Origin of the sequence: Pseudarcicella hirudinis (assembly GCF_900115665.1) — a bacterium.
GTDB lineage: Bacteria > Bacteroidota > Bacteroidia > Cytophagales > Spirosomataceae > Pseudarcicella > Pseudarcicella hirudinis.
In genome coordinates, this window is record NZ_FOXH01000004.1 from 310271 (window position 1) to 425613 (window position 115343).

Consider the following 115343-nt stretch of genomic DNA (forward strand, 5'->3'; position numbering starts at 1 on the left):
ATAATACAGGGGTAAACGTTGGAGCTCGTGTAGGGGTAGTAAGTTACAAAGGAATTTTCATGATTGCCTCATACGCAGCAGATGGAACTCATGTAACCATCTTAGGTAAAGAGGGTGTTGTATCTCGATTGGCAGGAACTCCTGTGCAATTAAGTTTCACAAATGCCTTTAAGCAATCTGACGTTGATCTAATTGTGACAGAAGCGACGGTTACGAGTACACTTGGTGCAAGCATCGTTAATACTTCTGTTTTAATTTCATCGCTTCCAGGTTTTCCTACTGGATTGACCTCTGATGGTTTATTAGAGCCAGTTACAAATCTATTGTTCGAAGATGACCCTCAGACTCAGGCAATCGTTTTACAACTTGCGATTGCTAAAAAGGTGATTAATGAAAATGGATTGAATGGAGTCTATAACAAGGCTCTGAATAATTTAATATCGACATTATAACGGCTTGTTTTGGCAAGTTGATAGAACACAAATACTCTAAACTGATACAAAAATGGCAGGTGTAGTAAAAAATCTCGCTCCGGCAGGGGCAATCACACAGGGGCAAGTTATTGGTGCTCTTGACTTCGGGACTGGTGCTGATGGAAATCCATCGATCTGGACTTTTGCATTATGCGTATTTAATTCGAAACCATATCTCTTTGGACGTCACAGCTCTGCTGGAAGTTCCGCTCCATTTCTGCCATTCGACGATAACGGCGTAGCCGGTTTTGCCGTATCGGACATGGGGGTTTTACGTAGCATTATTGAAACAGCAAGCCAGCCTCCATTGGTTTACAAAACCGACGGTGCGGTTTATGCCTCAGCTGCTACAGAGACAGGGTGGTACACAGACGGTGCTGGAAATTTTCAGACAAAACCGTACACAGCTACAAGTAATGCAGATACGATTAAAAGTATCCTGCAAACAGTAGCAGGAGATTCCTCTACGACTACCACCGGAACGGGAACTGCGACTCCGGCAAAAAAATGGTTTCAAAAACCCATTAACTGGGTGTTAGGTGCCGTTGGTGCTGTGGTGGTTTATGTAGTGGCGAAGAAATTCATCTGGAAGTAGATAAGTGTTTTACCTCTAAATAGACAGGAGCCTGCTTACTCAGTGTAGGCAGGCTCTTTTTCTTATAGCATCTATGATAACTATTGAAGCTGCAAATAAAAATCCCCTAGTAATTGCAAGTGCAAATCTTACAGTTTGGGGTGAGTATGTAAAGGATGGAGCAATTGCAAGACTCTCAAAAAGCCTGTCTACAATCAAAACAGGTGTAAAAGTTGGGGTAGTTGTAGCTACATACTATAGCGGAGATGGTAGAAGTTTTGCAAAAGTTCAGCTTATCAATCCGGTTTCCAAGTTGCTTACTAAATACACCCACGGGTATGTTTATTTAGCTGACGTGAATTTATTTGGTGCTGCAGTAACTCCGACAACAAACGGAAAAACCTATTGGTGTACTGGAAGTCAGGTAAATATCAGAAAAAGTCCTTCACTTACTTCTGCTGTTATGGCAAAGTTGGACAAGGGTGATATTATCGGACAAAGCGACGGCGTTCTCTCCGGACAATTCTTGAAATTTAATCTGGCATTGGGCGGAATTGGATATGTAGCGACTCAATACTGCACGCTGAAATCACCTGAACTGCCTGTAGTTACTCAGCCATTAACCGTTAAAGATCCGGCATCGGGAAAAGATACAACTGTTCAAATTCCGGTTGTTCAACCCATAGAGGGATCAATAGACTGGTTGAGACTAGGCGTAAGTATCGTAGCCAGTTTCGTTGGAGGGGTTATTCTAAGAAAAATCTTTAAGAAGAGAGCATGAAAATTCTAAATACAATCTGGGGTGTCTTAACTAAGATATTTTCATCAAAAATTTTCTGGTATGCTGCAGCGGCAATCACAGGGTATCTTCTTATCAAGAAGTATGTGTTAAAGTCAAACGCAGCTCCGGAGGTTCTTAGTTATTCACCATCCCTCCCACTCCCGGATCAAAGCGATTCTTTTAAGACTTGGATTAGGGCAACCGGACAGCCAATGGTTGACAAACTCGGAAGTTATTTGAGCACTTGGCATCTGACGAACGGAACCCTTAATAATTACATTCTGGAAATTCAGAATTATAACGATAATCAACTGATTTACCTGATTAACGGATATAATCAGTTGTATTATACCAATAACAAGGGTTCGTTAGCTAAGGATTTGGAAGACGTGTCTTACTATACTCCGTTATCCCCGATCAGAGATAATCTGGTAAAAAGAATCAGAACATTGGAATTGAAATACTCAAAACAGTAAAAATATGGATGGATTGTTAGGAAATATTCTCGGTACGGTAAAAACAGATAATCAGATCAGTCTTGACCAAAAGTCAGTATTAAACACCGGTATTATCCTGGGTTTGTCGGCAATTATCGCTGCTATAATCATCAAGGGCATTTATAAACTATTAGACTGGTAATGAAAACAACATCTGAAATAGAACTTGAAAAAGAATTGCTGATAATCTCTCAACAGGAAGCTGCTGAACGGATTTTGGAGATAGAAGCTGAGCAAGCCGAAATTGCCAGGGCAGAAAAGGAAGACCTCCGGAAGAGAAAGCTTTCTCTTTTAGAGGATGCCAGGCAATATGAAGCACTTGCCAGGGAGGCAAAAACCAAAGAGGACACAGACTTGAAGCTCGATTGGGCGAAAGCTGCCAGAGATGAAGCTGCGAAAATTGTAATCGAGGGCGAAACTTTTGATGAAGAATTGCCAAAAGTACAGCCAACTGCAAATAAAAGAAAACTGGGTCAGTTCATAGCGAAGTATATGCCATTCATTCAGGTTGGTGTATTAGTCTCAATGATCGTTACTCTATTGATCTCATTTTATGGTTATCAAGCCAAGATTGAACGGGCAAATTCACTTTTAAGTGAAGATGAATTGATTACCAAAAAAGTAAACGCATTCAACGACTCTAATTTACAGAGAATCGTCTTTGAGCGGCTTTTACAGAGTACCGACCTGGTATTCATTTTAATCTTCCTGCTAATTATTGCGCCATCGGTTCTATGCTACCAATTACCATTTATAAAGTCGAACAAGGATTTTTTACACGAATTCTTTTATAAGTTAACAGCATGGCAAAGAGTAAAATTTGTAGCATTCTTATTTGGAGCATTGCTTATTTATTTCGGTTTGTCTCACTCAGTCAACCAGTTCTAAGTGAGTCAGAATTAAGGCAAAAGATCGTTAAAGCACAACAGAAATACCTAACCGTCAGAGAAGATAGATACTGGAGTAACACTCAAAAAGCTTGGATTTACACAAATAGAGGTTTGGAGGTTGATAAAATTCAAAAAAGGGCGGGATGTGATCTAGGGTGCTATTGGTGCGGTGCTTATCAGGTTGTGTTATATCAGGACGCTGGAATTAATGTTAGGACTGATCTCGAAATAAAAAATCCACTCGCTGTAAAAGAGTGGTTTAATCGAGGAAGTAGAATAGTTTACAGAAGAGGTTCCGGAAATCAGAGGACAGGCGTTTTTCCTCAAAAGGGCGATCAGATGAGAATGTTCTACAGTCACATAGAAATGTATGTTGGCGACGATTGGTTGAAGGATTTTGCCAGAAAAAGAATCCCTTCCGGGGGTGGAAATACGTCAGGGGGCAAAGGCTGGCACGGTGTTTACATCACAAATCGAAATTTGAACGAAATACAGTTAGTCAGTAATCATATTAGTTTTTATTACAATAAGCAAAAAAAGCTGTGAGCCTGATTTTTATAGATAAAATTCCTGCAAACCTCAGAACCGAATTTGAAAAGAAATTAAGGGCTGTTTGTACGAATCTGAAAATCAGAAATCCGAATTGGTTAATGGCATTAATGTGGGCTGAGTCCCGATTCATACCAACCGCTAAGGCTCCGGACTCATCGGCAACTGGTTTGATACAATTTTTAGAATCTACTGCAAGTGAAATAGGATATTCAACTGCCCAGATTGCTAAAATGAATGTTGTTGAGCAGTTGGTCCCGGTAGAGAAATATCTATCGTTGCAAATTAAAAGGTATGGTATGCCTGATAATGGATATGAGTTGTATGAATTAGTACATTACCCGGCAGCGTATAAAAAGGCAAATAGTTTTGTCCTGTATTCAAAAGGTTCAGCGGCTTACAACGCAAATAAGCTGGATTATGATAAAGACGGGAATGTTACGGTATTTGAGTTAAAGACTTTTCTTGAAAAGAGCATTAACCCTTATTACGACACTTCGTTCTTGAATCAGACTGAATCCGGACAAAATGTAAATCAGTTTATCCAGGGTGTACCCAATTTTTTACTTTGGCTTGTAGTGATTAGCTTTTTCTTTTTTACGGGATTTTCACTGTTGAAACCGGGTTCCTGGAAAGCTTTTAGAATAATGTTAGTAGGAATGTTTAAGCGATGACGATAGGATTTGAAACTTTTGACATAAATCATCCGGACGCATCGAGCTTATTGATGAGTCTGGCCAGTTCCGGAATCTGGGGACACTGTGAGATCCATTTCTCAGACGGAGCGGTCGGAACAGCCGGGGACAAAAGACGGGGTGTGATGCTCATCTCTGATAAGGATAAAGTTTACAAGCCGGAAAACTGGCAGTATTTTCAGATACCAGCCAAGGCAGAACAGGAAGCGAAGGTGAGAAAATATTTTGTTGATCGCCTGGATGAAAAATACAACTGGACAGGGATTTTTGGTGGAATGATTGCAGGCTTTAACCTTACAAATTCTAACGGTCAGTTCTGTAGTGAAATCTGTTTTAATGCAATGGTTCAGGCGGGAATTATTCAAAGTTATGGATTAAAGGGCTTTCAGCTTTCACCAAGTCATCTTTTTGAAATTGTAACAAGACTGGGTTTTAAAAAAGTCGAAAAAGTATGAAAAAGTGGTTTTTTATTATTGGAATCGGGGTGAATTTGCTGATTGTAGTCGGATTGGTGCTACAATTTTTTGTCAACATAAATACGCTTAAAGAACAGCGTATGAGAAAGCAACTTGAAAATGTACCAACGAAATAAATATTTTGTAGCCATCTCCATAATACTATTCGGCTTAGGAGGGTATTTCATTTTAGACTCGATTTTTTATAAATCCAGTAGGTTAAAATCAAATCGCAAGTTTGTAGTTGTAAGAAATTAATAAAATGCCTTTAGCAATCGAAATATTGAAATCCTCTTATTACACGGCAAATCAAGTGCCAGGTAATTTGGCGGTTGTGAACCAGATCAGAACTACATATGGAGCGATCATTAAAGAGGCCTGTTCCTCTGCAAATGCACGTTTGGAAAGCTATATTTTGGAGGCACTTTTTTTCATCGAAAGTAAAGGCAATCCGAATGCTGCCAACGGGCAAGCTTACGGAATCGGGCAATTGGATACAAAAACAGCGAGTAATATTCCTTTCTGGTTGAAAAAACGGGCTAAGATTATGACGGATTCTCAGGAAGCGAAAATTTATCAATTATTTGGAAATAGTCTTGCGGACTGTCTGCTGAATCTTAAATGGGATAACGCTCCCTCAAAATGTTCCGGTACTGCAGATTCAACTAACCTGATAACAAAGCAACATTTGATAAATCCGGAGATCAATATTTGGTTGTCTGCCATGTATATGGATTTCCTTGTTGACAAATATTCTGAGGGCGGGATCATTGGAATAGGCAATCCGACAAGAGTGAGAATGGACAAAATCATTGTCCATTATAACGCAGGGCAGGGGAACGCAAACAAAGTGCCAAAGGCTTTAACACCTGCCGATACTGTAATTTTTGTGAAAAATAATATTTCAATCACAACGGCTGATTACATCAATAAGTTTATAGGCACAAATGGGCTTATAGATTCAATAACTCGAACTCTCTAAACTTTAAATAATATGGCTCTGATTACTAAGGGTTCTAAGATATACTGTTTTTCTAAGGCAGGCTGCACCGTGTTCGAGGATGAGCACTATGGGGCGCATTTTCCTGATTGGCACGAACCCATGATGCAATGGTATGGAGACAGCGGGACGACCAATGAGCCTAAAAAGTTTTTGCAGGGTTCTTTGATCGGAACTGCGACTGGCGAAAAGAAGGTAAAAGGTGACGTGCTGTATTACCAGGTTAATACCTTTTCAGAAAACCGTAGTAGCACCGGGTTTCTGGGTTGGGGTGCAGGTGAATACACGCCAAGACCGATGTTGGCTTGGGTCAGCAGTCAGGATGCCACAGATTCAGAAGATGCAGCTTTTGCAGCATTCGACAAGCGTGAAGATGGAGCTTCGATCGAAGATATTAAGAAAGCCAATGCAAACGGAGACACGGGTTATACCAAGCCTCCTAAAAGTGCTGCCGGAAGTGGTAGTACTCCGGGTACAGGAACTCCAAGTGCAAATTCATCTTCAAACAAGATTCTTCTGTATGGAGTTGCAGTGGCTGTCGTAGGGTTTGTGATTTATTTGTTTACCCGGAAAAAGAATTAACCTCTAAACCTAAATAATAATGGGAGCTTATAAAGACGCAACAGGAAAGACCCGGGTCGGAAAGGTATTACAGGATATTGGTGGCTTTTTCACAGGTATTTTTAAGAAAAAGGATACTACTGGTTCTACTGGTTCAAGTCCTGCTGGGACTTCTTCCGGATCAGACTCAAAAGGTGCGACCGGAACTTTCGACTGGGCAAGTCTTGTCATCGCCATCGGAGGAATTGTCGGTGGAGTATTAGGAATTAACTCCGGAGAAACTGCCGGGATTCCTGCTAACACGACGATTACGCCTGCGCAACAACAACAATTACAAGACGAGCAGTCGGCTAAAACCGGAAAGTTAACAATCATAGGGATTGTGCTTGTTGTAGTTGGAATTGTGTCCTATTTCATATTCCGTAAGAAAAAATAAATGGTAAATATTGGTATCATATCCCAGGTCTCAGCTTTAGACAGATCCGCCCTCTTAAAAATAAGAGATGCCCTGAATATTCAGGCTGACCAGCTAATGAAAATCAATGGATATGAAGGCCATTACGAAATTTTTGATTCTGTTTCCAGTATGCCGGATAACTATTATCCGATGTACATTAAATCGGAAATAGACCAAGCCGAACTAAACGGATATCATTGGGTTGACGAACAGAATAAACCCTATATCGATGTTCGGTACAATAGTGATTTCGATGCTCTGACTCTAACAATGTCTCATGAAGGGATTGAGACTATAGCAAATCCCAGAGTGGATAAGTTTTTGAAAGCTGATAACTTCTTGAACGAACCGAATTTGGAAGGGCAGTTCTTTTTCGAAATAGCGGACATTACGCAAAGTAAGGAATTCGCCTATCGAATAAACGGAGTTTTGGTTTCCAATTTTGTCACAAACAATTGGTATGATGCGGCTAAAATACCCGGACAAAAGTACGACTATCTTGGATATTGTACCGAGCCAAGGCAGTTGCTTGAAGGTGGTTATAAAAGCCTGAAAGTTACGGATAAACGGAATCCAAGCTTGGTCGAATACTGGCAGGCATTTAAGCAAAAGGGTGTCATTGTGTGGAAAAAATTAAATGGAAAGGATGTCGCTTTAACAGCAATCAGCAATCCGTTCCCCTGGATCATTGTCGCATTGTCGGCAGTTTTCATTTTCCTGTTTTTAATTTTTAGAAAAAAATCATAAAATATCTCAGCTATGAAAAAGACAAAATCGGCTCCTAAAAAAGCATCAACACCGGCAAAAAAGAAAGCAGTAAAATCAGGTTTGACCGCTGCTCAGAAGAGAATTAAGAGGATCAGTGAGGTTGCTACCGAGATTCAAAAAAGTGGTGGAAAGACTACCAAGACCGTAACGGTTACAAAATACAAAGTTAGCCGGATCGACGCGGTAAAACGGGCAGCGAAACAGGTTAAGTAATGTTTGCGCTTTTGCTCATAAAACTCAATTCTGAAATTACCCTCAAACGTTGGAAGTTTTTACTCTTGCGTTTGGGGGCAATAGCGTTTTTACTCGCCTGCCTGGGGTTCTGGATGTACTACCGACAAACAGATTATCGAATTAATGCGATGCAAACTGAGAATGACTATCTGGCGAAGGTATTACGAGATAATCAAGGTAAGCGGTCAGCCTTACAGAAATCATTTTCGGAGGCCATTGAAAAAGGTTTGAATACAACTTCTGAAATCGAAAAGAAAGATGCTGCAGATCAAAAAAGTATTGAAAATGCTAGTATGGATCGTCCTGATTCTGCCCGAAACGCTTTATGGAATAAATATTACGGAAGCCCTGCAAGACTCTACAGCCCGAAAAGATAGTTTAGAAATTCAGGAACCTTTATTTCTGGTTAGAAAGTCGCAAATCGATATGGCGATCAATAATAAGATTGCCCTTGACTCTCTCAGACTCAGATTTGAATTATTGAAGCTGAGTTCAAAGTCAAGCTTAGAGAATGCAAGAAATATCGGTACGCAAATATTTCAAATCTGCGATGACGATATGAAGACAGCCGGGATCATAATTGCTAACGATAAGAAGATCAGAAAGCGGCTTAATCTTAAGTTGGTGTTACAGTATATCAAAGCACCTTTGATTGGTGCAGGCTTATTTTACCTCGGAAACCTCTCAGCACAAAAAGGCTGGATAACGATCAAACTATGAGCATTTTTTCGACAATTCTCGGCGCAATATTCGGCTCTTCGGACAACAGTTCGGAGGAATTGGGGGCTTTGAAACAACAGGTTTCCAGTCTGACTAAATCTGTTAAGACATTTAAGATCATAAGCGCATTATTGGGAGTCGGTTTTATTACTACCCTTATCCTTTATTTTAGAAAGAAATGAAATTACTCAAAACCATATTCGTAATAGTTGTGATCGGGGGGATTTCTGCTCTGATCTATAAATTCCGTGTCGAACTTGGAATTGAGGAGAATACCAACGAAGCTGCTACAAATCCTGAAAACCTTACTGCTAATATTCAGCCGGACAATTTAACCAGTGAAAGCCTGGTAAGTTATACCGATCGCCAGTTGGCTACTGCCGCTATAGCATTAGCAATAAAAAATCAGCCTGTTTCCACTAATACGATAAGCTTCTACGACGCAAATAGCATTAAGGAAGGCTGGAATTATGTTCCCGGAGAGGGTTTGTATTACAGACAAGGGAAGGATTTACTTTTTATACATTCAACATTACAATAATCTCCATGACTCTGACTAAAACTCAACAATTTGTTCAGGATGCTGTTAAGCCATCAAATTTCAATGGTCTAATTAAACAGGGTACGATTGCTCAATTGCGTAGTATGTCCCCCGTTTCATCAGATTTGTCTGTCGTGTATGAAAGTACGGACATGGGTGGCGGAAAGTGGACACCTGATTTCACAGACACAACGTCTGTGGACACTACAGGTGGAGTTTTAGTTTGTGCAAACGGAGTTAGACTAAAACGCCAATTTGGTGGTAGAGCCGCTAACGTTGTGAGTTACGGAGCTGTCGGAGATGGTGTGGCGGACGATACAGCCGCGATTCAAGCTGCGTTAGATAACCATAGAGTAGTTTTTTTTCCGAAGCCGAAGTGGCGATATAAGGTTACATCTTCATTAAAAATAAATAACTACACAATGATTTATGGGGAACAATGTTTCCTCGATCAGAATACGCTCAATAATCAGACAGTTTATTATGCAGGGACAGACTGCCTTTTTACAACAACTTCTACTGATCCTGGCTCGGGCGTTTGTATTCAAATGCGAAATGTTTCTGTAGAGGGAAACAATTCTACAAACGTTGCAATGACCTCTGCTATACAGAGGCTCTCGGTTAAAAATTGTCTGTTCAGGCATTTTGATATAGGTATAGACCTTACCGCATACGCTGTGAGTGATGTGGTTGAAACGGTTATTAGCGAGTGCTATTTCATACAGTGCAATACCGGAATAAGAAGTACAAGTACATCTGGTAAGCACAATACGGATGGAATTCTGTCAAATTGTTTCTTTAGTAATTGTATTACAGGAATCAACTTAGACACAGCTCCGGGTTGGTTGATTCAGGGGAATCATTTTTACGGTCTTGGCGTAAGCCAGCAGCATATCGTAATTTCTGGATATTTGCTTAAAATACTCGGAAATTATATAGAGCCTGCTAATCAGAGAGGCATTGTGTATAAAATGACGGAAGGGAACGGGGTTTGCAATGCAATTATTGCGGACAACCTGGTTATGGTAAAAAGCGGAGAGGTTGGTATAACATTAATGTCTTTGGTTGGTGAGGCTGATGGGCTGATTGTGGCCGACAATGTTATTAATTCAGGTACTGGTCTTACAACTGGCTCAATTGGTGTATCTGTTGAGGGTTCTTTCAGGGTATATGGTACATTGTTGAACAACGATATTAACAATGTAGAAACAAAGGTTTCTACTGGAGCATTAGGTAGTATTCGATCTGGGGGATTTGAAAATAATTATTACAAATTCAGGGGGTCAAATGGCATTGAGCTTTCAAATGGTACTCGTTTGTCTGAATATTTTGGTAAGCCAACGCCAGTGCAACCATTCGGGAGCCAAGGGTTTGTTTATAATCAAGCTGGCGGGTCAGTTAACGATATTGGGGGTTGGGAGTATCGGGTCGATTTAACAACAGCATGGAAAAAAATTGTTAGCCTTGATCGACAATTGTTGGACTCAGGCGCAATGCCAACGACAGGGAGTTTCACAGCCGGTGATACAATAATGAATGATACCCCTTCAATCCTGACACTTTACGGTGTGAAATATGTAATTCAGGGCTGGAAGAGAATTACAACAGGTTCTAATCATGTCCTGGGAACCGACTGGTTTGCAATGCCAGCAGTTGATCCAACGGGAATAATAGCAATTCAGACAATCAGTGACTTAAATAGTTTAAGCGTGGCCGGATGGTTTAAAACAACGGTAAATCCAACAAACGCTCCTGCCGGTTCAAGCCCTACGGCATTTTTCCAAGGGATTCAGTTTTTATCCAATGGTGATCCTAACTACATAAACCAGTTGGTTTTCGATACCTCCGGAAATGAATACAAAAGAACAAAATCCGCAGGTGCATGGGGTAGTTGGTATAAAGTTTCTTCACGGTTGGAAGGTACGACCGCGCAACGAAATGCGATAATTTCCCCTGCTGAGGGGCAGGATTTTTATAATACCGAGACCCATGCTAAAGAATACTGGAATGGAACGGTTTGGAAAACATTAACGACAAATTAAAGATGCTAAACCTCACATATCCTACTAAACCGATCATATTCCAGAGAAACAATCAAGGCTATGCTCTCATTAAATTCTCTGGAATTTCAGATACTGCAGTAACTGCAAAATTCACCGCTTTAGAAAATTCAGCAACGGATTTTTCGGTGAACCTTCCGGTAAGTTCAAACGCCTTTCAGGCAAATGTGAAAGTTCCGCAGGGTTTGTACAAATTAACTGTTTCAAACGGCACGGACTCTAAAGCACTGGATTATCTCGGAGTTGGGGAGGTTATAGTTTGGTCAGGACACTCATTTGCCGATGGTTATGGGATAGGTTCAGATACCTCTCCCCTGGCGTTCTTCACAGAAAATTTCTGGAAAAGAAACGATCCGGATCAGTATAAGAAGCCCGAAGAGGTTTCAAGGTACATTGACAATATCAGACAGGAAACAGCAAGAGGATTGCCCGCCAGAGTTGCAACCCAAATCGCAGAGAAATTGAATGTTCCTGTTATGTTCTACCATTGTGCCTGGGGAGGCACTCGCATGATGGACTGGGCTGATAGTGCAAGCGGTGTAATTACCGGAAGAGAATACGCAGGGTATAAGCCCGGATATGATACTGCGGGTTATCCATACAGAATTCTGGGCGAAACCCTGAAAAATTTCGTTCAGGAAACAGGTGCAAGAGGTGTACTTATTGTACATGGGGATAATGACCGAGATAAGCAGTTCACGGAAAGTATTCTGGTAGATGGTTGGAAAAGACTGATCGAGAAAATTCGTCAGGATGCTAATTTTCAGCTGCCAGTTTCGTTAGCTCGAAGCTGCATTGATCCGGATTTTCCAGAAATTGTAAGAAGTACCAATACTGCGATTACCAGTAATCCAAGCATGTTCTACGGCCCTGACTTATCTCAGATAGGAGCTTCATACCGAATTTCAGACGGATTGCACCTTAATGACTCAGGAGAGATCAAGGTCGCTCAGGACTGGACTAGCATGTTAATTTCTCAGAATTTTTTCACTGCAAATCCGAAACCGACACCAACGTTCGCTGAGATTACTAAGATTGTGCAGACAACGGCAGCGCAAATCAAGGAAGAGGCAAATACCTCTGTAGCTGCAATTGCCTTAGGACTTGCTTTTATAGCGATTTTGGCTATTTCTTTAATCACAAAATTCCGTTGGTTTGTAGCATTGGTATTTACGTTGTTAGTTGCCGGAATTTCATACCTGATTGGATATACGAATCTTTTTAAGAAATCGGGTTCCTGATCGTATCGAATGAAAATGCGCTGCGATATCGCATATGAGTAATTTCAGTTACAATCCGGAGCGACTCGCCATATTTTACGATGTTGGCCGGAAACGGAGAAAAATTTGATTCAGGATCTTACACAAAAATGAGATAGATGAAACATTATTTTCAAAAACCCAAAGCATCAGATTTGATTGAAATGCCTTCATTTGATAAGTTACGTACTTTCTCTCGGATTTGTGGTGTGATCCCTAAAGCTGCTTCTCAGGCTGAAAAGTTGTCTGAGCAATTTAAAGGAAAACCCTTACGGACTACTCTGTTTTCAGTTTATAAATTTTGTCGTGAAAATATAAATTACAGGGAAGATGCTCAGGGAATAGAGCAGATCAGATTACCAAGTCAAACCTGGTATGATAGAAAAAGGGGTGTCGATTGCGAAGATTTCGCAATTTTTTGTTCAGCAATATTAATTAATCTTAAAATACCACACAGGGTTTGCATGGTTGATTATGGAAACGGGTGGCAGCATGTTTTAATTTTAATCCCTTCGAAAAATTGTAATTATATCTTGGACCCGGTAAATCCAGGATTCAATAAACTTAAGGCATATAAGAGAATAAAGTATCAATCATTTTAGGTGAAAGAAAATGGAATATTACGGAATCGAAAGTTATTCAGATGCTCAAGTGAAAAAGCTCGGACTTGTGGGACTATCTGGATTGGGTAAAATTGTATCAAGTGGAACAAAATCATCTATCTATGATATTATCACTGAGCGAATAATTGAGATTATTCAGAGCAATGACAATCTCGTTTGGAGGAAATCGTGGACTACTAACAAGGAAGGACAACCGAACTTTCCAATGAATTATTCAAGCAAGCTTAATTATCAGGGCTTCAATGGATATTTCATTAAATGGCAAATGGTTGCCATCAAACACGATTGCCCCTATTTTATGACCTATAAACAGGTTACGGAAAAAGGAGGGAATATCAAAAAGGGTGCTAAGGCTTATACAGCATGCTTTTACACTAGGGATTTATACAGGCATTTGCAGACCGGAAAGACGATTACTGCCATTAAGTATAAAGAATTGTCAAATAGTGAAAAGGCAAATTATCAACAGTCGTTCACCTTGAAAGTTTACAACATTTTCAATGCAAACGATATTGAAGGTATCAAGTTTGACGAGAAGTGGAAAGGGGTTGCTGTATCGAAAAAGGAGCAAATCGCTAATTGTGAGAAAATTTATACAAAAATGCCGAATAAACCACAGTTACATTTTGGTGGAGATCGGGCTTATTACACTCCAAACTTTGATTCAGTGCAAATGCCTAATATTACTGATTTTAAAATCCCACAGGAATATTATTCAACGCTTTTCCACGAGTTGGTACATTCAACTGGGAATTCGGAACGGTTGAACAGAAAATTCGGTAAAGGAATGAATGATCCTCAGTATGCTTTTGAAGAGCTGATCGCAGAATTGGGTGCTTCGTATTTATGCGGACATACCAAAATTGATTATTTCACCCTTAATAACTCTGCAGCATATATTAAAAACTGGAAAAAGTCGGTAGTTGAAGAACTAAGAGCCAACAACAAGGCAATATTCAAAGCAGCATCCGATGCACAAAAATCATGTGATTATATTCTCGGGAAGTTGGATAAGGAAATCTATCGAAAATTTAAGGGTAAGGTTGAAACGCCCAAAGTCGGAGATAAGTCTCGCCCAGTTTTCTCAAAAAGCCTTAAATTACGGGAAGAAAAGGAAAGGTTAAAAGGAGATGTTTTGATGCTAACAATCCGGGTAAAAAAGAATGCGAAGTTTAAAGAAAAGCTGGCGTTAGAATTAGATAAATATCTGAAAACTTTAAATGGGCTATCTGGATTAGATTCGGAATTAACAAGTTTGAAAGCAAAGAAGAAATTCCTGACTAATTTATTGAAGGGGGATAATGATGATTTTCGGGTAATAGGTAGAAGGGTTGGTTTGAGTTATCGGACATCACCCATCAAGAAAAAGTAAGTTAATTACTCCGGATATATCAACAAAAAAGCAGATGCTGCCTGGCAGTATCTGCTTTTTTGCGTTAAGCAGCTAAGAATGGGACGAATCTTAATTTTCGAATAAGTTTGCAGGCATAAACATTTGTAAATTTCTTACCTCTGGGTGTCCTAAATCCGTACTTGTTGAGTTGAACCGCAATTTCTGCTTGTTTTAGTTCGCTCTTAAGGCATTTCTCAACAAATGCGACTAATATCGGGTTTGTTATGTACCTAATAGCTTTTTGCCGATTAGCTTCCTGACCTTTTTTTGCAGCTTCTCTTGTTAGGTTACCAGGTGAGCCTAATTTAAAACCCCTTTTCTTCTTCTCTGCTAAAGCTAATTTTGTTCGTATGCTTATAAGTTCCCGTTCTCGCATAGCAATTCCAGCTTGGACTGCAATCACAAAACTGTCCAGTTGCCCATACTGAGAAGGAATGTCGCAGCTTACGAGCCTGTTATTTAATTGTTTAAGAATCTGAAAAGTATGTCCAACATCCCGAGACAGGCGATCTAACTTGGCGACTATTAGAGAGTATTTGTGTTCCTGACACATTGAAATTGCTTCTTTTAGCAAGGGCCTGTTTTCGGTGCTCTTTCCACTAGCAGATTCTGTATATACAAATACAATACTCGCATTCTCTAATCTTGAATAGTGTTCGATAATAGCTTTTTGAGAATCTAAACCGAGCCCGGATCGTTCCTGTTTTGAGGTGCTTACCCGAAGGTATGCAACATATTTTTTCATTCTTACTTTTGGCTATCGGTTTTAATCAAGTAACCCTTCCCTGTTACGCTAGTTGTGTATCCAGCATAGCTGATTAAGATTAAGGGAACTACAGTCCTTCGGGTAACGAATTTAGGCTGTACGATTCCGTCGATTCTATGGTCTTTGCATGCTTTAAGGTAGGCTTGCTCTCGTCTAAATTCTTCACTCTTTCCACCTCCGAAGGGAAGAAATAGAAACCAGATTTTAGTGAAACTTTTGCTTGTCTCTACATTAGAAGTAATCCTGTAATCGTCTCTCCGAAGATTCGACAACTGAGTGTCATTAACAGAATTGAAATTTTGGTTTGAAGTTTTGCCAGGTTGAACGGTACAAGCTGAGCAAATGTAGAATAGTAGAATTACGAGTAAAATAGGGTGTTTTTTCATTGTTTATTTGATTTAATTGGTGGTTGTACAAATCTAGATAAATTGTTGTAGATTTTTTGTTCTTCGTTTAATAGGTTTGTTCATTAATTTGAGGCTTTCTTTTATGACTAATTTTTTTAATACATCTGCGTAATATTTCTGGGTGGTTACAATTGACGTATGTCCGAGTATTTTTGAGACGACTTCAATTCTAATTCCATTGTTAAGAAAATATGTCCCAGCTGTTTTCCTGAGAACTTTTGTTTTTAGTTCGAAGCTTAATCCAAGATACCCTTCAAACACGTGTAAGTGTCTGTTAAATGTGTTTATGTGCATTTGGGGTAATTTGTAGTTATGCTTTTTTAGTACCTGTCGAACGATTGGCAATATTGGTACAATTGCTGCCTCTTCGTTTTTGCCCCGGTAAAGGGAAACGTAGTCACTATGTTTTGCGCCTTCTTGAAGTTCGGTTAAATCTGAGTAATCTACCCCACTTCTGCATATAACTATTGCAATATCCTGAATTTGCTTTAATATACCGTGTAGTTTCATTGAAGCAAATGAGTCGAAAATGTCATCTTCGAGGTAAACTTTTGCCCTAGGCTTCTGTCTTGACATTTCTTCAAAGCTTAGGATATTGCTTTTAGTATATTTTTTCTTTTTAGCATAGTCAACTACTTGGCTAAGATAGCTTGCAAACCTAAGCGAATGGTCATTTGATATTGACTTAACCTCCTTTAAAAAATTAAAATATTCCTTAGCGGTATTCTCTTGGATTTGCTTGAATTTCATATTTGGCAGTTGTAGCTCCTCAATTATGTATCCCTCAAAGTGTAAATAGGAGTTCTTCCACTTATTTAAGGTCGATGGTTTGAGTTTTTGCTTGTACTTTACTTCAGTGAGAAATTCACGATAGGTTTCCAAAATTGTAGGCTTAGGAACCTCCTTCATTATGTAGGCTCTTCTTACGTCATTGGCAACGAATTCCTTTCCTTTCATAATCCAGGTATTAATTATTCTGGTGATGTCGTTCCGTATAAGATCAAGCTTAATGTTTTCCTGGTTCTGCCCAGATAGGTCACTTTCGATAACTTGATCTTGTGGGTTCCATTTGTTCTTGTTTGTCCTAATACCTGTTGAGAAGTCGGTTGACCACTCGTCATTGTAAAATATGCGCGCATAGATGGGGACTTTCTGCGATTTTTCTGAGATTCCTTGCGATCTGGTGCGGAAGTAGATGTGATGGTTCATTTTTTTTAAGTTCATGGGTGTGAGTTATTTAGAGTGTTTGGTTATTTTTTGTATGTACACAAAGAAATAACTGTACCTAAATCTGTTAAAATTTGCCCATGATTGTAATTTATATTGATTACAAATATTGAATTATAGGATTCCTTTAGGAAGAGATATGCAGATTTGGGGATAAAAAAGGAAAACCGTAGAAAATTGAGTTTTCTACGGTTTTAAGGGGCTAAAAATCATTAAGATATTTGCGTGTGAGCCTCCTATCGGGATCGAACCAATGACCTACTGATTACAAGTCAGTTGCTCTACCAGCTGAGCTAAGGAGGCTTTTTTCAACGTTTTCGATTTGTTTGTCGTTTAACGTGATGCAAAATTAGTAGTTTTCAGTGTAGTTTGCAAGCCCTCTGAAAACATTTTTCGTTCTTTTTTCCAGGAAAAAGTACAATGTTCTGATTTTCAAAAACTTGAACCATGAAAAAAAATTAAACTTTTTTTTAAGATTTAGTACATTCTATACTCCTTTTGACAATTTTAAAGAGATTTTAAGATAATCTGAACATTTACCTCATAAAAAAAGCGAACTTCTCAGTCCGCTTTTTTTAGCTTTTTATATTTTTCTATCCTTCCGCCTGTCTTACCAGTTTCAATTGTTGTTTCAATTGAGCGATTTCTGACTCGGCTTTCTTAATCTTTCCTTCAAACTCTCCTCTAAGTTTCTCAGAGTTTTTACTTCTGGCGAAAAATTCAAGGTTGTTTTTAGTCAGAGAAATGTCATTTTCCAAAGCCTGAATACGGCGACGAATATCATTTTCTTTTCTGATGAGATCTTTTGAAGATAGGCTTTCCAATTTTTTCTGGAAATTGCTTTCGCTGTTGATACCCAATTGTTCTCTTTCAGAAGAAGACAATTTACCCATTGCACTTACATATTTGTTTACGGCAGCAATGTATCTCTTCTGGATGTTCTGCATGTCTTTTTTAGGCACATAACCTATCGCAGACCACTGGGCTTTAAATTCAGCTAATTTGCCAACTTCTGCACCTTCTTTGGCTTCTGCCTCAATCTGATCGCACAGAGCTGTTTTCTTTTCCAGATTGGCCTCAAATTCTTTTTCTACTTCCTGGTTCTTTGCACGTTTGGCATTGAAGAAAATATCACAGGCATTTTTGAATCTTTCGTAGATAGAATCTTTTTGTTTTTCCGGAACATGGCCGATACCTTTCCAGTCTTTCTGTAACTGTATTACTTTGTTTGTCGCCTCAGCAGAATCTTCTCCGCTCGCAACCAGGGCTTCTACAGCTTCAATTAGCTGCTCTTTTGCTTTCAGGTTTTCTTCACGCTTTGCTTCCAGCTGTACAAAGAACTCCCCTTTGTTTTTAAAGAAAGTCTTGATATCAGACCAGAATTTATTGCTAAGCGATTTTCCTTCTTCTCTCGGCATGCCACCTTTCACACTATTCCATTGATCCTGCAAAGCCAGTAATGCCTTGGTACGGTCATTCCATTCGTTGATAGAACTGGAATTGAAAGAAGTGAATGGCTCTACCAGTTCGGCGATAGAAGCTTTTAATTTGTAATTCTGCTCAAATTCGGCCTTCTGGGTTTCAAGTTGCTCTCTGCGTTTAGCGTAAATTACATCTAAAGCATCTTTCACACGTTGCCATACCAACTCATTGGCTTCTTTAGGAGCAGGACCGATGTGCTTATATTCTTCAAAAATCGCTACTGCATCATCCAGTACTTTGCCCGATACCTCCTCAGTTCTGGCAGTTTCCGCCATTTTTTCGAGTTTCTCGCAAAGCTCAATTTTATGCTGAAGATTTTTCTTACGATCCAGTTCAAGCAATTCGAAATAAATACTACGATTACTATAGAAACGGTCAACCAGCGCATGGAAAGTCTGCCATAGCGTGTTATTATGCGGAGAATTGATGTTTCCGGCATTTTTCCACTCTTCCTGGATCTTTTTGAACTCAGAAAAACCGGTTTTAATCGCTGCGGGATCTGTGTTATCCTCTCCTTCTACAATAGCACGAAGGCGATTGAGCAATTCGGTTTTAACACTGAAATTCTTGTCTTTTTCCTTTTCTACGCTATTGAAATACTTAGAACGTTCTTCTTTAATAGTTTTGAAAAAGCTGTCAAATTTTTGAGTGTATTCATCAGCTTTAAAGTCAAAACCTTCTTCAGAACCATCATTTTCAAGTTTAAAGGCTTCTAATGCTTCTTTGCGCTCGGTGTTTCTGATTTGTTCAAAAATCGGACGAACCTGTTTAAGGGTATCTTCCGACTTACGGAATGCCCCGACAGATGGCTCGGCTTTTACATTGGCCAGGACTTTTTCCAGCAAATCGACAAAATCTTTCTTCTGGAAGTTAGAGTAATCCACAGCATGAGCCTCATCTGCAGGCTCATCCTGAACTGCTCCCAATTCCAGCACTTCCGCGGTTTTTTGTTCGAGTTCCTCTTTCTCCGTGATTTCTTTTTCTTCGTTAATCATGCTTTCCGTTTACTGTTTACCGTTTGTATTTATTGTTTTTGGTTAAATAGTCTTACAAACGTCTCATATTGCGATACAAAAATAGGAAAAATGTTTACAGATTCTAAGCTAACAGCTTTTTTGCCAGAAATTTATGCATCTTTTACCATTCTCTGTTCTTTCGGATAATAGTTATTTATTCTGTTCGAAAGAATTTTAGCCCAGCCAAGGGGACAATTCCGGTAACTTATCAGCACCCATCCTGTTACAGTCCGGTCTATCTGAAAATCCTCTCTTCTGATATATTTAAGGGCTTCTTCTGTGTTTAAGCCCACTTTTTGTATCTGATCGCCAAGTACTTCAGAATAAGCCAGTTCATGTTCCGGAACCAAATCACCTCCTGCAAACTTGCCAGCATTCAGTCCTGCTTTAATCAGCTGGAAATTTTGCTGAAAAATTCTCAATATATTCTCATGTTCCGGATTAATGAGGTAAATATTCCCCTTTTTCTCAAACCATGTGTATTCTTCTATATTCTTAATCCATTTCCCCAGCATTCCTCTTTCGGTTCTTCTGTTTTTATTGATCTGGGGTTTGGTTCTCCTTAACTCAAATGGCCGCTGTGCTGTGGTTTTTCTGAATACTGCCACAAAAAAACTTTCGTTTTCCTCCGTTTTATTTAAACAAAATCCTGATACAATTTGTTTTTCTGACTTAAATTCATTCAGGACAAAGTTTTTCCAGTCTTTAAAAGTCTCCGGTATTTCAAGCGGAAGATTTCTGATTCCAAACTCTTCTTTCATCCATTCGAGTACGTTCAGGTGCTGCTCAGCACTTCCTGTATTTCCTGTGTAAATCAGTACCCCCTGTTCCTGCAAGGCATCCCAGGCATCAAGTAATTCTTTCTAAAATGCACCGGAGGTATTGGATTCACTCCCCTGATGCTCTGCAACTTCCTTCAATAATAACTCATTACCATTGATGAGTAAAACGTCAAAAAAGCCTGCCAGATTCTGAAAATCTCCGGGATTATTTTGGGTAACCCAGGTATTCAGTAATCCCAGCTTGCCGAGATTACTGGTGATACTGTTTACTTTATAATTGTTGCTGTCATTTGAAACCAGCAATGAACCCGGAGAAAGCAACCCTGCAATTAAGGTACTGTTTTCACCGTTTCCTGCGTTCAGTTCCAACACTCTCAAATCGCTTGTCAGGTTTATTGTTTTTTTGATTACATACTCTAAAAACATGGACGAAGCTTTCTGCGGGAAATACACTCCGCCGTAATAGTAAGGATCTTGTCTGAAATCAGGAGGATTTTGCCAGTATTTTCCCAGATCAGACCAGATTATCGGAGTTGATTTAAAGTCCTCTACCCATGAATTTTCAGGCATTCTGAGTGGATTTAAACGAATCGGGGTTTCATTTTCCACATTTTGACCTAACCCGGAAATTTCTTCCCGGCCTGACCCTTCAATGGGATAAGATGGCGAAATTGTATCTTGAGGAATCATTGATAATTACCTTTGATGCTTGAAATAAAGGAACCAAAGGTAACGCATTTTGAGGAATAGCTTCAGAAATACGCTGTTTTGTATTAAATCTTATTTCTTTTTCGAACCTGTCTTTTTAGATGTGGCATCCATTATCCCTATTACTCTTTTAATGCCCATAAAGCGTTTGCGGTAATAATCTGACTCAAGATAATCATAACGAATACCTCCGTTCCAGGCTGAGTGGATAAATTTGATGTAATTATCTGTTACTTCTGTTACAATACCAACATGACCGATACGCTTACTTCTGGAATTATGGCCTTTAAAGAAAATTAAATCTCCCGGAATAGTAGCATCTTTTAAAATCTCACTGCCTAATGTTCCCTGCGCAGCACTCCCATGAGGTAAAAGCATTCCGAAATGGTTAAAACAATAACGGACAAAACCTGAACAATCGAAGCCCTTTTTACTCGTTCCACCGGAACGATACCTCAAATGAAGATGATCGCCGGCAAATGACAGAAGGTTATCTGTGAAATCTAAAGACACCGGATTGAATGAAGTTTCCGTAGAATCCTGCCTGGCTGATTGTGCAAAAATCGTTGAAGATAGAATCGCAAAAATGAAAGTCAGAAAGGTTTTTCTCAGCATAAATTTAGGTTTTTGTGAGATAATGCTGAAGCAAATTAGGGATGAATGACTAAAATTCAAAACTTTTTAACATCTAAGATGTTTTAGCTTTTCCGTAATCTCACCTTTCGGGACAAGGCATTTTATGTCTGAAATCTTTTCTATTTACTCATAGGCGCCGTTTTACATCAGAAAAATTTACAGAAAATATGGCTGAAAAGATCGCTGAATAATAGCGCATCAATTTTTAAACGGTCATGCCTTTCTTAACCAATTTAAATAATTTTCACAGAAAAGCCGGCTATTTCAAACAACAACCGGCTTTGCAAAATCAGGTTTTTTTTATCAATACTGATGAAAGGCATCTGAGATAAATTCCAATACGGAAGGCAAAGATTTTCTCCAGTACGTCCAGTTATGTCCCCCATCTCTGATTCTGAACTCGTGAGGAATTTCTTTTTTTCTCATGGCAATATGTACCAGTGAATTTCCTTCAAACAAAAAATCATCGTCACCACAATCGATATACCATCTGACAGCTTTTTTCTGATCGTCAGGAATATTATTGACTAATTCAAGTACACTTTGTCTTTTGTAAAAAGCATCCAGTTCTCCCGCTGTTACTGAGATATTGGCTTTTTTAAATCTGGTTTCAGCATCTTCTTTAGAAAGAGGGCCTGTTCCGGCACTCAAAGGACAGGCGGAAGAGAACAATTCAGGATGATGCAATGCATATGTAAAAGTACCGTCTCCGCCCATGGAAAGTCCTGAAATAGCGCGGAACCTCTTTTCAGCCTTAATTCTGTAGGTTTTCTCTATAAAAGGCATGAACTCCTGAAAGAAGAAGTCCTCATATTTCCATTCCCCTTTGGCATCGTTTGAATAGCCTCTCCTGCCTGTATTGGCATCAGGCATAACCACAATCATCGGGGTTGCCTTTCCTTCTGCAATGTTTTTTTCTAAAATATACTGTATTTCTCCAAACTGAACCCATCCTGTCTGGTCATCCCCTCCTCCGTGCAATAAATACAAAACCGGGTAACTTCTCTGAGAAGTTTCATAATCTGCCGGAAGATAAATGGCATATTTTCTGTCTGAACCAAGAATAATACTCTTAAGACTCAGGTTATCAGACACCTTTCCTGTCTGGGCAGATGCCATGCAGGATATAAAGAGGCTGAATATTAACCAGCCTCCAATCAATTGTTTTTTCATAATTAAACGTGTTTATGAGATCATTAATTAATATTCAGACTTCGTGTATTTACCAGATAAACGTGGCAACGGAACCTCCTTCCAAGGTATAGGTCACTTTTTTACCTTTAAAACCAATATTGAAAGTATGAGCTTTCTGGTTATCGTTCAGTACAATCAATACCTTTTTCCCGTTTGGCGTCAGGAACGCTACATTCGGCAAACTCATGGAGATGTTGGAGGCTATCCTTTTTGAGCCCGGTTTTACAAACTTGGAAGCATGAGCTATAATGTAATAAGCGGGGTTACGGATTACCTCTGACTGATCAATTGTCACGGCACCAAGACATTGAGTACAACCTCCTTCAGTATGAGGATTCTGCTTTGGATCAGCTGCCAGGTTCCATTCCAAAACATTTTTGCTCCAGTTTCTTGGCGCACCAATAATTAACTGTCGGGTATGCCATGCCAGATCCCCCGGGAAATTACCCGGCGAACCTATCCATTGTTCTGTAAAATAAAGGTTCTTGTCGGGATGTGCGTTGTGTACATCAGTCAGAGCACTGATATCTCCGCCATAATGGTGAAAAGCCGAGCCATCAACATATTTTCTGGCTTCCGGATCATTCAGAATGCTGATCGGATAATCAGGTCTGTCAGCATTGTGATCATATAAAATAATTTTTGTGTCTATTTTGGCCGATTTGAACACTGGCCCGAGACTTTTTCTGATAAAATTGGCCTGTTCCTGCGGTAACATCAATAAACTCGGGTTATTTCCCGGATGCAAGGGCTCATTCTGAATGGTTATGGCATCAATACGAATTCCATGCTTTTTCATGCCCTGAATATATTTCACAAAATACCTGGCGTAAACATCATAAAATTCAGGTTTCAGGCTTCCGCCTTTTGAATTACCATTGGTTTTCATCCATACCGGAGGTGTCCAGGGAGATCCGAGTATTTTAATATTCGGATTAATAGCAAGAATCTGTTTCAATACCGGAATCAAATCCTTTTCTTCCGGCTCCAGGCTAAAACTGGTAAGTTTCAGATCAGTTTGTCCTTCCGGTAAATCATCGTATGTAAATACTTTGTCGCTCAGGTCTGAAGCACCGATACTGATTCTGAGATAACTGATCCCTATATTAGCCGCATCACTGGCAAAAAGTTCTTTCAGCAAAGCTGCTTTTTCATCTGCCTTCATTTGATTAATCAAGGTAGCACTTCCTCCTGTCAGGGTAAAACCAAAGCCATCCATGCTTTGAAATGTTTTTGATTCATCTACAAAAATGGTAGAAATGGAATTGTTTACCTTCTGAAAAGTGAGGGTGTCTTTTTGTTTCTGAAACAAGACAGATTTGTCGGCTTTAGTGAGCCAAACCTCAATTCCGGGTGATTGGGCTTTAACTCCGAAGCTTCCAAAAAGGCAGATGACTCCGGTTAAAAGGTTTAAAAAAGATGTTTTTGAGATAAGTTTCATAATTTTTTATATAGTTATTTTGGGTAAAAACAAATATAAAAATAAAGCAGGTCTAAACTGTATGGATTTAGCGTTTTAAGTCGTTTTGTAAATTAACTCTCTGGTAATTATGATGCCTGACTGCAAGAAGATTTTGATAAAACAAGCAACTTAGGTTTCGAAGAATTTTTGCTTAATTTCGGAGAAAATATTTATTCTTATGGTAGATATAAACAAAATCTCGTTCGATTTGAAGGCTTCGATGTCCGAACTCTACGGAGAAAATTTTGATAAATTGATTCTTTACGGTTCTTATGCCCGGGGAGATTTCAATGAAGATTCCGACATTGATTTTTTGTTATTATTAAAAAATAAAGAAGTTAAATTTGGCAATGAAATTATCAAAATCGGAAAATATCGGAGTAATTTAGGATTAAAGCACGGTACTAAATTATCAATTTTTCCTATCTCTTCTTATAAATTTAATTCTACTGAAAAGTTATTTTATCAAAATATCAAACGGGAAGGCATTGAATTATGAAACAAGATGTGGGGACTATGACGCTGAGATAGATATTGATGAAGAACAAGCAAAAATAGCTTATGTGAGTGCCAAAGAGTTTATAAAAGAAGTTGAAAGTTATCTAAATACCTATGGATTTTTATGAATATCAACGTGGAGAGCAACTCTGCTTCCGCAAAAATCAAGGTTTTAAATAAATAAAACTGCATTCAAGTATCTTGTTATAATTTACTCAAAATGAATCAATTATAATACAAAGTCAAAATTAGCACCAAAAGCGGATACCAATTGAGTAATTTTCAAGGAAAGTCATAATAGCCTATTTCGAAATTCTATTATATTTTTTCAGAATTTCCAAAGTCTTTTCAATCGGCAAAGCCTGAATGGTTCCATGCTTGCCTTTCACCGTCCGGGCTGTCAGCAGGGAATTAACGATAGCTTCTTCTGTCGCTTCGATTACAGCCAGAAACAATGCTGACATTTCATCATTTCTCAGTTCTTCATTCAGTTGTTTCGGGGAATTACTATTGTGGGGAATTCTCAAACTCTGTGCTGTCGAAACAGCTATCACATAATCTCCGCTGCCATTGGAGGCGATTCCTCCGGTTTTTCCTAAACCTATCATCGCCCGCTTGGCAAGTCTTTCGAGGTTACGTGAAGTAACCGGAGCATCCGTCATCACTACCATCATGCAGGAGCCGTCAGCAGGGTCGTTAAGCTGGTCGTTGAGGAAAAACTGATTTAATTCTACTCCAACCGGAGCACCCGCTATTTCCAGGACTCCCCCAAAATTGCTCTGAACCAGTACTCCGACTGTATATCCTCCGGATTTCTTTGGCAAAATTCTTGAAGCAGTACCGATCCCGCCTTTAAAACCAAAGCAAACTGTTCCGGTACCTGCGCCAACATTCCCCTCCTCCACTTTTCCGGATTTTGCAGTAAGAATTGCCTGTTTTGCCATAGCTTTGCTGACATGCCTTCCGGCAATATCGTTCAGAAATCCATCATTTGTCTCCCCGACTACCGGATTCACTGAACGGACTTCTTCATTTCCTTTCAGGGATAAAGTATAATCAATCACAGCATCACAAACAGTTGGTACTGAGAGTGTATTGGTGAGCAAAATCGGAGTTTCGAGATTTCCCAGTTCTTTTACCTGACTAATTCCGGATAGTTTGCCGAAACCATTACCGATATAAATAGCTGCCGGAACCTTTTCCTGAAAAAGATTGCCATTGTGAGGTAAAATGGCCGTCACTCCGGTCTGAATACTATCTCCTGTCTGAATGGTACTTTGCCCGACTAACACACCCTTTACATCGGTTATGGCATTATTTTCTCCGGTTTTCAGAACGCCAATCTTTATTCCGTAATCTCTTGCTCTTTTTTGAGAAAAGCCGTAAAAAGTATTCAGGCAAATGAGTAGAAGTATGAACAGGTATTTCATAGGTTTTATTTAAGCAAAAATTCCTGAAGTTTTATTGTTTTTGCTGCCTTACCGGAAGCAGATGAAGTTCTTCAATGGCCTTGAAAATAGGAATAAATTCAACACCAAGCTCGGTGAGTGTATATTCCACGTGCAAAGGTTTTTCCCGAATTACCTTCCGTTCCAGAATATTGCTTTCTTCCAACTCTCTCAGAGCATTGGTGATAGCCTGTTTGGTAGCTTCCGGAAGGAGTTTCATAATTTGTCCGAATCTTACCGGGCCATTGCTTGCATAACTGAAGATACAGGGCTTCCATTTTCCCGTCAGCATTTTGAGTAAATATTCTTTAGGACAAGCCAGATTTGTGTGTTCTGATTCAGTAGTCATAATATTTTGACTAATTGCGGGTGAAAAAGAGTTGGTATAACTTCGCTCCAAAGTTAAACTATTTCAATATGGAAACAAATCAATCTCACATGATCCGAAGAAAGGCAATTCTCAGGAAAATCTTTTATGTTTATACCATTTCAGGTATCATTTTCTGTTTGTCGTTAAAGCAAAGCTGTGCACAAACCTATGCCGAAAAATCAGGTTGGAAAAAAGGCGAAAAAGTAGTCATTTTTCATGTCGATGATGCCGGAATGTCTTATGATTCAAATGTAGGAGCCATCAAAGCACTGGATTATGGCATTGCAACCTCAGTGAGCATCATGATGCCTTGTCCATGGGTACCAGATATGCTTAAATACCTGAAAAAACATCCGGAAATTGATGCGGGCTTACACCTGACATTTAATTCGGAATGGGAAGGCTATCGCTGGGGGCCATTAACCGGTTCTGTTGGTACCTCCGGTCTGGTAGACCAGGAAAGTGTTTTCTGGAACAATGTACAGGATGTTATTGCACACGCTTCGGCAGAGGAAATCGAAGCCGAACTAAAAGCGCAATTGACGAGGGCCAGAAAAATGGGCCTCTCTCCTACTCACCTGGACACACACATGGGTGCATTATGGGCAAAACCGGATTTTCTGGAGAAATACATTCAAACCGGAATCAGGGAACATATTCCTGTTCTATTTGCTGCCGGACATGGAACTTTATTAAGGAATCAATTGCGTTCAGGCCCTTTATCAGGATTACAGCAACTGGCCAAAAATCCGGAAAATATGGAAAATGTTCTGGAGGCTATCAGAAAAAAAGGTGAACAGCTCTGGAATAACGGACTGGCTGTGGCAGATGATTTATATTTACTGAGTTATGACTGGGAAATTCCTGCGGGAGCCATTCATTCTGAAGAGAACCTTAAGAAGTTTAAAACCGAGGGTTATAAACGTTTGATAAAAGACCTGAAACCCGGTATAACAGTGGTACTTATACATTGTACACAAAGCAGTGAATCATTCAGGAATATTTCAGATTCAGGACTTACCCGGAAAGGGGATTTACTTTCTATGATGGATCCGGAATTGAAGCAATTCATTGAAAAAGAAGGCATCAGGCTTAGTAGCTGGCGGGAATTACAGCAAAGAAGAGACGCATTGCCGCATTAACCCGAATTCACTTAAAGCATTATAAACAGATGGAAAACTATAGAATCGGGATGCTTTTATTTCCTGAACTTACCTTGCTTGATTTTGTCGGGCCATATGATGTGTTTACCAAAGCTAATTGTTTTGAAATATTTGTGGTTTCTGAAAACGGCGGCATGATTAAAGCCGAAGGAGGGTTATTGATTAAAGCTGATTTCTCTTTTGAAGATTGCCCGGATACGGATATTATTTTTGTACCTGGTGGTAAAGGAATTACTCCTTTACTGAATAATCCGGTTTATATCTCATTTCTTCAGAAACAGGCTAAAACCGCAAAATATTTTACTTCTGTTTGTACCGGCTCACTACTGCTGGCGACTGCCGGATTACTGAAAGGTTACCGGGCAACTACACATTGGAGGTCTCTGGAATTATTACGCTTATTAGGGATTGAAACTTTACAGGAAAGAGTAGTAACTGACAGAAACCGGATAACAGGTGGCGGCGTTACCGCAGGAATTGATTTCGGGCTTTCACTTACAGCCCTGATTGGCGGGGAAGAATTAGCGAAATCGGTTCAGTTACAGATGGAATACACCCCGGCTCCCCCTTTTGATTCCGGTTCTCCTGAACGGGCAGAACATCATCTTGTTGAAAAAGTAAAAATACTGACAAAAACGTCCTTCGATACTCGTCTGAAAATCATTAAAGAAATCATGGAAAATGCCTGAATAGAAAAGAGGAAATGTTAAAACATTTCCTCTTTTCTGATATTTAATCCGGAAGGTTGTCTTTCTAGTAAAATCCTTTGAGCATTTTCACAAAATCATTCTCATATTCTTTCAAAGCCTTTAATAAAGCCTGCAATTCTTCATATTCGGGTGTACCCGGTTGTGCTTTGAAAATCTCATCTGCTCTTTCAGATGCCTTTTCATATTCGCCTTCGTTGTTAATTTTTATCATTTTATTGATTTATCTTTTTCACAGTTGCTCGAAAACGCGTTCCATTGATACTGCATTGCCGATTTTCTCACGCAATTCTGAAATATGAACCCGCTCCTGTTCCATAGAATCCCGATGACGGATCGTTACAGTTTCATCTTCCATAGTCTGATAATCTACTGCAATACAGAAAGGCGTTCCGATCAGATCCTGACGGGTATAACGTTTTCCGATTGCTCCGCCATCATCATATGTAGTGTTAAATGAGCGTTTCAATGAGTGGAAAATATCCTGTGCTTTTTCTGCCAGACCATCTTTCTTCACCAATGGCAATACTGCCGCTTTAATTGGCGCTACTGCGGGGTGGAATTTCAGGAATGTTCTTTCCTTCAGGTTTTCCCCTTCTCCGGTTGTCTCGTTAGTATAAGCATTACAAAGAATGGCCAGGAATAAACGATCTGCTCCGACAGAAGTTTCTACCACAAAAGGAACATAATTCCCATAAGGCTTACCATTTTCATCCAGTTCCGGATCAAAATATTGCTGTTTCTTTTTGGAAAGTGTCTGGTGAGCGCCTAAATCAAAGTCTGTACGAGAGTGAATACCTTCCATTTCCTTGAAACCAAACGGAAACTTGTATTCAATATCTACCGCAGCATTGGCATAATGCGCCAATTTTTCATGGTCATGAAATTTAAGATTCTCAGCCGGAAGACCGATTGCTTTGTGGAATTTCAGACGGGTTTCTTTCCAGTTATTATACCATTCCATTTCCGTGCCGGGGCGAACAAAAAACTGCATTTCCATTTGTTCGAATTCACGCATACGGAAAATAAAGTTTCTTGCCACAATTTCATTACGGAATGCTTTCCCAATCTGGGCAATTCCAAAAGGAATTTTCATACGACCTGATTTCTGAACGTTCAGGAAATTTACAAAAATCCCCTGGGCAGTTTCAGGACGAAGATAGATCAGACTGGCATCTTCAGAAACCGCTCCAACCTGAGTTGAGAACATCAGGTTAAACTGACGAACTTCTGTCCAGTTTAAAGTTCCGGAAATCGGGCACTTGATATTTTCATCAATAATCAGCTGACGAATGCCGTCAAGTTCACCGGCATCAAGGAATTTTGCCATTTCCTGCAACAAAGCCTTTCCTTTTTCAGGCGTTCCTTCTGCTTCATACTGTTCAGCACGTGCTTCCAGTAACTGATCAGCACGATAACGTTTTTTAGAATCCTTGTTGTCAATCATCGGATCATTGAATGAATCCACATGACCTGAAGCTTTCCAGGTAAGAGGGTGCATGAAAATTGAAGCATCAATTCCCACCACGTTATCATTCAACATCGTCATGGCTTTCCACCACAAAGTCTTAAGATTATTTTTTAACTCCACACCATTCTGTCCATAGTCATAAACGGCCTGAAGTCCATCATATATTTCAGAAGAAGGGAACACAAAACCATATTCTTTGGCATGTGAAATAATGTCTTTTAATGCAGAAGCGGTATCTTGTTGTTTTTGTTCAGCCATGATTTTAATATTCGTAAGTCTTAATATTGCAGAAAGCCTTTAAATCTCTACTGATCACCACGGACTTTCAAAATTGGATTGCCGATCTGCAAGTCCGCAAAGTTATTTCTTTTCTTCTGGAATTTTGTAATAAATACTAAACTTGGTTCGCATTAAATTAAAAATTTCATGCGAAATGAAGTCCAGTTCCCTGCGTTTTGTGTTTCATAAGACACTTTATGGGAAAGAATCACATTAAGAACACAAAGTACATAGAATCGGGGAAAGTCCGGTGGTTTATCCCTTATTCCTCATTTCATGCAAAAGCAAGAGTGTAATCGAAATCAGTCATTTAATAAGAATACCCTGAGAATAAGGTCTGAAATCATCTGCCGGAGTATTAAATCATCTTAATAAATCGTTGGTTATTTTCTTTGAATTATTTAAAGTCGTTCTACTGCTATACCTTTGTAAAAATTTTCTTTATGACTAAATTTCTGATTCTCCGTTTTTCGTCCATTGGTGATATTGTGCTGACAACTCCGGTAATCCGTTGTCTGAAAAAGCAATATCCGGAGGCGGAAGTACATTTTGCAACAAAAAAATCTTATAAAACCATTCTGGAAAATAACCCTTATGTTGATAAGCTTTTTTTGCTGGAAAACGGCCTGAATCCATTAATTTCTGAACTAAAACAAGAAAACTACGATTACATTATTGACCTGCACAACAATCTCAGAACAAGAATAATCAAGTTCAGATTAGGGAAAAAGTCTTTTAGTTTTGATAAACTCAATCTGAGAAAATGGCTTTACGTCAAATTCAAGAAAAACCTCATGCCCAATGTCCATATTGTGGACAGGTACATGAAAACGGTTGAAGATCTGGGGATTCTGAATGATAATGAAGGCTTAGATTATTTTATACCTGAGCGTGATGAGATGCCTGCCGACTGGCTTCCCGAATCACATCGTAACGGCTATACAGTATATGCCATAGGTGGTCAGCATGAAACCAAAAAGCTACCTTTGGAAAAAATGCTGGAACTTTGCCGGAATATCAAACATCCTATCGTATTGGTAGGAGGAAAAGAAGATTTTGAACAGGGCGAAAAACTAATGGCCGCTCTGGCTGGCATTTCACCGGCAGCTGCTATAATAAATACCTGCGGAAAGTGTAACCTGAATCAATCTGCTTCATTACTCAGAAATGCCGAGCTTGTTTATACGCATGATACCGGAATGATGCATGTGGCAGCAGCTTTAAAGAAAAAAGTCGTTTCTATCTGGGGAAATACGGTTCCGGAGTTTGGGATGTACCCATATCAGACTAATTTTGTGGTAGTTGAAAACAAGAATCTGCATTGCAGACCTTGCTCTAAAATCGGATTTGATAAATGTCCGGCCGGGCATTTTAAATGCATGAAAGAGATTAATCTGAATATTTCTCAGGAAAAATGAACCATAAAATTGCTAATGATCCTGATTTTTAAATTATAAAATAATAATGAAAATAAATATCGGACTTGTCCAGATGTCATGTTCAGCCAATGTAGAAGAGAACATGACGAAAGCCATAAAAGGGATTCGTGAAGCGGCTGAAAAAGGTGCTAATATCGTTTGCTTACAGGAGTTGTTCACCTCTCTTTATTTCTGTGATGTAGAAGACCATGAAAATTTCAAATTAGCAGAAGCTATTCCGGGCCCCTCAACAGAAACATTGTCGGCCGTTGCCAAAGAACTTGGGGTAGTGATTATTGCCTCATTATTTGAAAAACGTGCAGCAGGTTTGTATCATAATACTACCGCCGTTCTGGATGCAGATGGTGCTTATTTAGGAAAGTACCGTAAAATGCATATTCCTGATGATCCCGGTTATTACGAAAAATTCTATTTTACTCCTGGGGACCTGGGATACAAGGTTTTTGAGACAAAATTTGCCAGAATCGGCGTACTGATATGCTGGGATCAATGGTATCCGGAAGCTTCAAGAATCACGGCTTTGATGGGAGCAGAAGTACTCTTCTACCCTACTGCGATCGGTTGGGACACCAATGAAACGGATCCGAATATGAATCGTGAGCAATACAATGCCTGGCAAACTATTCAACGCTCACATGCCGTGGCAAATGGCGTACATGTAGTTTCAGTAAATCGCGTCGGACGAGAGGCTGATCAGCAGTTCTGGGGAGGAAGTTTTGTGGCAAATCCTTTTGGCAGTTTACTGTATCTGGGTTCTCATGACCAGGAAGAAGTCCATGTTCAGGAAATTGATCTGAATAAAACAGAATACTATCGCTCAACCTGGCCTTATCTGAGAGACCGGAGAATTGACAGTTATGATGGTATTTTAAAAAGATATATTGATTAGAGGCCATAAAGAAAGCCCTGAGATGGAGAATAAACATCTTAGGGCTTTCTTCGTTTGTCTTATTTTTAAAAACTACTTCCCGCCAAAGCCAACTGTGATACCTGCGTTGACCATAAAGAATTTGGACGAAGATTTGAAGTCAATATTACCAGCTGAGGTATTGGCTGAGTTATCTTTATTATCGAAGATAAAAGTATAACTTCCTTCGGCAAAAATTCCTAAATTTCCGATAGGAATAGCTAAACCCAGTTTAGGTCCTGCGCCAAAGTTATTCTGCTTAAAGGTTTGTTCTCCAAATCCTGTTATTTCGTATTTGAGGCTTGAGAAATACACGCCTGCCTCTGCACCTATGTATGGGCGAATACCGCTATCTGAGAAATAGTATTCTGCCATTGCTGTAACCGGTACAATTGAATTAGTTACTTTGTAACCTGTTCCCTTATTCTCTTCGCCAACTACTTTCAGTCCTACACCCAATGCAAACTGAGGACTTGCAAAGATTTTACCGTGAATACCTCCACCAAATACGCCGTCGGCGCCTTTAGCATCAGGAACAAAATAGGAGCCATGTATGCCTAAAGCAAACTGCGCTTTAGCAGATAAATTAACTAAAAACATAGCTGCGATGAATAGCGGGAGAATTAACAACTTCTTTTTCATAATGATTCTTCTGTTAAGTTTAGTTTTATAATTATTAGCAGTTGGAAGAACAGGTTAAAAAACTGTTCCGATGTGGTTATATGGATCATCGGGGTAAAAATTCCCCAGGTTTTTGTGGAATAATGAGGAAAATCCTATTTTTTTGAGGATAATTTCATTCCAATTTTATAAATTCCTGTTGAAATACAAGCAAAGTCCCCAGGTTTTTTTGAAACCCGGGGACTTTGTTTTCTTTCAATCTTTATTCAGACTACTATTAATGTGCTTCAAGCCAGTTCAGACCTACCCCCATGCCTGTTTCCATTTTTACAGGAAATTCAATGGCACTAATCATTAATTCATTGACTTTTTCCTTCAAAATTTCTAATTCCGGCTTGTAGGCATCAAAAACCAATTCATCATGAACCGTAAGAATCATTCGTGATTTCAGATTTTCGGTTTTGATAAAATTATTCACTTTTATCATCGCCACCTTAATCATATCAGCAGCAGAACCCTGAATCGGTGCGTTCACAGCATTTCGTTCCGCAAAATTGCGGTCTGTCATATTTTGGGAATTAATGTCACGAAGGTATCTTCTTCTTCCCAGAATTGTTTCTACAAAACCATTTTCCCTGGCACTCAGTACTACTTCAGACATATATCTTTTGATAGCAGGAAACTCTCTCCAGTAGCTGTCAATAATTTCTTTCGCTTCTGATCTTGAAATATCAATTTGTTGCGCAAGTCCGAAGGCTGATACCCCATAAATGATTCCAAAATTCACGGTTTTTGCTTTTCTCCTCATATCAGAAGTTACCTGGTCCAAACTTACGTTAAAAACTTTGGCTGCGGTTGTTGCGTGAATATCTCTTCCCTGGTTAAAAGCTTCAATCATTGATTCATCTTTGGCAAATGCCGCCATAATCCTTAATTCAATTTGGGAATAATCGGCAGAAAGAATCACAAAATCATCATTTTTCGGTATGAAAGCTTTCCTGATTTCTCTTCCTCTCGGTGTACGGATCGGAATATTCTGTAAGTTAGGATCCTTGCTACTCAAACGTCCTGTCACTGCAACTGCCTGCATAAAAGAAGTATGAATTCTTCCTGTCCTTGGTGAAATCAGCTGCGGCAAAGCATCTACATAAGTTGATTTTAATTTCTGTAACTCTCTGAAATCAAGTATTTTTCTGGCAATTTCATGCTCATGTTCCAGTTTAGACAGGATTTCTTCTCCCGTCATATACTGTCCGGTTTTAGTCTTTTTGGCTTTAGGGTCAAGTTTAAGTTTTTCGAATAAAATCTCACCTAATTGTTTTGGAGAACTGATGTTAAATTCTACTCCGGCAAGTTCAAAGATTCTGGTTTGTGTTTCCAGCATGTCTTTTTCCAACTCTTTAGACATCAATTTCAGAAAATCCGTATCCAGACGAACCCCTTCCATTTCTACATCTGCCAGCACCTGAGTAAGAGGCATTTCCACCTCTTCGAGAAGTTTAACCGAACTCTCATTTTTTGACAGAATTTCATGAAGAATAGGCTTCAGACGAAAAGTAATATCAGCATCTTCTGAGGCATATTCCTTAATTTTTTCAAGCTCAACCTCACGCATATTACCCTGTTTCGAGCCTTTCTTTCCAATTAATTCCTCAATTGAAACAGGAGTATAATTTAAATACGTTTCGGCCAGAATATCCATATTATGGCGTTTCTCCGGTTCAATCAGATAATGCGCCAGCATTGTGTCATATAATTTACCCTTTATTTCAACCCCATATTGGGATAAGACCATCAGGTCATATTTAATATTCTGGGCGATCTTCGTAATCTTTTCGTTTTGAAAAACCGGCTTAAATTCATCGATAATTGCCTGTGCCTCCTCCCGGTTTTCCGGAAAAGGTACGTAGAAAGCTTCTCCGGGCTGATAGGCTAAAGCCAAACCTACCAAATCAGCTTCAACAGCATCCAATGCCGTAGTTTCCGTATCAAAACAAATCTCGTCCTGTAAGCTCAAAAAGTGGATCAGACTTTGACGCAGTTCAGGCGTATTTACCAGATGGTATTGGTGTACAGAAGTATGAATATCAAGTTTAGGCGCTCTGGTTTCAAAATCTAAAGTTATATCATCCGTTTCAGAAGGAGCCAGCTTTTTCTCTTCTACCAAACCTCCGAACAAATCCATCTGCCCGTTTGACGCTGCTGCTTTAGGTTTCGTTGCAGGAGCTGCCACTGTCTCAGATGTTGTTCCGGCAGGTTCTTCCCCCAATAATCTTTTTCTCAGAGTCCGGAATTCCAGCTCGTCAAGCAACGCAGAAAGTTCTTCTTTATTGGAATCACACATTTTAAGATCTTCTTCGTCAAAAGGTACCGGAACTTCGCAATAAATGGTTGCCAGCTCTTTCGACAAAAGTCCCTGCTGGGCGAAATTCTGTACGTTTTCTTTCTGTTTGCCTTTCAGCTTATCTACATTTGCAATCAGATTTTCAACTGATCCGTATTCCTCAATGAGTTTTTGGGCTGTTTTCTCTCCGATACCCGGAATACCCGGAATATTATCAACAGCATCACCCATGAGCCCCAGAATATCGATTACCTGTCCGACCTCTTTGATCCCCCAGCGGTCACAAATCTCCTGAGGCCCCATTACCTCGACCCCTTTTCCCATGAAAGCAGGTTTATACATTTTGATGCGCTCTTCAACCAATTGCCCATAGTCTTTATCCGGTGTCATCATGTATATTTCCATATCATCATGGTCTCGGGCAGCACGCTTAGCGATAGTCCCGATAACATCATCTGCTTCATATCCGTCCAGTATCAGTAATGGAATATTCATCGCCTTTAAAAGACGTTTTACATAAGGAATGGCAATAGTAATATCCTCCGGTTGTTCCTGTCGCTGAGCCTTATAAGCCTCAAACTGAACATGTCGGAAAGTTGGCTTCGGGGTATCAAATGCCACACCGATATGCGTAGGTTTTTCTTTCGCCAATACTTCCAGTAACGTGTTAGCAAAACCAAATACGGCACTGGTATTCAAGCCTTTTGAGGTAATTCTTGGCGTTTTGGCAAATGCGAAATGAGCCCGATAAATCAAAGCCATTGCATCCAGAAGGAATAATTTTTTCATAAACTGAGATCAATAGAAATATCCGAATCTTTAAGATTTTCATTCAAATTTACCAAAAACTTATGGGACTCTGATAAAATCATCAAAATGATGGTTAATATTGTATGGATAATTATTAAAAGCTTCCATCACTTCCATAAGCAAGTAAAATCATTTATTGAGAATTATTAAACTGCTAACTTGCAGGTAATATCATCATTTAAATCATGAATACCAATATATCCTCCCTCCGGGAAAATTATACCAAAGGCTCTCTCGATGTTTCTGATGTTTTGAAAAGCCCGTTTGACCAATTCAAAAAATGGTTTGAAGAAGCTGTTTCAAGTGAATTACGGGAACCCAATGCCTTCGTACTTTCAACAGTCTCACCTGACCATAAACCTTCTTCCAGAATTCTTCTTCTTAAAGATCTGAATGAAAACGGGTTTAGCTTTTTTACCAATTATTTAAGCCGGAAAGGTACAGAACTGGCAGAAAATCCGAATGCCTGCCTTACATTTTTCTGGAATGAACTGGAAAGACAAGTAAGAATTGAAGGTATTATTGAGAAAGTTACGGTAAAGGAGTCTGATGACTATTTTAAGGTTCGCCCCAGAGGAAGCCAGATCGGAGCATGGGTTTCTAATCAAAGTATGATTATCGAAAACCGTGAGGTATTGCAAAACAGAGAAAAAGAGCTTATTACAAAATTTGAAGGACAGGAAATTCCAAGACCTCCGCATTGGGGAGGTTACAGGCTTTTACCTGAGTACATTGAATTCTGGCAGGGGCGCCCTTCCCGTCTGCACGACAGAGTGGCTTATACCCGACAAAAAGATGACCTTTGGAAAATTGAAAGGCTCTCTCCTTAAATAGGTTTTGGGAGAAAGGAAAAAGAAGCAAGACAATAAATCCCGCTTCTTTTTCCAAAATCCTACAAAAATTCCAATACAGAATTTACGCCCAGTTTTCTGTAACTGGTAAAACCTTCTCCATATTTCACCCCAATTGCATGCCCGAATTCTCTTGAGCGGGACTCAATAAATTCTAAAAATTCAGGGCTGCTTAAATAGGAACTTGGTTCGCTGGAGGATGGATCATAAAACTGAGACCTGAATGCTCTGATTGAAGCCTCTTTCTTATCCCAGAAAGCAGAGATATCTACAATAAAATCCGGAGAAATGTATCGGTCCTGAATGTAATGAAATACATTTTTCGGTCGCCAGGCTGCTTGCAAAGTCCCGTCCTCTTCAAAAGTCTCAATCATTCTCAACCCCGATTTAAAACAGGCATCTACTGCAAGAGCAGAGCCTTTCCCATGATCCGGATGCCGATCATCAATCGCATTTGCCAGCACTACTTCAGGTTGGTATCTTCTGATGACTTTAATAATCTTCATCAGATGTTCTTCATCATTTACAAAAAAACCATCCCGGAATCCAAGGTTTTCCCGTGTATGAACCCCAAGAATTTTAGTTGCTTCTGCCGATTCCGCCAGACGAATTTCAGGCGTTCCTCTTGTTCCTAATTCGCCTCTGGTAAAATCCAGAATTCCAACCTTTTTACCTTTTGCAATTTCAGCACAAATTGTTCCAGAACAGCCTAATTCCGCATCATCAGGATGAGCTGCCATTACCAGTATATCTAATTTCATCATTTTATTTAATCAACTTTATAAAACCTTCTGATTACAGTTACTTACAAAAGTACGTCAATCTATAAAAAAAGAAATAAATCTCTTAAGATTTCATCACTTCACATTTTAATCCCATTTTTAATGGATTTTAACCAAGCTCTGTGACTCACAGAGCTTAAACAGATACCCAAAACTGTGCTGTGAAACACAGTACACAGTGATATCTAATCCATAAAAAAGGGATAAAACCTTTAAGATTTCATCCCTTTCCATTTTAATTCTGATATTTTCTAATGAACCCGAAGGCGTCTTCCTACTCTTAAGGTTGAAGAAAGCTTCATTCCATTCAGTCTAGCTAGTTTTTCTACTGAAATTCCTGCTCTGTTGGCAATTGAATACAAAGTATCACCTGAGTGAGTTCTAGTCCAGGCAGTTCTGCGGACTCTTACTTTATTTCCGGCATCACCATATTCGTTTCTCAGAGAAAGTCCGTTTCTGTCAAAAACTCTTGCTGAAAGCAAAAAGTGATCACTCGGAATATCTGTAGCGTTTGGAGCAAAAGTAAATATAAACTTCGGATCAAAAGGGTTTCCCTCATAACGTGTTTCAAAGTGCAGGTGAGAACCTGTACTTCTTCCGGTGCTTCCTCCTTTTCCTATTTCATCACCTGCTTTCACATAAGCACCTGATTCCAAACCTTTATAAGACAAGTGTCCATACAATGTTTCCAGTCCGTTATAATGACGCACCACGATAAAATTACCATATCCGCCTCCATTATAACCTGCAACCCGGACGATACCATCAAATGCAGAATAAATCGGGTCTCCGGTTTCAACATCCAGATCAACTCCGGCATGCAGTCTTCCCCATCTCGGCCCAAAATTGGAAGTCAGTACTCCCTGATTAGTTGGTCCTGCCCAGAATCTGCCATTTTCCTTGTTATATAACTCTAAATCCACCACATCATCAAAATCTTTGGCATCAATTCCGTAGGGATCAATATTATTAGCATCCCAAACAGAGAAATAAGAAGCCACAGAAACAAAATCATCACTTCCGGCCGGCTGAATCTCCTCGTCAACTTCCACAACAATCGGGCTTCTTTCGTCCACAGAAGTTGTATCGAAATTACTAACCGTATTGTTTATTTCCTTGACAGGTTCAAATTTTCCGGGAGTGGAAGTTTGTTTTTCAACAGACTCATATTCATTTCTGAACTGCAACTTTGGAAGCTCGTCGAGCAGATCCTCTTTCTTTTCTTTCTCTTTATACAGTCCTGTATTATTTTTTACATCAATTTTGGGGTTCTTTTTAAAATTCCCTTTTTCCTGAGCAAAAGCACTGCAAGAAAGAAAACACAGTAAAATGAATAAAAGATTCTTTAAATGATTCATATTGAAAAATGTTAGTGGAGTGTTTTCTGTAAAATCCTTTCAATCAGCAATCAACAGAAAACTGACTATACTAATGTAATTCCTGTTCTGCCAGCCAACGCTCAGCATCAAGAGCTGCCATACAACCTGTACCCGCAGCAGTAATCGCCTGACGATAAACGTTATCCTGTGCATCACCACTGGCGAATACACCCGGAATATTGGTACGGCTTGATCCTTTTTCAGTTTTAAGATACCCTGCTTCATCCATGTCAAGAAAACCCTTGAATATATCAGTATTAGGTTTATGACCAATTGCTACAAAAAATCCTGTTACCGGAAGAACCGTTACTTCTCCTGTTTTATTATTTTTAACCTTTGCACCGTTTACGCCGGTTGTATCTCCCAAAATCTCCTCTGTTTCTGTATTCCAGTGTATTTCAATCTTAGGATTTGAAAGCACTCTTTTCTGCATAATTACAGAGGCTCTTAATTCTTCACGACGAACGATCAAATGTACTTTCGTACATAAATTCGCCAGATAACTTGCCTCTTCAGCAGCGGTATCTCCTCCCCCTACTACAGCCACTTCCTGATTACGGTAGAAGAAACCATCACAAACGGCACAGGCTGAAACACCTAAGCCATTGAATGTCTTTTCTCCTTCCAGACCAAGCCACTTAGCCGAAGCACCAGTAGCAATAATAACGGTATCTGCTTCTATTTCTTGTGTATCGTCGATGAAAACTTTCTTGGGACTAACCGAAAAATCCACTTTTGTAGCCATTCCGAACCGAACATCTGTTCCGAATCTACGGGCCTGATTTTCAAGATCCTGCATCATAGCCGGGCCATCAATTCCTTTTGGATAACCAGGGAAATTATCAACTTCAGTTGTAGTGGTTAATTGTCCTCCAGGTTGACCTCCCATGTACATTACCGGGTTCATACCTGCTCTTGCTGCATAAATTGCGGCGGTATAACCCGCCGGTCCTGAGCCTATAATTAGGCACTTAATATGGTTTGCCATTTTAATGTTTAACTGTATAAATTACTGAATGTAACTGAATCTTTTCTGAGGTTCAGAAGTAGAACAAAAAATTAACTACAAAAATTGCAGAATATTACCAGAAAGACAAATAACCCATTAAACTTCCCTGAAATCATTAAATAAGGGCATTTACCCCGCATATTTTTTTCAGAAAAACCTGGTGTCTGAATCAATCTGGTATTTTTCCAAGATATGCCTTATCGAGGTTCCGGTTAAACGCTCTTTCCACATTCTCATCTGACAGGTGAAAGGCGGATAGTCTTTTATATTTTTTTATCAAAAAGTTTATCAAAGTCAAATCACTGATTATCAACAAAAAAGAAAAAGTGAATTATTTTTTAGGGTTATAAAAAGTAGATTTTTCCAAAACAATAGAGTAATTTTAGCCCGTATTTCATCAACAATTACAGGTAATTAATAGATAATATTCGCAGAATGGTCAATAGAATCAAGGATCTCTGACCCTTTGCTTTGGCTATTTTCATTAAATCCCTGAAACAAATTCCATGAGCCAAATCTCGATCAGAAAACAAGACGCTTTAGATTATCACAGCAAAGGCCGCCCCGGCAAAATTGAAGTTATCCCAACCAAAGAAACTGCTACTCAAAGAGACCTTTCCCTAGCATACTCTCCTGGTGTTGCCGAACCATGTTTAGAAATTGCCGCAAATAACGAGAATGTATATAAATATACTGCCAAAGGAAATCTTGTCGCTGTAATTTCCAACGGAACTGCCGTTTTAGGACTGGGTAATATCGGAGCTGAAGCCAGTAAACCTGTTATGGAAGGTAAAGGGGTTTTATTCAAAATCTTTGCAGATATCGATGTTTTCGATATTGAATTAAATACTGAAGATCCGGAAGAATTAATCAGAACTGTTAAAATTCTTGAACCAACCTTCGGAGGGGTCAATCTGGAAGACATCAAATCGCCGGAATGCTTTGAAATTGAACAACGTCTCAGAAAAGAACTGAATATCCCGATTATGCATGACGACCAGCACGGGACGGCCATCATTTCCGGCGCAGCTTTACTGAACGCTTTAGAATTAGTTAACAAGAATATTGAGGATTGCAAATTTGTAATCTCCGGAGCTGGAGCTGCGGCTTTATCCTGTGCCAAATTGTACTTGCTTTTAGGAGCAAAAGTCGAAAACATGTTAATGTTCGACAAAGATGGCCTCATCTCCAAGAAACGTAATGATCTGAATAAATATGTTCAGCAGTTTGCTACTGAACAGGAAGGCATTCACTCACTGGCTGATGCTATGGCTGGTGCTGATGTATTTCTAGGGCTATCGGTGGGTAACATTGTATCGCAGGATATGATCCGTTCTATGGCCTGCGATGCGGTAGTATTCGCCATGGCTAATCCGACACCTGAAATTTCTTATGAAGATGCCGTAGCTGCCAGAGAAGACATTATCATGGCAACAGGTCGTTCTGATTATCCCAATCAGGTTAATAATGTATTAGGATTTCCATACATTTTCCGTGGGGCACTTGATGTCAGAGCCACAGAAATTGATGAAAATATGAAAATGGCAGCGGCGAAAGCCCTTGCTGAATTAGCGAAAAAACCGGTTCCGGATATCGTAAACCTTGCCTATAATGAGAAAAACCTGAGTTTTGGAAGAAATTATATCATTCCCAAACCGGTAGATCCACGCTTAATCACAACAGTAGCCCCTGCGGTAGCGAGGGCAGCAATGGAATCAGGAATTGCCCAGGCTCCTATCACCAACTGGGATGAATATGAGCAAAATTTATCAAAACGCTTAGGTCTCGACAATTCATTAATGAAATTTGTCATCAAACGTGCGAAACGTAATCCTAAACGTGTAGTTTTTGCCGATGCTGAAAACCTGAAAGTCTTAAAAGCCGTGCAGGAAGTAGTGGATGAGGGTTTTGCCATCCCGATTCTTCTTGGGAATGAAGAAAAGATTCATTCTATCATCAGTCAGAATAATCTCGATCTGAGGGATGTTGAAATCATCGATACCCGTGCTCCTGAAACGGCAGAACGTCTGAAACATTATGGTGACATTTTCTTTGGCAAGCGTAAACGAAAAGGTTACAATAATTACGAAGCGCATAAGCAGATGCAGGTAAGGAATTATTTCGCTGCCATGATGGTCGAAACCGGAGATGCCGATTGCGTAATTTCAGGTCTTACCAGAAATTATCCGGATGCCATTCGTCCGGCTTTACAGATCATCGGTCGTGAAGAAGGTGTGAAGAAAGTATCAGGTATGTACATTCTTCTTACCAAAAAAGGCCCTTTATTCTTCTCTGATACGACGGTCAACTTTAATCCGACTGTTGAGGAAATTGTTGAAATTACAGAACTTACTGCCAGAGCGGTTGAGACTTTCAATATCAAGCCGCGCATTGCCATGCTAACGTATTCCAACTTTGGTACTGCTGATGGAGAAGATGCTATAAAAATGCGGGAAGCTACAGCCATTTTGCAGAAAAAGCATCCTGAAATGATTGTTGAAGGTGAGATGCAGGCGCACCTTGCATTTGATATGGATCTGGTAAGAGAGAATTATCCATTCTCAAAACTGGCGGAAGAAGGAGCAAATACCCTTATTTTCCCGAACCTTTCTTCTGCAAACATTGCCTATAACCTTTTGAAAGAAACCGGAGACATTGAATATATCGGACCGATTCTGTTAGGTTTAAGGAAGCCGGTTCATGTACTTCAATTAGGTTCTGCGGTTCGCGAAATTGTTAATATGGTAGCTATTGCCGTAGTGGAAGCACAAACAAAATAGTAAGTAAATCTACTAAAAGGACGGCTTTTTAAGGAAAGTCGTCCTTTTTTTATGCAATCTTTCAAAAAATAATCCGGAAGCATTCATCGTTCACAAAAAGGCATAATATTTGTTCTGAAAATCTGTAATAAATTCGTAAAATCCCAGGTATTAATTTATGAAAAATTACCGGTAATGCTCTTGCCCTTTCAAAGGCATTTTACGTAATTTAGTTATCAGATTCTGTTCAAAACTCTTTTACTTTTAAAGTCTGAATTATTAACAACACTAGTTGCTGGCATATATATGAAACTCCCGATCTTACCGAGTAATGAAGTAGAGAGATTAAATGTTTTAAAGGATTATAGCATTCTGGATACCCTTCCTGAGAAGGATTTTGATGATATTACCAAAATTGCCTCCGAGATCTGTCAGACACCTATCTCTCTGGTTAGTTTAATAGATGAAAAAAGGCAGTGGTTTAAGTCTTCTTTTGGCTTAAATACCCGTGAAACTCCCAGAGAGGTTTCCTTTTGTGCACACGCCATTATTACGCCTGAGGAGTCTTTTATCATTCCGGATGCCACAAAAGATGAGCGTTTTTTTGATAATCCCCTGACAACCGGAGCGCCTTATGTTATTTTCTATGCAGGTATTCCCCTTGTCAATTCAGACGGATTTCCCTTTGGTACTTTATGTGTAATTGACAGTAAACCGAAGAATCTTACCGAAGAACAGGTCATCGCGCTGAAAGCACTGGCAAATCAGGTTATGAGTCAGCTTGAGCTTCGTAAAAAAGCGCTTAATCTTCAGCAAATCAGGAATACTCTTGAGAAAAAGAATGAAGAATTAGTGTTGGCAAAATCCAATCTGGAAGAAGCGCTGAAGGCCAAATCCATCTTTCTTTCCATGATGAGCCATGAAATCAGAACACCGCTTCATGCTATTCTCGGAAACATTCAGTTATTACTGGAAGAATCTCCAAGGCCGGATCAGGAACAACCACTCAAAGTTTTGAAATTTACCGGAGAAACGCTCCTGTCTATTCTCAACGACATTCTTGATTTCAGTAAAATCGAAGCCGGGAAAGTTGATCTTGAAGAGATTCAGCTGGATATTCATAATTTAATTGAAAATATCATTACAATCAATCTCCAAAAAGCGCAGGAAAGAGGAAATGTGATTACCGCAATGATTGACCCCGGGATTAAACCGGATTTATTGGGAGATCCTACCAGATTGGTGCAGATTATCAATAACCTGGTTTCAAATGCTGTAAAATTCACTCAAAACGGTGAAATTGCTATCAAAGCTATTCTGATAGAAAACAGTGCCGGATTTAATACTGTTTCTTTTCAGATTTCAGACACTGGGATTGGTATCGAAAAAGAGGCTCTTTCCAGGATTTTTGAGGAATTCTCCCAGGCGTCCAATAAAACAACCCGTAAATTTGGTGGTACCGGATTGGGACTGACAATTACCAAGAAGTTATTATCTCTGTTTAAAAGTGATTTGAGAGTTACAAGCGAACTGGGAACCGGGTCTATTTTCTCTTTTGATCTGACCTTCAAAAAAGGCATAAAAAAAGCACCAAAAGCCGAACCTGAGGCTCCAAAAGATTTCACTGGTTTTAAAGTACTTGCAGTTGATGATAATGAAATCAACCTGAAACTGATCTCACATAATCTTACAAAAAAGGGTATTATCGTTTCGAAATTCATTTCTCCGATTGATGCACTTGAATCTGCAAAATCTGAAAAGTACGATCTTTTATTACTGGATCTCCAAATGCCGGAGATGAGTGGTTTTGAGCTTTGTGCTGAAATCAGGAAGTTTTCTCCGGATATTCCGATTATTGCCACTTCTGCGGATAACACCAGGGAAACCTCTGAAGAAGTTGTCAGGGCAGGTATGAACGACAGCCTTCCGAAACCACATACCGACAAAGACCTTTTAAGGGTTTTATCGAAATATCTGGTAAAAACATCTGTTTCCTGATACATATTCCCCGGTCTTGTATCTGTTTTACCCTTCAATCAGAAACAGATACAGTACCGTTTATTCCCTTTGACAAGCCTGCGCCGGGTTAATTTTAATATTCCTCTCCAACCTCATTTACCTGAAAATGAAGATTAGTTGCCTGAAATTCTCAGGGAAGAAGTAATTTTGCATAAATTTCAAACTAAGAACAGTGTAAATGGAAATGTTAAAAGAATCTCCAACGCAAACTCTTCCGGTAATGGAAGCCTTTTATACCCTTCAAGGGGAAGGTTTTCATCAGGGAAAAGCAGCCTACTTTATTCGATTGGGCGGTTGTGATGTTGGTTGCCATTGGTGTGATGTGAAAGAATCATGGGACATAAATGCCCATCCTCATTTTTCTATAGAGCAAATCGTCGCAGAAGCAGCTCAGCACGAAGGACGCCTGGCCGTTGTAACCGGAGGCGAACCCTTAATGCATAATTTAGATGAGCTTACAAAAGCGCTGCATCAGGCTGGTATTCAGACGAATATTGAAACTTCCGGTGTATGTGAAACTGTGAGTGGAGATTGGGACTGGATTTGCTTTTCACCGAAAAAATTCAAATCTCCTAATCCTGATATTTTCCGGAAGGCTCATGAGTTGAAGGTTATTGTTTATAATCAAAGCGATTTTGAATGGGCGGAGTCTTTTGCCGAAAAAGTTTCGGAAAACTGCATCCTTTATCTGCAACCTGAATGGGGTCGCCAGGAGGTAATGCTGCCTCAGATAATTGAATACATCAAGCACAATCCTGCCTGGAGAATTTCGTTACAAGTTCATAAGTTTATGAATATTCCTTAATAGCTGGTGTTTAGTGGATTGAGATGTTTCTGTTTCTCTGTGGATTTCAGGGAATTTTGCATAAATTTTATAAATCCGTTTTGTCAGACAACATGAAAAGATAATTTAATCATAAGATTATCAATCCATTAAACCCCAAAACTATGCATTCCAGAGTTCCTGCATATTTTATCAGAGGCTTTTTCATTCTTTCTACCGTATTTTTTACTTCTCAGACATTAAAAGCACAGACTGTTCTTTCTTCTTCCAATAAGAAGGCTGTTGCCGCTTATGAAAAAGGGCTTTCTGCTTTACAAAACCGTAAAATTGATGAGGCTTTTTCTGAATTTGAAGAAGCCATTGAAAAAGATGACCTTTTTGCAGAACCCTATTTTCAACTGGGTAAACTTTATGAACAGTCCCGCCAGTTTGGTAATGCTATCCTGAACTACGAAAAAGCTATCAATGCCAAAGAAAACTCCTCCGTTAAAGAAATGGCTTCACAGCAAGTCGGGCTTTTATATCTTAAAAAAGGAGAATATGAAAGTGCGCTGGTTAATCTTGAAAGAGGGAAACCCTCTGTAACTGCCTCAAATGCTAAACGTTATCAGCTTCGTCTGGATAATTGCAAATTTGCATTGGAAACATTGAAAACGCCTCTGGTAATTAATCCGGTTGAGCTTCCTGATCAGATTAATGCATTTAAATCCCAGTATTTCCCGGCACTGACCGCTGACCGTGAAAAGCTGATCTATACCGGACAAGATCCTGAAACGGGAGATGAGAATTTATACATTTCAGATTTTAAAGAAGGAAACTGGTCTGCTCCCCAATCACTTTCAGATAAAATTAATTCCACCCAGAACGAAGGCACTGCAAGTATCTCTGCTGATGGCAGAATTCTTGTATTCACGTCCTGCAACGGCCGCAAAAGTTTTGGTTCCTGTGACTTATTTATTTCATTTAAACAAGGGACAGAATGGTCTAATCCACAGAATTTAGGCTCAAATATCAATTCCCCGGAATGGGATTCACAACCTTCTCTCTCCGCAGACGGAAGAACCTTATATTTTGTATCGGATCGCCAGGGCGGATTGGGAAAAAGAGATATCTGGGTAAGTAAATCTGACTCCACAGGGCAATGGAGTAAAGCTAAAAACCTGGGAAACATAATCAATACTTATGAAGATGACCTTTCTCCTTTTATTCATGCCAATGGAAAAACACTCTTCTTTTCCTCAGAAGGGCATATTGGAATGGGAGGTCTGGATCTGTATTTCTCGGAAAACTTAGGGACAGATACCTGGAAAAAACCTGAGAATCTTGGATATCCGATCAATACACATGAAGATCAGGTAGCGTTATTCATTACTGCTGATGGCAAAAAAGGCTATTACTCGGTAGAAAAAGAGCAGAACAATAAACGAAGAGCTGCGAAACTTGTTGAAATTGATTTACCGGAAGTTTTACAGAATAAGTTTAAAAGAACTTTTTATCTGAAGGGAAATGTTTCGGATGCCTTAACCAAACAGAAGATAAAGGCTGACATTGAGCTCATAAACCTCAAAACCAATGAGTTAATCGGAAAATTCAGCTCTGATCCTCAAAGTGGAAATTATATTTCTGTTCTTACAAATGGCGGAGAATATGGGGTATTTGTCAGCAAAGCAGGTTATTTCTTCAAAAGTCTGAATTTTGATTTTTCCCAGCAAAATGCAAAAGACAAAATTCTGGACATCCAGCTTGAGCCTATCCAGAAAAATGCGCATGAGGTTCTGAATAATATCTTTTTTGATTCAGGAAAATGGGATATAAAACCCGAGTCTGTCTCTGAATTAGATAAACTCATCAAGCTGTTAAAAGCAAACTCCAGTATTTCGGTGGAAATTTCGGGGCATACAGATGACGTTGGTAAAGAAGCTGATAATCTGGCTCTTTCGAAAAAAAGAGCCCAGTCTGTCGTAGATTATCTTGCCAAAAATGGCGTAAATATTGCAAAAATTAAGATCGAAGGATATGGGAAATCCCGCCCTATTGCAGAAAATACTTCGGAAGAAAATCGAAAATTAAACCGTAGAATTGAAATTAAATTTTTCTGAACTATCTCGGCTTGTTAAGCACCGTAGAATCAGCACGTACTCTTCCTTCATTCTCTTTATATATTTTCACAAAAGTCTGACCTGAATCCGGTTCTTTTCCGGAAGACCGGATACTTTTATGAATATTTTCGGAAGAAACAGCTGAAGCTCCCACTTCTTTAACCTGTTGATTTTCTGACACTTTATCTTTTGATGTGTTTTCAGCAACCGGAGAAAATTTAGTTTCAGCATCAGGTATATCTGTTGAATCTAATCTCATTCTGCCATCTTTATCCATGGTCAATTTGACAAAATGATGTTTAATACTTTCCTCTTTTGATGCCTCAGGCGCTTTGGTCACATCCGCAATCAATGAATCAGATTTTTCTTTTTCTTCCACCACCAAAACTCTTCCTTCCTTCATAACCACTTTTACAGGAGCATATTGCTTAAATTCAAGGTTAAACTCTCCTTTCTGGCTTGCGGTATAATTTGGAATGGTGTATGCAGGATTATCCATACCGATAATTTTGATTTTTACAGAAGCGATTCCACTTTGAAGCAAATCAATATCTCTGGCAGCCGCATAAGAAAGGTCAATCATTCTGTCAGCCACAAATGGACCTCTGTCATTGACTTTAACAATAGTCATTTTACCAGTTTCGGTATTTGTTACTTCCAGAAAAGTATTGAAGGGTAAATCGAGGTGGGCGGCGGTGTAACAATCTTTTTGATAACGTTCACCATTTGAAGTCACTTTACCATGCAGGTAATCGGCGTAATATGAAGCTTTTCCATAGAATTCTTCTCCAATCTGCGCCATCGTCGGGAGTGTCAGTAATAAAAAAGGCACGACCCAACTGAATGTTTTGAATATCTTCATGAATTATCAGCTATATGTATCGGATTTTATTGTAAATGAGCAACATATCATTTACTCTTGCGAATCCGCTTACATCATTTATGGTTTGATCAAAGAATACTGGTAAAAATGAAATCTCCGGAAAGTCTTCAATTTATAAAACCAGGAAAATTTAAAACGTGGTATTTTCTATTATTATTATTTCCCTCTCATCTATTTTTCTAAAGAATGGGAAAAACTGAAATGCAATGAGCAATCATAAAATAAATAGTCACCCTCTCAAACCTGCTAATAACAAAAGTAGGTGCTTTGATCGAGAATCAAGCACCTGCTCTTTGAAAATTACTATATTTTACAAAAAATATTCAATTATATTTTCTGATTATGACATTTGTCATACTTATTTACGATTTGCGACGTCCACATATTCTCTGGCAGTAGCGCCAACATACACCTGACGAGGACGACCGATAGGCTCTTTGTTAGCACGCATTTCTTTCCATTGGGCAATCCAGCCCGGAAGACGACCAATTGCAAACATTACTGTAAACATATTAGTCGGAATACCTAAGGCGCGGTAGATAATTCCTGAATAGAAATCCACATTCGGATAAAGTTTACGTGCCACGAAATATTCATCATTAAGAGCTGCTTCCTCTAATTTCTTGGCAATTTCAAGAACCGGATCATTCACTCCTAATTTAGATAATACGTCATCAGCTGCTTTTTTGATGATTCTGGCACGCGGGTCAAAGTTTTTATAAACACGGTGACCAAAGCCCATCAAACGGAAGCCTGAATTTTTATCTTTTGCCATAGCAATGTACTTGTCGGTATCACCGCCATCAGCTTTAATATCTTCAAGCATTTCGATAACTTCCTGGTTTGCACCACCATGCAGAGGTCCTGAAAGTGCATTTATACCTGCTGAAATAGAAGCATAAAGACTGGCCTGAGAAGAACCAACCAAACGAACTGTTGAAGTTGAACAGTTTTGTTCGTGGTCAGCATGAAGAATCAATAATTTATTTAAGGCCGCTGAAACAACCGGATCAACCTGATATGCTGCTACAGGAAGAGCAAACATCATATTGAGGAAGTTAGAGCAGTAATCCAATGAATTATTCGGATAATTTACCGGATGACCCTGAGATTTTTTATATGACCAGGTTGCCATAGAAGGCATTTTTGCCAATAAGCGAATGATATTAAGATCATCAGAACCTGCTTTTTCACCGGTATAGAAGGCAGACATTGCGCAAACCAAAGCTGATAAAACTCCCATCGGATGGGCATTTACCGGAAATCCTTCGAAGATTTTACGCATATCTTCATTAACAATTGTATGCATTTTGATATCATCTTCAAATGCAGCATATTGTTCTGAAGTTGGTAACTCTCCGTAAATCAACAAGTAAGCCACTTCAAGAAATGAAGCTTTCTCTGCCAATTCTTCAATAGAATAACCTCTATAGCGTAAGATTCCTTCTTCTCCGTCTAAAAACGTTATGGCACTTTTTGTAGCACCGGTGTTTTTGTAACCTGAGTCGATTGTGATATACCCTGTCTCGTCACGGAGTTTGGCAATATCTATCGCTTTTTCGTTTTCTGTTCCGGTAATTACCGGAAACTTATACTGTTTACCATCAAACGTGAGTTCTGCAAAATCTGACATAATCTATATTTTCTTCGGCTTAACCTTGTTTTTGTGATTGTTTATTTTGTTGATACGAAATTACTTGAAAAAAATCAAAGTTACTCGTTCCTTTCATTTTGATAAACTTTTAATTTGGTCATTTAATATACAACAAACTTTTTATCAAACTATTCCTTAGGAAAAAGCACAATATATTCTTTAAAACATCTCTCGCCATTTATTGTTTCGCTAAGTTAGTGATGAAATTTGAAACGTTGGTTACCTTTGTCAGAACTTGGTAAATAAATTTATTTAACTCAAGTTTTTCTTTAAATAAGTCAACATTTTACCAAATTAGTATAACTATCTTTTTTAAAAATTTAACGATAACCGGAAGTAGAACCCTCAGATATTAATCATAGTTCATCAAATAACTACCATTCCAGACATGTCTTTACTTAATTATAAGAATACCTCCACAAAACGTTTTTTAGAATATGTCCAGATCGACACTCAGTCTGATCCGGAATCTGAGTCACAGCCTTCTACTGAAAAACAAAAAAATTTAAGCAGACTGCTGGTTAAAGAATTATTGGAAATAGGCCTGAAAGATGCCCATCTGGATGAATATGGCTATGTTTATGCGACAATTCCTGCCAATTCCGATAAAGATATACCTGTCATTTGCTTCTGCTCTCATGTTGACACTTCTCCGGATTGCTCAGGAGAAGGGGTAAAACCTGTCATTCATAAAAACTACCAGGGTCAGGATCTGGTCCTTCCTGACGATAATGAACAGATTATCAGGCTTTCTGAGCATCCAGATCTGGCACATCAGTTGGGTAATGATATTATTACCGCTAGTGGAAAAACATTACTGGGTGCCGATAATAAGGCCGGGGTTGCCGAAATTATGGATGCTATTTACCACCTGGTGGCAAATCCTGAAATCAAACACGGTACAATTAAAATACTATTTACTCCTGATGAGGAAATCGGAAGAGGAACAGCCAAAGTTGACCTTGAAAAATTAGGTGCTTCATTCGGTTATACGATTGATGGAGAAACGCTGGGTTCTCTGGAAGATGAAACATTCTCTGCTGATGGGGCAAGAATATCAATTACAGGAGTCAGCCAGCACCCCGGATTCGCCAAAGGCAGAATGGAAAGTGCCTTAAAAATTGCTGCTGAAATCATCAGTAATTTACCCAAACACACCCTTTCTCCTGAAACTACGGAAGAAAAAGAGGGATTTATCCATCCGGTTGGTATTTCAGGTGCAGTCGAGACGGCCTCTATTGAATTCATTATCAGGGATTTTACAGAAAGCGGGTTAAAGAATCACGAAAGCCTTTTGGAAAAAATCATGTCGGAAGTACTTTCTCTGTATCCTAATTCGAAAGCTGAATTGAAAGTCTGGGAGCAATACAGAAATATGAAAGAAATACTGGATGGTTATCCTCAGGTGACAGCTTATGCAATGGAAGCGATTCAAAGAGCCGGGATTGAAGCCAGACAAATGAGCATCAGAGGAGGAACAGATGGTTCAAGACTTTCTTTTATGGGGCTGCCATGTCCGAATATTTTTGCAGGAGAACATGCTTTTCATGGAAAGCACGAATGGGTTTCTGTACAGGATATGGAAAAAGCTACAGAAACTATTGTTCATTTATGCCAGATCTGGGAAGAAAATGCTTAGTTTCAGACTCCGGTGCTATTAAGATAAAAACCCTCTCTTTTCGGAAAGAGAGGGTTTATTATTTTTTTGAATGATCGGTTAATATCCGGGATTCTGAGTAAGAGTTGGCTGACCATTTTTCTGACTGTACTGTATTTCCTGCAAAGGAATCGGGAAGTACTCATGTTTCCCTTTAATAAAGTTTGCAGGAGCCAGATATGCTCTTTTGGTTTTTTCTACTGTATAATATGCATTTAATGTTTCAGCAGCTATTCCCCAGCGAACCAAATCGAATCGGCGATGTCCTTCCATACCAAATTCCAGACGTTCTTCAAAACGAATCGCTTTACGGGCTGCGTCTTTGTCTGACCAGGGAGTTGAATATTCCTTAATAACATAGTTTGCAGCAGCTGTACCATCAGGATTTTTCACAAAACCATCCGGATTGGCAGCTCTCTTGCGAATCATATTCACATATTTACGGGCGTTTTCAAGTGTTCCGACTTCAGCTTCACATTCTGCTAACCATAATAAAATATGTGAATAACGAATCATACGATAGTTGTTGGCATTCAAACGAACGTTCCCTGAAAAAGTATTGGTTCCGATATCTGATTTGTACATCAGGTGTTTTTTAGGAGAATAAGGGCCCGCATAAGCCTGATCACGAACATAATCTTTCCCGGTATGTATTCCCCAGTCAAGGAAAGGAATACCTCTTCTGCCTACTGTCCAGTCCAAACGCGGATCCAAACTACCTTTATAAGGCGTAAACGGATCTTTTACTTCAAGTCCCTGATCGTTTGTAACATCTTCATTATTAAAAGTATCGAGCAAAGGCAGACCGTTTGCATCTGTTTTGAAGGCGTTTACCAGATTCTGAGAAGGCTGGAAAAAACCACAGCAGGTAGTTACCCCTCCCCCGCCATAAGGATAGTTCAAAGTAGCTCCGATGTTCCCGTTTTCACCATTTGGTGCTCCGTCATTTACAGAAAATTCTACTTCAAAAACAGACTCTTTATTATTGTTGGTAGTAGCTCTGAAATTGTCAGAATATTTGTCAACCAACGCATAATTTCCACTGGCAACAATTGCTTCGAGCAAAGTTTTAGCCGGAGCATATTTTCCCTGGAAAAGATAGGCTTTTGCCAGCATGGCAGCAGCAGACCATTTATTGGCACGTCCTACCTGGGCCTGTTTAGCAGGAAGGTTATCATAGGCAAACTGTAAATCAGCCAGAATTTTATCCCAGATATCTGCAGTATTAGGAACCTTTGTGCTTTCCAGATCCGTTGAACTGTACGTTTTATCATCAATATAAGGTACATTATTAAACATCTTCTTTACCTCAAAATGATAATGTCCTCTCAGAAAGCGGGCTTCTGCTTCGAAAATTTTCCGTTCTGCATCTGAAACATCTTTTGCTGCGGCAAGTGCCTGTAAAGCATCATTACTTCTGGCGATACCATCGTACACCGATCTCCATTTACCCCAGAAATAAACATTATCTGAAAAAATCTGTGTACTCTCTATCAGTGAAATTGCAGGCTGGTCACCTGCGTTTGTTCCTTTATAGGCATCATCAGCTGCCACAGAACCATAAACCCAGTTATCGCTTGAACTTTGGTAAGATCGGAATGAACCACCTCCGGTTGCCCAGCCATCTAACAAAGAATAGGCTCCTGTTAGTAATAAATTTACACCTGATTTATTCTGAAAGAAACTGGTTGGCAAGGCTGCTTTGGGTTGTACATCCAAAAAATCATCTTTACAGGATGTTGCCAGTCCTCCGATGAGTATTGAAGTTATAATGAGAATCTTTTTCATTTTTTAAAATATTTAATTTGTGAATAATGAATGAGCTTAACTGATTGGTAAAAGATTTTTCAATTCTTTCAGAACCATTCTTTAAAAGCTCAAATTCAAACCAACTAAAAACGTCTTAGCCACAGGATATGCTCCTTCATCAACACCAATCTGTCTGTCATTTCCGGCTGAATAGTTACGAAGGTTAATCTCCGGATCCATTCCTGAATAATTAGTCACCGTAAATAAATTCTGTCCCTGTACATACACAGAAGCTCCGCTCACACCCAGTTTAGACAACATTTTTTCAGGAAGACGATAAGTCAGCTGGATATTTTTCACTCTGAAATAAGAACCGCTTTCTAAATAATAGGTTGATGGCTGAATACTGATCTGGTCACTTGAACGAGGTTGAGGAAGAATAGCATCTGTTTTGCCCGGTCTCCATGATTGCTCAAGCATTCTGCGGCTACGGTTACCCTGGAATGTCGGGAAATCTGTCCAGTATTTCACATAATTGAAGATCTGGTTTCCATAAACCCCCTGACCAAATAAGGTTAAAGTGAAGTTTTTATAAGATGCACTCACGTTGATACCATAGTTGAAATCCGGGTGAGGACTTCCGATTACGGTAAGGTCTCCGGAATCAATTTTTCCGTCACCATTTACATCACGGAATTTAAAACGTCCTGCACGGTTCTCTGTATTTTTCTCCGAATCATCTCTTGAACTTCCAAATTGAGGAGCATAGGCTTTTCCTTCTGCGTCACTCTGGAAGATACCGTCAATAATATATCCGTAAAATGAAGATATCGGATAACCTTGCTGAGTTACGACAAAGTTGGTAATACGTTGGTCATTCAAACCAAAATACTGAGTTTTAGGATCTCCGTTTGTTTTGGTAACAAGGTTTCTGTATGTACCGAAATTTGCCCCGATTGAATAAGAAACTTCTCCTACTTTTCCGTGATAATTAATTCCAAGGTCTATACCACGGTTACGCATTTCACCGATATTCTGGAAAGGAACCGTAGCTACACCCGCAGTTGCAGGAGCCGGAACCGGGAATAACATGTCAGATGTCACACGATTGTACCAGTCAAGTGCCACATCAAGTTTACCTTTCAGCAAAACAGCATCCAAACCGATGTTGGTTGAAGTTGTTGTTTCCCATTTTGCCTTGGCATTACCAAACTGAGTCAGTTCATATCCAGCAACGGCAGAACTTCTTGAACCTGTGAGGTCATAGAATGAAGTGGCAGGGTTCAGAGAGAACTGAGTATAAGGGTTGTAGTTACCAATTTCCTGGTTACCGGTTTGTCCCCAGCCAACTCTCAGCTTCGCCTCATCCAAAAAGCCTAATTGTTTCATGAACGGTTCTTCTGTAAATCTCCATCCCGCACTTACTGCCGGGAAATAAGCTGCACGATAATCCGCTGCAAAACGGGAAGAACGGTCACGACGCAAGGTTACATCAAACAAATATTTATTGGCCAACGAATAGTTTACCTTAGCAAATTCAGAAGCCAGTTGCCAGTTGGAAGCAGTACTGTTATTGGTTTGAACACCTGTACCGGCAGCTAAATAACGGTTATCAAGGGCATCTGTTTTAAAGTCTGTACGGCTTGCATCAAATTGCTCAAAATAGTTTTTGATGGATTCCGTACCCAAAATAACATTAAGTTTATGCTTATTTCCGAAAGAAGTATTGTAGCTCAATGTATTATACCACGTCCAGGTATATTCATAACCATTGGTAGTACTTAACAGGTTACTGCCTCTTGCTTCAGAAGACTCAACGTCACGAATGGTATAAATTCTTGCATTGGCATTGTTATAATCTATACCGAACTGTGTTCTGGCAGTCAGGTTTTTCAGAATGTCAACCTCCGCATAAGCATTTCCGAAAAGTCTTACTTCTTTGTTAACATTGTCCTGGTTTCTGTATAATAATGCGACAGGGTTAAGTGCGTTGTCAAGGTCACCGCCTCTTGTTCCGGCAAAATTTCCCATTACGTCATAAACCGGAATAATCGGCTGAATACGATACGCAAAAGACACCGGGTTATTTTCGAAGTTATTACCATTGGGCTGTCCGACTCTTTCTCCGAATGCTACCTGAAAGCTCTCACCTACTCTGATACGTTTTGATACATTAAATTCAGTATTTACCCGGAAGGAATAGCGTTTAAAGCTGGTATAATTCATGATACCTTTCTGGTCGAAATAGTTCAGTGACATAGCATATCTTCCATTTTCATTACCTCCGGAAACGCCCAGCTGATGATTCTGAATCGGAGCATTTGAGAAAATCTCATTAAACCAGTTGGTACCGACAGGATTCGCTCTGGTAATCAGGTAAAATGGTTTGGCAGGATCAATGTTATAAAGGCTTGGATCAGCTCTAGGGTCATTCTGACTACCTCCGCTCGGGAAGATATAATATGGAATGGTTGGCGTAGCACCACTACCGAATTGAGAATGAGTAGGATATTTAATGGCATCCTGTATTCTGATTTTTCCATCGACCAGACCGGAAAGCGGAGTATTTCCATCTGCCCAGTATTTTTTATCGAGATTCGCAAGGTTCAAAGAGTTCGTTCTTTGCTCCCAAAGCAGATTAGCATATTCCTGGGTATTCAACAAATCAAGGGTTTTACCTGGCGTCTGATTTCCGTAATATACATCATACGTAAATTTCGGTTTACCGGGTTTTCCTTTTTTGGTCGTAATAATTACAACCCCGTTTCCAGCTCTTGAACCATAAATTGAAGCAGCAGAAGCATCTTTCAATACCTGCATATTTTCAATATCATTCAGGTTAAGGGTATTGAGGTTACCTTTGGTAGGCGTTCCGTCAATTACATATAAAGGAGAGTTATCATTGATTGTACCAAAACCACGGATACGAACCATTACACCGCCTCCGGGAGAGTTTTCATTCCCTACTGTTACCCCGGCAACGCGTCCCTGCATGGCCTGACCTAAGTTGGTAGATGGAGTAGAAAGAAGGGTTTTGGCATCAATTGTTGCAACAGCTCCGGTAATATCTCTTTTCGACTGAGAACCATAACCTGTTACGACAACCTCACTAAGACTACTTATTTCCTCATCAAGAGAGACTGAAATGGTTGATTGGTTACCTACAGCGATTTCCTTTCTGGCATAGCCAATCGAACTGATGATTAAAACAGAACCGGCATTTTTTACTGATATTCTGAAATTCCCGCTTCCATCGGTGGAAGTTCCGGTCTGCGTTCCTTTAACAATAACATTGGCTCCGGGAATACCCTGCCCATCTGATGAGCCGACTACTTTTCCAGTTACCTGACGGTCTTGTGCCTGTAAACCCAAGCTTACTGAAAGCAAGGTCAATAACAAGAAAACACGTCCACACAACATGTAGAGTTTTTTTTCCATTGGATAGATAAATTGGTTAAAAATTAAAAATTGAATTTGGTTAAACTTGAAATACAACGTGAAAAATCCGGCATTTCCCAAAATGCTGAATAGTACTGACACAATCCATTCCTATGAAAATTCAGGTATGAATCACATGATTTTAATAATCGGGAAAAGGTGTTCAAGGCAATGTCATTGCGAAAAGACATTACGCTGATTATTCAATGCAGAAATATAGTTTTGGTTAATACTATAAATAAAGGAATCAAATCAGGTCGAAATACCTGACATTGAAAGAAGTGTTAATAAACTTAAGCGGGGTTTTTAAGTAAAGCATTTTCTTCATAATTTTTTCAGTTAAGTTTTCAGAGCAGGTTATTTGTACTTTGTAATGTTTTTTTTTAAATATAAATAGAATAATTTTAAAATGTATACCCAGCATTAAGAAATTATTTCATTTGTTCGGAAATGTACCAGAATAAATCTTTGGTATAGTATTCTGATACATAGACAGATACATAATTTCATGTAAATTGAAAAGCTCTTTTGGGCAGTTTTTCCTTCAAATTTGAATAGGAAGGGCATTTTTAGCTTTTCAACTTTTCTACACTGTTATAATATACGTTTTGAATTTGCAACGGATTGCATAGGATAAGCGGATTTTACAGGATCTTTCAAAGATGCTATAAAATCCGCTTGTCAGGAGATGGACGGTTTTAATCGGAAAAACAGGCTAAATGGATTTTCTCTTTTCCGCATGGTACGCCCGGAAGCGTACCATGTTCTCTATCAGGTTTTTGAGGAAAACGGAGTTTTTATAATTTTATCACTGACTATTTTAGTGATGTAGAACTACCATTTGCTTTGTCATGGTAGTTTTTTATTGCTTAAAATCAGTCCGGTTGGCCATTATCGCAAGATAAAATCCCAGAGCTAATAATAAAGGTGTGAGAACTATGAAGATTATTACCATTGCTGATAGCTATTATAGACCAATAATAAGTATTTAACTGTTACAAATTTCAGGGAAAAAAAACTACCGTTTTAGCGTAGAAATACGTATTCTGCTATAAACTCATAATACTTATCAAATGATAATTTGTCAGACAGTATGTATTTCATCAGATAGTATGTAATAACATAAACCTATTTCAAAAATGTATCAATAAAGCTGAATAGAGGCAATATTATGAAAATCCCTCATTACTTGGCATTACAAAGTACCTGTTTTTATATTGCTCCTTAAAATATTCCTTTTAAGCGTAATTTTTAACCGTCCGTTAAAATACTGGTTGCTGATTCTGAAAGGCATCATAACTTTCGGACATCAAAAGAAAAAAAAACAGAATTCTTTAAATTTTAATCTCTAAAGTCATGAACGAAAAACTATATCGCATCCCTTCCAAAGCAGTTTTAGGTGGAGTTGCGGCAGGCCTTGAAGAAAGATTTGGTATTGATGTGAGCATAATCCGGGTAATTTTTGTCCTTGGTACTATTTTGACACACGGTCCGTTTTTCCTAATTTACATTATCCTATGGATTGCACTTCCTGCAAAGACTATGATGGATATGGCATCTGATTACACAGAAAACTCTAATTTCAATATGACTAAAATGAAAAATAATTCAAATTCGATCGCTGGTATCATCCTGATCGCACTGGGTTCTCTATTCCTTATGGATGAATTCTTTGACATTGATTTTGGTAAACTTTGGCCTCTTGTTTTAATTGCTGTCGGGGTGTACATTATTTTCAAAGACAAAATCAAGGGTAATAATAATACTAATAACTTCGGTAACAACGAGCCGGGCAACTCCGGTTTCTAAGTCCGTTTTGTTTCGGATTATTTTTCAGAAACGCTGGAATTGACTTGTTTTTCAATACTGTCAATTAAAAGTCTGAACTTGTATTTTGTTTAATCTTAAACCTTTAACGCAATTTGAATTATGAACGCAAGGAATATTTTCTCCGGAGGTCTTCTGATCTTTTTGGGAGTATTATTTTTAGGAAAAGAATTAGATTGGTTCTATGTGGACTGGCATGTAATTTTCCGCTTCTGGCCTGTACTTTTGATTTACCTCGGCATTACCATGTTTGTTGGTAAACAAAGCACTTCAGCTACAGTAGTTACGATTGTTTTACTTTGTATCGCTATCCCGGCTGCTATCATCAGTAGTGTAAAACATAAAATCGAACAAAAATGGGATGATAAAGACATTCACATTGATTTGGGCGATAATGATGATGACCATAACGACGATAATGATAATAATGATGAACATTGGGAAGGCCGTACAGGCAAACAAAGTTTAAGCGAACCAATGGAAGCTGCTATTAAAACAGCAACATTTAATCTTGATGGTGGCGCTGCTGAATTTAAGATCAAAGGTACTTCTACTGACCTTGTAGCGGCTGATACGGATCTTGATTTTGGCAAAGTAAGTCTTAAAAAGAGTGTAAGCGGTTCTAATGCAGATGTGAATTTCAGTTTCAAAAACAAACATAACAACATTCACTTCGACGGTAAAAACGGTATCGACAATAAAATTGATCTTAAATTAAATCCTGAACCAGAATGGAATATGAATTTTGAGTTCGGAGCCGGAAAAGCAGATTTTGACCTCTCCGATTTCAAAGTAAAAAAATTAAGTCTTAAGACCGGCGTTACTTCTACAGATTTAAAACTGGGAGATAAAGTTGACAATTCTGAAATAACCATTGAGTCGGGATTAGCAGATGTTGATGTAGAAATTCCGGCATCGATCGGATGCAGAATTAAAGTTGACGGAGGTTTAAATGCCAAAACTTTTAAAGATTTTGTAAAAAACGGAAGCTTCTGGGAAAGCCCGGGCTATGAAAAGGCGGCCAAAAAGATGCAAATCAATTTCACAGGTGGTTTGGCTAATCTGAAAGTAAGAAGATATTAATTCCGGATTCTGTAAAATAAGATTTTCAATCCGGCGTTATCATAAAACAATAGAGAAAAAGGGCTGTTTCTAAAAGGAATAAGCCCTTTTTGCTTATCAGGCTATGTGTTTAACGTTTTAAAAAGAATGCCTTTAAAAACAAAGAACTTCGTTTTCTCTATCTATTTTTGTATTTTTCCCCTGTAATTATCCAGAACGATTAATCCTAAATGGGAGATTTACCTCTAACACTTTCAGTTAGAGTACTTTTAAATTCTATTTGGCCAAATATATTAACCCAAAACATTTACTGTCAAAAATCAAAACATGAAAAAGCACATTTTACAAAAACTGTCCTCTTCAATTCTCTTATTGTTATTTGTAGTGGCAGCTCATAAAAATTTCGCCCAATACGGTGGAGGTGGATATGGTGGCAGAGGAGGTGGATTCAGACCAGGCGGTGGCGGATTTCAAGGCAGTGATAATACGCCGAAAGCATTCTCTCCTCCGGATCCGGAAAAAGTGGTTGAGGAAGAAAATAAATGGATGAAAAAGAAATTGAAACTGACTGATGAGCAAGTTCCTTTGGTAGACAAAATCAATATAGATTATGCATTCAAACGCAATGATTTGTATGAAGAGTTTAAAAAAGTACAGGAAAATCCAAGTCAGGAACTTCGTGATAAACTCAGAGAAAAAGCAATGGCTATCAACGAAGGAAAAGATAAAGAACTGAAAGCTGTTTTAACTGAAGAGCAATTTGCTACTTATCTGAAAAAGAAACAGGATATGATGAATAGCACTTACGGTGGCGGACAAAGAGGTGGCGGAGGATATGGCGGAGGTGGATACGGTGGTGGCCGCAGAGGCAATTACTAGTATTTATCCTGTAGAGTCAAAACAGAAAATGCTCCTTTTAAGGGAGCATTTTCTGTTTTATCAGAATGTCTGAATTTTATATATTATTCCCACTCAATGGTTGCCGGTGGTTTTGAAGAAATATCATAAACTACTCTGTTTACTCCTTTTACCTTGTTAATAATTTCATTAGAAATTTCTGCCAGGAATTCATATGGTAAATGACACCAGTCGGCGGTCATACCATCTACACTGCTGACAGCCCTCAGGGCTACTACTTTTTCATATGTACGCTCATCTCCCATTACTCCCACAGAGTTGATTGGAAGCAAAATGGCTCCTGCCTGCCAAACCTGATTATACAAACCTTTGTTTTTCAATCCGTTAATAAAGATGGCATCTACTTCCTGTAAAATCTGAACTTTTTCAGCAGTAATATCACCTAAAATACGAATAGCCAATCCCGGACCAGGGAAAGGATGTCTTTGTAAAATATTAGGATCTATTTCCAGCGTTCTTCCTACCGCTCTCACTTCATCTTTAAACAAAGTATTCAAAGGCTCCACCACTTTCAATTTCATGAAATCAGGCAGACCACCTACATTGTGATGAGATTTAATGGTTGCTGAAGGACCTTTTACTGAAACAGATTCAATCACATCAGGATAAATTGTTCCCTGACCTAACCATTTCACATCTTCTATCAAATGAGATTCCTGATCGAAAACGTCAATAAATACTTTACCAATTGCCTTGCGCTTCGCTTCCGGGTCAGTTAATCCGCTTAACGCAGCATAAAACTGATCTTTTGCGTTAACCCCCTTTACGTTCAGGCCAAGGCTTTTATATGATTCGAGAACCTGCTCGTATTCATTTTTTCTCAGCAAGCCATTATCCACAAAAATACAATACAGATTTTTGCCGATAGCTTTATGGATCAATACCGCCGCAACAGAACTGTCAACACCTCCTGAAAGTCCTAATACAACTTTATCATCTCCCAGTTTCTCTTTCAGGGCTGCCACTGTTGACTCTACGAATGAATCTGCTGTCCAGTTTTGAGAGCATCCGCAAATGTTAACCACGAAGTTTTTAAGAATCTCTTTTCCTTCAGAAGAATGGGTAACTTCAGGGTGAAACTGAATCCCGAAAGTTTGTTCTCCTTTAATATGGAATGCAGCAACTCTTACTGAATCTGTAGAACCAATGATTTCAAAGCTCTCCGGAACAGAAACAATGGTATCTCCATGAGACATCCAAACCTGAGAATGTTCTGAAATATTAGCAAAAAGCGGATTTTCTCCTGATTTTTTGTCCATCATTGCCCGTCCATATTCACGGTGGCCAGAGGCCATTACTTCCCCGCCTGCTGTATGAGCTAAGAGCTGAGCACCATAACAAATTCCCAACAATGGTAATTTATTTCTGAATAGTGACATGTCCACACGAGGAGAATCTTCTTCACGAACAGAACAAGGGCTTCCTGAAAGGATTACGCCTTTTACGTCGTCACCTATTTCCGGAATATGATTGTAAGGGTGAATTTCACAATAGACATTCAGTTCTCGAACCCGGCGGGCAATAAGTTGAGTTACCTGTGAGCCAAAATCAAGGATAAGAATTTTTTCGGGCATCTTTCTTTTACGGATATTGGTAAGGATTCTTTTTTCAGTTTTCCTGAAAGCCAAGACCCATGTTGGTTAAAAATAAGTCGCAAATTTCGTGATTTTTATGAGATTTCCGACATAGAAACCGAATGTTTTTTTCGAAAATCCGGCAATACCTTATTAATACAGACATTTAATCTCTGACAACGAAAAATCATTGAGCTGCCAATCAGGCTAAACCTATGCCGAAACCAGACAAAACAACCTGATTTTCAACACTATAACCAATCTTTTCTTTTAAACCAGAGAAGCATTACAATCACCAGAGCAATCATAATTCCCCAAACACCATAATATCCGTAATGCCAGTGAAGCTCTGGCATATTGTCAAAATTCATCCCATAAATCCCGGCCAGAAAAGTAAGCGGAATGAAAATAACAGAAATTACAGTAAGAACTTTCATTACGTTATTCATTTTATTACTCACCTGAGAAAGGTAAAGATCCATCAGTGAAGTAATTAATTCCCGGTAAGAATCAATGGTTTCCAGCACCTGACTCACATGGTCATAAACATCACGCAGGTATATGGTCGTATTTTCGGTAATCAAAGGAGCTTCTTCCCGAATCAGCCCAACCAGCATTTCCCTTAATGGAAAAACGATTTTTCTCATCAGCATGACTTCTCTTTTCATCTGATACAGTTCATTCAATGACCTTTGTCTGGCACTATGAATTATTTCTTCTTCCAGTCGCTCGAGGTCTTCCCCGATTTTTTCCAATACCAGAAAATAATTATCAACTACTAAATCCATCAGTGCATACAGCAAATAATCCGAGCCGTTTTTACGGGTTTTTCCGGCAGAAGCCTTCAGTCTGATCTTTACATTTTCAAATACATCTCTGTTGCGTTCTTCCTGAAAGGAAATCAGGTATTTATGTCCGAGAATAAAATTCAGATGTTCTACCTCAATGTCACGGGTATGAGGATTATACTCAATCATTTTGAGGGTAAGAAACAACTGATCTTCATTAAAATACTCAAATTTGGGCTTCTGCTGTGTATTTACAATATCCTCCATTACAAGAGGATGCAGGCCATATACATGCCCTATTGTTTCTACCACTTTAGGTTCGTGAATTCCATCGACATTCAGCCAGATGATTTCGTCGGGTTTATCTTCAATTTTACATTCAATCAGCTTTTTCAGCTTGGATTCCTTGCAGAAAAACTCATTGTATTCAATCAGAGAAATTTTAGTAGCATATTGTACTTCTTCTCCAATGTAGGTAAGCGTTCCCGGAGATGTTCCTAAGTTTTTATTCTGAATTCTATATTTTTTTGCCATACTGCTCACTTATCCTGATTGTTGACCCTGACGGGCTTTTTTTATTGAACTCCTTCGCTATATTTGTTAAATTTAAATAAGTTATTGTACATATTCTGTATTCTCCATATCAATTAAATCTTAAAGAAATCGCATGACGCTTAAATCTGTCAAACAAGTTGAACATATTGGTATTGCGGTTAAAGATCTCTCTATCTCTAATGAAATTTTCAGTAAATTATTAAAAATTCAACCTTACAAACAAGAAACGGTTGAGTCAGAAAAAGTAAATACTTCCTTTTTTCAGACCGGAGAAACGAAAATTGAACTTCTTGAAGCAAGCAGTCCTGAAAGTCCGATTGCCCTGTTTCTTGAAAAAAAAGGAGAAGGGATTCATCATATTGCTTTTGAGGTAGATGATATATATGCTGAGATGGACAGACTTAAAAGTGAGGGTTTTATTCTAATAAATGATAAACCCAAACAGGGTGCTGACAATAAATTAGTATGTTTCATTCATCCTAAATCGACTAATTCGGTTTTGATAGAGCTTTGTCAGTCCATTCCTTGCAACCACATAGGCATAGAGGGCACATAGAAAAAAGTTCATGTAACCACATTGGCATAGAGGGCACATAGAAAAAAAGTTCATGTAACCACATTGGCATAGAGAGCACATAGAAAAAAGTTCATGCAACCTCATTGGCATAGAGAGCACATAGAAAAAAAGTTCATGCAACCTCATTGGTATAGAGGATACATAAGAATACATAGAAAAATGTTTATGTAACCACATAGACATAGAGGACACATAGAAAAAAAGTTCATGCAACCTCATTGGCATAGAGGACACATAGAAAAAAGTTCATGCAACCACATTGGCATAGAGGATACATAAGAATACATAGAAAAATGTTTATGTAGCCACATAGACATAGAGGACACATAGAAAATAATATGTGTGTATTGTTTATATGTTTACAAAATGTCGTTTAAATAAGATTTAATTACTAAACTAACTAATACCCAATTTAAAATTTAAAAACCTACATGAAAGAACGTTACTTATCCCTTGATATTTTTCGGGGTCTTACGATTGCTTTAATGATTTTAGTGAACAATTCAGGCTTTGGAGACTTTACGTATGCACCTCTGAAACATGCTAAATGGCATGGTTTTACGCCTACTGACCTGGTTTTCCCCTCTTTTATGTTTGCCGTTGGGGTGGCCATGCGCTTTTCATTTAAACCATATAATTACCAGTTAACACCTGAACTTCGTGGCAAAATCATTAAAAGAACGCTTCTTCTGTTTCTTATCAGTTATTTGATTTTCAATTTTCCTTATATAGATTTCCAGCTTTCCCACCTGAGAATACTCAATGTATTACAGAGAATTGCCTTAGCTTTTTGCGCCGTTTCTTTTCTGACGCTGAAAGTTGACCGGAAATATCTTACCTATATCGGATCTGGCATTTTATTGGCATATTGGGCCATTATGTGGTTTTTTGGAGAAAGAGGAGCAGAATATGACTTAATGACCAATGCTGCCAGAAAGTTTGATTTAATGGTGCTTGGAGCAGGTCATTTATATCATGGTGAAGGTATTGCTTTTGATCCGGAAGGACTTCTGAGTACTCTTCCGTCAATTGTAACAACCTTAATCGGGTATCTGACAGGCTATTACCTACAGGAAAGTAAAAACGAACGCCTGACTAAAGTTAACAAGTTAATTGCTTATGGCTTCTTTCTGATAACCATCGCGTTAATATGGAATTTGGCATTTCCAATCAATAAAAAACTTTGGACAAGCTCTTATGTATTACTTGTCGGAGGAATTGACCTTGTTGTTTTAGCTGTGTTAATCTGGATTATTGATATGAAAGGCAAAACCGGCTGGACTAAGTTCTTCCATATTTTCGGAATGAATTCAATTGCAGCTTATGGTATATCAGAATTACTGGCAATTAGCCTGAACAAAGCAAAAGTGAGAGAAGGTGATGGAATTATCAGTCTTTCCGATTGGATTTACTGGCATGTCTTCAAGCCCACGTTTGGCTATTACAATGGCTCTCTGATGTTTGCAATTACTTTTGTATTGGTATGCTGGATTTTCTGCTGGGTGATGTACAAAAGGAAAATCTTCCTTAAAGTTTAATTATCTGCTTATTGATGAGAGTCTGTTTCCTGTAAATTTACAACAGCAGGCTCTCCTCTTTTTTCATCTCCCCAAACAGACATCGCTTCCAGAATATCTCTGAGGGAGTATCCCAAATCAGTCAGCTGGTATTCTACTTTTGGCGGGACTTCCGGAAAAATCGTTTTGGTTATCAGCCCGTCCTGCTCTAATTCCTTCAGTTGCGCTGCAAATATTCTTTCCGAAATTCCGGATAATCTTCTTCTCAGTTCGCTATACCGCAATTTAGGATTGTTCAGTAAAATACCCAGAATACTCAACTTCCATCTCCCTCCTATCTTCGACAAAGTAAAGGCCATTCCACAGGTTTCATGCAGTTTTTTTTGATTAACGGAGTTTGTTGAATGCTCTTTTCTCATAATGACACTTACTTTTTTGTTAGTAAACTACAAGGGAATCAGTACTTGTTTCAGCACAAATTAAGGGTCTAATTTTGTCGAAAAAAAGAAATTATGGAAAATTTAAAGACACTCATTCATTGGTTGAGTTATTGTTATTACCTGTACATTTTCGGTTATGCCGGCCTCTTTAAAGTAATTCAGAAACCACAAATGATGCGGAGCATGGAGTCATTGGGGTTTAATAAAACCTGGACAATTTTTATAGGTTTGGCAGAAATAATAGGCGTAGCGACCCTTCTGGCCGGTATTGTGGAACCAAAGCTTAAAAATGCGGCGGTTCTGTATCTTTTTCCCTTTGCTGTGGGTGCATTTGTAACACACATGGCGCATCAGGAATATCGCCATTTCTACAATTCACTCATTGTCTGTATTCTCAGTATCATTTTACTACTCACTGACAAGCATTTTTACATCAGGTTATAAAGATTCAGACTTAAGGCTCAGGTGATTTGGCAGACTTGTCCGGAACAACAAATGGATAGGCCACAATCTTTAATGTTTTAGTGGAACTACATCTAAAATGCTTTCTTTTCAGCAAAAAAATGGTTCCGCCAGCGAGGATTAATCCCGCAGAAATAAGTTTAACCACCGGAGTAGCCACAAGTAAGCCGGAACCATTTATCATACTGCCGAAAAATAAAAGGATGCCTGCTGCCGGTAGTAATCCCTGAGCCTGAAGTACTAAAGAATTTCGGTCTTTATCGGTAAAAGCCTGAAAAATCTTAGTTATTTTTTCAATCTCATACGTTTTAATGCTTTGATCCGGAAGCAAAACAGAGATCTTTCCATACGCTAAACTATGAATATAGCCGCTAATGATATGGGTTTCTGAAAGTGTACTAAAACTGACAGGCATACCAGGCCAATAGGCTTTGATACTTTTTCCACGATTTTCAAGTACCAGAATACGAATAGAATCGGGAGCAATACAGTAAGCTGAAGAGTCGGATACACTGAATATAAAAGCCGCAAAGGACAAGTAGATAAACAGTTTCATAGTAGCTGCGGTTTAGTTTATCTCTATTACGTCCTATTCTCTTCTGATATTATTTCAGCTTATTGACTTTAACATTTTTTAAGAATAGTAGTATCTACCCTACAAAAAACAAACTCCCTCAGAACCCGGAGATCCTGAGGGAGTTTATTCTCTGAAATCAGCAATTATTACAACAACGCTGCTCCGAAAACCCCTGCACTATCGCCCAAAAGCGGTTTTACGATAGGAGTCTGAACAATACGGTTGTTGAAAATATATTTCTTAATTCTCTCATAACCTTCTGTATATAGCAAATCTATATTTCCAACACCTCCTCCGATAACAATAACGTCCGGATCCATTACATTAATCAGCGTTGAAATACCTCGTCCGTAATATTCAAGCATCCGCTCAATGGTTTCGGAAGCTGCGGTATCTGTTCCTGCCAGATGCCTTTCCAGAATTTCTTTAAGTTTTAACGGATTTCCAGTCAGCTTCAGGTAAAACTTTTCAAGAGCCGGTCCTGCAATTACTTTTTCTACACAACCGGATTTCCCGCAATAGCAGGACTCCCCGTTTTCTTCAATAATATTATGTCCCCATTCACCGCCGATACCATGTTTTCCATAGATTGCTTTGCCATTTACGACAAGGCCTCCTCCTACTCCGGTTCCCATAATTACCCCAAAAACTACCTGAGCATCCGGATTCACCTGCTGTACCGCTCCCATCAATGCTTCTGCCAATGCAAAACAATTTGCATCATTTGCCAATTCTACCTTACAGCCTAATGCAGTTACGAGATCGGTTTTCATTGGCTTGCCATTCATACAAACCGTATTGCAGTTTTTCATGGTTTGCGTATCCGGATCCAGTACGCCCGGGGTAGCAAAACCTATTTTAGAAGGCTTTTCTCCTAATTTTTCCGAAACTATATCAACCAGTTTCTTAATCTGATTAATAATATGTTCATAACCCTGATCTGCTTCTGTAGGAACACGTTCTCTGATGATTACTTTCAAATTTTGTTGGTCATCCAACACAGCACATTCAATTTTTGTACCGCCTAAATCAATACCCCAAAGGTTCATTTTAGAATTTATCGTAAATAGTTAAATGTTTGAAATTATTTTTGGTGAATAGTATCCCGACTGATATTACTGATCAAAATAACAACCCGGAAAAATTATCTGCGGTTATCATCTCCGTCCATCATGCTTAAATAACTTGAATATCTGCTGGCAGCAATTTCTCCCTCAGCAACAGCTTCAAGAATAGCACATTTAGGTTCATTGAGATGCAAACAGTTATGAAACTTGCATTCTCCCAAGCGATCTCTCATTTCTGGGAAAAAGTGGCTTAATTCCTCTCTTTCGATATCTATCAGGCCCAGTTCCTTAATTCCCGGTGTATCAATGATAAATGTACCTTCAGAAATTTCGAACATGGTAGCAAAGGTTGTGGTATGAACCCCTTTATTAGCATAAGAAGAAATTTCAGTCGTTTTAAGATCCAGTTCAGGAGCAATCATGTTCACAAGCGAAGATTTCCCAACCCCGGAATGTCCTGAAATCAACGTTATTTTATTTTTCAGCACTTCCTCAAAACTCTGAATCCCGATATTTTCCAAAGCGGAAGTAAATACACAGGGATAGCCTAATTCTTCATAAAGTGCCGCCAAATCGGCCAGATGATCTTTTTCATCTTCCGACAATAAATCTATCTTATTGAAAACGATAGTCACAGGTATTCTGAAAGACTCTGCTGTTACCAGAAAGCGATCGAGAAAACCCAAAGAAGTTTTCGGGTAATTCAGAGTTACAATAATTACAGCCTGATCCAGATTAGCTGCCAGAATATGTCCCTGAGCAGTTTTATGAACGGATTTCCGGATAATATAATTCTCTCTCTGCTCTATTTCATAGATAATTGCTGTATTTTCAAGGGTATCTTCAATATCAAATTTAACCCTGTCACCCACTGCAATAGGATTTGAGGTTTGAAGTCCTTTTATCTTAAATTTACCTTTCAACCTGCCTTTCCAAACATGCTTATCTTCCGTGAGTATTTCATACCACGACCCGGTTGAACGTATTATTAATCCTTTATTCATAAATTTTCCCGGTCATTTTCTGCCGGAATTGATACATAATTTAGTTTACTTATTGTTTTACAATCCAAGTTTTTTGGAAAAAGCTATTATTTTTTCTGTTCCTCCAACGTTATTTTTCACATATTCCAGAATACGCTCAGATTGTTCATGTCTCAGGTTTTCATTAAAAAACAGCTTTTCGAAAATTCCGGTAAACTCTTCCGTATTTCCAATCGGATTTGCTCCTTTCAATGATATTAAATCCCTGGCTTCCTGAAATTTGAGATAGTTCCTGTTACCGAAAAAAATCGGTAAACCAAATGTCGCCGCCTCAAGCGTATTATGCAAACCTTTTCCATAAGCACCACCAATCCAGGCAAATTCTGCATACTGATAAAGGGAGGACAGCATTCCGATGTTATCAATAAACAAAACCTGATTGCTGCGCAGTGTTATATCATCCATTAATTGATTAATCTCCGAAAAACGAAGGCTTTTGCCTGTCAGTTGCCTTCTCCATGCTTCAATTTCCTGGTCATGAATTTCATGCGGTGCAATAATAATCTTTAATTTTTCCTTAAAATTATTGATAAATGGCAACAAAACGTCAAAATCTTCCTTCCAGCATGATCCGATTATCAGTAATTTCTCGCCATTTTTAAAAGAATTTACCTCTTTAATATCCTTTTTGGAAAGTGCAATTTGTCTCACCCGGTCAAACCGGGTATCTCCGCCGACACTAATCTGTTGAATACCAGCATTTCTCAACAGATCAAAAGAAGATTGATTTTGTACGAAAATATGGGTAAAAAAGTCCAGAATACTGCGGTAGAATGTTCCGTAAGATTTAAAAAAGATTTGTTTTTCTCTGAAAATTGCTGAAAATGAAATAGCCGGAATATGTTTCTGATGTAAAATATTCAGGTAGTTATACCAAAATTCGTATTTCACAAAAAAGGCAATGGAAGGATTTACGATTTCAATAAATTTCCCCGCATTTTCAGCCGTATCTGCCGGAAGGTAAAAAATAAAATCAGCTCCGGCATAGTTTTTCCTGACTTCATAACCTGACGGCGAGAAGAAAGTAAGCATGATTTTAAAATCCGGAAATTCCTGCCGAAAAGCTTCAATAACCGGCCTGCCCTGTTCAAATTCGCCTAAAGAAGCACAATGAAACCAGGCAATCCTGTGACTGCCAGAAGAAGCACTTATCTGCCGGGCTAATTCAGTAAAAATATGTTTTCTCCCATTAATCCATAACCTTGCTTTGGGGTTAAAAGGACTCAGCAGCCAAATAAGAAATTGGTATGAAATAATGGAAATATTATAAAAAAATCTGGCCAATCGAATTTTGTATTAGTTTTTGAATCAAATTTGTACAAATTTGGTTTTCAATTATATATAAGAAGTAGCTTTTACAAATAACAATAAAGATAAGTCATCATTAAATCATGAACTGGAATCAATTAACAGAAGTATCTCAATTACACGCTATCAAAGAAGAGTCATTTAACCAACCTGTTCTGCTTTTCAAACATAGTACGCGATGCTCTATTTCATCCGCCTCTCTTTCGAGAATGGAACGTCAGTGGAAACAGGAAGAAGCAGGTGAATTGAAACCTTACTATCTGGACCTGATTGCCAATCGTCCGGTATCTAATGAAATTGCCGAACTTTTTGAAGTTGAACATCAGTCGCCTCAGGTATTGATAATCCAAAACGGGGCGTGTGTTTATCATACTTCCCACATGGATATTTCCTTTGGAAATGTGGTTGAGAATATCAGCAACTAAATTTTATGAGCTGGATTTGTAACAAGTCCAGCTCATTTTTTATCCGATCCTGTTCCTGAATACCTATTACCACTCAAATCCAACCACCTGTTCCAGATCAGGATGAAGGCTCAATGATACAGGACAAGCATGTGCTGTATTTTCAAGTTTCTGGATTTGTGCAGGACTAAGCTCAACATTTGCTTTCATCTTTAGCAGAATCTCCAGTCTTGCTACTTTTCTTGGCGGTGTCTGCGACATCACTTTCGTTACCTCAACTTCTGATCCTTCCAGTTCAATACCATCTCTCTGAGCCACGATGGCCATTGTGGTAAGCATACAGGTTCCGGTAGCAGTAGCCAGTAAATCAGTAGGAGAAAATGCTTCTCCTTTGCCCATATTATCAGTAGGCGCATCAGTAATCAACTGATTTCCAGATTGTAAATGTTTTGATTCTGTACGGAGTCCTCCGAGGTAAGTAGTCTTTACAGTTGGCATAATCGCTTTATTTAGTGTAATTTGAGTTTAAAATTACATAAATTCATTAAAGGATTCGTAATTTTAGGCGATATTACTTCTGTCAGATTGTCAAAATAAAATTTCTGTAAACCGGATCGGGTTTCCGATATATTTTGTTAAATCTGTAGCAGTAGTTCATATTCCCTTTTTTTTATGATTACGGGGAAAATATATGATGCTCTTTTCGTGTTAAATAATTGATCCGACTTCATCAGATTGTATTGAAATTAACGATTTGAAACAACTATAACCTTGCGAAATTTTACTCTCAAATCAATATTACTGTTTATGTCAATTCTGACATTCAGTTCTGCTTTTGCTCAAAGGCGTAATACCACTACAGAAAAGACCAATGATGACAATGATGATAATTATACTTCATCCTCATTATTTGGTCTGACAACCGGTACCAACTCAGGCTTGCTCGGAGGTTTTATGTATCGGAAAACATTCATTACAGCCAAAAAATCCGAGAATCAGCAATATCATTACATCAACCTCGAACTGGTTAATGTAAAACATTACAGAGAATATTCTTCTTCCAATACTACCAGCGGAAGGAATTTTATCGATGGAAAAATTAATTACCTGTTTGCTGTAAGACCTCAATATGGCCGGCTGATTTCGCTATTCAAGAAGTCTCCGGAAGGTGGCGTTACAATTAACGGAATCATCGCAGCCGGTCCGACGATCGGTTTGCTTAAGCCATATTTTGTAGAAATCACCTATCTTGATGCGACAACCAACAGAGCTAAATACGTAAGTGTTCCAAATGCAGCAGATCTTACCGTAAATTATCCGAGAGCTCAGGTAGCAGGAGAAGGAGGTTTTTTTGAAGGTTTCGGACAAATGAATATCGTTCCCGGAGCTAATCTTAAACTGGCTCTGGATATAGAACTGGATGCCTTCAGACAAAGCAGTATTAATCTTGAAATCGGTTTTCTTGCAGAAGTTTATTCAAAGAAAGTAGAGATTATGACAGGAACGGAAAATCGCAGCTTTTTTACCTCCGGATACCTGACCATATTTTTCGGAAGCAGGAAATAATGCTTTTATGCAGAACAGACAGGTTTTCAGAATCTGATTCTGCACTGAAAAAAACAATTGAAATTAAACCAATTGCAATTTTCTGACGTTTGCATTTCAAATAACATTACTTTTGTGGAGTAGAAAATAAGAAGTCATGATTGAACTACCCGTAGTACCAGCCCAGAAACATAATAAAAAACCTGATTGGCTAAGAGTAAAACTGCCAATTGGTCAGGAATACGCTAAAGTCCGTAAAATTGTTGATGATCATAAATTGCATACCATTTGCCAATCCGGAAATTGTCCTAACATGGGCGAATGCTGGGGAGCCGGTACTGCAACTTTTATGATTCTTGGAAATGTTTGTACAAGATCCTGTACTTTCTGTGCAGTAGCAACCGGCCGTCCGAACGAATATGATGCTGATGAACCACGTCGTGTTGCTGAAGCTATAAAATTAATGGGTGTAAAACATGCTGTTATTACTTCGGTAAACAGAGATGAACTGAAAGACAGAGGTGCTGAAATCTGGTACCAGACTGTAGTGCAGGTAAAAGAAACGTCCCCGCAAACGACTATCGAGACATTGATTCCGGATACCAAAGGTAACTGGGATGCCTTAACAAGAATGATTGAGGGCGGGCAGGAAGTTGTTTCTCATAACATGGAAACGATCGAACGTCTTTATCGTTCAGTTCGTCCCCAGGCCAGATATGCGCGTAGCCTTGAGCAAATCAAGCGTACCAAGGAATTTGGAAAGCGTACAAAATCAGGCATTATGCTTGGTTTAGGAGAAACACAGGAAGAAATCTTCAAAGCAATGGATGATCTGGCAGAAAATGGCCTTGATGTACTTACATTAGGTCAATATCTTCAGCCAACCAAAATGCACCATGAAGTAATTGAATGGATTCATCCTGACACTTTTGCCATGTACAAAGAAGAAGGACTAAGCAGAGGCTTAAAATATGTAGAATCAGGAGCTTTGGTTCGTTCAAGTTACCACTCAGAACGCCACCTTGCCTGATAACAGCCTTTCTACCTGAAATAATATTGCCAGATTACAAAGCCCTGTCAGACAAGACAGGGCTTTTATTTGAACTTTATGGATATTGATAATTCTTCTGCTTCATTTTCCGGTAACATTCCTCCTGAATACGATTTTATCATTTCGGGGGGAGGAATGGCAGGATTGTCTTTGGCCTATTATCTGCACCAAAGTTCGTTGAGAGATAACTCTGTTTTAATCATCGACCGGGAAAGCAAAGACCGGAATGACCATACCTGGTGTTTCTGGGAAAAAGAAGACTCTGTTTTCGAGGAAATTATTTTCAGGAAATGGAACGGTGTATGGTTTCATGGGAGCAATCATTTCAGCAAATGGCTGAATCTTGGTGATTATCAATACAAAATGCTGAGGGGAATTGATTTCTACGAATATGTGAAGAAAACCATTCGAACCAATCCGGATTTTCAGTTACTGAAAGCTGATATCCTCGGAATGGAGGAAGTGGATGGTCAAATGCAGGTAAAAACTTCTGTGGGAAATTTCAGGTCAAAACACATGGTTTTTGACAGTACTTATCGCTCAGCTTACGACAATCCTTCATACAATAATATGTTACAGCATTTTATGGGCTGGACAATTGAAACTGAAAAACCTGTATTCAAACCGGAAGAACCCACTCTGTTTGACTTTCGCACAGATCAGAAAAACGAATGCAGATTTATGTATGTATTACCTCATTCAGCTCAGAAGGCTTTAATCGAATTCACCGTATTTTCTGACAATATTCTAAAAGAAACTGATTATCAACACTATCTGAAAAGTTACATTCAGAATATCTTAAAATCAGAAGCCCCCGAAACAGCCCTAAATACCTATAAAATTACCGAAACAGAGTTTGGTATTATCCCCATGTCTGATGAACCTCATCAGATAAATCCTGTTCCGGGTATATTAAGAATTGGTACAGCAGGAGGATTTGTTAAGTCATCTACCGGATATAGTTTCCAGAGAACTCAACGAAAATTAAAGAAACTGGTTGAAATGCTGGAGCAGTCAGAAGGTAATTTTCAATCGATAGACTGGCATAAAAATCTTCAGCGGTCCGGATATATTCCAACCTGGAATTCTTATCTGGATAGTATTTTACTAAGAGTCATGTTAAAGAAAAAACATCCTTCCGATGATATATTTACAAGACTTTTCAGTAAAAATACCCCTTCTGTTATCCTGAAATTTCTGGATGAAGACACTTCTTTTAAAGAGGAGCTATCAATAATGCGTACCGTTCCAACGCTGGTTTTTCTCAGATCCGCCTTTATTATTGCGCTAAAAAAGTTTTTTAGTGGAGATTAATTCATTAAAAATCAACAACTTCTGTACTAAAAACACATTCAGACTCTTCGAAAAGGTCATTTCTTTCAATAATTTACCTTTATTCTTTGTTCTTAAAACTATTGACAAAAATCAATAAAATATAAATCCTATAGGACAAATTAAGACTTTAATTAAATCATTGTGAAGTCCTTTTGACTAATTGAACTAAAAATTGTACTTTTGTAAATCAAAAATTTGATTTTAACAGATTCAAACTTATTTAGTAAATAAATGGCATATCTTTTCACCTCTGAGTCAGTTTCTGAAGGACATCCCGATAAAGTTGCTGACCAAATTTCAGACGCATTAATTGATAACTTCATGGCGTTTGACCCTTCATCAAAAGTAGCTTGTGAAACTTTAGTAACAACAGGTCAGGTAGTTTTAGCAGGAGAAGTAAAAACCAATACTTATCTTGATGTACAATCTATTGCCCGTGAAGTAATTCGTAAAATCGGCTATACTAAGTCGGAATACATGTTCGAAGCAAATTCATGTGGTATTTTATCAGCTATTCACGACCAATCTGCAGATATTAATCAGGGTGTTGACCGTAAAAATCCTGAAGACCAGGGTGCGGGAGACCAGGGGATGATGTTTGGTTATGCTACCAAAGAGACTGATAACTATATGCCTTTGGCTTTGGATCTTGCTCACAGCATTTTGCAGGAAATGTCAGCAATCCGTAACAATGAGCCTGAGTTAATTGCTTATTTACGTCCTGATGCAAAATCACAGGTTACCATTGAATATTCAGATGATAACCAGCCTCAAAGAATCGATACGATTGTTGTTTCAACACAACATGATGATTTTGCAGAGGATGAAGTAATGCTGGCAAAAATCAAGAGTGATGTTATCAACATTGTTATTCCACGTGTAAAAGCAAAACTTACACCTGAATTGCAGGCATTGTTCAACGACCAGATTACTTACCATATTAACCCGACCGGGAAATTCGTAATCGGAGGTCCTCACGGAGATACAGGTTTAACAGGCCGTAAAATCATTGTTGATACTTACGGTGGTAAAGGTGCGCACGGTGGTGGTGCTTTCTCCGGAAAAGATCCTTCCAAAGTTGACCGCTCTGCAGCTTATGCAACCCGTCACGTTGCTAAAAACCTTGTTGCAGCAGGAGTTTGCGATGAAATACTGGTACAGGTTTCTTATGCAATCGGGGTGGCAAAACCATGCGGCATATATGTGAATACATATGGCACTTCAAAAGTGAACCTTACAGATGGAGAAATTGCAAAAATTGTAGAAAAAGTGTTTGACATGCGTCCTTACTTTATCGAACAACGTTTGAAATTAAGAAACCCTATCTATTCTGAAACTGCTGCTTACGGACACATGGGCCGTAAGAATGAAGTAGTAACCAAAACTTTCAAAGGTCCGGATGGTTCAACAAAACAAGTAGAAGTTGAACTGTTTACCTGGGAAAAACTGGATTATGTAGATCAGGTAAAAGCTGCATTTGGCTTATAGTCAATCATATATCAACAAAAAAGGGCTTTTTTCAAAGCCCTTTTTTGTTTTCTGAATAATATATGCAACTAACTCTCCATGGCCATTGACATTGTTGTCAGTACTTCTCTGGTAGCGTTAGACTTCTCCTGTAATTTTTCTTTAAATCGTTTTAGCTGAGCTTTTAATGCCTCGATTGCAATATCTACAGCTTCTTCGAAAGTTCTACCGATTTCCTTCACAAATAAAGATCCGCCGGGAAGATTAATTTTAATTTCTAGCAATTTGTTTTTCATCTTACTGCTTTCCCCTTTGTCCAACCTGAGGAAAACCTCTCCACCAGTAATTCGATCATAGAACGTGTCCAGCTTATTCAATTTTGACTGGATGAATTCCAACAGCTTCTTATCAGCGTCGAAATGAATTGAATGCACTTGCAATTTCATACGCACTCGTTGTTTAAGGTTGAAAAATAAAACCGTTTTATCGGCAAAACATACTTCGGCTTTTAATCTCAATCCTGCTCCCTAGCAAAAATAGGTCTCTGACATATGATAAATCAACCTTGGTTATGTTCCCCGAAAAGAGTCGCAAAAGCCCCGCCTATCAGACAGGGCTTTTAAGAACTTTTAGGTTAATTCCTTACTTGAATTTAGGGATTAAAAATGACAAAAACAAGCCTTATCTGAAGATTCTTTGAATAATGACAAAACGGAATTCTTATATTTTTCCCCTTTCCGGGTCTTTCTGAAAATAGTACAAAACCATTAATTTATAGGTAAGTATCTGTTTTAAAAGTGTTTTCAGGACATATGTATTTCTTTTCTTTGACATTCTCAGGGCGGGTATCAAATGCTGAAAAAAAAACTGATTTTATCGACAGAATACAAAAACCTTATCCTGGTTCCTCATCAGCCTCCGGTTTTTCCCACTCAACTCTCAGCACTTTAGCCTTAATCCGGTGTTCTTCAAAGAATCTTAACCAGTATAATTGCTGAGAAGATAAATTATCTGTTGGGGATTTTACCTCAATAAAGCAATAATCCCCGTCATCCCAAATCAGTAAATCCGGAAACCCTCTGATGTTTTCCTTTAAATTCCGGGCCATTTCCAACATCAGGGTACTGATTTGTTCAGCATTGAGTTTTTCAACTAAAGTGACCAGTAAAGGAAAAAGTCCGCCATACCAATCCACCAAAGGATTTGTTATTCCGTATTTTTCGAAGAAAATGGTATAAATGAATTGCTGAGCTTCTTCTTTATCTTCAAAAATCTCCAGCCTTTCTTCCATTTTCGACTTTCTTTTCTCAAAGAAATTCGGTTTGAATAAATCGGAAGGAGAACGCTGCAAAGGATGATGAATAGCCAGTGTTTCAGTATCAAAAATAATGTCCCAGAATAATAATCCGAAAAAACTCCGCCAAAGGTGGTTTTCAGTAAAAGCAGCTTTTCTACCTCTTTTTTCATAGTAATCAATCACTCCCAATTCCACCCGCCTTTTCCAGTCAGCTTCCAGGCTTATACTTTCGGATGAATGTAATTGCCGGGTAACTGTCTTTTTGGCTCGTTTCTTAAGCAGCACAGATTCCAGTTTATTGATAAAATCCACAGCAAAAAATTGCTCATCTGCATTCTGAGGATTCAGTAAAATCTGATCACACAAAGCCCTGGCTTCTTCTATATTCTTAAGTTTATGCAGAATCCGCACCTGTCTTTCTCTGGAAGGTGCTTCCTCCGTCAACCTGAAAATCATCAAAGCCTCCTCAGATAACTTTTGTTTTTCAAGAAATGCTCCGATTTTTAAAACAAGCCGTTCAAAGCTCGGCCTGGCAACTTCAGCTAATTCTTTACTGTTATTTTCTGCCCAGTCGATAAACCATGAAAAAATATCCTTCGGATCAACCTCACTCTGCTGCATGAGGTAAAAATCCTCCCTGACAATACTTACTCTGAATTTATCCTCCGCTTCCTGTCTGGTACTAAAAAAGGCAACCATTTTCTCTTCATCATACTTTTCATAAGTCTGGAAGCCAAGATCACGAACGACAAATTCGGTCATATCTCCATACCGGCTCCCAAAAAACAGGAACTTCAGCATCATTACTTCCGTCTCAAATTTCACCTTGATTACACTGGCTGGCTGATGGTTCAGCCAATGTACAATTTCTTCGAAATCTGAGTTTTCAAGAAGCCAATCGAGTACTTCTTCCTTTTTCAGGGAAGTTTTTCCTTTGGTATCAAGATTTAGCATTTTGGCAAGACTGATCAATTCTGTCTTGTTATAAATGTCCAAAACTTCGGCAGCAAACGGAAAGTGTGCATGAGAAAGCGCTTCAATAAAATTCTTACTGATGAGGCTGTCTATAACCTGGGGGATTTCAAGTATTTCAGCATATTTCAGTTTTTCGCTGCGAAAGAAAGCCCCTCTTCTGTTAGTAAATCTGATGAAAAGGCATTGTTCATCTTCAGAAAGATTTTCAAATTCTGAAAGGAAAAAAAGCTCATTTTCATTTAAAATACCGGCATATTTTTTCCTGACAAAATTGAGCAGATATTCAAAATATTCGAGATAGTATTTGGGAGGTAGTTCAATTTTCTCTGGCATAAGAAAGCAATAATGTTTAAATTTAAATAAATTTATGAGCAGAACCTACTGAACCTATGTCAAAAGAAGAAATCCTTGAACGCCTGGTTACACAGGAAATCATTGTAGCAAAGCAAGCTTCTTTTATCAGAGATGATGACCGGAAACATCCCTTTTCAATCCACTGGGAGTTAAAAACCATTCTGTATGCCGGTATCTCCTTACTCAGCAGCGGACTTGGTATTCTTATCTATCTGAATATAGACCAGATCAGTCATCAGGCCATTGTTGCAGCGATTTCAGCACTTACAATCGCCTGTTTTGCCTATTGTTTCAGGAAACACCAGCCTTTTTCAAGGTATGAAAATACAAATCCTTTACTTTTTGTTGATTTTTCCCTTTTGCTGGGTTGTCTGACTTTTATTACACTGGAAGGCTATTTGCAGTTTCAGTACAAGTTTTTTGGCGACCAATATGATATCGCTACTATAATTCCGGCAATTTTGTTTGCCTTTCTAGCCTATTATTTCGATCATAAAGGAGTGCTTTCCATGGCTATAACAGCCTTTGCTTCTTATTTAGGTCTGAAGATTGCTCCTTTAAATCTTATTCAGTCCGGTCAGTTTTCTTCCCGAAATATTGCCATTACTGCTATCTTATTTGGTCTGACATTGATACTTCTGGGGATACTTTCGGAGAAAAAGGATTTCAAAAAACATTTTAGTTTCACTTATCTGACACTTGGTGGAAACCTGGCTTTTGGGGCATTGCTTTATCAATTGTTTTCGGCAGATTTAAAACTGCTTTATTTCATCTTTATTTCCGGAATGTCATATGGATTCATCTGGTATGCCCGCAAAAACCTTTCTTATTTATTTTTATTAATGGGGGTTATTTATGGTTATATTGGTTTTACCTATAGCCTCTTTTATTATGTTCCTACTGAAATCGGGTTAATACTTACGTACTTCTATTTTATCGCCAGCAGCTTGTGTGTTATTATATTTTTATTGAAGATTAAAGAAATTTTAGGGGTTAAGAAACATGAAAGCTTATAATCAGCAAGAGGTGGAAAACATCCATCATCAGCAAATTATTGAAGACTGGCACAGCAGAGGTCTACTTTCGGATGAACAACTTGCTAAAAGCATTAATGCTTTTCCTGTCAGCTTTTATCGGCCGAATATATTCGTTAAAGCAGGACTTTTTCTATTTACAGCGCTGGCTTCTATTTGCGGGGCAGGATTTATAAGCATATTCTTTATCGAAATACTGGATAATGCTTCACTCAGATACTGGTCAATTCTTGCCTGGTTCTATGCTTTACTATTTGGTGTTTTCCTGGAATTTTTCATCAAACAAAGAAAACTTTTTCATTCCGGTGTCGATAATGCTTTGCTTTATGCAACATTGTCCTGCTTTCTTGCCGGAATCTTTTTTATCATTCAGGACTTACATTTCCCGCTATGGCTTTCACTTGGTTTTTGTCTGCCGTTTCTCTTTTTGACAATTATCCGGTATAGCGAATTACTTACAGGTTTTATCACATATGTATGCTTCTGGGCAATTGTCTGCCTGCTGTCTGTAGAATTTCCTTTGGGGAAAATTATACTTCCGTTTGTCATTATTATTCTGAGCGGCGGCGTTTATCTGCTGATCAAAAAAATACAGAATCTTGAGCAAATCCAGTATTACAACAATGTTCTAACGTTATTCGAAACGGCCTCACTGGTATTATTTTACCTGGGAGGGAACTACCTGATCGTCAGAGAAGGAAATGCGTTAATTAATAATATTTTCCTTAACGTCTCTCCTCAGATTAGCTTTGCTCCCTTCTTTTATCTTTTTACTGCATTTATTCCCCTTGTTTACATTTACCTGGGATTGAAAAAGAAAGACCGGACTCTTCTTGTGACCGGATTGCTGGCTGTTGTTTTTTCTATCATTACTTATCGTTTTTACTTCAGCAATATTCCCAAAGAAATTGCCTTAACTATCGCAGGTTCCCTGATGATTATTCTATCGGTCTTTTTAAATAATTATCTGAAGAAAGGGAAATGGGGTATTACTGCTCAGGCGACAGATTCCTCTAAACTAAGCAATTTTGAAAGCCTTTTGGTAGCTCAGGTATTCGGACAAGCTCCGCAGCAAAAAGGAATGGAATTTGGCGGTGGTGATTTTGGCGGTGGCGGAGCCGGAGACAAATACTGAAAACCATCTCAAATACCAAATAAAATATAATAATTACCAAATAAAATAGAAATTTTCTTCTTTAATATAAGAAATTATATTCATTTTATTGTGTTATATCGGGAAGATTATTGTAAAAATGTATCTTTGTCGCAAAGATTTTGAAAACAGGTCGTCTGAAAATTTACAGAAAGGATTTCTTTCGCTTTGAAATAAATTTTGCACACCAGATTTCCTGAATTATGAATTATCCTAATTGAGAATAACCAAAGTTAACCAAGAAATTCATCTAAAATAACCCCTTCAATAGCCAATGAAAACCGTAAGTACCTACAATTTTGCAGGCAAACGTGCTCTGATTCGTGTTGATTTCAACGTACCTCTTAATGACAGATATGAAATCACGGATGACACTCGTATCAAAGCAACAATCCCAACCATTACCAAGATTTTAAACGATGGCGGATCTGTAATATTGATGTCTCATTTAGGTCGCCCGAAGGACGGTCCTACTGAAAAATATTCTCTTAAACATTTAGTAACACCACTTTCAATTGTATTTGGTCGTCCTGTAAAATTTGCAGATGATTGTATCGGAGAATCGGCTTACACACAGGCTGCTGCTTTACAACCGGGAGAAATTTTATTGCTTGAAAACCTTCGTTTTTATAAAGAAGAAGAAAAAGGGAATGTTGAATTTGCCGAAAAATTATCAAAATTAGGTGATGTTTGGGTTAACGACGCATTTGGTACAGCTCACCGTGCCCATGCTTCAACAGCCGTAGTAGGTCAGTTCTTCCAGGATAAAGTTTGCGGATTTGTAATGCTGGCTGAATTGGAAAATGCACAGAAAGTACTTGAAAATCCGATCCGTCCGTTTACTGCCATTATGGGTGGTTCCAAGGTTTCAGATAAAATTCTTATCATTGAACGTTTGTTGGATAAAGTTGATAATCTGATTATCGGCGGCGGGATGACATATACCTTCTCTTTAGCAGAAGGTGGTAAAATCGGGAAGTCAATTTCTGAGCCGGATAAAGTAGAATTAGCTAAATCTCTGTTGGAAAAAGCTGCTGCAAAAGGTGTTAAATTATATATGCCTCTTGATAATGTCTGCGCTGACAAATTCAGTAATGACGCTAATCGTGAAATCGTAGCCAGAGGAGAAATCGCTGACGAATGGGAAGGATTAGACATTGGTCCTGAATCTGTTAAATTATTCTCTGAAGTAATTGAAGGATCAAAAACTATTCTTTGGAATGGCCCGATGGGTGTATTTGAATTCCCTAATTTTGCTGTAGGAACCAACGCCATCGCTGATGCTGTAGTAAAAGCAACTGAAGAAAACGATGCTTTCTCATTGATCGGAGGAGGAGATTCTGCTTCTGCAGTAAATAATGCCGGATATGGAGACCGTGTATCTTATGTATCTACCGGTGGTGGTGCATTACTTGAATACATGGAAGGTAAAGTTTTACCGGGTGTAGCTGCTTTACAAGACTAATTCAGCAATACCTATAATATGGACAAAAGCGACACAAAGAAATTTGTGTCGCTTTTGTCGTTTTCATTCCCCTGTTTGGATCGGTGTGAATGCGGGCAGTGGGTCATTAATTTTACTATAAAATCCACAAATTTTATTTCGTTAAAACACAATAAATAAAATTTTAACTTGCTGTGCGATTATTAACAAAGGCGATACGAAGAAATTTTGTGTCGCTTTTTTTATTTCATAACTTCAACCTCTGAATTAAAATCGCGATTCTTCGCCGGAAACGACACCATGATATTCCTTACAGAACCCATTGAAACCTCTGCTCAATATCTTCTCAACGACAGCAGACAACTGACTTCCCCACAAAGATCTATATTCTTCGCAATAAAAGGTCCGCACCATGACGGACACCAGTTTATTGAAGCACTTTACCGAAAAGGAGTAAGACAGTTCGTCATAGAAACCAAAGCCTGCAATGATTCTCTAATCAAGGAATTGAGCAAGATGAAAGATTGCAGTATCTGGCAGGTTGAAAACAGCATACTGGCTTTACAAAACGTAGCACTTAACCATAGAAAAAAATATAACATCCCTGTCATCGGCATTACCGGAAGTAATGGCAAAACGATTGTAAAAGAGTGGTTATCAACCCTTCTGGCCAATAAATTCAAAATTGTAAAAAGTCCGAAAAGTTATAATTCACAAATTGGTGTACCGCTGTCTGTCTGGCAAATGAATGACAGCCATACTTTAGGGATTTTTGAAGCCGGAATTTCCAGACCCGATGAAATGGAGAATCTGGAAAAAGTAATAAAACCAACGTTGGGTATTTTCACTAATATCGGTAGTGCACACAATGAGTTTTTCCCGAACAGTGTTGCCAAAATCAGAGAAAAAGCTAAATTATTTGCCAATTCAGATGCCTTGATTTATTGTGCAGATTATGTTGAAATGGATGAATTTATCAAACAGGAATTTATTCATGAAAATCAACGCTGTAAACTACTGGATTGGTCGAGGGTATTGTCAAGCGGTATCAGAGTCGACTGGCAGATTGAAGAAGATGGCACTTCCATTCAGGTTATCGGAGATAAAGAGCTAGGCACAGAGGTCTGGGAGTCAGAACGGTATAAAACACATTTTAAGGACGAGGCTTCTCTGGAAAATATAACCCATTGTATCATTTCGATGCTTCATTTAGGCTATGATTTCTACGAAATCCAGTCAAGACTGCATTCTTTGAGACCTGTTTCAATGAGACTTGAACTGAAAGAAGGCATTAATGATTGTTACCTGATTGATGATACCTACAACAATGATCTTGCAGGACTTACTATCGCCCTGAATTTTCTGGGACAACAAACCCAAAGGCAAAAAAAAGTATTGATTCTAAGCGATTTACTTGAAACCGGGATTACTGAAAGAAATCTGTATCAGCAAATTTCTCAGTTAATCATAGAGAAAAATATTGAACAGGTTATCGGTATCGGAGAGGTAATTTCAAGAAATAAAGACTTGTTTCCCAATGCTTTGTTTTTCAGAAATACACCTGAATTTCTCGAAAGCCGGGAAATAAGCCAATTTCATAATGCGCTGATTCTTATCAAAGGAGCCAGAAGATTTGGGTTTGAACAGATTGTTCACAAATTGGTACAGAAAACTCATGGCACAGTTTTGGAAATCAACCTCGATGCGATGACAAACAATCTTAATTATTACAGAGATAAGATTGGTCAGGACACTAAAATTATGGTAATGGTCAAAGCTTTTGCCTATGGTTCCGGAAGTCTGGAAGTAGCCAATCTTTTACAGTTTCATGGTGTTGATTATCTGGCGGTTGCCTATGCTGATGAAGGGATTCATTTAAGACAAAACGGGATTTATATTCCGATAATGGTTATGAATCCTTCGCCGGCGGATTTTGAAAAAATCGTCACCAATAACCTTGAACCTGAAATTTACAGTCTCCGTATTTTAAAAGCCTTTTCAGAGTTTATCGACCATCAGAACAGAGTCGCCAAAATTCATATCAAGCTGGATACCGGGATGCACAGACTCGGTTTTGAGAAAAAAGATATTCCGGAATTAATAGAAACATTAAGATCAAATCCAAACATCTGGATTTCAACCATTTTCAGTCACCTGGTCGGGGCAGATGAAGAGCAGTTTGACGATTTCACCAGAAGTCAGATCAGGCTGTTCAATGAAATGGCTGATCCGATTTCAGCAGGAATTGGTTACTCTCCTACAAGGCATCTGGCCAATTCAGCAGGAATAGCCAGATTCCCTGAAGCTCGCCAGGATATGGTACGTTTAGGAATCGGTTTATACGGTGTTGCCGTTACCCCGCACGACCAGATCAATCTTCAAACAGTTGGTACACTCAAAACCTTTATTTCTCAGATAAAAACTATTCCGGTAGGTGAAACTGTGGGTTACGGAAGAAGAGGAAAAGTAGAACGGGAAACTAAAATTGCTACGATTGCCATCGGTTACGCTGACGGATTCGACCGGGGATTCAGCCGTGGTGTCGGGGAGGTTTTGGTAAATGGGGTAAGATGTCCGGTAATTGGTAACATTTGTATGGATATGACTATGATTGACATTACGGAAACGCAGGCTCAGGAAGGTGATGAAGTAATAATTTTTGGAAAAGATCTCACCATAATGGAACTTGCTGAAAAAATCCAGACTATTTCTTATGAGATTTTAACCAATGTAAGCGGCAGGGTAAAAAGAGTTTTTTATCAGATATAATATGAAAAACTTATTGAATTAATAGGGGAAAGTCAGAGAATAATTGTCTGAGTTAAAACAGGTTTCTGACTGAAACCGTACGTTAAAATTTCTTAATCCTTTTTATTTAAGCCCTTATGAAAAAATTAGCAATTATCGCTTTATTCTGTTCTATCGCCCGATTTTCATTTGCTCAAAGTCCTGTGAAGTATGAATTCAATCAGGTAACAACTATCGAATCAGTAGTACCCGGTGGGTTGGGTCGTTCCAGAATGATTACTTCAGGAAGTAATGGCACGGAACTTGAGGAAATCAAATTGGAAAACTTTTTTAGTTTTGTCGGAATCAACTTTGAGAATGTTCGTTTTAACGATAAAACCATTACCAATAAAATCAGTAAAATGTATGAAGATGGCTGGGAATTGCTCAATACAACCTCAGGTGTTTACAGTGCAGATAAAAGTACCGGAATCTTCATTACGCGTTATTTATTCAGAAGACCTAAAGGAAACTAAATTCTATTTCAATATATACCAACCAGAGTGCTTTCAGGCAGGAATAATCTCCTGCCTGATTTTTTATAAATACCCCTCCTGATTTTGTGTCCCTTCTCTCATTGCATCTTTTCGATGCAGATTAAAATCTTTAACTTGCATAAGTTTTTATTTTAATCATTTCTACATGAAAAAGTCGTTCATCTTAACCTTATTATTCTCTGCAATTTTCTCATTAAGTTTTAGTCAGCAAAATGATGTTTACACTTTACAGGAAGTAGATTCTGCAGCCATGATTCCTAGTGGAAAACCTTATTTTGACCTTTTTATCAAGAAAAATATCAAAATCCCCTTTCAGGCACAGCTTGCCGGGGTCAAGGGAAAAGTTTATTTATCTGCCATTGTTGAAACCAATGGAACAGTTTCAAACATTGAAATCATAAAAGGACTTCGTCCGGATTGTGACAAAGAAGTAATCAGGCTCTTTTCTTTATTTAAAGCCTGGAAACCGGCACAAAAAGATGGGAAATCTGTGAGAAGCCGGGTCAGCTATCCGGTCTCTGTTTCATCTGAAGAGATTCAAAATTATGAAAAGGGTTATATTACGTCTTTCTTTAACGCTCAGGGAAATTCTATCGCCTCCGCAGATTCTGCTGCATATCTGCAAAAAGCAGCAGTTGATACTCTGACTGGCGATATCATTGCTGATATCATCTTCTACAAAATCAATGGAACCAAGCTCAAGCCTTATTTCACATTAAAAGAAAAGAAAGAGTATAGTTATTATTTTCCCGGAGTTACCAAAGACAGCATTCGTCTGCTAACTATCTCACACATAAATAATTATGGCATTGCTGTGGGAGAACAAAAAAAGTATTATCCGAATGGAAATTTATTCAGCATAGTTCAGCTTGAAGAAGGTAAAAATACCGAAAATTTTAGCCTGTTTTATCCAAACGGAGTATTGAAAGAATCCTCCGAATCAGCAAACATTCCTGATAAGAAAGTCTTTACCAGCATTAAGTGGCTTCCTTCAGGTCAGATCCACTCGATTATTGAAAAGGATGTGACAATAACCAATAATCCTGTAATTTCTGTAATAAGTATGTGGGACTCTACAGGAAATCAGATAGTTAAGAATGGAAATGGTAATGTAAAGATTTTATCAGCTTATGAAGATACTTTTTTCTACGAGAAAGGTGTTTACCTGAATGGCCAAAAACAAGGTTTATGGGAAGGGGAATTTAAAGATGGACAGAAAGTTTATTCTGAAAATTATGATAACGGGAAATTCCTGGATGGCGTTTCCTTTCATGAGGGAAAACGGATTTCCTATACAAATCCCGAGATTAAGTCAGAATATGCAGACGGCGGATTAAAAGGCTGGGGAAGTTTTCTGAATGCAAATCTCAGCTATCCTCAGGATGCCCGTGAAAAAAATATTGAAGGCAAGGTTTATATTAATTTTGTGGTTTGTACTGATGGTTCTTTATGCAATTTTGAAGTAATAAAAAGCTCAGGAAATTCAAGTCTGGATGAAGAAGCATTAAGAGTTGTAAAGCTATCAAACGGTAAATGGAAACCGGGTTTGCAACGGGGGAAACTCGTAAAAACAAAATATGTCTTACCACTCAACTTTATATTAGGTAAATAAATTATGTACAAAATGATTACCTTTGCAGTATGGAAACTCAGCAAGCTAACAACCCGCTTCATGGTATAAAATTAGAGATGATGCTGAATCATCTGGTTGATTTTTATGGATGGGAAAGACTCGGAGAACTCATTAATATCCGTTGTTTCAACTTTGACCCAAGTATTAAGTCAAGTTTGAAATTTCTCAGAAAAACTCCCTGGGCCAGAACCAAAGTAGAAGAATTGTACCAGAGAAAACAGGAAAGAATCTTTGAAAAGTTACAAAAAGCCGGACAGAAATAAGAAAAGCCAAAGTCATATGACTCTGGCTTTTAACTTCTTCCCTAACCCTGATATCTCCTAACGTATGATCCCGGGTACAAAATCAACTATTGTCCTGCATTTGTACGGGTTCCAGATTTTCCCGTTCTTCATCTGTGTATAGTCTTGACTTAACGATAAACCTCATACCCAAAGGAATTTCATAAGAAAAACTGGCTCCTCTCCCCTTTGTCACATCAATTGTTAACTGCGTATGATACCAATATTCAAATTGAAAGGCACTCATATAAAAATTACAATCGTGAATACGGCCAATTAAGACATCATTGGAACCTATTTTAAACTCATTTACCGGAAAACACATCGGAGCTGAACCATCACAACATCCCCCGCTCTGGTGAAACATCATTTCGCCATATTCTGCCCTGAGCTCATCAATGACCTCCATCGCCTCAGGAGTAACCAGTACTCTTTTCACTTTTTCCATGACGTTTTTCCCTAAAAGAATCCCAATTTCTGTTTGCTGTACGAAATAAGCATGTTCTTATTCTGACGATAATGAGCCAACATCATTTTATGGGTTTCACGACCAAATCCTGATTTTTTGAACCCTCCGAATGGTGCATGAGCCGGATAAGCATGGTAACAGTTCACCCAAACCCTGCCTGCCTGAATCGCTCTTGGAACGGTATAAAGTTCATGTGCATCTCTGGTCCACACTCCCGCCCCTAAGCCATACAACGTATCATTGGCAATCTCAATGGCTTCTTCAACTGTTTTGAAGGTAGTGAGTGAAGTAACCGGTCCGAAGATTTCCTCCTGAAATACCCTCATTTTATTATGTCCTTTCAAAAGAGTCGGCTGGATGTAATAACCTGTTGACAAATCTCCGGAATGTCCGCAGGCAGCACCTCCTGTTAAAACTTCAGCTCCTTCTTCTTTCCCGATCTGCAGATAAGAAAGTATCTTTTCATATTGGTCATTCGAAGCCTGAGCACCAATCATCGTTTCCATATCAAGCGGATTTCCCTGTTTAATGGCGTTGATCCGACCAATCAGCTTTTCAATAAAAGCATCTGCGATTGATTCATGTACCAATATTCTGGATGGGCAAGTACAGATTTCACCCTGATTAAGCGCAAACATCACAGCTCCTTCAACACATTTATCCAGAAAGTCATCATCTTCATCCATAACACTCTGGAAGAAAATATTCGGGGATTTCCCTCCCAATTCCATGGTTACCGGAATGATATTTTCAGAAGCATATTGCATAATAAGTCTTCCTGTTGTTGTTTCTCCGGTAAATGCAACTTTCGAAATACGGGGAGAACTGGCCAAAGGCTTGCCTGCTTCCACTCCAAAACCTGTAACGACGTTTAATACGCCGGCAGGAAGCAAATCCTGAATCAACTCCAGCAGGCACATAATACTTGTCGGCGTTTGCTCTGCGGGTTTTACTATCACGCAACAACCTGCGGCCAATGCCGGAGCAACTTTCCAGGTAGCCATCAGCAAAGGAAAGTTCCAGGGGATAATTTGTCCTACTACCCCGATTGGTTCATGAATATTCATAGAAACCGTATGCTCATCAAGCTCTGCAATTGTACTCTCCTCCCCTCTGATAACTCCGGCAAAATAGCGAAAATGATCTACTACCAGGGGTAAATCAGCGAAGGTTGTTTCTCTGATTGGTTTCCCGTTATCTATGGTTTCTACAGTTGCCAGATATGAAAGATTCTTTTCAACGATGTCAGCAATTTTCAGCAAAATATTACTTCTTTCTGTTACTGAAGTTTTTGACCATTTCGGGAAAGCATCCCAGGCTGCATCCAATGCTAATTCTATATCCTCCTGAGTGGAACGCGCCGCATAGGTAAAAACCTTACCGTCAATCGGAGAAACATTTTCGAAATATTTCCCTTTTACAGGAGCAACCCATTTACCACCAATAAAATTTTCGTAACGCTCCCTAAAAGTTGGTTTCTGTGCTGAATTATTCATGACTAAAATTTGGTTTTGGAGTTAAAGTTTAATTTTTCCAAAATTATTTTGAATAATTCTAATAATGATTTAGTATTGTATCAACAACATTGAGAATTGTATCATTATCTGTTTATTCCCTGAAAAACATTAAAGCCTGGCTTTCAAAGAATAAAATAAGCTTAAACAGTATATACCAGCTTCGCTCAATCCTGCGTTTTATAAAGTATTATTTTGCCTTTTCCTATTATGGATCAACTGTATAAACTTAACCCGCCTTCCCTCCTTTCGGTTAAAGAATTAAACACTTTAGTCGAAAACAGAACTGTTTATACCCTTGAGAATTTTGAGCTGAATATTTTTGAAACACATCAGAAAAGCGAAGATGTCCGGTTGAAATTTAATAATCTGGTACTTACTTCGATGTTTCGCGGAAAGAAGGTGATGAGATTATTCGATGAAAATGGCTTTGATTACCTCCCGGGAGAATCAGTGATTGTACCTGAAAATGAAGAAATGCGGATTGATTTTCCAGAAGCGACTTTTGAAAATCCAACCCAGTGCCTGGCTTTGGCAATTGATCGTGAAAAGATTAAAGAAACCGTTGATTTACTGAATGAGAAATTTGCTAAAACGGAGAAAAATGAGGTCTGGCAAATTGATCTTGAAACTTTCCATATCAAAAATTCACTTGAAATTTCAAGTACAATTGACCGATTGGTGAATGTTTCCAGAGAAAATAATAAAGCAAAAGACCTTTTTGCAGATTTTACCCTGAATGAACTACTTATCCGCCTGATGCAGACGCAGGCACGCTGCCTCATTTTTGATAATTATCATAAGTATCAGGGGAATAACCGTTTCGCTTATATCATTCATTACATCAAAGAGCATCTTACTGAAAAACTCAGTATTGATAAACTGTCTGATCTGGCCTGTATGAGTAAACCTAATTTCTTCCGGCAGTTTAAGAAAGAGTTCGGCCTTACGCCTATCGATTATATCAATCAGGAACGTTTATATTTTGCCAAGAAAATTCTGGCTGATCCACGGCAAAGCATTGCCGATGCCTGTTTTAAAGCCGGTTTTAATAATCTGAATTACTTCTTTATTCTTTTCAAGAAGCAGGAAGGAATTACGCCGAATACCTTCAAACGTAATATTCTGGAACATACCAATGCATAAAAAAGCCCTTCCTCTTAATTGAGAAAAGGCTTTCCTGAAATCTTAGTATCTGTTCTGTCATTACAGATTGATATCTCCGACCATATCTTCCGGTTTTACCCAGGCATCAAATTCTTCAGCGGTCAGATAACCTAAAGCAATAGCTGTTTCTTTTAAGGTTGATCCGTTCTTATGAGCTGTCTGAGCGATTTCAGCGGCTTTATAATAACCGATTTTTGTATTTAATGCAGTAACCAACATCAAAGAGTTATTTACATGCTTCTTAATATTTTCACGTAATGGCTCTATTCCTTCAGCACATTTATCATTAAATGCAACGCAGACATCTCCTAACAAGCGGGCAGAATGAAGGAAATTATAAATCATGACAGGTTTAAATACATTCAGTTCAAAATGCCCTAAAGAACCTCCGATACTGATAGCTACATCATTACCCATCACCTGTGCTGATACCATCGTCATTGCTTCGCATTGAGTAGGGTTTACTTTGCCTGGCATGATAGATGAGCCCGGTTCGTTATCAGGAATATGGATTTCCCCTATTCCAGAACGTGGCCCTGAAGAAAGCATACGAATATCATTACCGATTTTCATCAAACTTACCGCAACGGTTTTCAATGCTCCGTGAGCTTCTACAATAGCGTCATGAGCAGCCAGAGCTTCAAATTTATTCGCCGCCGTTACAAAAGGCAAACCAGTCAAAGCAGCAATGTGTTTTGCTACATTTTCAGAATAACCTTTTGGAGTATTTATTCCTGTTCCTACTGCTGTACCTCCTAATGCCAGTTCAGAAAGATGTGCCAATGTATTATCAATAGCTCGAAGACCATGATCTAGCTGAGAAACATATCCTGAAAATTCCTGACCCAGTGTGAGCGGAGTAGCATCCATAAAGTGCGTACGTCCGATTTTTACAACATCCTTAAAATCAACGGCTTTTTTCGCCAGCGTATCGCGAAGCTTTTTGATACCCGGAATGGTTACCTCCACCAGAATTTTATAGGCAGCAATGTGCATTGCTGTCGGGAAAGTATCATTTGAAGACTGGGATTTATTTACGTCATCATTCGGATGAACATATTTCGTCTCATCAAGCAGATTTCCTCCGTTTATTACATGGGCACGGTAAGCTACAACCTCATTACAGTTCATATTAGACTGTGTTCCTGAGCCTGTTTGCCAGACTACCAAAGGAAATTGATCGTCAAGTTTACCTTCCAGTATTTCATCACAAACCTGACCGATCAGATTTTTCTTATCTTCTGCCAGTACACCTGCTTCAAAATTGGTGATAGCAGCCGCTTTTTTCAAATAGGCAAAAGCTTTAATGATCTCCTTAGGCATTTTATTAATGTCCTGAGCGATCGGGAAATTCATAATTGAACGTTGGGTCTGAGCACCCCAGTAAACATTGGCAGGTACCTGCACCTTACCCATTGTGTCTTTTTCTATTCTGTATTCCATCTGCTTTAAGTTGATAATTTTAGCAGAGAGTCTGTTATCTGAGAAAGCTCAAAATCAGAATCCCCGGCTTATAATGCCTGCAAAGGTATGACAGAATCAGAAATGAAAAGAATGATTTTTGTCTTTTTCTGGTAAAAAATGATAGATTAAATAGTGATCACTTATAAAACCCATATTGCTGCATCCATTCTATCAATTTGGTGTTATCTACCTCAATTATCTTATCAGTATACTGAAGTTTTGTTTTACCATTTTCGAAAATAAGAAACCCGATTCTGTAAAAGCCCCTTTTTATACTGTCCTGATGAAGTAAGGCATCAAAACCTTTATCGAATCTGTTTCCGGTACGAAAATATCCACCCATCGACAAGGTATTTCTAAAAGGATAAACCAGATAAATATCATTATTATCCTCATTTCTCAATACCATAAAATAGGTGTTCTGACAATTATTTTCGGAAACATTAAGTTTCGTATTCCTTATATGAATTACTCTTACCCCGCCATAGGCAGGTATGGTGTCTCTTTCTATGGTAAATTGAAGAGAAGAATCTAAAAGGGTATTTACATCAACTGTTTTTGATAATTTATTTTCCAGGGTATCAAATCTGCTTGAAGGAAATTTATAAATACCTCTTTTCAATGTTTTTTCAAACAAGCCCAGCGTTGTCGGCTCAAAAGTAAACATCTTTGTATTAGTGGTACGGTGAAATTTCAGGTCATAAATATCAGCCTCATGTGCCAGTTGAAAATTGAGAACCTGTGGTAAGGCTGTATAATATGAATGCCAGCAAAAGATCAGACTCAATGGAAGTGCGATGATACCAATAGTCTTTCTTACGTTCTCTTTTGTAAATAAGACCAGCAACAGATATCCTGTAGCAATACAAACTACTGAATAAATCAAATATCTTTCCACTACCATCACACCTGTAAAATAAACCCCTCTTGAAATGGTTACCCCTACAGCAGTCATCAGTAATGAACAGGCCATCAGGACTATAGCGCTTTTATTTTCATAAACTTTATCCAGCTTATTGAGAGAGTTTTCAATGTTTTCGCTCAGTTTTACTTTGGAACCAATCATCCGTTTCAAAACTACCACACCATATCCCAAAGCAATAGTACTCATGATGAGGATCAAAAGAACGCCTGTTATTACAATGTACCTGTTTCCCCCGCTAAACTGGTATATAGCACTACCTATGAATCCGGTGAGCGTCCCAGCCAGGTTTAAAGGATTTGAAATGATCAGATCATGCAGAGAATATCCTGCCAGTCCAACAACGGTAGGCATTCCTCTGTAGAATAAGCCAGCGAGTACAGCAGCCGTAACATAATAAACAGCCGCCCGAAGATATTGTTTCTGAAATAAAAGAATGATTCCCCCTAAAAAATATACGTAAACAGCATTGCCGTTTATATTGGTATGAATGGCTCCTAAAATAATAGCGGCAATAAAAGCCGGAAGTGTTTTTTTGCTGAGCAGATAATATGCGGCAATGGTAAAAAATATTGACTGCAGATACTGCAGACAGCTAAGCGTCCAGAAAAGATTGCGATGATATATCGGCTGAAACAGAATCAGCGTAAACGGCAGCAGATAAAATAGCGGAACCTGATTATCCTTTAAGATTCTGGCAATAATCGTCCAAAAACCTAACATAAATAATGATCCGAAAAAACATAGGGTTATCAGATTCACCTGACCTTCCAGCCAGTAATCCAGAAACAGAATTGCCCTGATTTCTGTAAAACGATGTCCATTAAAATCTTCAGATAAAATACTCCACCAATCCTGAGGATTATCCTGTATTCTGACAATGGTATTTATGGTCTTGAAATCATCAAGATAAGGTACATTTATCGCATGCGTAAGAACAAATCTGTAAAATAAAAAGATTACGATGCCAATTGACCCATAAAGAAATATCTTGTAAATTTTACCCATAAGCAAAAATCGTCAGGTTGAAGGACACAGAAGTTGAAAACCGGAATTTGGTTCTTTTTGGATGATTTAAAATCAGATGGTTTAACCTTCTATCCGAATCACCAAGGGATAAACAATGCTACGAAGTAACCAATTAATAGTCTAAAACAGTAAAAAACAACACATTATTTAGTTTATGGTATAATATTAAGCGATGAATAAATCCGCAAACTTAATATTATACTAATTATTAATAGATTTGTAGAAAAAAAATATTCCGGCATGTATAAAGTATATGGTATAACCAATTGTGATACGGTAAAAAAAGCGATTACCTGGCTCAAAGATCACGAGGTTGAATTCGAATTTCACGATTACAAAAAGCTAGGTATTTCTCAGCAAAAAGTAGAAGAATGGCTAAGTCAGCAGCCATTTGAAAAGCTACTTAACCGGGCAGGAACCACCTGGAAAAAGCTTCCGGATGAAGTAAAAAACAGTGTTGTTGATGGCGAAACTGCTATCCCGGTAATGCTTGAAAAAACCTCTGCTATTAAAAGACCAATTATTGAAAGCGATAAGATTGTAGCCCTTGGTTTTAATGCGGCTGAATATGAAAACATTTTCAAATCATAACCTAAACTGATGAAACTAAACCTCTTTGTAATTCTTTCTTTCTTCCTTTCAATTGTTTGTAAAGCGCAGGATTCCCGGGCTCCGTTATTTAAGTCATTTGATGGAACCATGATTCATTACGAAGTACAGGGCGAAGGCGCTCCTGTCATCCTGCTTCATGGATTTATCGGAAACAGTTCCGGTTGGAAAAGAGGTGCTTTACCGGCAGAATTAGTAAAATCAGGCTTTAAAGTTATTCTGATTGATTTAAGAGGAAACGGGCTTTCGGATAAACCGCATGATGAGGGTTCGTATAGTAATTTTGCAGAGGTTAAAGATATCATAGGTTTGATGAAATACCTGGGTTTCAAAAAATATGATGTGGTGGGTTATTCAAGGGGCTCAATTATAGGAGCAAAACTTATGACTATGGACAAAAATGTTCATGCTACAGTTTTAGGTGGAATGGGAACGGATTTCACTAATCCTGACTGGCCAAGAAGGAAAATGTTTGAAGAAGCTTTTTCAGGTCAGGCTCACAAGCATCCTCAGACTGCCGGCGCAGTAAAGTATGCCAAATCAATCGGAGCCGATACTATTGTACTTGGGCTTTTGCAAAAATATCAGCCCAGTACAAGCAGGGCGGATCTGGCAAAAGTTAAGATTCCGGTTTTGGTAATAGCAGGAAAAGATGATGAAGATAATGGAAAAGCCACAGATTTAGCAAAAATATTCAGTAATGCTTCCTTTCAAACTGTAGAAGGAAATCATGACAATGCTTCCAGATCCACAGAATTCGCTGAAGCCATTGCCGGTTTTCTGAAGAAAAACCAGTAATTCAAATGGGGTAAGTAAATCTTAAGGATCTTTACCCCATTGAACTTCCGAATGATAAAGTTAAAGTATCTCAAAAATTATCTCAATGCTGGCATCAGATGAGTTGCTACTCCGATTCTGTTCCATGAATTAATAATAATTATTGCCATTATTACCTGAGCAACATATTTTTCACCCAATACCCTTACGGCTTCTGCATAGGTTTCATCTGAAACTTTTTGGGTAATCAAAGTTACTTCCTCCGTCAATGCCAGAATAGCTCTTTCTTCCACTGAAAAAAACGGTGTGTCCCTCCAGGCAGATAAAGCATATATTCTTTGTTCTGTTTCTCCCAAAGAACGGGCATCTCTTGTATGCATGTCGATACAATAGGCACATCCGTTCAGCTGTGAAGATCTGATTTTGATTAATTCCTTGTGAAGGGGATTAAGGCCGGTTGTTCCTAAATATTTATCAAAAGCAATCATTGCTTTATAAGCCTCCGGCTCTACCTGATTTATTTTAATTCTTTCCATTTTTAATGCAGTGTTTTGAATCATTTAATTTGATGAAACAAAATTGCGAAAGAATAAAATGAAAGAAATTGAACCAGATCAAGAATACTCTTAAACATTTTTCCTGGCTCTTATTCTACTGAGGAATTCAGGACTGAAACCAAGATAGGAAGCTAACATATAAAGCGGAACTCTCTGAACAAATTCCGGAAACAGGCTGTGAAAATGTTCATAACGTTCCTCGGCTGTCATTCCGTACAGGTACCTGATTCTCATTTGAGAAGCGGCATAAGTTCTTTGAAGCACTATTCTGAAATACCTTTCCAGTCTGGGAATTTTCAGAAATAATTCATCCATTACTTTCTTGTCAATTCTGACTACTTCCGAAGCTTCAATCGCCTGAATGGAAAAGAAACTTGGCCTTTGACTCAGCAGGCTATCGTAATCAGTAATCCACCAGTTTTCGATACCAAACTGCACAACCTGCTCGTTGGCATTTTCATTGATAAAATAACTACGGAAACATCCTTTTAAAATGAAGTAATACGAAGTACACACCTGCCCTTCCTGCAAAACGTGTTCTTTTTTTCGAATTTCCTGATAATGAAATGCAGCAATTAATATGTTTTCCTCCTCTTCGTCCAACTCAATAAACTTCTTCAAATGCAGCAAAAATCCGGCATACTTCATTTTAAAAATCTGTTTATCTGTTTTAAATACTTTCGGAAACCTGTAAATGTTTATCCTTTATAAAATACCCATTTCGAAACTTCTTTCCAGGTCATTTTTTTGCCGTACATCAAAATACCAATGCGGTAAATTCTTCCGGCAAGCCAGGTTGTTCCCATAAAACCCAGTACCAGTAATACCATTGAAAGGAGTAATTCCCAGGCAGGGACTCCGAACGGGAGCCTCACCATCATATTAATCGGGGAGGTAAATGGTATAATTGAAGCCCAGAAAGCCGTCTGGCTGTCAGGTTCCTGAATTGAATATTGTGCCAGAAAAAAGGAAATAATAATGGGTATTGTTACGGGAAACATAAACTGCTGTGCTTCGGTAGAATTCTCCACTGCCGACCCAACGGCCGCAAACAGAGAGCTATACAGCAAATATCCTCCGAGGTAAAAAAACAGGAAACACAAAATGAGTTTAGGAATCGAAGTAGTAGCAAAAACTTTGTCAACAATAGCCATTGGGTTCTGCGACTTTATTTCTGTTTCAGTCTTTTTTATTTCTTCTTTGGTCGCTCCGATTTTAATCTCTTTTTTCAGCTGATTTTCAAACCTTGAAGCGATTACACCGGAGGTTACAGTAGAAATAGAAAAAGTCAGTACAATCCAGAGCAGAAACTGAGTCATTCCCACCATTCCGATTCCGACGATTTTACCCATCATCAATTGATAAGGTTTTACCGAAGAAATCATCAATTCAATAATCCGGTTACTCTTTTCCTCAATTACACCATTCATAACCTGAGAACCATACAAAAACACCGTAATGTAAAGTATAAAGCCCAGGACCGCCCCCAGAATCATCGTTCCTCCCGCACTGCTGCTCTTTTCTCCGCCGTCTTCACTTAAACTGAATGTATTGGCACTTACATCAATTTTATTATCCTCAATCACTTTTACATCAATCCCGGCTCTGGTAAGTTTAATATTTCTCAATTCTGATTGAATTGTTCCTTCTATATTTCCCTGAAGGCTCAGGTTGACGTTTTTTTCTGCAAAAATCCTGACTCCCTTTGCATCATCAACGATATTCCCGGGGATGTATACAAGGGCATCAAACTTGCTGTTCAGGAACTCTTTCTTAGCTTTCTCAAGCGGTTGCCTACTGAATTTAAAACTTACTCCTTTTTCATCTTTGAATTTGTTGGTGAATAATCCGCTTTCATCGATAACTTCGACAGTTTTGGTATTAGTGTTGTTTAGAAACAAAAGAGCCGGAATGGCATATATAGCTGTAATCAAAATAGGAGCAAGAATGGTAGCAATCCAAAAGGATTTTTTCTTTACTCTGGTGATATATTCACGCTGGATAATCAGTAAAATCTTATTCATAATCGTTTGATTTGATAATTCTGTATGACCTTATAATATTTCATTCGCTTCTCCCCCGACCACATTAATGAAGATTTCATTGAAAGACGGGATATTTTCGCTGAAGGCTTTCAGTTCTACCTGACTGATCAGGTTACTGATCAGGTTGTTCACTGAATATTCCGGAGATAATCTGATATGACTTCTTTTTAATCCGTCTTCGAGGTTTTTTGTCTCTATGATCTGAAAATCATTCGAATTACTTTGAAAATCCCCGATATAATCTACCGTATAAGAATTATCCTTGAATCGGTTTTTCACCTCTTTCTTCTCTCCCCGCAGCACCACTTTCGATTTATTGATAAGGGCAATATTATCACACAATTCCTCCACCGATTCCATTCTGTGAGTCGAGAAAATGATAGTAGAACCCTTTTTCTTTAATTCAAGAATTTCATCTTTTAATAAATTGGCATTAATCGGGTCAAACCCCGAAAACGGCTCATCCAGAATAATCAGTTTAGGCTCATGCACAATTGTGGCAATAAATTGCGTTTTTTGCTGCATTCCTTTCGAAAGGTCTTCTACATTTTTATACCACCAGTCTTTTATATCAAACTTAATAAACCAGACTTTCAGCTTTTCTGTAGCTTCTGCTTTTGTCATCCCCTTCAGTTGTGCCAGGTATAACAGCTGCTCACCGACTTTCATTTTCTTGTAAAGGCCACGCTCTTCGGGCAGATAGCCGATATCTTCGATATGCTTTTGTCTGAGCAATTCGCCATCGAGAAGTATCCTGCCTTCATCAGGCGCTGTAATCTGATTGATAATACGGATGAGAGAGGTTTTTCCGGCTCCGTTCGGACCAAGCAGTCCGAATATAGATCCTTTAGGTACTTCGAGGCTTACATCATCTAAAGCGGTGTGGTTGGCATAGCGTTTCACAACATTCTGCACTTCTAAAATATTCATAGATTTTTGGCTTAATGATTCTTTAGTCTGGTTAAAATACAAACTTAAACAAAATCAGGCTTTTGAATTAACCTTACAAAAAAAGCAAGCATTCATCATAAAAAATCATTTTTTAGGACGAATGCTTGCTTTAAATATACAAACGGTTTTAAGGAGTCTTTACTTTCGCATTTCCCTTAAAAGTTTATTCGCAAAAAGAAATTCATTAAGTTCCTCTACATTGGAGTATGTTATATTGGTATTATCACCTTCCCATAGCTTCCGGCCTTTATAAAGGAACATGATATATTCGCCGATTCCCATTACAGAGTTCATATCGTGGGTTATCACAACGGTAGTAATGCCATATTCATCTGTAATTTCCTTAATCAGGTCATCAATTTTTACCGAAGTAAGCGGATCAAGACCTGAGTTGGGTTCATCACAGAATAAGTATTTAGGATTCATTACGATTGCCCTCGCAATACCTACCCGTTTTTTCATTCCTCCTGATATTTCAGAAGGCATACGTTTCCCGGCGTTTTCAAGACCAACCCTTTGCAGACAGAAGTTTACTCTTTCCAGCTTATCAGATTCGGTCATTTCAGTTAACATATCAAGCGGAAATCTCACATTCTCCTCTACTGTTTTGGAATCAAAAAGTGCTCCGCCCTGAAACAGAACTCCCATTTCTCTTCGGATTGCTTTGCGCGTTTCTTCATCCGAAGAATGAAAATCGCGGCCATCATACAAAATTTTTCCGGTTTCAGGTTTAATGATACCGATCATACACTTCAGTAATACACTTTTCCCGGTTCCGCTTCCTCCGATGATCAGGCTGGTTTCTCCTTTTTGAAAAGTACCGTCTATTCCCAGAAGAATATCACGTCCTTCGAAAGCCTTACGAATATCTTTTATTTCAATCATATTCAAATTTATAGAAAAAGAGGCAGTTTTTTACAGCCTTATAAATTTTCTACCTGTTTCAGGTAAAGTTCTACCTGTTTCAGAACCTCTTTTCTGCCGGCAGAGTTCATTTTTCAAAATTAGTATAAACGATTCAAATGCCCGGAGCTAAAATCCGAAAGAAGGATCAGCCTCATCTTTTTAAACCATTAAACAGCAGGTACAGAGTCGGTTGATCGCTATTTTTATATTATTTTTCAAAGATTTTTTATAACTTCCCATAAGTAATCCAAACTAAAACATATCCCTCATGAGAAGCATTAACGACTGGCTGAATGAATACGGTGAAAGTCATAAAAATCCAACCAACAAGATGGTTCACTGGATTTGTGTTCCTGCTATTTTCTGGACTATTGTCGGCTTGTTCTATGGCATCAAATTTCCTGTCCAGGTTATCGGAAATATTCCATTGAACTTAGCAATAGTACTTTTGGCATTAACTACCATTTATTATTTCAGTCTTTCAAAATCCCTGTCACTGGGTATGCTCATTTTTTCCCTGATTTGTCTTTTTATCTGCCAGAAAGTGGAAGAAAGCGGGTTTACATTATGGAAAGTGAGTATTATCGTTTTCGTATTGGCCTGGATCGGACAATTCTGGGGACATAAAGTAGAAGGCAAAAAGCCATCGTTTCTAAAAGACATCCAGTTTCTGATGATCGGACCTGCCTGGCTTATGAGCTTTATTTATAAAAAAATAGGTATTGCCTATTAAAATAATTAGCCAATCCGGCAGGTGTAAATCTGTCAGATTGGCTAATTATTTCTAAGGGCTAATCCAGACTTTCTTTAATAATTGGCAGTACCAGATCCAGCTCTTTCCTAAAATCAAGATATAGTTTTTTCAAATTCTCTTCATCAAAAGTTAAAAGTGTCTCAAATTTATGAGCAAAATTGGTTATGGTTTTGAGTCCGGAAGAAAGACTCGTTCCTTTAAGTCTGTGTCCGGCAGCTTTTAAAGCAATCAGGTTCTGAGACCGGATACTTTCCTGAATAGACTTATCAGATTTATCTAATTCCTCTACTGCAATTTTCATAATTTCTCTGATTGTTTCCAGGTCGTCACCAACCATAGATTTCAGAAATTCAACGTCAAAATAATCTTCCGATTCTTTGGGTGAAATGATAACAGGAACTGGCTTGAGGTCTTTTGAAGAACTGAGCCATTTGTTAAAAATATTAACCATTGCTCCTTCTACGAAAGGTTTAGCCATAAAATCATCCATACCGATAGCAAGGCATTTTTCCCGTTCGCCTTTCAGGTTTCCGGCGGTAAGTGCAATAATCGGCACCTGTGTTCCACCGTTAAGTTCCCGGATTTTGAGCGTTGCCTCATAACCATTCATTTCAGGCATCTGAATATCCATCAATACAAGATCGGGGAGTTCTGTCTGACATTGTTTTAAGGCCTCTTTTCCATTATTTGCTTCAACAATTATCGCATTTGGTGCAATTCTGTGAACCAGCGTTTTGGCAAATAATTTATTGACAGGGTTATCCTCTGCAATCAGAATCCGTAATTCTTTAGTATTCTGATGATTATCCGTAAAATCAGGTGTTTTAACTACCGTTATCTCTTTGATAAATAAATGAGACAAAGTATCAAACAGATCATGTATTTTAATCGGTTTGACAATTCGCTGATTTACTTTCAGATCTTCGCAGGCTTTAATTAAAGCTTCATCGTCAGAAGAGCTATGCAGTAAAATGACAGGCTGTTTTTCCATCGAATCCCCGAAATTCTCTCTGATTTTACGAATCGTTTCAATGCCATCCATATAAGGCATATGATAATCCATCATAATCAGATCAAAATCATCCCTTTCGTTTAACAGCTGTAAAGCTTCAAATCCATTTTTAGCTTCCACCGAGTGAATATTTTTCAGCAACAACATCTGTTTGACAATCAACCTGTTGTTGTCATTATCATCCACAATCAGCACATTCTTGATTACATCAAAATTCTCCCAGATTACAGGCTCGCCTCTTTCTGTATCCAGAATAAGGTCAAAATAGAAAGTACTTCCTACGCCGACAGTACTTCTGAGTTCCAGTTTACTGCCCATGAGTTCAAGCAGACGATTAGAAATGGTAAGTCCCAATCCGGTACCTCCATATTTCTTGGTAGTCGAGCTATCCTCCTGCAGAAACTCTTCAAAGATTTTACTTCTTTTCTCAGGTTTTATTCCGATTCCGGTATCTCTTACTTCAAAACGAATTGTTTTTCTGTCTCCTTCATCATGAGACAATTGTTCGATTTTGAGTTCTATTTCACCTTTTTCAGTGAATTTCACGGCATTTCCCAGCAAATTGATCAGAATTTGCTTAATTCTGATAGAATCTACCCAAATGAATCTTGGTAAATCGTTGGAAATATTCAGTAATACTTCCAGTCCTTTGGTTTGTGCCTGAAAAGTAATAATATCCGCTGCCTGATACCCCATTTCATAGAGGTCACATTTATCAATATCCAGTTCAAGCTTTCCTGCTTCAATTTTAGAAAAGTCGAGAATATCATTGATGATATTCAGCAAGGCATTGGCTGACTGATTGACGATAGAAAGATATTGCTGCTGGGTTTCATTCAGATTTGTTTTCAGCACCAAATCGGTAAACCCAATCACTCCGTTCAGAGGTGTTCTGATTTCATGACTCATATTGGCCAGAAATTCAGATTTGGCAATACTTGCCTGTTCGGCCAGAATTTTAGACTTTCTTAATTCTTCTTTTTTCAGACTCAGATCTGTCACGTCCTGTGTAAGCATCATAATTCCGCCAACGGAGCCATCCAGATTATACCAGGGGCGAACTTCCCATCGGAGATACTGATCGTGGCTCCAACCCTCCGGACGCCATGATTCTTCTTCACATTTTTCAACAGCGCCATTCAAACAATTCTGGTGAATGGTCTTCCATTCGTCTGAAATATTCGGAAAAACATCATAATGGCTCAATCCAAGTAAATTTCTTCCGGTCAGATGATATTCCTCCAGCCAGCGGTTACTTACAGCCACATATTTAATATCACAATCAAACATTGCCACCGCAGCCGGAGCATGCTCTACAAAAGCCAATAACCTTGCTTTTTCAGTAATAAGCGCCAGTTCGGCCATTTTTATTTCATCAATGTCCTGGAAAGTCCCATAGAGTCTTTTGCAAATTCCGTTATCAAAATCTGCATTTCCCATAGTTCTAACCCATCTCTCCCGGCCGGTTCCGGTAAGAATCTGTACTTCAAGATCCCAGCTTTTCCCTTCTGTAATGGCCTCACGTGCTGATTGATATACTTTATCTCTGTACTCCTCTTTATAAAAATTGATAGCGGTATTTACGTCCGGTTCGTAATCAGCGGGTACTTCATGAATTTCTTTGGAAACGTTTGACCAGAAAAGCTTTTGCTTACTCATGTTAACTTCCCAGCCTCCTACTCTCGCCACCTGATTGGTTTGTTCAAGAATTTCTTTGGTCTTTTTCAGGTCTGCTTCCAGATAATGCCTTGCGGTAATATCCAATGCATTTCCAATCACATATTCCTCTCCATCCGGACTTTTTTCCAGCACATTATTGAAAAGCCAGATTCTTGTCGTTCCATTTTTGTGAAGCGTATGCATCACACCATTTGACTTACCATTATGCAGTATTTCTACCAGGTAATGATCAATAATGCCATGATGTTTAACATCCATGATATCATGCAGTCTTTTCCCGATCAATTCTTCGGGCGTGTATCCGAGGATACCTGCTCCGGCAAGATTTACAGACAAGAGTTTTCCTTCAAAGTCATGCGTACACATTAGTCCCTGAGAGCTTTCAAAAAAGGACCTGAATCTGCTTTCACTATGCTGCAACATCAGGGATCTTTTGGTTTCTTCAGAAACATCCCGGCCCAGCACATAAAGATTACCGGTATGGAAATCAGGGGTTCCTAACCAGGCCAATGTTTTGTATTCCCCGTTTTTCGACTTGATTCTATTGGTAAAACCAAATGTTCCGGTTCCCTGCTGCAGATCGGAAATTCCTTTCTTTGTTTTTTCAATATCATCAGGATGAATCAGGTCAAAAAAAGAAGTATTTAACAGAAATTCTTCGTCCCAACCAAAAATTTCAGTAAAGGCAATATTCAGTTTCTTTAAATAACCAGCAGGATTAACCACACAGATTAAGTCTTTGGAAGATTGAAGGATTCTGGTAAAATAATTGGATTCCTGTCTCTTTTTCCTTTCGGTCAATAAGAAAACCACTTCTTCGGCGAGTAAACTCAAAGACGTTTTCTGTGATCCGGAAAGTTTTCCGGGCTTGTAATCTAAAACACTGATTGTCCCCAGAGCAAAACCATCCGGATCAATGAGCGGGCATGCGGCATAATGAAGAATCGGGGTATTTTCAGGAAAGATTCGGTTATCCCCGAAATCTGGATCCAGGCTAAGGTCTTCTATTTCATAAAAAGCCTGAGAGCTAAGCGGTATCCGGCAAATTGATATTTCTTTGGGAATTTCTCTCAGGTTTATGCCAATTTTTGATTTGAACCATTGGCGTTTTTCATCGATGAAAGATATTAGTGCAACAGGTACGTCACATGCCAGCATGGCAAGTTCTGCAAGCCTGTTAAATTCTTTTTCTGATGTGGTATCAAGTATCTGATAGTTTTTCAGCGCTTTTAATCGCGCTTTTTCATTATCAGGAATAGGAAATATGTTCATCGAATTCTGTTTTCTAGAATGGCGGTCTCCAGACGTACTTTTATAAGTACAATTTAACAAAGAACTGCTTAAAGTTTAATACTTAACAAAAAATGTACCATAAAACCAGCTAAATACCCAACCCTGTTCAAAGAAAATCGGGTGGTATCTTTATTGATTCTAATGGCAATATATACTGTAATCAGCCATATACCTTAAATTTAAGAATATTCAAGGATTTATCATGTGTTCATTAAAAACTTCGTATTAAAACCTGTCTGTTAAGTCTGATATCAGATAAAAAGGCCGGAAATCTCTTTACGATTTCTCCAGCCTTTCAAAAATATTAAAAATCCATGATTTCTCTTCAGGAACCTCTGTATGTTGAATATCCGAACGGACTCAAAAGAAGCGGGATATGATAATGTTCTTCTGTGGTAATTTCAAAGATTACTTCTACCCAGGGATAAAAAGCCTCTATTGACAATTGGTTGAAATACGCTTTTGTTTCAAACTTCATTTTGTAATAGCCCAGTGGCAGTGTTATTTTGTTTGAAAGCAAATCGGGAATTCTTCCGTCATTATTGGTCTCTCCCCGTACGAGTTCATTCCAGGTTCCGTTAGTCTTTTCAAACAGGATAATTACTACTCCTTTTGCGGGTTTGCCAAGAGTTGTATCTAAGATGTGGGTTGTCAACTGACTCATTGTAATAGTTTTTCTAAACGTAGTTTTGTGATTTTATTTTGTTCTGCCATGGCTATTCCAATTTCCGTGGCAGGGTCATTTGGTAAACGATCCTGAAGTAATTTTAACATTTCGGGGGCAGTTTTACCCGTAGCACAAACAATAAAAATATATCCGAATTTCTTTTCATATTCCTCATTACCTTCAGCAAGAGATTCAAGTACTTCCTGAGAAGCATCAGAGGTACCTTTCTGTTCTCCCGAGGCCCACCCGGCTGTTGAAACAAACTTCTTTTTCAAAGCATCAATATCTCCGATTTTAGGATGATGGGTAAAGGCTTCCAGCCAGTCTTTTTCGGTGCAATTGAACCAGTTTTGCCCGGCAATATTCCATAAATCTTCTAAAGAATTGATGTTTTTGCCATCCTTCTTTAAAACATCAAGCATTTTATCCTGCCATGTTTCTGAACCACAGCATTTAGCTAATGCTTCCTTTAACTGAACCTGATCCAGTTTTTTCAGTTCCTCAATTGTCATACTTTCCAATGTTAGATTCTGGTAGGGAAACGGTTCACATTTTTGTAATAAATGTACACCGCAGGTTCTTTACCCATCGCAGTAAACCACTGCTGGCAATAAGGTGCCATCCAGATCGAATCTCCTTCTTTAATCGGATACCACTGATGGTCAAGCATATACACCCCTTGTCCCTGCAAATACATTAATCCGTGTTCCATGATATGAGTTTCTACCAATGGCAGATGTCCGCCGCTGTCATATGTGAAGATATTTACTGCCATATCGAAAGATAAGTGGTCCGGTAAAAGTACCTGCAACCGTAAAGCCTCATCTCCCAGATAGGCAGGTGCCGGGAAATCTTTTGCATCTCCGAAAATTACCTCCGGAATATCATAACCCTCAAGGGCTTCATACACTTTATGGAAAGTCAGTATTTTTGTTCCTTCAGAAATTTCTTCAAAAACATATTCTTTTCCAATCGGGACATAGACAAACTGTCCTTTTGAAAGTTTCTTGCCTTCTCCGCTGATATGTACTTTTGCATTTCCGGAAATAAGGTAGAAAAAAATCTGAGATTCTTTGGTTTTTCCTTTTAGTGTGGAATCCTTTTGTGCAGTTATCAATGTCTGACAAAGATTCGCCCCCATCGCTTCATTGATGATTACATTGACTGTACAGTTTGTCCAGCCCGGAACACAGCTGTTAATATACCCATCAGGTGCTATTACAGCATGATTATTTTTGACAACGCTTCTTGTTAGTGCCGAAATTTCCATAGATCAAGGTATTAATTTGTAACCACATAGTAACATAGTTAACATAGAATCTTTACAACCACATAGTAACATAGTTAACATAGAATCTTTACAACCACATAGTAACATAGTTAACATAGAATCTTTACAACCATATAGCAACATAGATAACATAGAATTATTGTAACCACATAGTAACATAGATAACATAGAATTCTTGTAACCACATAGTAACATAGATAACATAGAATCTTTGTAACCACATAGCAACATAGTTAACATAGAATCTTTGTAACCACATAGCAACATAGTTAACATAGAATCTTTACAACTACATAGCAACATAGATAACATGGAATTATTGCAACCACATAGCAACATAGATAACATAGAATTATTGTAACCACATAATAATATTGGATTGAAGGTAAAGTACTAAAATATTATGGATGCTGATTCAGTAAACTTTTTATAAAACGATCTGATATTTCTATGGCTGAGGCCAGGTCTTCCATTGCTACATTTTCCAGAGGATTATGGCTGATTCCCTGAAAACACCTGATAAACAGCATTGTTACCGGAGCTACCAAAGAAACAGGAACTGCATCATGACCAGCTCCGCTAACTAATTTTATCACTTCATAGCCGGCATCTCTGATGGCAGATTCCAGCAATTCGTTCATTCCTGTATCACAGATTACCGGAGCTGTTTCCTGAATAAGCTGCCAGCTCATAGCTATTTTTCTTTTAGCTGAAATGGTTTCGCAAATACTTTTGAGCTCATCATAAGCCTGCTCAAGCTTCTCATTATCTGCACTTCGCAAATCCAGACTGCAAATTACTTCTCCCGGAATTACATTGGAAGCAGCATTGACAACCTGAAGCTTTCCTACTGTAGCCACAATTTCTGCGCCGTTTTCCAAAGCATATTTTTCAATAGCCAGAACCACCTCTGCTGCATTGCAAAGGGCATCTTTCCGCATATTCATTGGAACTGTTCCGGCATGCCCGGCGAAACCCGTAAAACCCAATTCGATGCGTTTCTGTCCTGCAATTCCGGTAACAATTGCTGCCGGAATATTTCTTTCATACAGAACAGGTCCCTGCTCTATGTGCATTTCAAAATACCCAAGCCAGTTTTCCACCGGAATCATATCTTCCGCTATCTTTCCGGCATCTCCTCCCATTTCATATATTACTTCCTTTAAAGCAATGCCTTTTTCATCTTTTTTTTCTAAAAGCAAATAATCAAAAGCCCCCGTTACAGCCTTACTGCCAAGAAAAGTAGTATGAAAACGCACTCCTTCCTCATCACTAAAAGCAATAAGTTCTATGTGAAAAGGGAGCTGTACTTTATGAAGGATCAGCTGTTCGAGTAAGTCTAAACCCATCAAAACACCTAAAGGTCCATCAAACTTTCCAGCATTTACAACGGTATCAATGTGTGAAGCAATTACAAAAGTTCTGGCTTCAGGATTATCTGAACGAAGTTTTCCCCTGACATTTCCAATCTGATCAACATTGGTTTCCAAACCGGCTTCATTCATCCAGGTTTTCACTAAGGCTCTCCCTTCCAAAAAAGCTTTGGTACCAAAAGTTCTGGTAATGACACCCGGCTCCTCACTTACTGAGGCCAGCCGGTTAATCCGGTTCATGACTTTTTCAGCTCTTTGCAAATCTTTATTCATTTGGTTTTGACAGGAATAGTCTTCAAAAATCACACTATTTCTCCGGAATTCAGTGACACAATATTCCCGTTTTCAAATACTTTTTTCCCTTTCAGATAAGTTTGCTCAACCAGACCGTAGAGCTTTTCATGAAGATATGGGGTTATTTTATGCTTATGGAGAATGAGGGTTTCTGTTACCTCAAAATCCTTTTCAGGATTCCAGACCAGCAAATCAGCCGTATAGCCTTTTTGAATTTTCCCCAAAGAATCTGCCTTTCCGATTAGTTTAGCAGGTTTTTCTGAAAGCCAATCCGCTATATCTGTAAGCTGAAAACCTCTGTCTCTGGCGGCAGTCCACAAAATTGGCAAAGCAAATTGTATAGATGAAATTCCTCCCCAGGCCTTTTTGAAATTACCCTCTTCCAATAACTTCAATTCCGGTGGTGCCGGAGAATGATCTGTTGCTACAAAATCAATAATGCCGTCTTTCAGGGCCTGCCATAATTGGTCATTATTGCTTTTTTCTCTGATTGGTGGTGCACATTTATATTGCGTTCCTCTATCCGGGATATTTTCTGCCTTAAAATACAGATAATGCTGAGCCGTTTCAACCGTCAGAGGCAACCCTTTCTCTTTTGCCTTTTTAATCGGCTCAACAGAGTTGGAGGATGACAAATGGACAATATGCGTACGACAACCAAACTCCTCACATAATCTTATCATCAGCTCAATGGCTTTGTCTTCCCATTCTTTAGGACGAGAAGCCAAATAAGCTGAATAAGATTCCGGATGACTTTCAGGCGGGTAATTATTTTCTGTGCTTAGCTCACAATGTACCAGCAAGGGTAATTGATGCCGTGCGATAACAGGCATTGCTTTTCGTAAATCTTCTTCTGTCACATTCGGAAATTCATCTATTCCGGAATGCGTCAGAAAAGCTTTAAAACCTATAACTCCATTCTCAATAAGCCCTTCTATATCAGCCGTATTTCCCGGAACAAGCCCTCCCCAAAAACCACAATTGGTATGAAGCTGATTTTGCGTGGCCATGCGTTTTGCTTCCAATGAAGCAACATTTGTCGTTACGGGAGAAGAATTAAGCGGCATGTCAATCAACGTTGTTAATCCGCCTGCAAGAGCCGCTTTGGTAGCTGTGTCAAAGCCTTCCCAGTTTGTTCTCCCCGGTTCATTGATATGCACATGAGGGTCAATCAGACCAGCCATTAAAACACTTTCTCCGAGTTCTGTTATCGTTTGCGCATTTATTTCAGCATTGTATGGCAAAACCTCTTCGATAATTCCATTTTTTACCAAAACCACAGCACTTTTCAATCCTTCGGGCGTAAGTACCCTGTTTCCTCTGAAAGCTATATCGAACATATACAAAAGTGTTGATGAAATTCCGAAAAACGGGAAATGGTCCGGTTCTGTTTCAGGCTTAAAGCCAGTGAATTGTCCGAAACGCTTTACGGTTTAAAATGCCTTTCCTATCAGTAAAAATAGAAAAATAATTCATATATTGAATATCGCAATTGTTAAATTACCAATTCTAAAACTTATGGCTATTAAACTGGGGAAGAATGCTTATGGCAAGAATGCTATAAACTTATCAAAAATAATCAGACATGATGATTGTCATGAATTCAGACAGATTTCGGTAAATGTTTCTCTTGAAGGTGACTTCGAAACGGCTCATACCTTTGGCGACAATTCCAGAATTCTGCCTACAGATACCCAGAAAAATACGGTTTATGCACTGGCTAAAGAGTATTTTACCGGATCAATTGAGGAATTTGGCATTCATTTATCCAAACACTTTTTCAGTAAAAATCCGCAGGTTTCGGAGGTGAAAATTGAGATTGCTGAGTTCTGCTGGAAAAGAATGAATTTTGAAGGAAATCCGCATACCCATTCATTTGTCAACGGAGGAAATGAAAAACATACCACCATTGTTCAGCAGAATGCAGACGGCATTTACATCACTTCAGGCATCAAGGATTTACTGATTCTCAAAACAACGGATTCCTCTTTTACAAATTATATCAAAGATGAATACACTACTTTAAAAGAAGCTGACGACAGAATATTTGCAACTGAATGTGAAGCATCCTGGGAGTATTCATCTGACAATCTGAACTTTACGGAACAGTATGATCAAATCCGCAATTTACTCCTGAAAACTTTTGCTGATCATAAAAGTCTTTGTGTACAGCAAACCCTATTTGAAATGGGAGAAAAGGTCCTGGAAAACTATGAAACTGTAAAAGAAATCAGTCTGAAAATGCCGAATAAACATCATATTCTTTTCAACCTGGAACAATTCGGTATCCCGAATCGGAATGAAATCTTTATCGCTACCGATGAACCATACGGATACATCACGGGAACCGTAATAAGAGATTAAATTTCAGAATAATATGAATTTTCAGACAATTGAAGCTATTTTAAAATCAGATAGTTTCAATTGTTTTTTACCGGAAACATCACTCTGAATTTCTCCTACCAATCCATAAAAGTCATTCCGGCTCCGCAGATAAATAAGGTAAGTCCTCCCAGCGCATGCATAAACCTTTCAAGCTTCTCCGTTTTTAGCAAAGCCAGTCCAAAATACCCTAAGACTACCATGAGAATCATAGTAAGCAAGGTGAAAAATGTATAAACTGCAATGAGTATCGCCATATCATTCCAGGAGTTTTTTACAGCCGGAACAAACAACAACGGAATCATCGGTTCGCAGGGACCTAAAAGAAAGATGATAAACATTACCCAGGGTGTTACTTTATGTCTTTCACTACTTCGGACCACTTCTCCGTGACTATGCTCAAATACATACATTTCTCCATTTTCATAAGTATCAAAATGTTTGTGCGATGTATTTGTAAAGGCTCTGTACAAACCCCAGATGCCATAAAAAAGGCCAAAAATCAGGAAAGTCCATCCGGCAATACCTCCTCTCAGCCCCTCCATCCAGGAGATTTTATGTACAGACCAGCCAATTGCAGCCCCGCCGAGTCCCAGCAGCACCGAACTCCATACATGTCCGCAACCACAAGCGATTGTCCAGCCAAGTGTTTTACCAAAATTCCAGCCTCTCGATCTGGAAAGGGCAATAAAAGGCAAATAATGGTCTGGCCCGGTAAGCGTATGCAAACAAGCAATGGAGATGGCTGCAATAATCAGAATTTCAAATTCAGCTGGCATCGGCATTTTGCTTTAAATTCAACTCAGGTAAACTATGCCATCCGGCAATTTTTTTCAGACAATCGTGCAGCTGCTCTGCTTTATTTCCTAAAATTCTAAGCATAATTCCATTTTCATGCGCCTCTGTCACCCCAAAAATAAGGTCATGGAACGATGAAAGAAAGGCCACAATCTGTTCCGTTAACAATGCTGTGTTAAGCTTTTCATCAAGCATTATCAAACTTGCCTGATGAGTAAAACCTTCCATTTGTCCCATTCCGGAAGGATCAATAAGTCTGGGCTGTAAAAGCAGATTCTCCCGAATAATCAGCTGTCCATTCAGAAATATTTCAGTGACATTCCGGTATTTTGAAAAGCGAAAGATTTCTCCGTTAAGTTTTCTTCCGCAGGTAAGAATTTCCCCCCAGACCAAATGGCAGTTCTTCCTGAGATAAATCTGGTTTCCGGCCACAAAAATGGCATTTTCATACGGAACAACCGGGCTGGGCAAATAAGTCAGCGAAGCACCTGATTCCATAAAAACCTTCATAGTCTGACAAGCGCCGTTGTTCATCGTAAAAACCCGCTGATATGATTGGGTATGAAGGAATAACGTTGTTTTTTCAGACAATTCCAGCTGTATTTGCAACTCATCGCCATCCAGAACACCGGGAGAAGAACTCATCAGCATCAGATGCAATGGTCCGGCCTGTTTATCTTCGGTAATATCGGCGATTTTAAAAGGAGGGCTGAAATAGCTTTCTTTCAAATACGTTTTACCTTCCCTTAAAGCGGTTTTTACAGATAGTTTTGCAATCATCGCCATAATTGTGGTTCCATAACTTCTTCCAGTAAAGCATATTTTCTGATCCAGGCAATTACCAGATCCAACCCTTCCAGGCTCATCAGATTCGTAAAAACAAAGGGATTTCCTTTACGCATTTTACGGGCATCGTATTCCATTACCTCCAGGTCCGCATGTACATATGGTGCCAGGTCTATCTTGTTGATAATAAGCAAATCGCTTCTTGTAATGCCCGGACCGCCTTTTCTCGGGATTTTATCCCCTTCTGCCACATCTATCACAAAAATGGTCAAATCTGCCAGATCAGGACTAAAAGTTGCTGAGAGGTTATCACCTCCGCTTTCGATAAAAATGATTTCTATCTCCGGGAAACGGTTTGCCATTTCCTCCACCGCTTCCAGATTCATACTGGCATCTTCACGAATGGCAGTATGCGGACAACCTCCAGTTTCCACACCAATAATTCTTTCCTGCGGAAGCATGCTGTTTTTCGTCAGAAATTCAGCATCTTCTTTGGTATAAATATCGTTGGTAATCACCCCGATACTATATTTTTGTACCATCACCCTGCTGAGGCGTTCGATCAAAGCCGTTTTTCCGGAACCAACCGGGCCTGCTACACCGATTTTAATATAATTTCTTTCCTGCATAGGGTTCATTTTAAGCCATTTTTCTGAGAAATTCCCTGAAATATCTTTATCAGGACATATACAAACGGGAATAAAGTCTTTCATGCTGCATACTGCGAATATCAAAACCCGGACAGCAGGCTCCTGTCATTTCCGGATCAGGGTTCAGACTCTTCTCTGCCAGTTCTTCAATGAGATTTTGTAGGGAAAAAATCAGTTCCTGGCCTTGCTGCTGTCCTAAAGGAATCAGTTTTACACAGTTTGTCACAAAGCCTATTGCCGCATTGTAGTAAAAACCAATCAGCACTTCATTTTTAGGAATCCCAAGTGATCTGGCAATCAGACCAAAAGCAATGCAATAATGTCCGTAAGCCTCTTTTTTTCTTATGGCAGAAGCATAAAAGTCTATCATTTCATCTTTCAGCAATGGCTGGAAAATTTTCAGTAAACGGAGGCATAATTTCTGGCTTGCCTGTCGGATTTCTTTGGGAAGTTTTACCGCATTACATATGCTGTCAAGCGATAAAACAGATTCATAATTTTGTGTTTCCATTGCATCAAAAGCCAGCGAAACAAAGGCCGCATCAGTATATTGCAAATTTTTATCAAGCATCTGTCTGACAAAATCAGATGCCGTCTGCTGGTCATGCACCACGCCTGCCTGCACATAGGTTTCCAATCCGGAAGAATGGGCAAAACCTCCGATTGGCAAAGTAGGATCAGTCAGATGTAATAATCTCAGCAAGGCATTATTCATTGGAGGATGTTAATTGCATAATTCTGGAAAACAGGCTTGCACTCTCATTATTTCCATGAGGAGATACAGTTGTTTTAAGCGCATTTAAAAGTTTGCGGTCATCCTTAAAAACAGTATAACCCTGCGCTGAAAGTAATCTGAATAATGGCATCTCAAATGGGACAAGCAGTTTTCCGTCCTCAAAAAATAAGGGTAGGTGCTTGTTCCCGATTTCATAACAAACCGAGGCCGTTTCAAACATATTTTTCACTTCAATTACCAGGCATTCGCAGGGCAGGACTTCAACGGCAATGATTGTATTTTCATCTTCGAAAAGAATGTCTCCGAAAGTAAGTTCCGGATTTTCACGCAGAAATTTCAGGGAAATTTCCCGGCCATTTCTGGTTTTCTTCCTCAAAATCCGCTTATTCGTTTCATACCATTCCAGTTGGAGCCAGTCGATCGCTTTTCGGAGGTCAGAATCCCTGATATTTCCGGCTTTTTGTTGAATAAGCATAAGACAGAATCAGTTAAAATCAGAAAAGGAAATAACGTTGGGCAAGCGGTAAAACAGCCATAGGTTCACAGGTAATATGTTTACCGTCCACTTTAACTTCATAATTTTCAGGATTTACCTCTATTTCAGGGGTAGCATCATTATGAATAAGATCCTTTTTGCTGATATTCCTGCAATTTTTAACAGGTAGAATCATTTTCTGCAAACCGTATGACTGCACTACATTTTTATTGAGTGACAATCCGGAAACAAAGGTGGCACAGGTGTGAAACAAAGCCTTTCCGTAAGTCCCGAACATGTGGCGATAAATGACAGGCTGAGGTGTTGGAATAGAAGCATTCGGATCGCCCATCCGGCTGGCAATAATCATTCCTCCTTTGATAATCATTTCAGGTTTTGCCCCGAAAAGAGCAGGTTTCCACAGCACAATATCCGCCAGC

At 38.7% G+C, this 115343-nt stretch carries 109 protein-coding genes and 1 tRNA gene (2 of these 110 running past the window's edge); 57 read left to right on the forward strand and 53 right to left on the reverse strand.

All coding sequences use genetic code 11. The annotated features are described in order from the left end of the window. From BM179_RS09420 to BM179_RS09520, 22 genes are all read left to right on the forward strand, one after another. Positions 1–452: the 3' portion of a hypothetical protein gene (locus tag BM179_RS09420; protein WP_092015778.1), read on the forward strand. The gene continues 46 nt to the left of window position 1, outside the view; only the last 452 of its 498 coding nucleotides appear in the window; its start codon lies off the left edge, out of view; its stop codon occupies positions 450–452. Positions 453–504: 52 nt separating this feature from the next. Further along, entirely contained in the window at positions 505–1068 is a 564-nt protein-coding gene (locus BM179_RS09425) for a hypothetical protein (protein WP_092015781.1), read from the forward strand. A 73-nt stretch (positions 1069–1141) separates the two neighbouring features. Beyond that, the gene (locus BM179_RS09430; protein WP_092015784.1) at positions 1142–1828 is read left to right on the forward strand and encodes an SH3 domain-containing protein; all 687 of its coding nucleotides are present in this window, start codon (positions 1142–1144) and stop codon (positions 1826–1828) included. Then, a complete protein-coding gene (locus tag BM179_RS09435) occupies positions 1825–2304 on the forward strand; it encodes a hypothetical protein (RefSeq protein ID WP_092015787.1) in 480 nt (159 codons plus the stop codon). The genes BM179_RS09430 and BM179_RS09435 overlap by 4 nt, the downstream gene beginning before the upstream one ends. Positions 2305–2308: 4 nt before the next feature. Next, a complete protein-coding gene (locus BM179_RS25255; RefSeq protein ID WP_177219351.1) occupies positions 2309–2467 on the forward strand; it encodes a hypothetical protein in 159 nt (52 codons plus the stop codon). Further along, on the forward strand, positions 2467–3213 hold the full coding sequence (locus BM179_RS09440) for a hypothetical protein (protein ID WP_092015790.1): 747 nt from the start codon (positions 2467–2469) through the stop codon (positions 3211–3213). The genes BM179_RS25255 and BM179_RS09440 overlap by 1 nt, the downstream gene beginning before the upstream one ends. A gap of 544 nt (positions 3214–3757) precedes the next feature. Then, positions 3758–4438, forward strand: coding sequence for a lytic transglycosylase domain-containing protein (locus tag BM179_RS09450; RefSeq protein ID WP_092015796.1), 681 nt, complete (start codon positions 3758–3760; stop codon positions 4436–4438). Next, the gene (locus BM179_RS09455; RefSeq protein ID WP_092015799.1) at positions 4435–4914 is read left to right on the forward strand and encodes a hypothetical protein; all 480 of its coding nucleotides are present in this window, start codon (positions 4435–4437) and stop codon (positions 4912–4914) included. Before BM179_RS09450 ends, BM179_RS09455 begins: the two co-directional genes overlap by 4 nt. After that, positions 4911–5051 carry a hypothetical protein gene (locus tag BM179_RS25260; protein WP_177219352.1) on the forward strand — a complete coding sequence of 47 codons (141 nt, stop codon included), beginning with the start codon at positions 4911–4913 and terminating at the stop codon, positions 5049–5051. Before BM179_RS09455 ends, BM179_RS25260 begins: the two co-directional genes overlap by 4 nt. Positions 5052–5176: 125 nt before the next feature. After that, the gene (locus BM179_RS09460; protein ID WP_092015801.1) at positions 5177–5896 is read left to right on the forward strand and encodes a lysozyme family protein; all 720 of its coding nucleotides are present in this window, start codon (positions 5177–5179) and stop codon (positions 5894–5896) included. Positions 5897–5908: 12 nt separating this feature from the next. Beyond that, positions 5909–6496, forward strand: coding sequence for a hypothetical protein (locus BM179_RS09465; protein WP_092015805.1), 588 nt, complete (start codon positions 5909–5911; stop codon positions 6494–6496). A 19-nt stretch (positions 6497–6515) separates the two neighbouring features. Next, positions 6516–6911, forward strand: coding sequence for a hypothetical protein (locus BM179_RS09470; RefSeq protein ID WP_092015808.1), 396 nt, complete (start codon positions 6516–6518; stop codon positions 6909–6911). Beyond that, a complete protein-coding gene (locus BM179_RS09475; RefSeq protein WP_092015811.1) occupies positions 6912–7679 on the forward strand; it encodes a hypothetical protein in 768 nt (255 codons plus the stop codon). Positions 7680–7691: 12 nt separating this feature from the next. Further along, the gene (locus tag BM179_RS09480; RefSeq protein WP_092015815.1) at positions 7692–7913 is read left to right on the forward strand and encodes a hypothetical protein; all 222 of its coding nucleotides are present in this window, start codon (positions 7692–7694) and stop codon (positions 7911–7913) included. Beyond that, positions 7913–8311 carry a hypothetical protein gene (locus BM179_RS09485; RefSeq protein ID WP_143095194.1) on the forward strand — a complete coding sequence of 133 codons (399 nt, stop codon included), beginning with the start codon at positions 7913–7915 and terminating at the stop codon, positions 8309–8311. Before BM179_RS09480 ends, BM179_RS09485 begins: the two co-directional genes overlap by 1 nt. Further along, a complete protein-coding gene (locus BM179_RS09490; RefSeq protein ID WP_143095195.1) occupies positions 8220–8654 on the forward strand; it encodes a hypothetical protein in 435 nt (144 codons plus the stop codon). The genes BM179_RS09485 and BM179_RS09490 overlap by 92 nt, the downstream gene beginning before the upstream one ends. After that, the gene (locus BM179_RS09495; protein WP_092015824.1) at positions 8651–8836 is read left to right on the forward strand and encodes a hypothetical protein; all 186 of its coding nucleotides are present in this window, start codon (positions 8651–8653) and stop codon (positions 8834–8836) included. The genes BM179_RS09490 and BM179_RS09495 overlap by 4 nt, the downstream gene beginning before the upstream one ends. Continuing rightward, positions 8833–9195, forward strand: coding sequence for a hypothetical protein (locus BM179_RS09500; RefSeq protein WP_092015827.1), 363 nt, complete (start codon positions 8833–8835; stop codon positions 9193–9195). The genes BM179_RS09495 and BM179_RS09500 overlap by 4 nt, the downstream gene beginning before the upstream one ends. 5 nt (positions 9196–9200) lie before the next feature. Then, positions 9201–11237, forward strand: a complete 2037-nt coding sequence (locus BM179_RS09505; protein ID WP_092015830.1) for a glycosyl hydrolase family 28-related protein — start codon at positions 9201–9203, stop codon at positions 11235–11237. A gap of 2 nt (positions 11238–11239) precedes the next feature. Beyond that, positions 11240–12496 (forward strand): hypothetical protein, encoded by a 1257-nt coding sequence (locus tag BM179_RS09510; protein WP_092015833.1) that lies wholly within the window; start codon positions 11240–11242, stop codon positions 12494–12496. A gap of 137 nt (positions 12497–12633) precedes the next feature. Further along, positions 12634–13116 carry a transglutaminase-like domain-containing protein gene (locus BM179_RS09515; protein ID WP_092015836.1) on the forward strand — a complete coding sequence of 161 codons (483 nt, stop codon included), beginning with the start codon at positions 12634–12636 and terminating at the stop codon, positions 13114–13116. 10 nt (positions 13117–13126) lie between these two features. After that, positions 13127–14509 carry an ArdC family protein gene (locus BM179_RS09520; RefSeq protein ID WP_092015839.1) on the forward strand — a complete coding sequence of 461 codons (1383 nt, stop codon included), beginning with the start codon at positions 13127–13129 and terminating at the stop codon, positions 14507–14509. A 64-nt stretch (positions 14510–14573) separates the two neighbouring features. On the opposite strand, the gene BM179_RS09525 is transcribed toward BM179_RS09520, so the two are convergent. The 9 genes from BM179_RS09525 to BM179_RS09570 all read right to left on the reverse strand — a co-directional run bounded on the left by BM179_RS09525 (position 14574) and on the right by BM179_RS09570 (position 24189). Next, the gene (locus BM179_RS09525) at positions 14574–15275 is read right to left on the reverse strand and encodes a recombinase family protein (RefSeq protein WP_092015842.1); all 702 of its coding nucleotides are present in this window, start codon (positions 15273–15275) and stop codon (positions 14574–14576) included. 440 nt (positions 15276–15715) lie between these two features. Continuing rightward, positions 15716–16927: a tyrosine-type recombinase/integrase gene (locus BM179_RS09535; RefSeq protein WP_092015850.1), complete on the reverse strand. Its 1212-nt coding sequence runs from the start codon at positions 16925–16927 to the stop codon at positions 15716–15718. 233 nt (positions 16928–17160) lie between these two features. Then, a tRNA-Thr gene (locus BM179_RS09540) sits at positions 17161–17233 on the reverse strand. 290 nt (positions 17234–17523) lie between these two features. Beyond that, a complete protein-coding gene (locus tag BM179_RS09545) occupies positions 17524–19407 on the reverse strand; it encodes a DUF349 domain-containing protein (RefSeq protein WP_092015853.1) in 1884 nt (627 codons plus the stop codon). A gap of 131 nt (positions 19408–19538) precedes the next feature. Further along, complete coding sequence (locus tag BM179_RS09550; protein ID WP_092015856.1) at positions 19539–20264, reverse strand: methyltransferase RsmF C-terminal domain-like protein; 726 nt, start codon at positions 20262–20264, stop codon at positions 19539–19541. Positions 20265–20291: 27 nt separating this feature from the next. Then, entirely contained in the window at positions 20292–20900 is a 609-nt protein-coding gene (locus tag BM179_RS09555; protein WP_092015859.1) for a hypothetical protein, read from the reverse strand. Between the two features lie 90 nt (positions 20901–20990). Beyond that, complete coding sequence (locus BM179_RS09560) at positions 20991–21533, reverse strand: C40 family peptidase (RefSeq protein ID WP_092015863.1); 543 nt, start codon at positions 21531–21533, stop codon at positions 20991–20993. Positions 21534–21857: 324 nt separating this feature from the next. Beyond that, positions 21858–22727 carry an alpha/beta hydrolase gene (locus tag BM179_RS09565; protein ID WP_092015866.1) on the reverse strand — a complete coding sequence of 290 codons (870 nt, stop codon included), beginning with the start codon at positions 22725–22727 and terminating at the stop codon, positions 21858–21860. A 49-nt stretch (positions 22728–22776) separates the two neighbouring features. Further along, positions 22777–24189, reverse strand: coding sequence for a glycoside hydrolase family 30 protein (locus tag BM179_RS09570; RefSeq protein ID WP_092015869.1), 1413 nt, complete (start codon positions 24187–24189; stop codon positions 22777–22779). Positions 24190–24388: 199 nt separating this feature from the next. Between BM179_RS09570 and BM179_RS09575 the strand changes: the two genes are divergently transcribed. Beyond that, positions 24389–24709, forward strand: a complete 321-nt coding sequence (locus tag BM179_RS09575; protein WP_092015872.1) for a nucleotidyltransferase domain-containing protein — start codon at positions 24389–24391, stop codon at positions 24707–24709. Continuing rightward, complete coding sequence (locus BM179_RS25265) at positions 24699–24836, forward strand: HEPN domain-containing protein (protein ID WP_177219353.1); 138 nt, start codon at positions 24699–24701, stop codon at positions 24834–24836. The genes BM179_RS09575 and BM179_RS25265 overlap by 11 nt, the downstream gene beginning before the upstream one ends. A gap of 174 nt (positions 24837–25010) precedes the next feature. Here the strand turns inward: BM179_RS25265 and BM179_RS09580 are convergent, their stop codons facing one another. Then, positions 25011–26138, reverse strand: coding sequence for a DmpA family aminopeptidase (locus BM179_RS09580; protein ID WP_092015876.1), 1128 nt, complete (start codon positions 26136–26138; stop codon positions 25011–25013). Positions 26139–26169: 31 nt separating this feature from the next. Beyond that, a complete protein-coding gene (locus tag BM179_RS09585) occupies positions 26170–26505 on the reverse strand; it encodes a winged helix-turn-helix transcriptional regulator (protein ID WP_092015879.1) in 336 nt (111 codons plus the stop codon). A gap of 68 nt (positions 26506–26573) precedes the next feature. Here BM179_RS09585 and BM179_RS09590 point away from each other — a divergent pair, with 68 nt between their 5' ends. Then, positions 26574–27668, forward strand: coding sequence for a polysaccharide deacetylase family protein (locus BM179_RS09590; protein ID WP_229632930.1), 1095 nt, complete (start codon positions 26574–26576; stop codon positions 27666–27668). 29 nt (positions 27669–27697) lie between these two features. After that, complete coding sequence (locus tag BM179_RS09595; RefSeq protein ID WP_092015882.1) at positions 27698–28378, forward strand: DJ-1/PfpI family protein; 681 nt, start codon at positions 27698–27700, stop codon at positions 28376–28378. 64 nt (positions 28379–28442) lie between these two features. On the opposite strand, the gene BM179_RS25270 is transcribed toward BM179_RS09595, so the two are convergent. Then, on the reverse strand, positions 28443–28610 hold the full coding sequence (locus BM179_RS25270) for a hypothetical protein (protein WP_177219333.1): 168 nt from the start codon (positions 28608–28610) through the stop codon (positions 28443–28445). An 18-nt stretch (positions 28611–28628) separates the two neighbouring features. Continuing rightward, complete coding sequence (locus tag BM179_RS09600; protein WP_092015885.1) at positions 28629–30125, reverse strand: glycine--tRNA ligase; 1497 nt, start codon at positions 30123–30125, stop codon at positions 28629–28631. A gap of 464 nt (positions 30126–30589) precedes the next feature. Between BM179_RS09600 and BM179_RS09605 the strand changes: the two genes are divergently transcribed. Beyond that, positions 30590–31564 carry a glycosyltransferase family 9 protein gene (locus BM179_RS09605; RefSeq protein ID WP_092015888.1) on the forward strand — a complete coding sequence of 325 codons (975 nt, stop codon included), beginning with the start codon at positions 30590–30592 and terminating at the stop codon, positions 31562–31564. A 40-nt stretch (positions 31565–31604) separates the two neighbouring features. Beyond that, the gene (locus BM179_RS09610; protein WP_092015891.1) at positions 31605–32474 is read left to right on the forward strand and encodes a carbon-nitrogen hydrolase; all 870 of its coding nucleotides are present in this window, start codon (positions 31605–31607) and stop codon (positions 32472–32474) included. 72 nt (positions 32475–32546) lie between these two features. On the opposite strand, the gene BM179_RS09615 is transcribed toward BM179_RS09610, so the two are convergent. Next, complete coding sequence (locus BM179_RS09615) at positions 32547–33134, reverse strand: OmpW family outer membrane protein (RefSeq protein ID WP_092015894.1); 588 nt, start codon at positions 33132–33134, stop codon at positions 32547–32549. Between the two features lie 256 nt (positions 33135–33390). Next, positions 33391–36246, reverse strand: a complete 2856-nt coding sequence (polA, locus tag BM179_RS09620; RefSeq protein WP_092015897.1) for a DNA polymerase I — start codon at positions 36244–36246, stop codon at positions 33391–33393. Between the two features lie 206 nt (positions 36247–36452). On the opposite strand from polA, the gene pdxH reads away from it, so the two are divergent. Further along, positions 36453–37097: a pyridoxamine 5'-phosphate oxidase gene (pdxH, locus tag BM179_RS09625; RefSeq protein ID WP_092015900.1), complete on the forward strand. Its 645-nt coding sequence runs from the start codon at positions 36453–36455 to the stop codon at positions 37095–37097. 62 nt (positions 37098–37159) lie between these two features. On the opposite strand, the gene bshB1 is transcribed toward pdxH, so the two are convergent. The 3 genes from bshB1 to trxB all read right to left on the reverse strand — a co-directional run bounded on the left by bshB1 (position 37160) and on the right by trxB (position 40267). Next, the gene (gene bshB1 / locus BM179_RS09630) at positions 37160–37879 is read right to left on the reverse strand and encodes a bacillithiol biosynthesis deacetylase BshB1 (RefSeq protein ID WP_092016199.1); all 720 of its coding nucleotides are present in this window, start codon (positions 37877–37879) and stop codon (positions 37160–37162) included. Positions 37880–38151: 272 nt separating this feature from the next. Continuing rightward, complete coding sequence (locus BM179_RS09635) at positions 38152–39258, reverse strand: peptidoglycan DD-metalloendopeptidase family protein (RefSeq protein ID WP_092015902.1); 1107 nt, start codon at positions 39256–39258, stop codon at positions 38152–38154. A gap of 70 nt (positions 39259–39328) precedes the next feature. After that, positions 39329–40267 carry a thioredoxin-disulfide reductase gene (trxB, locus tag BM179_RS09640; protein ID WP_092015905.1) on the reverse strand — a complete coding sequence of 313 codons (939 nt, stop codon included), beginning with the start codon at positions 40265–40267 and terminating at the stop codon, positions 39329–39331. A 527-nt stretch (positions 40268–40794) separates the two neighbouring features. Between trxB and BM179_RS09645 the strand changes: the two genes are divergently transcribed. From BM179_RS09645 to BM179_RS09660, 4 genes are all read left to right on the forward strand, one after another. Continuing rightward, positions 40795–43068: an NADP-dependent malic enzyme gene (locus tag BM179_RS09645; RefSeq protein ID WP_092015908.1), complete on the forward strand. Its 2274-nt coding sequence runs from the start codon at positions 40795–40797 to the stop codon at positions 43066–43068. 285 nt (positions 43069–43353) lie between these two features. Then, on the forward strand, positions 43354–45045 hold the full coding sequence (locus tag BM179_RS09650; RefSeq protein ID WP_092015912.1) for a GAF domain-containing hybrid sensor histidine kinase/response regulator: 1692 nt from the start codon (positions 43354–43356) through the stop codon (positions 45043–45045). A 199-nt stretch (positions 45046–45244) separates the two neighbouring features. Continuing rightward, complete coding sequence (locus tag BM179_RS09655) at positions 45245–45871, forward strand: 7-carboxy-7-deazaguanine synthase QueE (protein ID WP_374754575.1); 627 nt, start codon at positions 45245–45247, stop codon at positions 45869–45871. A gap of 143 nt (positions 45872–46014) precedes the next feature. Next, positions 46015–47949, forward strand: coding sequence for an OmpA family protein (locus BM179_RS09660; protein WP_092015914.1), 1935 nt, complete (start codon positions 46015–46017; stop codon positions 47947–47949). A 1-nt stretch (position 47950) separates the two neighbouring features. On the opposite strand, the gene BM179_RS09665 is transcribed toward BM179_RS09660, so the two are convergent. Continuing rightward, positions 47951–48811, reverse strand: coding sequence for a septal ring lytic transglycosylase RlpA family protein (locus BM179_RS09665; RefSeq protein ID WP_092015917.1), 861 nt, complete (start codon positions 48809–48811; stop codon positions 47951–47953). A 379-nt stretch (positions 48812–49190) separates the two neighbouring features. Continuing rightward, positions 49191–50465, reverse strand: coding sequence for a citrate synthase (locus tag BM179_RS09670; protein ID WP_092015920.1), 1275 nt, complete (start codon positions 50463–50465; stop codon positions 49191–49193). Positions 50466–50874: 409 nt separating this feature from the next. Here BM179_RS09670 and pepT point away from each other — a divergent pair, with 409 nt between their 5' ends. Next, on the forward strand, positions 50875–52125 hold the full coding sequence (gene pepT / locus BM179_RS09675) for a peptidase T (protein WP_092015923.1): 1251 nt from the start codon (positions 50875–50877) through the stop codon (positions 52123–52125). A gap of 78 nt (positions 52126–52203) precedes the next feature. On the opposite strand, the gene BM179_RS09680 is transcribed toward pepT, so the two are convergent. Together BM179_RS09680 and BM179_RS09685 are read right to left on the reverse strand one after the other, a co-directional pair. Then, the gene (locus BM179_RS09680; RefSeq protein WP_092015926.1) at positions 52204–53931 is read right to left on the reverse strand and encodes a RagB/SusD family nutrient uptake outer membrane protein; all 1728 of its coding nucleotides are present in this window, start codon (positions 53929–53931) and stop codon (positions 52204–52206) included. A gap of 81 nt (positions 53932–54012) precedes the next feature. Then, positions 54013–57330, reverse strand: a complete 3318-nt coding sequence (locus BM179_RS09685; RefSeq protein WP_092015929.1) for a SusC/RagA family TonB-linked outer membrane protein — start codon at positions 57328–57330, stop codon at positions 54013–54015. Between the two features lie 1356 nt (positions 57331–58686). On the opposite strand from BM179_RS09685, the gene BM179_RS09690 reads away from it, so the two are divergent. The 3 genes from BM179_RS09690 (at position 58687) to BM179_RS09700 (ending at position 61098) form a co-directional block, all read left to right on the forward strand. Then, positions 58687–59139: a PspC domain-containing protein gene (locus BM179_RS09690; RefSeq protein ID WP_092015932.1), complete on the forward strand. Its 453-nt coding sequence runs from the start codon at positions 58687–58689 to the stop codon at positions 59137–59139. Between the two features lie 120 nt (positions 59140–59259). Then, positions 59260–60240: a toast rack family protein gene (locus tag BM179_RS09695; protein WP_092015935.1), complete on the forward strand. Its 981-nt coding sequence runs from the start codon at positions 59260–59262 to the stop codon at positions 60238–60240. Between the two features lie 306 nt (positions 60241–60546). Then, complete coding sequence (locus BM179_RS09700; RefSeq protein ID WP_092015938.1) at positions 60547–61098, forward strand: DUF4890 domain-containing protein; 552 nt, start codon at positions 60547–60549, stop codon at positions 61096–61098. 83 nt (positions 61099–61181) lie between these two features. Here the strand turns inward: BM179_RS09700 and guaA are convergent, their stop codons facing one another. Together guaA and corA are read right to left on the reverse strand one after the other, a co-directional pair. Next, positions 61182–62711 (reverse strand): glutamine-hydrolyzing GMP synthase, encoded by a 1530-nt coding sequence (gene guaA / locus BM179_RS09705; protein WP_092016207.1) that lies wholly within the window; start codon positions 62709–62711, stop codon positions 61182–61184. Between the two features lie 251 nt (positions 62712–62962). Beyond that, the gene (corA, locus tag BM179_RS09710; protein ID WP_092015941.1) at positions 62963–64033 is read right to left on the reverse strand and encodes a magnesium/cobalt transporter CorA; all 1071 of its coding nucleotides are present in this window, start codon (positions 64031–64033) and stop codon (positions 62963–62965) included. 133 nt (positions 64034–64166) lie between these two features. Here corA and mce point away from each other — a divergent pair, with 133 nt between their 5' ends. Together mce and BM179_RS09720 are read left to right on the forward strand one after the other, a co-directional pair. Next, entirely contained in the window at positions 64167–64610 is a 444-nt protein-coding gene (gene mce, locus BM179_RS09715) for a methylmalonyl-CoA epimerase (protein WP_092015944.1), read from the forward strand. A gap of 452 nt (positions 64611–65062) precedes the next feature. Further along, a complete protein-coding gene (locus BM179_RS09720; RefSeq protein WP_092015947.1) occupies positions 65063–66169 on the forward strand; it encodes an acyltransferase family protein in 1107 nt (368 codons plus the stop codon). An 8-nt stretch (positions 66170–66177) separates the two neighbouring features. Here BM179_RS09720 and BM179_RS09725 read toward each other — a convergent pair whose 3' ends face one another. Next, positions 66178–66567, reverse strand: a complete 390-nt coding sequence (locus tag BM179_RS09725; protein WP_092015950.1) for a winged helix-turn-helix transcriptional regulator — start codon at positions 66565–66567, stop codon at positions 66178–66180. 93 nt (positions 66568–66660) lie between these two features. Between BM179_RS09725 and BM179_RS09730 the strand changes: the two genes are divergently transcribed. Next, entirely contained in the window at positions 66661–67032 is a 372-nt protein-coding gene (locus tag BM179_RS09730; protein WP_092015953.1) for a DoxX family protein, read from the forward strand. 10 nt (positions 67033–67042) lie between these two features. Here BM179_RS09730 and BM179_RS09735 read toward each other — a convergent pair whose 3' ends face one another. The 4 genes from BM179_RS09735 to BM179_RS09750 all read right to left on the reverse strand — a co-directional run bounded on the left by BM179_RS09735 (position 67043) and on the right by BM179_RS09750 (position 71021). Continuing rightward, on the reverse strand, positions 67043–67606 hold the full coding sequence (locus BM179_RS09735; protein ID WP_092015956.1) for a hypothetical protein: 564 nt from the start codon (positions 67604–67606) through the stop codon (positions 67043–67045). Positions 67607–67773: 167 nt separating this feature from the next. Continuing rightward, on the reverse strand, positions 67774–68676 hold the full coding sequence (locus BM179_RS09740; protein WP_092015959.1) for an ROK family protein: 903 nt from the start codon (positions 68674–68676) through the stop codon (positions 67774–67776). 95 nt (positions 68677–68771) lie between these two features. Then, positions 68772–69698 (reverse strand): ribosome small subunit-dependent GTPase A, encoded by a 927-nt coding sequence (gene rsgA / locus BM179_RS09745; RefSeq protein WP_092015963.1) that lies wholly within the window; start codon positions 69696–69698, stop codon positions 68772–68774. 57 nt (positions 69699–69755) lie between these two features. Continuing rightward, positions 69756–71021, reverse strand: a complete 1266-nt coding sequence (locus BM179_RS09750; protein WP_092015966.1) for a 3-deoxy-D-manno-octulosonic acid transferase — start codon at positions 71019–71021, stop codon at positions 69756–69758. Positions 71022–71128: 107 nt separating this feature from the next. Here BM179_RS09750 and ytxJ point away from each other — a divergent pair, with 107 nt between their 5' ends. Beyond that, positions 71129–71470, forward strand: a complete 342-nt coding sequence (gene ytxJ, locus BM179_RS09755; RefSeq protein WP_092015969.1) for a bacillithiol system redox-active protein YtxJ — start codon at positions 71129–71131, stop codon at positions 71468–71470. 66 nt (positions 71471–71536) lie between these two features. Here the strand turns inward: ytxJ and BM179_RS09760 are convergent, their stop codons facing one another. Continuing rightward, on the reverse strand, positions 71537–71947 hold the full coding sequence (locus tag BM179_RS09760) for an OsmC family protein (RefSeq protein WP_092015971.1): 411 nt from the start codon (positions 71945–71947) through the stop codon (positions 71537–71539). Between the two features lie 309 nt (positions 71948–72256). On the opposite strand from BM179_RS09760, the gene BM179_RS09765 reads away from it, so the two are divergent. The 4 genes from BM179_RS09765 to metK all read left to right on the forward strand — a co-directional run bounded on the left by BM179_RS09765 (position 72257) and on the right by metK (position 76868). After that, the gene (locus tag BM179_RS09765) at positions 72257–73015 is read left to right on the forward strand and encodes a hypothetical protein (RefSeq protein WP_092015974.1); all 759 of its coding nucleotides are present in this window, start codon (positions 72257–72259) and stop codon (positions 73013–73015) included. Positions 73016–73151: 136 nt separating this feature from the next. Next, entirely contained in the window at positions 73152–74024 is an 873-nt protein-coding gene (lipA, locus tag BM179_RS09770) for a lipoyl synthase (protein WP_092015977.1), read from the forward strand. A 78-nt stretch (positions 74025–74102) separates the two neighbouring features. Beyond that, positions 74103–75359 (forward strand): lycopene cyclase family protein, encoded by a 1257-nt coding sequence (locus BM179_RS09775; RefSeq protein ID WP_092015980.1) that lies wholly within the window; start codon positions 74103–74105, stop codon positions 75357–75359. Between the two features lie 252 nt (positions 75360–75611). Next, entirely contained in the window at positions 75612–76868 is a 1257-nt protein-coding gene (gene metK / locus BM179_RS09780) for a methionine adenosyltransferase (protein ID WP_092015983.1), read from the forward strand. Positions 76869–76936: 68 nt separating this feature from the next. On the opposite strand, the gene BM179_RS09785 is transcribed toward metK, so the two are convergent. Together BM179_RS09785 and BM179_RS09790 are read right to left on the reverse strand one after the other, a co-directional pair. Then, positions 76937–77293 carry an HPF/RaiA family ribosome-associated protein gene (locus BM179_RS09785; protein ID WP_092015987.1) on the reverse strand — a complete coding sequence of 119 codons (357 nt, stop codon included), beginning with the start codon at positions 77291–77293 and terminating at the stop codon, positions 76937–76939. 449 nt (positions 77294–77742) lie between these two features. Next, on the reverse strand, positions 77743–79452 hold the full coding sequence (locus BM179_RS09790) for a VRR-NUC domain-containing protein (protein WP_092015991.1): 1710 nt from the start codon (positions 79450–79452) through the stop codon (positions 77743–77745). A 56-nt stretch (positions 79453–79508) separates the two neighbouring features. Between BM179_RS09790 and BM179_RS09795 the strand changes: the two genes are divergently transcribed. From BM179_RS09795 to BM179_RS09825, 7 genes are all read left to right on the forward strand, one after another. Continuing rightward, entirely contained in the window at positions 79509–80489 is a 981-nt protein-coding gene (locus tag BM179_RS09795; protein ID WP_092015994.1) for a DUF2157 domain-containing protein, read from the forward strand. After that, positions 80476–81642: a hypothetical protein gene (locus BM179_RS09800; protein WP_092015997.1), complete on the forward strand. Its 1167-nt coding sequence runs from the start codon at positions 80476–80478 to the stop codon at positions 81640–81642. The genes BM179_RS09795 and BM179_RS09800 overlap by 14 nt, the downstream gene beginning before the upstream one ends. A gap of 292 nt (positions 81643–81934) precedes the next feature. After that, positions 81935–83125, forward strand: a complete 1191-nt coding sequence (locus BM179_RS09805; RefSeq protein WP_092016000.1) for a phosphoglycerate kinase — start codon at positions 81935–81937, stop codon at positions 83123–83125. Between the two features lie 279 nt (positions 83126–83404). Then, complete coding sequence (locus BM179_RS09810) at positions 83405–85873, forward strand: bifunctional UDP-N-acetylmuramoyl-tripeptide:D-alanyl-D-alanine ligase/alanine racemase (RefSeq protein ID WP_092016003.1); 2469 nt, start codon at positions 83405–83407, stop codon at positions 85871–85873. Positions 85874–85989: 116 nt separating this feature from the next. Further along, positions 85990–86367, forward strand: coding sequence for a hypothetical protein (locus tag BM179_RS09815; protein ID WP_229632931.1), 378 nt, complete (start codon positions 85990–85992; stop codon positions 86365–86367). A gap of 166 nt (positions 86368–86533) precedes the next feature. Continuing rightward, positions 86534–88000 carry a TonB family protein gene (locus BM179_RS09820; protein WP_092016006.1) on the forward strand — a complete coding sequence of 489 codons (1467 nt, stop codon included), beginning with the start codon at positions 86534–86536 and terminating at the stop codon, positions 87998–88000. Positions 88001–88029: 29 nt separating this feature from the next. Beyond that, the gene (locus tag BM179_RS09825; protein WP_092016009.1) at positions 88030–88284 is read left to right on the forward strand and encodes a VF530 family protein; all 255 of its coding nucleotides are present in this window, start codon (positions 88030–88032) and stop codon (positions 88282–88284) included. Positions 88285–88366: 82 nt separating this feature from the next. Here the strand turns inward: BM179_RS09825 and BM179_RS09830 are convergent, their stop codons facing one another. Then, positions 88367–88750 carry a DUF779 domain-containing protein gene (locus tag BM179_RS09830; protein ID WP_092016012.1) on the reverse strand — a complete coding sequence of 128 codons (384 nt, stop codon included), beginning with the start codon at positions 88748–88750 and terminating at the stop codon, positions 88367–88369. 11 nt (positions 88751–88761) lie between these two features. Next, positions 88762–90267: an aldehyde dehydrogenase family protein gene (locus BM179_RS09835; RefSeq protein WP_092016014.1), complete on the reverse strand. Its 1506-nt coding sequence runs from the start codon at positions 90265–90267 to the stop codon at positions 88762–88764. A gap of 228 nt (positions 90268–90495) precedes the next feature. Between BM179_RS09835 and BM179_RS09840 the strand changes: the two genes are divergently transcribed. Next, on the forward strand, positions 90496–91431 hold the full coding sequence (locus BM179_RS09840; protein ID WP_092016017.1) for an AraC family transcriptional regulator: 936 nt from the start codon (positions 90496–90498) through the stop codon (positions 91429–91431). Between the two features lie 60 nt (positions 91432–91491). Here BM179_RS09840 and fumC read toward each other — a convergent pair whose 3' ends face one another. Then, complete coding sequence (fumC, locus tag BM179_RS09845; protein WP_092016019.1) at positions 91492–92895, reverse strand: class II fumarate hydratase; 1404 nt, start codon at positions 92893–92895, stop codon at positions 91492–91494. A 157-nt stretch (positions 92896–93052) separates the two neighbouring features. Further along, positions 93053–94846, reverse strand: coding sequence for a hypothetical protein (locus BM179_RS09850; RefSeq protein ID WP_092016022.1), 1794 nt, complete (start codon positions 94844–94846; stop codon positions 93053–93055). Positions 94847–95107: 261 nt separating this feature from the next. Here BM179_RS09850 and BM179_RS09855 point away from each other — a divergent pair, with 261 nt between their 5' ends. Next, complete coding sequence (locus tag BM179_RS09855) at positions 95108–95458, forward strand: Spx/MgsR family RNA polymerase-binding regulatory protein (RefSeq protein ID WP_092016025.1); 351 nt, start codon at positions 95108–95110, stop codon at positions 95456–95458. Positions 95459–95467: 9 nt separating this feature from the next. Next, entirely contained in the window at positions 95468–96274 is an 807-nt protein-coding gene (locus tag BM179_RS09860) for an alpha/beta fold hydrolase (protein WP_092016028.1), read from the forward strand. Positions 96275–96351: 77 nt separating this feature from the next. On the opposite strand, the gene BM179_RS09865 is transcribed toward BM179_RS09860, so the two are convergent. The 5 genes from BM179_RS09865 to BM179_RS09885 all read right to left on the reverse strand — a co-directional run bounded on the left by BM179_RS09865 (position 96352) and on the right by BM179_RS09885 (position 100691). Next, positions 96352–96789 (reverse strand): carboxymuconolactone decarboxylase family protein, encoded by a 438-nt coding sequence (locus tag BM179_RS09865; RefSeq protein WP_092016213.1) that lies wholly within the window; start codon positions 96787–96789, stop codon positions 96352–96354. A gap of 90 nt (positions 96790–96879) precedes the next feature. Then, positions 96880–97458 carry a Crp/Fnr family transcriptional regulator gene (locus BM179_RS09870; RefSeq protein ID WP_092016031.1) on the reverse strand — a complete coding sequence of 193 codons (579 nt, stop codon included), beginning with the start codon at positions 97456–97458 and terminating at the stop codon, positions 96880–96882. A gap of 50 nt (positions 97459–97508) precedes the next feature. Beyond that, the gene (locus BM179_RS09875; protein WP_092016034.1) at positions 97509–98834 is read right to left on the reverse strand and encodes an ABC transporter permease; all 1326 of its coding nucleotides are present in this window, start codon (positions 98832–98834) and stop codon (positions 97509–97511) included. Between the two features lie 30 nt (positions 98835–98864). After that, complete coding sequence (locus BM179_RS09880) at positions 98865–99785, reverse strand: ABC transporter ATP-binding protein (RefSeq protein ID WP_092016036.1); 921 nt, start codon at positions 99783–99785, stop codon at positions 98865–98867. Positions 99786–99944: 159 nt separating this feature from the next. Further along, positions 99945–100691 (reverse strand): ABC transporter ATP-binding protein, encoded by a 747-nt coding sequence (locus BM179_RS09885; RefSeq protein WP_092016039.1) that lies wholly within the window; start codon positions 100689–100691, stop codon positions 99945–99947. A 289-nt stretch (positions 100692–100980) separates the two neighbouring features. On the opposite strand from BM179_RS09885, the gene BM179_RS09890 reads away from it, so the two are divergent. Beyond that, the gene (locus BM179_RS09890; RefSeq protein WP_092016043.1) at positions 100981–101445 is read left to right on the forward strand and encodes an Mpo1 family 2-hydroxy fatty acid dioxygenase; all 465 of its coding nucleotides are present in this window, start codon (positions 100981–100983) and stop codon (positions 101443–101445) included. A gap of 58 nt (positions 101446–101503) precedes the next feature. Here BM179_RS09890 and BM179_RS09895 read toward each other — a convergent pair whose 3' ends face one another. The 6 genes from BM179_RS09895 to allB all read right to left on the reverse strand — a co-directional run bounded on the left by BM179_RS09895 (position 101504) and on the right by allB (position 110416). Beyond that, a complete protein-coding gene (locus BM179_RS09895) occupies positions 101504–105430 on the reverse strand; it encodes a PAS domain S-box protein (RefSeq protein WP_092016046.1) in 3927 nt (1308 codons plus the stop codon). Positions 105431–105776: 346 nt separating this feature from the next. Next, complete coding sequence (uraH, locus tag BM179_RS09900) at positions 105777–106115, reverse strand: hydroxyisourate hydrolase (protein ID WP_092016051.1); 339 nt, start codon at positions 106113–106115, stop codon at positions 105777–105779. Then, positions 106112–106630, reverse strand: a complete 519-nt coding sequence (gene uraD, locus BM179_RS09905; RefSeq protein WP_092016055.1) for a 2-oxo-4-hydroxy-4-carboxy-5-ureidoimidazoline decarboxylase — start codon at positions 106628–106630, stop codon at positions 106112–106114. Before uraD ends, uraH begins: the two co-directional genes overlap by 4 nt. 11 nt (positions 106631–106641) lie before the next feature. Beyond that, positions 106642–107388: a (S)-ureidoglycine aminohydrolase gene (allE, locus tag BM179_RS09910; protein ID WP_092016058.1), complete on the reverse strand. Its 747-nt coding sequence runs from the start codon at positions 107386–107388 to the stop codon at positions 106642–106644. Positions 107389–107810: 422 nt separating this feature from the next. Then, complete coding sequence (locus BM179_RS09915; RefSeq protein ID WP_092016061.1) at positions 107811–109055, reverse strand: allantoate amidohydrolase; 1245 nt, start codon at positions 109053–109055, stop codon at positions 107811–107813. A gap of 29 nt (positions 109056–109084) precedes the next feature. Continuing rightward, entirely contained in the window at positions 109085–110416 is a 1332-nt protein-coding gene (allB, locus tag BM179_RS09920; RefSeq protein ID WP_092016064.1) for an allantoinase AllB, read from the reverse strand. A gap of 178 nt (positions 110417–110594) precedes the next feature. Between allB and pucL the strand changes: the two genes are divergently transcribed. After that, positions 110595–111440 carry a factor-independent urate hydroxylase gene (gene pucL / locus BM179_RS09925; RefSeq protein WP_092016066.1) on the forward strand — a complete coding sequence of 282 codons (846 nt, stop codon included), beginning with the start codon at positions 110595–110597 and terminating at the stop codon, positions 111438–111440. A gap of 95 nt (positions 111441–111535) precedes the next feature. Here the strand turns inward: pucL and BM179_RS09930 are convergent, their stop codons facing one another. The 6 genes in view from BM179_RS09930 to ureC are tightly spaced (at most 19 nt apart) and all read right to left on the reverse strand, a layout consistent with a single transcriptional unit that may run on beyond the window. After that, entirely contained in the window at positions 111536–112237 is a 702-nt protein-coding gene (locus BM179_RS09930; RefSeq protein WP_092016069.1) for a hypothetical protein, read from the reverse strand. Then, positions 112227–113036 carry an urease accessory protein UreD gene (locus BM179_RS09935; protein ID WP_092016071.1) on the reverse strand — a complete coding sequence of 270 codons (810 nt, stop codon included), beginning with the start codon at positions 113034–113036 and terminating at the stop codon, positions 112227–112229. Before BM179_RS09935 ends, BM179_RS09930 begins: the two co-directional genes overlap by 11 nt. Next, positions 113033–113755 carry an urease accessory protein UreG gene (gene ureG, locus BM179_RS09940; protein ID WP_310586935.1) on the reverse strand — a complete coding sequence of 241 codons (723 nt, stop codon included), beginning with the start codon at positions 113753–113755 and terminating at the stop codon, positions 113033–113035. Before ureG ends, BM179_RS09935 begins: the two co-directional genes overlap by 4 nt. After that, complete coding sequence (locus tag BM179_RS09945; protein ID WP_092016073.1) at positions 113721–114407, reverse strand: urease accessory protein UreF; 687 nt, start codon at positions 114405–114407, stop codon at positions 113721–113723. The genes ureG and BM179_RS09945 overlap by 35 nt, the downstream gene beginning before the upstream one ends. Beyond that, on the reverse strand, positions 114400–114903 hold the full coding sequence (gene ureE, locus BM179_RS09950; RefSeq protein WP_092016076.1) for an urease accessory protein UreE: 504 nt from the start codon (positions 114901–114903) through the stop codon (positions 114400–114402). The genes BM179_RS09945 and ureE overlap by 8 nt, the downstream gene beginning before the upstream one ends. Before the next feature lie 19 nt (positions 114904–114922). Further along, positions 114923–115343 carry the final stretch of an urease subunit alpha gene (gene ureC, locus BM179_RS09955; RefSeq protein ID WP_092016079.1) on the reverse strand. The gene runs 1301 nt beyond the window's last position, so the window shows 421 of its 1722 coding nt (coding positions 1302–1722); its start codon lies off the right edge, out of view; the stop codon is at positions 114923–114925.

Excerpts from the sequence above, each read along its gene's own strand:
- trxB (WP_092015905.1), bottom strand. The coding sequence starts at position 40,267 with ATGGCAAACCATATTAAGTGCCTAATTATAGGCTCAGGACCGGCGGGT.
- BM179_RS09655 (WP_374754575.1), top strand. The coding sequence starts at position 45,245 with ATGGAAATGTTAAAAGAATCTCCAACGCAAACTCTTCCGGTAATGGAA.
- BM179_RS09885 (WP_092016039.1), bottom strand. The coding sequence starts at position 100,691 with ATGATTGAAATAAAAGATATTCGTAAGGCTTTCGAAGGACGTGATATT.
- BM179_RS09695 (WP_092015935.1), top strand. The coding sequence starts at position 59,260 with ATGAACGCAAGGAATATTTTCTCCGGAGGTCTTCTGATCTTTTTGGGA.
- BM179_RS09490 (WP_143095195.1), top strand. The coding sequence starts at position 8,220 with ATGCTAGTATGGATCGTCCTGATTCTGCCCGAAACGCTTTATGGAATA.
- BM179_RS09440 (WP_092015790.1), top strand. The coding sequence starts at position 2,467 with ATGAAAACAACATCTGAAATAGAACTTGAAAAAGAATTGCTGATAATC.
- BM179_RS09500 (WP_092015827.1), top strand. The coding sequence starts at position 8,833 with ATGAAATTACTCAAAACCATATTCGTAATAGTTGTGATCGGGGGGATT.
- BM179_RS09635 (WP_092015902.1), bottom strand. The coding sequence starts at position 39,258 with ATGAATCATTTAAAGAATCTTTTATTCATTTTACTGTGTTTTCTTTCT.
- BM179_RS09570 (WP_092015869.1), bottom strand. The coding sequence starts at position 24,189 with ATGAAACTTATCTCAAAAACATCTTTTTTAAACCTTTTAACCGGAGTC.
- BM179_RS09860 (WP_092016028.1), top strand. The coding sequence starts at position 95,468 with ATGAAACTAAACCTCTTTGTAATTCTTTCTTTCTTCCTTTCAATTGTT.
- BM179_RS09815 (WP_229632931.1), top strand. The coding sequence starts at position 85,990 with ATGAAAAAATTAGCAATTATCGCTTTATTCTGTTCTATCGCCCGATTT.
- BM179_RS09680 (WP_092015926.1), bottom strand. The coding sequence starts at position 53,931 with ATGAAAAAGATTCTCATTATAACTTCAATACTCATCGGAGGACTGGCA.
- ureE (WP_092016076.1), bottom strand. The coding sequence starts at position 114,903 with ATGCTTATTCAACAAAAAGCCGGAAATATCAGGGATTCTGACCTCCGA.
- BM179_RS09830 (WP_092016012.1), bottom strand. The coding sequence starts at position 88,750 with ATGGAAAAAGTGAAAAGAGTACTGGTTACTCCTGAGGCGATGGAGGTC.
- BM179_RS09935 (WP_092016071.1), bottom strand. The coding sequence starts at position 113,036 with ATGATTGCAAAACTATCTGTAAAAACCGCTTTAAGGGAAGGTAAAACG.
- BM179_RS09825 (WP_092016009.1), top strand. The coding sequence starts at position 88,030 with ATGGAAACTCAGCAAGCTAACAACCCGCTTCATGGTATAAAATTAGAG.
- BM179_RS09760 (WP_092015971.1), bottom strand. The coding sequence starts at position 71,947 with ATGCCAACTGTAAAGACTACTTACCTCGGAGGACTCCGTACAGAATCA.
- BM179_RS09560 (WP_092015863.1), bottom strand. The coding sequence starts at position 21,533 with ATGCTGAGAAAAACCTTTCTGACTTTCATTTTTGCGATTCTATCTTCA.
- BM179_RS09470 (WP_092015808.1), top strand. The coding sequence starts at position 6,516 with ATGGGAGCTTATAAAGACGCAACAGGAAAGACCCGGGTCGGAAAGGTA.
- BM179_RS09775 (WP_092015980.1), top strand. The coding sequence starts at position 74,103 with ATGGATATTGATAATTCTTCTGCTTCATTTTCCGGTAACATTCCTCCT.
- metK (WP_092015983.1), top strand. The coding sequence starts at position 75,612 with ATGGCATATCTTTTCACCTCTGAGTCAGTTTCTGAAGGACATCCCGAT.
- fumC (WP_092016019.1), bottom strand. The coding sequence starts at position 92,895 with ATGGAATACAGAATAGAAAAAGACACAATGGGTAAGGTGCAGGTACCT.
- guaA (WP_092016207.1), bottom strand. The coding sequence starts at position 62,711 with ATGCCCGAAAAAATTCTTATCCTTGATTTTGGCTCACAGGTAACTCAA.
- BM179_RS09810 (WP_092016003.1), top strand. The coding sequence starts at position 83,405 with ATGATATTCCTTACAGAACCCATTGAAACCTCTGCTCAATATCTTCTC.
- BM179_RS09945 (WP_092016073.1), bottom strand. The coding sequence starts at position 114,407 with ATGAATAATGCCTTGCTGAGATTATTACATCTGACTGATCCTACTTTG.
- BM179_RS09600 (WP_092015885.1), bottom strand. The coding sequence starts at position 30,125 with ATGGCTGAACAAAAACAACAAGATACCGCTTCTGCATTAAAAGACATT.
- BM179_RS09800 (WP_092015997.1), top strand. The coding sequence starts at position 80,476 with ATGAAAGCTTATAATCAGCAAGAGGTGGAAAACATCCATCATCAGCAA.
- BM179_RS09870 (WP_092016031.1), bottom strand. The coding sequence starts at position 97,458 with ATGAAGTATGCCGGATTTTTGCTGCATTTGAAGAAGTTTATTGAGTTG.
- BM179_RS09665 (WP_092015917.1), bottom strand. The coding sequence starts at position 48,811 with ATGAAGATATTCAAAACATTCAGTTGGGTCGTGCCTTTTTTATTACTG.
- BM179_RS09790 (WP_092015991.1), bottom strand. The coding sequence starts at position 79,452 with ATGCCAGAGAAAATTGAACTACCTCCCAAATACTATCTCGAATATTTT.
- polA (WP_092015897.1), bottom strand. The coding sequence starts at position 36,246 with ATGAAAAAATTATTCCTTCTGGATGCAATGGCTTTGATTTATCGGGCT.
- BM179_RS09865 (WP_092016213.1), bottom strand. The coding sequence starts at position 96,789 with ATGGAAAGAATTAAAATAAATCAGGTAGAGCCGGAGGCTTATAAAGCA.
- BM179_RS09645 (WP_092015908.1), top strand. The coding sequence starts at position 40,795 with ATGAGCCAAATCTCGATCAGAAAACAAGACGCTTTAGATTATCACAGC.
- BM179_RS09740 (WP_092015959.1), bottom strand. The coding sequence starts at position 68,676 with ATGAACCTTTGGGGTATTGATTTAGGCGGTACAAAAATTGAATGTGCT.
- BM179_RS09435 (WP_092015787.1), top strand. The coding sequence starts at position 1,825 with ATGAAAATTCTAAATACAATCTGGGGTGTCTTAACTAAGATATTTTCA.
- BM179_RS09590 (WP_229632930.1), top strand. The coding sequence starts at position 26,574 with ATGGAAACAAATCAATCTCACATGATCCGAAGAAAGGCAATTCTCAGG.
- BM179_RS09875 (WP_092016034.1), bottom strand. The coding sequence starts at position 98,834 with ATGAATAAGATTTTACTGATTATCCAGCGTGAATATATCACCAGAGTA.
- BM179_RS09565 (WP_092015866.1), bottom strand. The coding sequence starts at position 22,727 with ATGAAAAAACAATTGATTGGAGGCTGGTTAATATTCAGCCTCTTTATA.
- BM179_RS09485 (WP_143095194.1), top strand. The coding sequence starts at position 7,913 with ATGTTTGCGCTTTTGCTCATAAAACTCAATTCTGAAATTACCCTCAAA.
- BM179_RS09425 (WP_092015781.1), top strand. The coding sequence starts at position 505 with ATGGCAGGTGTAGTAAAAAATCTCGCTCCGGCAGGGGCAATCACACAG.
- BM179_RS09720 (WP_092015947.1), top strand. The coding sequence starts at position 65,063 with ATGAAAGAACGTTACTTATCCCTTGATATTTTTCGGGGTCTTACGATT.
- BM179_RS09430 (WP_092015784.1), top strand. The coding sequence starts at position 1,142 with ATGATAACTATTGAAGCTGCAAATAAAAATCCCCTAGTAATTGCAAGT.
- uraD (WP_092016055.1), bottom strand. The coding sequence starts at position 106,630 with ATGACAATTGAGGAACTGAAAAAACTGGATCAGGTTCAGTTAAAGGAA.
- BM179_RS09580 (WP_092015876.1), bottom strand. The coding sequence starts at position 26,138 with ATGAAATACCTGTTCATACTTCTACTCATTTGCCTGAATACTTTTTAC.
- BM179_RS09685 (WP_092015929.1), bottom strand. The coding sequence starts at position 57,330 with ATGGAAAAAAAACTCTACATGTTGTGTGGACGTGTTTTCTTGTTATTG.
- allE (WP_092016058.1), bottom strand. The coding sequence starts at position 107,388 with ATGGAAATTTCGGCACTAACAAGAAGCGTTGTCAAAAATAATCATGCT.
- BM179_RS09555 (WP_092015859.1), bottom strand. The coding sequence starts at position 20,900 with ATGATTCCTCAAGATACAATTTCGCCATCTTATCCCATTGAAGGGTCA.
- BM179_RS09605 (WP_092015888.1), top strand. The coding sequence starts at position 30,590 with ATGACTAAATTTCTGATTCTCCGTTTTTCGTCCATTGGTGATATTGTG.
- BM179_RS09765 (WP_092015974.1), top strand. The coding sequence starts at position 72,257 with ATGTCAATTCTGACATTCAGTTCTGCTTTTGCTCAAAGGCGTAATACC.
- BM179_RS09455 (WP_092015799.1), top strand. The coding sequence starts at position 4,435 with ATGACGATAGGATTTGAAACTTTTGACATAAATCATCCGGACGCATCG.
- BM179_RS09725 (WP_092015950.1), bottom strand. The coding sequence starts at position 66,567 with ATGAGAAAAGAGCATTCAACAAACTCCGTTAATCAAAAAAAACTGCAT.
- allB (WP_092016064.1), bottom strand. The coding sequence starts at position 110,416 with ATGTTCGATATAGCTTTCAGAGGAAACAGGGTACTTACGCCCGAAGGA.
- BM179_RS09545 (WP_092015853.1), bottom strand. The coding sequence starts at position 19,407 with ATGATTAACGAAGAAAAAGAAATCACGGAGAAAGAGGAACTCGAACAA.
- pdxH (WP_092015900.1), top strand. The coding sequence starts at position 36,453 with ATGAATACCAATATATCCTCCCTCCGGGAAAATTATACCAAAGGCTCT.
- BM179_RS09510 (WP_092015833.1), top strand. The coding sequence starts at position 11,240 with ATGCTAAACCTCACATATCCTACTAAACCGATCATATTCCAGAGAAAC.
- BM179_RS09735 (WP_092015956.1), bottom strand. The coding sequence starts at position 67,606 with ATGAAACTGTTTATCTACTTGTCCTTTGCGGCTTTTATATTCAGTGTA.
- BM179_RS09660 (WP_092015914.1), top strand. The coding sequence starts at position 46,015 with ATGCATTCCAGAGTTCCTGCATATTTTATCAGAGGCTTTTTCATTCTT.
- BM179_RS25255 (WP_177219351.1), top strand. The coding sequence starts at position 2,309 with ATGGATGGATTGTTAGGAAATATTCTCGGTACGGTAAAAACAGATAAT.
- BM179_RS09890 (WP_092016043.1), top strand. The coding sequence starts at position 100,981 with ATGAGAAGCATTAACGACTGGCTGAATGAATACGGTGAAAGTCATAAA.
- BM179_RS09690 (WP_092015932.1), top strand. The coding sequence starts at position 58,687 with ATGAACGAAAAACTATATCGCATCCCTTCCAAAGCAGTTTTAGGTGGA.
- BM179_RS09835 (WP_092016014.1), bottom strand. The coding sequence starts at position 90,267 with ATGAATAATTCAGCACAGAAACCAACTTTTAGGGAGCGTTACGAAAAT.
- uraH (WP_092016051.1), bottom strand. The coding sequence starts at position 106,115 with ATGAGTCAGTTGACAACCCACATCTTAGATACAACTCTTGGCAAACCC.
- BM179_RS09785 (WP_092015987.1), bottom strand. The coding sequence starts at position 77,293 with ATGAAATTGCAAGTGCATTCAATTCATTTCGACGCTGATAAGAAGCTG.
- BM179_RS25260 (WP_177219352.1), top strand. The coding sequence starts at position 4,911 with ATGAAAAAGTGGTTTTTTATTATTGGAATCGGGGTGAATTTGCTGATT.
- BM179_RS09515 (WP_092015836.1), top strand. The coding sequence starts at position 12,634 with ATGAAACATTATTTTCAAAAACCCAAAGCATCAGATTTGATTGAAATG.
- BM179_RS09480 (WP_092015815.1), top strand. The coding sequence starts at position 7,692 with ATGAAAAAGACAAAATCGGCTCCTAAAAAAGCATCAACACCGGCAAAA.
- BM179_RS09930 (WP_092016069.1), bottom strand. The coding sequence starts at position 112,237 with ATGCCAGCTGAATTTGAAATTCTGATTATTGCAGCCATCTCCATTGCT.
- pucL (WP_092016066.1), top strand. The coding sequence starts at position 110,595 with ATGGCTATTAAACTGGGGAAGAATGCTTATGGCAAGAATGCTATAAAC.
- lipA (WP_092015977.1), top strand. The coding sequence starts at position 73,152 with ATGATTGAACTACCCGTAGTACCAGCCCAGAAACATAATAAAAAACCT.
- BM179_RS09730 (WP_092015953.1), top strand. The coding sequence starts at position 66,661 with ATGGAAAATTTAAAGACACTCATTCATTGGTTGAGTTATTGTTATTAC.
- BM179_RS09535 (WP_092015850.1), bottom strand. The coding sequence starts at position 16,927 with ATGAACTTAAAAAAAATGAACCATCACATCTACTTCCGCACCAGATCG.
- BM179_RS09895 (WP_092016046.1), bottom strand. The coding sequence starts at position 105,430 with ATGAACATATTTCCTATTCCTGATAATGAAAAAGCGCGATTAAAAGCG.
- BM179_RS09700 (WP_092015938.1), top strand. The coding sequence starts at position 60,547 with ATGAAAAAGCACATTTTACAAAAACTGTCCTCTTCAATTCTCTTATTG.
- BM179_RS09840 (WP_092016017.1), top strand. The coding sequence starts at position 90,496 with ATGGATCAACTGTATAAACTTAACCCGCCTTCCCTCCTTTCGGTTAAA.
- BM179_RS09670 (WP_092015920.1), bottom strand. The coding sequence starts at position 50,465 with ATGTCAGATTTTGCAGAACTCACGTTTGATGGTAAACAGTATAAGTTT.
- BM179_RS09460 (WP_092015801.1), top strand. The coding sequence starts at position 5,177 with ATGCCTTTAGCAATCGAAATATTGAAATCCTCTTATTACACGGCAAAT.
- BM179_RS09615 (WP_092015894.1), bottom strand. The coding sequence starts at position 33,134 with ATGAAAAAGAAGTTGTTAATTCTCCCGCTATTCATCGCAGCTATGTTT.
- BM179_RS09650 (WP_092015912.1), top strand. The coding sequence starts at position 43,354 with ATGAAACTCCCGATCTTACCGAGTAATGAAGTAGAGAGATTAAATGTT.
- BM179_RS09850 (WP_092016022.1), bottom strand. The coding sequence starts at position 94,846 with ATGGGTAAAATTTACAAGATATTTCTTTATGGGTCAATTGGCATCGTA.
- BM179_RS09495 (WP_092015824.1), top strand. The coding sequence starts at position 8,651 with ATGAGCATTTTTTCGACAATTCTCGGCGCAATATTCGGCTCTTCGGAC.
- ytxJ (WP_092015969.1), top strand. The coding sequence starts at position 71,129 with ATGAACTGGAATCAATTAACAGAAGTATCTCAATTACACGCTATCAAA.
- BM179_RS25270 (WP_177219333.1), bottom strand. The coding sequence starts at position 28,610 with ATGATAAAAATTAACAACGAAGGCGAATATGAAAAGGCATCTGAAAGA.
- BM179_RS09820 (WP_092016006.1), top strand. The coding sequence starts at position 86,534 with ATGAAAAAGTCGTTCATCTTAACCTTATTATTCTCTGCAATTTTCTCA.
- BM179_RS09475 (WP_092015811.1), top strand. The coding sequence starts at position 6,912 with ATGGTAAATATTGGTATCATATCCCAGGTCTCAGCTTTAGACAGATCC.
- ureG (WP_310586935.1), bottom strand. The coding sequence starts at position 113,755 with ATGAAAGACTTTATTCCCGTTTGTATATGTCCTGATAAAGATATTTCA.
- pepT (WP_092015923.1), top strand. The coding sequence starts at position 50,875 with ATGTCTTTACTTAATTATAAGAATACCTCCACAAAACGTTTTTTAGAA.
- BM179_RS09595 (WP_092015882.1), top strand. The coding sequence starts at position 27,698 with ATGGAAAACTATAGAATCGGGATGCTTTTATTTCCTGAACTTACCTTG.
- bshB1 (WP_092016199.1), bottom strand. The coding sequence starts at position 37,879 with ATGAAATTAGATATACTGGTAATGGCAGCTCATCCTGATGATGCGGAA.
- BM179_RS09805 (WP_092016000.1), top strand. The coding sequence starts at position 81,935 with ATGAAAACCGTAAGTACCTACAATTTTGCAGGCAAACGTGCTCTGATT.
- BM179_RS09855 (WP_092016025.1), top strand. The coding sequence starts at position 95,108 with ATGTATAAAGTATATGGTATAACCAATTGTGATACGGTAAAAAAAGCG.
- BM179_RS09525 (WP_092015842.1), bottom strand. The coding sequence starts at position 15,275 with ATGAAAAAATATGTTGCATACCTTCGGGTAAGCACCTCAAAACAGGAA.
- BM179_RS09915 (WP_092016061.1), bottom strand. The coding sequence starts at position 109,055 with ATGAATAAAGATTTGCAAAGAGCTGAAAAAGTCATGAACCGGATTAAC.
- BM179_RS09880 (WP_092016036.1), bottom strand. The coding sequence starts at position 99,785 with ATGAATATTTTAGAAGTGCAGAATGTTGTGAAACGCTATGCCAACCAC.
- BM179_RS09505 (WP_092015830.1), top strand. The coding sequence starts at position 9,201 with ATGACTCTGACTAAAACTCAACAATTTGTTCAGGATGCTGTTAAGCCA.
- corA (WP_092015941.1), bottom strand. The coding sequence starts at position 64,033 with ATGGCAAAAAAATATAGAATTCAGAATAAAAACTTAGGAACATCTCCG.
- BM179_RS09795 (WP_092015994.1), top strand. The coding sequence starts at position 79,509 with ATGTCAAAAGAAGAAATCCTTGAACGCCTGGTTACACAGGAAATCATT.
- mce (WP_092015944.1), top strand. The coding sequence starts at position 64,167 with ATGACGCTTAAATCTGTCAAACAAGTTGAACATATTGGTATTGCGGTT.
- BM179_RS09520 (WP_092015839.1), top strand. The coding sequence starts at position 13,127 with ATGGAATATTACGGAATCGAAAGTTATTCAGATGCTCAAGTGAAAAAG.
- BM179_RS09585 (WP_092015879.1), bottom strand. The coding sequence starts at position 26,505 with ATGACTACTGAATCAGAACACACAAATCTGGCTTGTCCTAAAGAATAT.
- BM179_RS09465 (WP_092015805.1), top strand. The coding sequence starts at position 5,909 with ATGGCTCTGATTACTAAGGGTTCTAAGATATACTGTTTTTCTAAGGCA.
- BM179_RS09575 (WP_092015872.1), top strand. The coding sequence starts at position 24,389 with ATGGTAGATATAAACAAAATCTCGTTCGATTTGAAGGCTTCGATGTCC.
- rsgA (WP_092015963.1), bottom strand. The coding sequence starts at position 69,698 with ATGAATAAAGGATTAATAATACGTTCAACCGGGTCGTGGTATGAAATA.